This window comes from Rhizobium sp. CC1099 (assembly GCF_029714385.1).
In the GTDB taxonomy this organism is placed as follows: Bacteria; Pseudomonadota; Alphaproteobacteria; order Rhizobiales; family Rhizobiaceae; genus Rhizobium.
In genome coordinates, this window is record NZ_CP121642.1 from 229870 (window position 1) to 345212 (window position 115343).

97 protein-coding genes and 6 pseudogenes (1 of these 103 running past the window's edge) are annotated in these 115343 nt (G+C 60.1%); 55 read left to right on the top strand and 48 right to left on the bottom strand.

Going from position 1 to position 115343, the window contains the following annotated elements; genetic code table 11:
• A protein-coding gene (locus QA644_RS22320; protein ID WP_283073385.1) for a glycoside hydrolase family 3 C-terminal domain-containing protein crosses the window boundary here: on the top strand, positions 1–1654 show its 3' portion. The gene continues 698 nt to the left of window position 1, outside the view; the window shows 1654 of its 2352 coding nt (coding positions 699–2352); its start codon lies beyond the left edge, outside the window; its stop codon occupies positions 1652–1654.
• A gap of 77 nt (positions 1655–1731) precedes the next feature.
• Here the strand turns inward: QA644_RS22320 and QA644_RS22325 are convergent.
• Both QA644_RS22325 and QA644_RS22330 read right to left on the bottom strand, forming a co-directional pair.
• Positions 1732–2232 (bottom strand): annotated as a pseudogene (locus tag QA644_RS22325) (thiamine pyrophosphate-binding protein); the annotation flags it as partial.
• A gap of 282 nt (positions 2233–2514) precedes the next feature.
• The gene (locus QA644_RS22330; RefSeq protein WP_283073386.1) at positions 2515–2892 is read right to left on the bottom strand and encodes a hypothetical protein; all 378 of its coding nucleotides are present in this window, start codon (positions 2890–2892) and stop codon (positions 2515–2517) included.
• Between the two features lie 278 nt (positions 2893–3170).
• Between QA644_RS22330 and QA644_RS22335 the strand changes: the two genes are divergently transcribed.
• Positions 3171–4997, top strand: a complete 1827-nt coding sequence (locus QA644_RS22335) for an ATP-binding cassette domain-containing protein (RefSeq protein ID WP_283073991.1) — start codon at positions 3171–3173, stop codon at positions 4995–4997.
• 617 nt (positions 4998–5614) lie between these two features.
• On the opposite strand, the gene QA644_RS22340 is transcribed toward QA644_RS22335, so the two are convergent.
• Both QA644_RS22340 and QA644_RS22345 read right to left on the bottom strand, forming a co-directional pair.
• Complete coding sequence (locus QA644_RS22340; protein WP_283073387.1) at positions 5615–6715, bottom strand: AI-2E family transporter; 1101 nt, start codon at positions 6713–6715, stop codon at positions 5615–5617.
• A gap of 162 nt (positions 6716–6877) precedes the next feature.
• Positions 6878–7369: a group 1 truncated hemoglobin gene (locus tag QA644_RS22345; RefSeq protein WP_283073388.1), complete on the bottom strand. Its 492-nt coding sequence runs from the start codon at positions 7367–7369 to the stop codon at positions 6878–6880.
• Between the two features lie 379 nt (positions 7370–7748).
• Here QA644_RS22345 and QA644_RS22350 point away from each other — a divergent pair, with 379 nt between their 5' ends.
• The gene (locus QA644_RS22350; RefSeq protein ID WP_283073389.1) at positions 7749–8819 is read left to right on the top strand and encodes a histidine kinase dimerization/phosphoacceptor domain -containing protein; all 1071 of its coding nucleotides are present in this window, start codon (positions 7749–7751) and stop codon (positions 8817–8819) included.
• Between the two features lie 640 nt (positions 8820–9459).
• Here the strand turns inward: QA644_RS22350 and QA644_RS22355 are convergent.
• The 6 genes from QA644_RS22355 to QA644_RS22380 form a co-directional block, all read right to left on the bottom strand.
• The gene (locus QA644_RS22355; RefSeq protein WP_283073390.1) at positions 9460–11112 is read right to left on the bottom strand and encodes a GMC family oxidoreductase; all 1653 of its coding nucleotides are present in this window, start codon (positions 11110–11112) and stop codon (positions 9460–9462) included.
• A 30-nt stretch (positions 11113–11142) separates the two neighbouring features.
• The gene (locus QA644_RS22360) at positions 11143–12225 is read right to left on the bottom strand and encodes an ABC transporter ATP-binding protein (RefSeq protein WP_283073391.1); all 1083 of its coding nucleotides are present in this window, start codon (positions 12223–12225) and stop codon (positions 11143–11145) included.
• 4 nt (positions 12226–12229) lie between these two features.
• Entirely contained in the window at positions 12230–13114 is an 885-nt protein-coding gene (locus QA644_RS22365) for a carbohydrate ABC transporter permease (RefSeq protein WP_283073392.1), read from the bottom strand.
• Positions 13115–13122: 8 nt separating this feature from the next.
• On the bottom strand, positions 13123–14001 hold the full coding sequence (locus tag QA644_RS22370) for a sugar ABC transporter permease (protein ID WP_283073393.1): 879 nt from the start codon (positions 13999–14001) through the stop codon (positions 13123–13125).
• Positions 14002–14073: 72 nt separating this feature from the next.
• Complete coding sequence (locus QA644_RS22375; RefSeq protein ID WP_283073394.1) at positions 14074–15306, bottom strand: ABC transporter substrate-binding protein; 1233 nt, start codon at positions 15304–15306, stop codon at positions 14074–14076.
• A gap of 59 nt (positions 15307–15365) precedes the next feature.
• Positions 15366–16319, bottom strand: a complete 954-nt coding sequence (locus tag QA644_RS22380; RefSeq protein WP_283073395.1) for a sugar phosphate isomerase/epimerase — start codon at positions 16317–16319, stop codon at positions 15366–15368.
• Between the two features lie 241 nt (positions 16320–16560).
• Between QA644_RS22380 and QA644_RS22385 the strand changes: the two genes are divergently transcribed.
• Complete coding sequence (locus tag QA644_RS22385; RefSeq protein ID WP_283073992.1) at positions 16561–17610, top strand: LacI family DNA-binding transcriptional regulator; 1050 nt, start codon at positions 16561–16563, stop codon at positions 17608–17610.
• 210 nt (positions 17611–17820) lie between these two features.
• Here the strand turns inward: QA644_RS22385 and QA644_RS22390 are convergent.
• Positions 17821–18191 (bottom strand): annotated as a pseudogene (locus QA644_RS22390) (cupin domain-containing protein); the annotation flags it as partial.
• A 195-nt stretch (positions 18192–18386) separates the two neighbouring features.
• Between QA644_RS22390 and QA644_RS22395 the strand changes: the two are divergent.
• Positions 18387–18863 carry a GNAT family N-acetyltransferase gene (locus QA644_RS22395; protein WP_283073396.1) on the top strand — a complete coding sequence of 159 codons (477 nt, stop codon included), beginning with the start codon at positions 18387–18389 and terminating at the stop codon, positions 18861–18863.
• Between the two features lie 153 nt (positions 18864–19016).
• On the opposite strand, the gene QA644_RS22400 is transcribed toward QA644_RS22395, so the two are convergent.
• A complete protein-coding gene (locus QA644_RS22400) occupies positions 19017–19868 on the bottom strand; it encodes a sugar phosphate isomerase/epimerase (RefSeq protein ID WP_283073397.1) in 852 nt (283 codons plus the stop codon).
• 305 nt (positions 19869–20173) lie between these two features.
• Here QA644_RS22400 and QA644_RS22405 point away from each other — a divergent pair, with 305 nt between their 5' ends.
• The 4 genes from QA644_RS22405 to QA644_RS22420 are packed head-to-tail and all read left to right on the top strand — an operon-like array spanning position 20174 to position 23983.
• Positions 20174–21061: a sugar phosphate isomerase/epimerase gene (locus QA644_RS22405; protein ID WP_283073398.1), complete on the top strand. Its 888-nt coding sequence runs from the start codon at positions 20174–20176 to the stop codon at positions 21059–21061.
• 60 nt (positions 21062–21121) lie between these two features.
• Positions 21122–22288: a mandelate racemase/muconate lactonizing enzyme family protein gene (locus QA644_RS22410; protein ID WP_283073399.1), complete on the top strand. Its 1167-nt coding sequence runs from the start codon at positions 21122–21124 to the stop codon at positions 22286–22288.
• A 5-nt stretch (positions 22289–22293) separates the two neighbouring features.
• Positions 22294–22986, top strand: a complete 693-nt coding sequence (locus tag QA644_RS22415; protein WP_283073400.1) for a FadR/GntR family transcriptional regulator — start codon at positions 22294–22296, stop codon at positions 22984–22986.
• 22 nt (positions 22987–23008) lie between these two features.
• Positions 23009–23983, top strand: a complete 975-nt coding sequence (locus QA644_RS22420; RefSeq protein ID WP_283073401.1) for an NAD(P)-dependent oxidoreductase — start codon at positions 23009–23011, stop codon at positions 23981–23983.
• Positions 23984–24067: 84 nt separating this feature from the next.
• Here the strand turns inward: QA644_RS22420 and QA644_RS22425 are convergent, their stop codons facing one another.
• The 7 genes from QA644_RS22425 to QA644_RS22455 form a co-directional block, all read right to left on the bottom strand.
• Positions 24068–25147, bottom strand: a complete 1080-nt coding sequence (locus QA644_RS22425; RefSeq protein WP_283073402.1) for an ABC transporter ATP-binding protein — start codon at positions 25145–25147, stop codon at positions 24068–24070.
• Positions 25147–26256 carry an ABC transporter ATP-binding protein gene (locus tag QA644_RS22430; RefSeq protein ID WP_283073403.1) on the bottom strand — a complete coding sequence of 370 codons (1110 nt, stop codon included), beginning with the start codon at positions 26254–26256 and terminating at the stop codon, positions 25147–25149. The genes QA644_RS22425 and QA644_RS22430 overlap by 1 nt, the downstream gene beginning before the upstream one ends.
• Positions 26253–26456, bottom strand: coding sequence for a hypothetical protein (locus tag QA644_RS22435; RefSeq protein ID WP_283073404.1), 204 nt, complete (start codon positions 26454–26456; stop codon positions 26253–26255). The genes QA644_RS22430 and QA644_RS22435 overlap by 4 nt, the downstream gene beginning before the upstream one ends.
• Positions 26453–27412 carry a carbohydrate ABC transporter permease gene (locus QA644_RS22440; protein WP_022713859.1) on the bottom strand — a complete coding sequence of 320 codons (960 nt, stop codon included), beginning with the start codon at positions 27410–27412 and terminating at the stop codon, positions 26453–26455. Before QA644_RS22440 ends, QA644_RS22435 begins: the two co-directional genes overlap by 4 nt.
• Position 27413: 1 nt before the next feature.
• Positions 27414–28319, bottom strand: coding sequence for a sugar ABC transporter permease (locus tag QA644_RS22445; RefSeq protein ID WP_022713860.1), 906 nt, complete (start codon positions 28317–28319; stop codon positions 27414–27416).
• A 148-nt stretch (positions 28320–28467) separates the two neighbouring features.
• Positions 28468–29775, bottom strand: a complete 1308-nt coding sequence (locus tag QA644_RS22450) for a sugar ABC transporter substrate-binding protein (RefSeq protein ID WP_283073405.1) — start codon at positions 29773–29775, stop codon at positions 28468–28470.
• 372 nt (positions 29776–30147) lie between these two features.
• Positions 30148–30789, bottom strand: coding sequence for a TetR/AcrR family transcriptional regulator (locus QA644_RS22455; RefSeq protein ID WP_074071280.1), 642 nt, complete (start codon positions 30787–30789; stop codon positions 30148–30150).
• A 101-nt stretch (positions 30790–30890) separates the two neighbouring features.
• Here QA644_RS22455 and QA644_RS22460 point away from each other — a divergent pair, with 101 nt between their 5' ends.
• The 4 genes from QA644_RS22460 to QA644_RS22475 are packed head-to-tail and all read left to right on the top strand — an operon-like array spanning position 30891 to position 34600.
• On the top strand, positions 30891–32087 hold the full coding sequence (locus tag QA644_RS22460) for a Tm-1-like ATP-binding domain-containing protein (RefSeq protein WP_283073406.1): 1197 nt from the start codon (positions 30891–30893) through the stop codon (positions 32085–32087).
• Positions 32088–32099: 12 nt separating this feature from the next.
• On the top strand, positions 32100–32942 hold the full coding sequence (locus tag QA644_RS22465) for a phosphoenolpyruvate hydrolase family protein (protein WP_283073407.1): 843 nt from the start codon (positions 32100–32102) through the stop codon (positions 32940–32942).
• 25 nt (positions 32943–32967) lie between these two features.
• On the top strand, positions 32968–33381 hold the full coding sequence (locus QA644_RS22470; RefSeq protein WP_283073408.1) for a cupin domain-containing protein: 414 nt from the start codon (positions 32968–32970) through the stop codon (positions 33379–33381).
• Between the two features lie 31 nt (positions 33382–33412).
• Complete coding sequence (locus tag QA644_RS22475) at positions 33413–34600, top strand: Xaa-Pro peptidase family protein (protein WP_283073409.1); 1188 nt, start codon at positions 33413–33415, stop codon at positions 34598–34600.
• A gap of 69 nt (positions 34601–34669) precedes the next feature.
• Here the strand turns inward: QA644_RS22475 and QA644_RS22480 are convergent, their stop codons facing one another.
• Both QA644_RS22480 and QA644_RS22485 read right to left on the bottom strand, forming a co-directional pair.
• Positions 34670–35263: a DJ-1/PfpI family protein gene (locus tag QA644_RS22480; protein ID WP_074071284.1), complete on the bottom strand. Its 594-nt coding sequence runs from the start codon at positions 35261–35263 to the stop codon at positions 34670–34672.
• 55 nt (positions 35264–35318) lie between these two features.
• A complete protein-coding gene (locus QA644_RS22485) occupies positions 35319–36017 on the bottom strand; it encodes a GntR family transcriptional regulator (protein ID WP_239601512.1) in 699 nt (232 codons plus the stop codon).
• Positions 36018–36109: 92 nt separating this feature from the next.
• Here QA644_RS22485 and QA644_RS22490 point away from each other — a divergent pair, with 92 nt between their 5' ends.
• The 4 genes from QA644_RS22490 to QA644_RS22505 are packed head-to-tail and all read left to right on the top strand — an operon-like array spanning position 36110 to position 40721.
• Positions 36110–37135 (top strand): Ldh family oxidoreductase, encoded by a 1026-nt coding sequence (locus tag QA644_RS22490; RefSeq protein WP_283073410.1) that lies wholly within the window; start codon positions 36110–36112, stop codon positions 37133–37135.
• A gap of 5 nt (positions 37136–37140) precedes the next feature.
• Positions 37141–38370, top strand: a complete 1230-nt coding sequence (locus QA644_RS22495; protein WP_283073411.1) for an iron-containing alcohol dehydrogenase — start codon at positions 37141–37143, stop codon at positions 38368–38370.
• A gap of 15 nt (positions 38371–38385) precedes the next feature.
• Positions 38386–39873 (top strand): NAD-dependent succinate-semialdehyde dehydrogenase, encoded by a 1488-nt coding sequence (locus QA644_RS22500; protein ID WP_283073412.1) that lies wholly within the window; start codon positions 38386–38388, stop codon positions 39871–39873.
• 11 nt (positions 39874–39884) lie between these two features.
• A complete protein-coding gene (locus QA644_RS22505; protein ID WP_283073413.1) occupies positions 39885–40721 on the top strand; it encodes an alpha/beta hydrolase in 837 nt (278 codons plus the stop codon).
• Between the two features lie 444 nt (positions 40722–41165).
• On the opposite strand, the gene QA644_RS22510 is transcribed toward QA644_RS22505, so the two are convergent.
• The 6 genes from QA644_RS22510 to QA644_RS22535 form a co-directional block, all read right to left on the bottom strand.
• Positions 41166–42056, bottom strand: a complete 891-nt coding sequence (locus QA644_RS22510; RefSeq protein ID WP_194731666.1) for a ribokinase — start codon at positions 42054–42056, stop codon at positions 41166–41168.
• On the bottom strand, positions 42053–42925 hold the full coding sequence (locus QA644_RS22515; protein WP_283073414.1) for a MurR/RpiR family transcriptional regulator: 873 nt from the start codon (positions 42923–42925) through the stop codon (positions 42053–42055). The genes QA644_RS22510 and QA644_RS22515 overlap by 4 nt, the downstream gene beginning before the upstream one ends.
• Positions 42922–43896 (bottom strand): ABC transporter permease, encoded by a 975-nt coding sequence (locus tag QA644_RS22520; RefSeq protein ID WP_283073415.1) that lies wholly within the window; start codon positions 43894–43896, stop codon positions 42922–42924. Before QA644_RS22520 ends, QA644_RS22515 begins: the two co-directional genes overlap by 4 nt.
• Positions 43897–43913: 17 nt before the next feature.
• Positions 43914–45422, bottom strand: a complete 1509-nt coding sequence (locus QA644_RS22525; RefSeq protein WP_283073416.1) for a sugar ABC transporter ATP-binding protein — start codon at positions 45420–45422, stop codon at positions 43914–43916.
• A 63-nt stretch (positions 45423–45485) separates the two neighbouring features.
• Positions 45486–46532, bottom strand: coding sequence for a substrate-binding domain-containing protein (locus tag QA644_RS22530; protein WP_283073417.1), 1047 nt, complete (start codon positions 46530–46532; stop codon positions 45486–45488).
• Between the two features lie 26 nt (positions 46533–46558).
• Positions 46559–47548, bottom strand: coding sequence for a TIM barrel protein (locus QA644_RS22535; RefSeq protein ID WP_283073418.1), 990 nt, complete (start codon positions 47546–47548; stop codon positions 46559–46561).
• A gap of 360 nt (positions 47549–47908) precedes the next feature.
• Here QA644_RS22535 and QA644_RS22540 point away from each other — a divergent pair.
• Positions 47909–48154: pseudogene (locus QA644_RS22540) on the top strand (XRE family transcriptional regulator); the annotation flags it as partial.
• 66 nt (positions 48155–48220) lie between these two features.
• Here the strand turns inward: QA644_RS22540 and QA644_RS22545 are convergent.
• From QA644_RS22545 to QA644_RS22560, 4 genes are read right to left on the bottom strand one after another with little or no spacing between them, the layout of a single operon-like run.
• Positions 48221–51256 carry an FAD-binding and (Fe-S)-binding domain-containing protein gene (locus QA644_RS22545; RefSeq protein ID WP_283073419.1) on the bottom strand — a complete coding sequence of 1012 codons (3036 nt, stop codon included), beginning with the start codon at positions 51254–51256 and terminating at the stop codon, positions 48221–48223.
• 33 nt (positions 51257–51289) lie between these two features.
• Positions 51290–52525 (bottom strand): pyridoxal phosphate-dependent aminotransferase, encoded by a 1236-nt coding sequence (locus tag QA644_RS22550; protein WP_283073420.1) that lies wholly within the window; start codon positions 52523–52525, stop codon positions 51290–51292.
• A gap of 14 nt (positions 52526–52539) precedes the next feature.
• Positions 52540–54072: an aldehyde dehydrogenase family protein gene (locus QA644_RS22555; protein WP_239601478.1), complete on the bottom strand. Its 1533-nt coding sequence runs from the start codon at positions 54070–54072 to the stop codon at positions 52540–52542.
• Between the two features lie 46 nt (positions 54073–54118).
• Positions 54119–55513 carry a VOC family protein gene (locus QA644_RS22560; protein ID WP_283073421.1) on the bottom strand — a complete coding sequence of 465 codons (1395 nt, stop codon included), beginning with the start codon at positions 55511–55513 and terminating at the stop codon, positions 54119–54121.
• Between the two features lie 107 nt (positions 55514–55620).
• On the opposite strand from QA644_RS22560, the gene QA644_RS22565 reads away from it, so the two are divergent.
• The 11 genes and pseudogenes from QA644_RS22565 to QA644_RS22615 all read left to right on the top strand — a co-directional run bounded on the left by QA644_RS22565 (position 55621) and on the right by QA644_RS22615 (position 67507).
• On the top strand, positions 55621–56520 hold the full coding sequence (locus QA644_RS22565) for a LysR family transcriptional regulator (RefSeq protein ID WP_283073993.1): 900 nt from the start codon (positions 55621–55623) through the stop codon (positions 56518–56520).
• Positions 56521–56820: 300 nt separating this feature from the next.
• Positions 56821–57849, top strand: coding sequence for a LacI family DNA-binding transcriptional regulator (locus QA644_RS22570; RefSeq protein ID WP_283073422.1), 1029 nt, complete (start codon positions 56821–56823; stop codon positions 57847–57849).
• 258 nt (positions 57850–58107) lie between these two features.
• Complete coding sequence (locus QA644_RS22575) at positions 58108–59049, top strand: sugar ABC transporter substrate-binding protein (protein WP_133940216.1); 942 nt, start codon at positions 58108–58110, stop codon at positions 59047–59049.
• Between the two features lie 69 nt (positions 59050–59118).
• Positions 59119–60657, top strand: coding sequence for a sugar ABC transporter ATP-binding protein (locus tag QA644_RS22580; protein ID WP_194731654.1), 1539 nt, complete (start codon positions 59119–59121; stop codon positions 60655–60657).
• 25 nt (positions 60658–60682) lie between these two features.
• On the top strand, positions 60683–61705 hold the full coding sequence (locus QA644_RS22585; RefSeq protein WP_239601473.1) for an ABC transporter permease: 1023 nt from the start codon (positions 60683–60685) through the stop codon (positions 61703–61705).
• Positions 61706–61763: 58 nt separating this feature from the next.
• Positions 61764–62687 carry a substrate-binding domain-containing protein gene (locus QA644_RS22590; protein ID WP_283073423.1) on the top strand — a complete coding sequence of 308 codons (924 nt, stop codon included), beginning with the start codon at positions 61764–61766 and terminating at the stop codon, positions 62685–62687.
• 94 nt (positions 62688–62781) lie between these two features.
• The gene (locus tag QA644_RS22595) at positions 62782–63681 is read left to right on the top strand and encodes a sugar phosphate isomerase/epimerase (protein ID WP_239601471.1); all 900 of its coding nucleotides are present in this window, start codon (positions 62782–62784) and stop codon (positions 63679–63681) included.
• A 10-nt stretch (positions 63682–63691) separates the two neighbouring features.
• Complete coding sequence (locus tag QA644_RS22600; protein WP_283073424.1) at positions 63692–64702, top strand: Gfo/Idh/MocA family oxidoreductase; 1011 nt, start codon at positions 63692–63694, stop codon at positions 64700–64702.
• Positions 64703–64710: 8 nt separating this feature from the next.
• Entirely contained in the window at positions 64711–65496 is a 786-nt protein-coding gene (locus tag QA644_RS22605) for a TIM barrel protein (protein ID WP_283073425.1), read from the top strand.
• A gap of 80 nt (positions 65497–65576) precedes the next feature.
• Positions 65577–67088 (top strand): annotated as a pseudogene (gene iolC, locus QA644_RS22610) (5-dehydro-2-deoxygluconokinase); the annotation flags it as partial.
• The gene (locus QA644_RS22615; protein WP_283073994.1) at positions 67088–67507 is read left to right on the top strand and encodes an SIS domain-containing protein; all 420 of its coding nucleotides are present in this window, start codon (positions 67088–67090) and stop codon (positions 67505–67507) included. The pseudogene iolC and the gene QA644_RS22615, both read left to right, overlap by 1 nt.
• Before the next feature lie 18 nt (positions 67508–67525).
• Here the strand turns inward: QA644_RS22615 and QA644_RS22620 are convergent, their stop codons facing one another.
• The 4 genes from QA644_RS22620 to iolG are packed head-to-tail and all read right to left on the bottom strand — an operon-like array spanning position 67526 to position 71757.
• The gene (locus tag QA644_RS22620) at positions 67526–68572 is read right to left on the bottom strand and encodes a Gfo/Idh/MocA family oxidoreductase (RefSeq protein ID WP_283073426.1); all 1047 of its coding nucleotides are present in this window, start codon (positions 68570–68572) and stop codon (positions 67526–67528) included.
• A gap of 38 nt (positions 68573–68610) precedes the next feature.
• Positions 68611–69783 (bottom strand): Gfo/Idh/MocA family oxidoreductase, encoded by a 1173-nt coding sequence (locus tag QA644_RS22625; protein ID WP_283073427.1) that lies wholly within the window; start codon positions 69781–69783, stop codon positions 68611–68613.
• A gap of 23 nt (positions 69784–69806) precedes the next feature.
• Positions 69807–70721, bottom strand: coding sequence for a myo-inosose-2 dehydratase (gene iolE, locus QA644_RS22630; protein ID WP_283073428.1), 915 nt, complete (start codon positions 70719–70721; stop codon positions 69807–69809).
• Positions 70722–70749: 28 nt separating this feature from the next.
• Complete coding sequence (iolG, locus tag QA644_RS22635) at positions 70750–71757, bottom strand: inositol 2-dehydrogenase (RefSeq protein WP_283073429.1); 1008 nt, start codon at positions 71755–71757, stop codon at positions 70750–70752.
• 123 nt (positions 71758–71880) lie between these two features.
• On the opposite strand from iolG, the gene QA644_RS22640 reads away from it, so the two are divergent.
• The 3 genes from QA644_RS22640 to QA644_RS22650 all read left to right on the top strand — a co-directional run bounded on the left by QA644_RS22640 (position 71881) and on the right by QA644_RS22650 (position 74204).
• Positions 71881–72894 (top strand): LacI family DNA-binding transcriptional regulator, encoded by a 1014-nt coding sequence (locus QA644_RS22640; protein ID WP_283073430.1) that lies wholly within the window; start codon positions 71881–71883, stop codon positions 72892–72894.
• Between the two features lie 318 nt (positions 72895–73212).
• Complete coding sequence (locus QA644_RS22645) at positions 73213–73800, top strand: hypothetical protein (protein ID WP_283073431.1); 588 nt, start codon at positions 73213–73215, stop codon at positions 73798–73800.
• Complete coding sequence (locus QA644_RS22650; protein WP_283073432.1) at positions 73797–74204, top strand: RES domain-containing protein; 408 nt, start codon at positions 73797–73799, stop codon at positions 74202–74204. The genes QA644_RS22645 and QA644_RS22650 overlap by 4 nt, the downstream gene beginning before the upstream one ends.
• A 13-nt stretch (positions 74205–74217) precedes the next feature.
• Here QA644_RS22650 and QA644_RS35195 read toward each other — a convergent pair.
• Positions 74218–74339, bottom strand: a pseudogene (locus QA644_RS35195) (histidinol-phosphate aminotransferase); the annotation flags it as partial.
• Between the two features lie 104 nt (positions 74340–74443).
• On the opposite strand from QA644_RS35195, the gene QA644_RS22655 reads away from it, so the two are divergent.
• The 9 genes from QA644_RS22655 (at position 74444) to QA644_RS22695 (ending at position 84116) form a co-directional block, all read left to right on the top strand.
• Entirely contained in the window at positions 74444–75211 is a 768-nt protein-coding gene (locus tag QA644_RS22655; RefSeq protein ID WP_283073433.1) for a glucose 1-dehydrogenase, read from the top strand.
• Positions 75212–75523: 312 nt separating this feature from the next.
• Complete coding sequence (locus tag QA644_RS22660; RefSeq protein WP_283073434.1) at positions 75524–76657, top strand: ABC transporter ATP-binding protein; 1134 nt, start codon at positions 75524–75526, stop codon at positions 76655–76657.
• 33 nt (positions 76658–76690) lie between these two features.
• Positions 76691–77806 carry a PotD/PotF family extracellular solute-binding protein gene (locus QA644_RS22665; RefSeq protein WP_074071309.1) on the top strand — a complete coding sequence of 372 codons (1116 nt, stop codon included), beginning with the start codon at positions 76691–76693 and terminating at the stop codon, positions 77804–77806.
• 69 nt (positions 77807–77875) lie between these two features.
• On the top strand, positions 77876–78820 hold the full coding sequence (locus QA644_RS22670; protein ID WP_283073435.1) for an ABC transporter permease: 945 nt from the start codon (positions 77876–77878) through the stop codon (positions 78818–78820).
• Positions 78817–79617, top strand: coding sequence for an ABC transporter permease (locus tag QA644_RS22675; RefSeq protein ID WP_283073436.1), 801 nt, complete (start codon positions 78817–78819; stop codon positions 79615–79617). The genes QA644_RS22670 and QA644_RS22675 overlap by 4 nt, the downstream gene beginning before the upstream one ends.
• Positions 79618–79659: 42 nt before the next feature.
• Positions 79660–80988: a histidinol dehydrogenase gene (gene hisD / locus QA644_RS22680; protein WP_283073437.1), complete on the top strand. Its 1329-nt coding sequence runs from the start codon at positions 79660–79662 to the stop codon at positions 80986–80988.
• Positions 80989–80990: 2 nt separating this feature from the next.
• Entirely contained in the window at positions 80991–82004 is a 1014-nt protein-coding gene (locus tag QA644_RS22685) for a zinc-binding dehydrogenase (RefSeq protein ID WP_283073438.1), read from the top strand.
• Positions 82005–82065: 61 nt separating this feature from the next.
• On the top strand, positions 82066–82797 hold the full coding sequence (gene hutC, locus QA644_RS22690; protein WP_283073439.1) for a histidine utilization repressor: 732 nt from the start codon (positions 82066–82068) through the stop codon (positions 82795–82797).
• A gap of 98 nt (positions 82798–82895) precedes the next feature.
• On the top strand, positions 82896–84116 hold the full coding sequence (locus QA644_RS22695; RefSeq protein WP_283073995.1) for a hypothetical protein: 1221 nt from the start codon (positions 82896–82898) through the stop codon (positions 84114–84116).
• A gap of 214 nt (positions 84117–84330) precedes the next feature.
• Here the strand turns inward: QA644_RS22695 and QA644_RS22700 are convergent, their stop codons facing one another.
• Positions 84331–85164, bottom strand: a complete 834-nt coding sequence (locus QA644_RS22700; protein WP_283073440.1) for a hypothetical protein — start codon at positions 85162–85164, stop codon at positions 84331–84333.
• Positions 85165–85240: 76 nt separating this feature from the next.
• Here QA644_RS22700 and QA644_RS22705 point away from each other — a divergent pair, with 76 nt between their 5' ends.
• Together QA644_RS22705 and QA644_RS22710 are read left to right on the top strand one after the other, a co-directional pair.
• Entirely contained in the window at positions 85241–86383 is a 1143-nt protein-coding gene (locus QA644_RS22705) for an exonuclease SbcCD subunit D (RefSeq protein ID WP_283073441.1), read from the top strand.
• Positions 86380–89457: an AAA family ATPase gene (locus QA644_RS22710; protein ID WP_283073442.1), complete on the top strand. Its 3078-nt coding sequence runs from the start codon at positions 86380–86382 to the stop codon at positions 89455–89457. Before QA644_RS22705 ends, QA644_RS22710 begins: the two co-directional genes overlap by 4 nt.
• A 121-nt stretch (positions 89458–89578) precedes the next feature.
• On the opposite strand, the pseudogene QA644_RS22715 reads toward QA644_RS22710, so the two are convergent.
• Together QA644_RS22715 and QA644_RS22720 are read right to left on the bottom strand one after the other, a co-directional pair.
• A pseudogene (locus tag QA644_RS22715) lies at positions 89579–89830 on the bottom strand (LysR family transcriptional regulator); the annotation flags it as partial.
• 367 nt (positions 89831–90197) lie between these two features.
• Positions 90198–90461 carry a DUF488 family protein gene (locus QA644_RS22720; protein ID WP_239601419.1) on the bottom strand — a complete coding sequence of 88 codons (264 nt, stop codon included), beginning with the start codon at positions 90459–90461 and terminating at the stop codon, positions 90198–90200.
• A gap of 233 nt (positions 90462–90694) precedes the next feature.
• On the opposite strand from QA644_RS22720, the gene QA644_RS22725 reads away from it, so the two are divergent.
• Positions 90695–92233: an FAD-dependent oxidoreductase gene (locus tag QA644_RS22725; RefSeq protein ID WP_283073443.1), complete on the top strand. Its 1539-nt coding sequence runs from the start codon at positions 90695–90697 to the stop codon at positions 92231–92233.
• 465 nt (positions 92234–92698) lie between these two features.
• Here the strand turns inward: QA644_RS22725 and QA644_RS22730 are convergent, their stop codons facing one another.
• From QA644_RS22730 to QA644_RS22755, 6 genes are read right to left on the bottom strand one after another with little or no spacing between them, the layout of a single operon-like run.
• Positions 92699–93643 carry an ROK family protein gene (locus tag QA644_RS22730; RefSeq protein WP_074071331.1) on the bottom strand — a complete coding sequence of 315 codons (945 nt, stop codon included), beginning with the start codon at positions 93641–93643 and terminating at the stop codon, positions 92699–92701.
• Complete coding sequence (locus QA644_RS22735; RefSeq protein ID WP_283073444.1) at positions 93643–94362, bottom strand: ribulose-phosphate 3-epimerase; 720 nt, start codon at positions 94360–94362, stop codon at positions 93643–93645. The genes QA644_RS22730 and QA644_RS22735 overlap by 1 nt, the downstream gene beginning before the upstream one ends.
• Positions 94359–95192, bottom strand: coding sequence for an alpha/beta hydrolase (locus QA644_RS22740; protein WP_283073445.1), 834 nt, complete (start codon positions 95190–95192; stop codon positions 94359–94361). Before QA644_RS22740 ends, QA644_RS22735 begins: the two co-directional genes overlap by 4 nt.
• On the bottom strand, positions 95189–96010 hold the full coding sequence (locus tag QA644_RS22745) for a sugar phosphate isomerase/epimerase (protein ID WP_283073446.1): 822 nt from the start codon (positions 96008–96010) through the stop codon (positions 95189–95191). Before QA644_RS22745 ends, QA644_RS22740 begins: the two co-directional genes overlap by 4 nt.
• Complete coding sequence (locus tag QA644_RS22750; RefSeq protein ID WP_283073447.1) at positions 96010–97086, bottom strand: Gfo/Idh/MocA family oxidoreductase; 1077 nt, start codon at positions 97084–97086, stop codon at positions 96010–96012. The genes QA644_RS22745 and QA644_RS22750 overlap by 1 nt, the downstream gene beginning before the upstream one ends.
• A 10-nt stretch (positions 97087–97096) precedes the next feature.
• Complete coding sequence (locus QA644_RS22755; RefSeq protein ID WP_283073448.1) at positions 97097–97918, bottom strand: sugar phosphate isomerase/epimerase; 822 nt, start codon at positions 97916–97918, stop codon at positions 97097–97099.
• Positions 97919–98356: 438 nt separating this feature from the next.
• Here QA644_RS22755 and QA644_RS22760 point away from each other — a divergent pair, with 438 nt between their 5' ends.
• Both QA644_RS22760 and QA644_RS22765 read left to right on the top strand, forming a co-directional pair.
• The gene (locus QA644_RS22760) at positions 98357–99505 is read left to right on the top strand and encodes a Gfo/Idh/MocA family oxidoreductase (RefSeq protein WP_283073449.1); all 1149 of its coding nucleotides are present in this window, start codon (positions 98357–98359) and stop codon (positions 99503–99505) included.
• A 9-nt stretch (positions 99506–99514) separates the two neighbouring features.
• A complete protein-coding gene (locus QA644_RS22765; RefSeq protein WP_194731619.1) occupies positions 99515–100468 on the top strand; it encodes an alpha/beta hydrolase in 954 nt (317 codons plus the stop codon).
• Here the strand turns inward: QA644_RS22765 and QA644_RS22770 are convergent.
• The gene (locus tag QA644_RS22770) at positions 100456–101490 is read right to left on the bottom strand and encodes a LacI family DNA-binding transcriptional regulator (RefSeq protein ID WP_283073450.1); all 1035 of its coding nucleotides are present in this window, start codon (positions 101488–101490) and stop codon (positions 100456–100458) included. The two genes, QA644_RS22765 and QA644_RS22770, sit on opposite strands and share 13 nt — an antisense overlap.
• Before the next feature lie 160 nt (positions 101491–101650).
• Positions 101651–102412 (bottom strand): DeoR/GlpR family DNA-binding transcription regulator, encoded by a 762-nt coding sequence (locus QA644_RS22775; protein WP_022713936.1) that lies wholly within the window; start codon positions 102410–102412, stop codon positions 101651–101653.
• Between the two features lie 231 nt (positions 102413–102643).
• Here QA644_RS22775 and QA644_RS22780 point away from each other — a divergent pair, with 231 nt between their 5' ends.
• From QA644_RS22780 to QA644_RS22805, 6 genes are all read left to right on the top strand, one after another.
• Positions 102644–103444 (top strand): class I fructose-bisphosphate aldolase, encoded by an 801-nt coding sequence (locus QA644_RS22780; RefSeq protein ID WP_022713937.1) that lies wholly within the window; start codon positions 102644–102646, stop codon positions 103442–103444.
• Between the two features lie 3 nt (positions 103445–103447).
• Complete coding sequence (locus QA644_RS22785; RefSeq protein WP_283073451.1) at positions 103448–104386, top strand: PfkB family carbohydrate kinase; 939 nt, start codon at positions 103448–103450, stop codon at positions 104384–104386.
• Positions 104387–104513: 127 nt separating this feature from the next.
• On the top strand, positions 104514–105659 hold the full coding sequence (locus QA644_RS22790) for an ABC transporter ATP-binding protein (protein WP_283073452.1): 1146 nt from the start codon (positions 104514–104516) through the stop codon (positions 105657–105659).
• 595 nt (positions 105660–106254) lie between these two features.
• The gene (locus tag QA644_RS22795; RefSeq protein ID WP_283073453.1) at positions 106255–107508 is read left to right on the top strand and encodes a sugar ABC transporter substrate-binding protein; all 1254 of its coding nucleotides are present in this window, start codon (positions 106255–106257) and stop codon (positions 107506–107508) included.
• 100 nt (positions 107509–107608) lie between these two features.
• On the top strand, positions 107609–108547 hold the full coding sequence (locus QA644_RS22800) for a sugar ABC transporter permease (RefSeq protein WP_283073454.1): 939 nt from the start codon (positions 107609–107611) through the stop codon (positions 108545–108547).
• A 6-nt stretch (positions 108548–108553) separates the two neighbouring features.
• Positions 108554–109399, top strand: coding sequence for a carbohydrate ABC transporter permease (locus tag QA644_RS22805; RefSeq protein WP_040114897.1), 846 nt, complete (start codon positions 108554–108556; stop codon positions 109397–109399).
• Between the two features lie 492 nt (positions 109400–109891).
• Here the strand turns inward: QA644_RS22805 and QA644_RS22810 are convergent, their stop codons facing one another.
• Positions 109892–110509 (bottom strand): TetR/AcrR family transcriptional regulator, encoded by a 618-nt coding sequence (locus QA644_RS22810; RefSeq protein WP_283073455.1) that lies wholly within the window; start codon positions 110507–110509, stop codon positions 109892–109894.
• Between the two features lie 108 nt (positions 110510–110617).
• On the opposite strand from QA644_RS22810, the gene QA644_RS22815 reads away from it, so the two are divergent.
• The 3 genes from QA644_RS22815 to QA644_RS22825 all read left to right on the top strand — a co-directional run bounded on the left by QA644_RS22815 (position 110618) and on the right by QA644_RS22825 (position 115106).
• Positions 110618–111304: a PspA/IM30 family protein gene (locus QA644_RS22815; RefSeq protein WP_283073456.1), complete on the top strand. Its 687-nt coding sequence runs from the start codon at positions 110618–110620 to the stop codon at positions 111302–111304.
• A 32-nt stretch (positions 111305–111336) separates the two neighbouring features.
• A complete protein-coding gene (locus QA644_RS22820) occupies positions 111337–111618 on the top strand; it encodes a YiaA/YiaB family inner membrane protein (RefSeq protein ID WP_028739465.1) in 282 nt (93 codons plus the stop codon).
• A gap of 92 nt (positions 111619–111710) precedes the next feature.
• Entirely contained in the window at positions 111711–115106 is a 3396-nt protein-coding gene (locus tag QA644_RS22825) for an acyl-[ACP]--phospholipid O-acyltransferase (protein WP_283073457.1), read from the top strand.
• Positions 115107–115343: the final 237 nt, after the last annotated feature.

The following is a 115343-nucleotide window of genomic DNA, read 5'->3' on the forward strand; positions in this document are numbered from 1 at the left end:
GCAATCGGCGGAAAACCACTGCTTGCTGACAGAGGTCCTGCGCACGGAGTGGGGCTATGACGGCTTGGTGATCTCGGATTGGCATGCGATCAAGGACCGGCCGGCGGCGATCCACGCCGGAACGGATCTCGACATGCCGGAAAGCGGCCCGCGCAAGGCGCGCCTGCGCGCAGCCCTTGAGGCCGGGCAGTTGGACCGCGAGGTGCTGGACCGGTCTTGCCGGCGCGTTCTTTCCCTCGTCCGCCGCGTGTCGGAAAAGCGCAATCCGATCGAGCCCGTCGATCTCGATCACCATCACGACCTCGCCCGCCGCATGGCTGCCGAATCGATCGTCCTCCTGAAAAACGATGCCGCCGCGCTGCCGCTCAAGGACATGGCGGGCAAGCGCATTCTTGTTGTCGGCGACGGAGCGATCCGCCCAACCATCCAGGGCTCGGGCTCGGCCACCACGAATCCGTATCGTGTCGACGTTCCCCTGGATGAAATCCGCGCCCATGCCGCAGAGGCGACGATCGATTTCGTGCCTTTCGCCACGGGTGGCGGCGATGACCTCGAAACGCAGATCGCAGGCGTGCTTGCCAAAGCGCGCGAGACTGACGCGGTCGTTATCTTCGCCAATCATCGCACCGCCGACGAAGGCGAGGGTACCGACCGATCCGACATCCGTCTTGCCTACGGGCAAGATGCGCTAATCGAGGCGGTGGTCGACACGGGTTGCCGGACCATTGTCGCGCTCACCATGCCCGATGCCGTCGCCATGCCGTGGATCGGCAAGGTCGATGCCGTTCTTGCCTGTTTCTATCCGGGCCAGGGAGGCGGAGCAGCGCTGGCGCAGGTGCTTTTCGGCCTGTCAAACCCCAGTGGAAAGCTGTCCACGACGTTGCCGGTACGGATGGAGGATATTCCGGGTTTCCATACATATCCGGGCGAAAACGGCCATCATCACTACAGTGAAGGCATTTTCGCAGGGTACCGCTATTATGACCTGCGGGCCGTGGCGCCGCTCTTCCCGTTCGGCCATGGCTTGAGCTACACGCACTTTGCCTACAGCGATCTTTCGGTGGACACGGACACAGTCGCGCCCGGAGCTCCCGTCAAGCTCCGATTCAATCTTTGCAACATCGGGGCGGTTTTCGGGCAGGAGGTCGTGCAGGTCTACGTGCGCCCGATCGAACCCGGACTGAAGCGGCCCATCCGTGAGCTTAAGGCCTTCACCAAGCATGGTCTGGCGCCGGGCGAGACGATGCCTGTCGATATCGAGCTTCTGCCGCGAGACTTCCAGTACTACGATGCCGCGGCCGGCCGATGGATGTTGCGGGCGAGGGCCTTCGCCATCGAAGTCGCCGCCTCATCGCGCGATATCCGCCTGTCGCAAATTTTATCCTGCGTGCCGGAGCCAATGCCCATTCCGCAGATCGCGACCACCTCGTCACCCGCTGTCGTGTTTAGCCATCCGAAGGCCGAGGCGGCGCTGAAAGGCTTAATCATTGAGCGGCTTAAGATGGGCGCAGATGAAGCCCAGAAGCTTGTCGATGGTATGCGGCAGTCCTTTCTCGGCTTCTACGACACGCTCAGCTGGTCGATCGGCGAAAGCATTCCGGAAGCCGAGCTTGCGGCCCTATTCGCCGCAATAAACGAGGAGACGCTGTCATAGATGCTGTTTTTGGCGCGGGTGAGCCGATGATTACCGGGGTATCCCGCATCGCAAACTTATCCCTTCACTCAGTTCGTCTCTGCCAGCAGCATGTCCTCGGGAATTTGGAGATGAACCGCGCCGGGCTTGCCGGAGCAGGCGACGCGGAAGGCCCGACGAATGATCTCTGGCAGCTTTTCGGGTGATTTCACCTGCACAGATAGTTTCGTTACGGGCTCAAACAGCTTGGCGCAGTCCAATTCCGTGAGGACGCCGCGTCCTTCGCCAGGCAGGGGGATGTCGATCGTGAGCAGGATCACCGGCACTGACGAACCGTTCGATTCCGCCACCGGCGGCAGCGAGTACATCGCGCCGGCGCCCGAGGGGCACTCGAACACCCCCGGCTTGTTGGTGAACCTGCCATAAGCATCTGCCATGAAGCCAGCGGAGCGCTCGTCACGGGCCATTACATGGCGGATCCTGTCCTCGCGATGTTGAAGCGCCTCGTAGAAGGGAACGTTTGTATCCCCGGGCACACCGAAAATCGTGTCGACTCCGTATCCGATTAGCATTTCGACCAGAATATCCGCGCCGCACATTTGCTTCTCCTATCGCCCATGTGGTGCTGGGCAAGATAGAAGTAGGCTGTTGCGCAGGGGACCGGCAATACGCCGGCGTCGCGCGGCGAGAACCGTCATTTTGACGGCTCCGGCCGCCAACGTACATCGCAAGGGAAATAGAGCCGCCGATGCGCCAGCGCAGATCACGTCGTCACCGCGCCGCGGGCATCGGTCTGGCGGATCAGCCAGTTGGCGCGGTCATAGGCATAAGACCAGTTGCCGATCCGGATCGGCAGCCGAAAGCCGGTTGCCGTTAAGGTCCTAGGTGTAGGTCCACACCGCTCCTTGCGGATCGCGCACCCCGAGCAGCCGGCCCATCACGTCATAGGAGCGGGTCAGCTGCTGGTCGCCTTCCTCGTCGGTCACGAGCGTCTGGCGCACCGGAATGTACGTCGTGCCGCCGATCGCGTTGCTCCGCAGCGTGTATTGGTAGGTCTTGGCGCCGGCATCCGGGTTCTCGACGTCGAAATCATCGGCGAGCCACCATCCGTCCCATCGCAGCTTTCGGTGGTTCTGGAACCCGTTGTGAATGCAATCGCCAGCGCTGATGTGGGGGCGTGTAACGGATTTGATCCTTTGATGCCAATGCCGGTGGCAAGTTCGCAAGCTGGCGAGAGTTTGACGAGGGTCACCGACCACAATCGATATCGTTGGCGTTCGGTTGTCAATGATAGTTTACAGCGGATCGACGGCCACCTCGACCCCGTTGGTCAACAGTCTCCTCTCGTGCTCCACCTCAAAGCCCAGCACTCGCCTCAGGCTATCCCAATTTGACAACCCCGATACTTGCCCCCAATTCTGCTTGCATGGGGTTAGAGAGTTGAAGTGCGATGCGGAGTGATGCTCACCGAAAAGGTGAATTGATCAAATGGAAGCTCGGCCGTGAAACGCCGCACCACGCAAGCCCTGTTTCCTCGATGCGCAGCTTCTGGGGCCTAATGAGCGCCTATTGGCTTTCGCAAAGCTGGCGCGAGGCTTGGGGACTGACACTTGCTATTCTGGTCCTCACGGCATTGTCCGCCAAGGCCAGCGTCTGGTTCGCCGTCACCTCGGGCGAACTGGTCAACCGGATAGCCTACTTCCACCATCCAACAACGCCTACCACGCCCACAGCGCTGCTGACCACTGCGGCGACGCTAGCCGCGATCGCGATCATGAGGGACGCAGGTTTCACAGCAGTCCGCCATTTCTTTTCGACCACCCTCCACCGCAAGTGGCGTGAGTGGCTCGACCGATGCTTCAACGAAGCACTGCTCGATTCCAACCATACGCATTTCCATCTACAGCAAATCGGATCCGACGCGAACGGATCCGCTATTTTCGCTCCGGACAATGTCGACCAACGCATCCAGGAATCGATCAAAGGCATGACCGGGGGTGCTATCGGACTCGCGATGGGCATCGCAGGCGTCGTGCTGTCCCTTGGCTTCGTGGGTAGCAAGCTCATTGAGACATCGAGCGAAGTCAGAGGGCTCGAGTTCCTGGGCCGTTATGGCAGCGCGTGTCTAGCTTTCGCGGCGATCGCGATTTATGTGCCGCTAAATACCTTCATCGCAGCGAAGCTGGGCGGGATTCTCCAGCGTCTGTCCGTGCGTATGCAATGGGCGGAAGGCAGCTACCGCACCGAATTGAACACACTCCTGCACCGTAGTTTCCATGTTGCTGTTCTCCATGGCGAAAGAGCCCAGAAAGCCGTCAACAAGCGCCGGTACATCGACATTGACCAAACCTGGGCCAGCCAGAACCGCGTTACTGCCGGCTACATGGGATTCGAGCTGGTCCACAATTTCATCGGTTCGAGGATTGTCGCTTACGCACCCGGCCTGCTCCCCTACGTGGACAACAAGATCAGCCTGCAGCACTATGTCACTGGTGCCGAACTCGCGAACGCATTGATCAACGAGTGCTCGTGGTTCATTCACGTCATGCCCGACATTGCGACGCTCAGGGCGAATGCTCGCCGAATAACCGATCTCGCAGAAGCGATCGAAACCGTTCAACGGCCTCAGGAGTTTTACGCGCGCACCGGACCCTACGAATTCCTATACGCCAAGCAGGACACTGCGCTCGGCCTCACTGTTCGGCAGATCGAACTCCTGCATGCGGGCGTCGATCTTCCTTTCCTGGCCGCCGACGAGCTACGCTTCCTGCCAGGCGAGTGGACCTTGGTTGTTGGCGATTCAGGTAGCGGCAAGACCTCGCTTCTCAAGGCGATAAACGGCCTTTGGGCGCACGGCCGTGGCGCAATCATGACGCCAAGGCATGTGAGAAGCCTCTATGCCGCTCAGGACGTCAGGCTCCAGGCGGTGTCCTTGAAAGATCTTGTCTGCCTTCCGGACTCGGTCGACGAGCACCTGGACACGAGTGTCGCGGCGGCGTTGCACAAGGCGGGGCTCGGCGAGTTCATCGAAGAACTCTCAAGAGATGGCCGCGACGGCCAGAGCTGGGATCAGCTTCTGTCGGGGGGCCAGAAGCAGAAGCTCGTCCTTGCCAGAGTCCTTCTGCTGCGGCCGGGACTCCTGTTCCTTGACGAGGCAACGAGCGCACTCGATACCCAGGCGGTGCATGCGTTCCTCCACGCGATTAAGGATCATTGCCGAGAGGCGACAGTTATCGCCGTCATGCATGACGTTTCGCCTATACAATCAGCGAGCGGCGTCGATTTCTTCGACAGCGTGGTCACCATCGAGAAAGGCGTGGCGAAAAAAATTGACATCGCAGCATGGCGTCTGACGGGGAAGTGAAGGCGGTTGGCCCGGTCTTCTCGACACCTTTGCCGGCGTGCTCGGGGAGCTCATCCGGCTCAATCACCACATCGATACGCTCCAGATACGTGGGAAGCCTTTGGGTGTAAAGCGAGCCACTGAACGGATCATTGCCAGCGTGCGACAAAGGGCTCGTCAGCGGGCCAAGTCGTCGAGCGATCACCACGGGGCTGCGTTCGTGAGTTTAGTTGTGTCGAGGAGAACGAACTCCCGTCACAGCTATCATCGCGTCCTTCAAATGGAACATAACCCAGCGCTAAACGGTGGACTAAGTCGGAGTACAATCACGAGAAAATGCACCGTGCTAGGCACTCCTAGGACGTAAATGGATATCACCACGCTTCTCATCATAGTTCTGATCGTTGTTCTGCTAGGCGGCGGCTGGTACGGCCGAGGACGCTGGTATTAAGCGATACCCCGGAGACGGGTGCACGCAGAAACCCCGCGAGATATAAAGTTACTGGCAAGATGTGGCCATGGGCAATGGCCACATCCGCGCCCCCGTGCAAAACAACACCCAACGGCCGCCCTGAGCCACCGCCTGTTATCCTGGCGCTTTTTTGGACCCGAGATAGAGGGAGGTGTCGGCTAAACTCTCATTGAAATTCCCTCAGTCGGGAGTCGGAAGGCGGAGTGGGGTGACTACGTTCCTCGACTTCGGCCATGGTCCACTCACGGAAGAGGCTGTGGGCGACCGCCAGCAGCGTTGGCCCAAGAAATATTCCAATGAAGCCAAAGGCGATGACGCCGCCAAGGAGCCCGAAGAGGCCGAGCAACACGGGCAGGTTGTTGGTCTTGCCGAGGACGTAGGGTCTGATGATATTGTCGATGCTGCTGACGAGGAGCAACCCCCACGCTGCGACGAAGATACTCCACCAAACGGCTCCCTGGACAAGAAACCATAGCGCCACCAAGCCCCATACAAGCGGGGGGCCCACCGGCACAAACGACAGGACGAACGTAAGGAAACCAAGCAGCAGCGCCTGAGGTACACCGGCGATCCAGAAACCAATGCCGGCTAAGAGGGCCTGGGCGAGTGCTGTGCCGATCAAGCCGTAAATGACGCCCTTGACGGTCGCGCCCACGACAACAAGCAGCTCTCTGGCCCGGGGCCCGGCGAATCTTTCGCCGACTGCGCGCACGTAAGCTGCCATCCGCCGGCCGTGAAGGAAAAAGAAAAAGGCAATGAATACGCTCAGTCCGAGTTCTAAGAGCCCAACGCCGAGCACCGCCCCGCTGGCTACTGCTAAGTTTGTGGCGGGACCGATCAACTTCTTGAGTTCAATGGTGAACGCGGGCGCATTATGGGCCAAGCTCTCCCAATAGGCAGCGAGGTTCTCGCCGATTACCGGGAGTCCTGCGATCCAACGCGGCGGCGTCGGAGGGCCTTGCTCGAGAATCTGGTTCATAGCCGTGAGCAGGTTGCCTACGTTGTCCGTCAATGTCGGCACCATGACGGCGAACGGTGCGACCAGAACGAGGGCGACCAGCAAGGTCATCATGGCGGCGGCCAGGCTTTTATTGCCACCAAATGCCCGCTCGCACCTCCTGTAGACCGGCCATGTCGAGAAACAGATTACCGCCGCCCACAGAATGGCTGAGAGGAAGGGCTGAAGCACGAGAGCGCAACCGAACGCAAGGAGAAGAAGGGCGCCGACCGCCAGAATTTGTTCGATTGGCTTGCCGAGAGGTATCATGCCCAACCTTCCTGTTGCTTCCGGCTAGGTTATCAGGGAACGACGCGATGTGCAGCCAGCGGCCTCATGCGGCGCAGCTTTTGATCCCGTCCATCCAAAGCTGGGCGGGATCGTCTAGACTCGGAAAGAGAGGATGCTGCGGCCGCGCTTTGCGGCCGCAAACTAGCCGGCGGTGACCTCATCTTTGTGGGCGGCGAAGGCTGCCAGGACCTCGGACTTCTCGCGTTCCGGAACCTTGAAGAAATCCAAGGTCCGTGCGAGTTCCGCTGCGACCTCATCAAATTCTACAGGGGAGATCCGCAGGTCCCGGTGGGCCTCCTCGAGGCCGAGCGGCGTCGTGCCGGGCTTGGTGGCCGTGAACTGGAAGGGCCCACCTGAAATGTCGCAGACCCACAGCGTCCGCATGAACTTGAGGCCGGGCAGCCTTCCCAGGTTTTTCGTGTGCCATTCCCGCAGGGGCGGGTTCTTGGACTCCTGGCCGACGACGGAGTTCTTCACGACGGCGTCACTGAAGTGATCCACCACGGCCGCGATGGCGAAGATGCCGCCCAGCCGCTCGTACAGACTTTTCTCAGGCGTGGTTTGGTTGGCCTGAGCGTTATCTGTCCCTGCCAAAACAGCCACAGAGATAGAAGTCGAAACAACCTGTGTCATGGCGACCTCCTTGGTGATAGTAGAATGCTAGGTCCGTTTAGAACATGCCGTCAATTCAAAATTGATCACTTTGTCCGGCAACGGACCAACTGAAATCGACTGTATTTGATTGGGGCGCAGGGATTACACACGGACGGCATCCATCGCGCCTAACCTGATCGAATGTCCTTCAACAAAATGTCGGGGTGTTGCGACTCGATAGGATAAATTCGCAGCCACAATTCTGGCTACAATCTCGGAAGCGCCGGCCCAAAAACGCATCTAGTCTAGCTGCTTAGCGAGGCGGCGACATTTGGCGAGGAGGAGTATACTATACGTTGAAAATAGAACCTTCATTGCGAACAAGTGATCCGCGGCCAGGTTTGGATTTTCTTAAGCCATGATCGACTTTCAGAACATTGAAGACGCGCAGACACTGGCGCAAGCGATTGTGAATACCATTCCAGAGCCCTTTATTGTGCTCGACGACCGGTTTTGTGTGCTGGCTGCCAGCCGTTCTTTTCATGAGACGTTCAAGTCCGATCCCGAAGATACAAGAGGGCGTCTGCTTTACGCGCTCGGCGACGGCCAATGGGACATTCCCGCCCTGCGCGTTTTCCTGGAGACGATCATTCCCGAACAGGCCTCGATGGAGGGCTTTGAGGTTACGCATGATTTTCCAGATCTCGGCCGCCGGATCATGCTGCTCAACGCCCGACAGGTCACCTACGGGGATAGCTCCCGCTCGACGATCCTCCTGGCATTCACCGATGTCACGCAGCGCCGCAAGATCGAGTGCGAAAAGGAAGAGCTCCTTAAGCAGACAGAGCAGTTGCTACATCAGAAGGAAATCCTGCTGCAGGAAATGCAGCACCGCGTTGCCAATAGTCTCCAGATCATCGCCAGCATTTTGCTGTTGAAAGCGCGGGCGGTCACGTCCGAGGAAACACGGCGCGACTTGCGGGATGCCCACCAGCGCGTAATGTCGGTCGCCGAGGTGCAAAGGCACCTCCACGTATCCGGCATTGACCAGATCGAGGTCGGGTCCTACCTGGCGAAGCTTTGCGGCAGCCTGGCATCTTCGATGATCGGCGAAAGCCAGCCCATTGCGATCAATGTGATAGCGGACGAAGGAAGGATCGGGTCCGACAAGGCTGTCGGCCTGGGTTTGATCGTCACCGAGCTCGTGATCAATGCTGTAAAATACGCTTTCCCTGTCGCCAGGGCGGACGCCGTGATCCTCGTTACCTATGAGATCAGGGGGGCGGATTGGAAGCTTATCGTTTCCGACAATGGCGTAGGAAAGCAAGCCGATGGTGCAGCCGAAACAAGCGGCGGCCTGGGGACGGCGATTGTCCAGGCTCTTGCGAAACAGCTCGACGCGCGAGTGGACATGGTCAGCAGTCGCTCCGGCACGAGCGTGTCGGTTACGCGCGCGACCTTCACGTCGCAATTGCAGCGCGGGGTGTGAACTTTTTTCCGTGATCCGGGCGACCGCTCCTTCATCAAACGCCGGGTGCCGATGAACGGAACCCATGCTTGATCCGACTAGCTATCAACCGTCCCCTGATCGATTGTCAAACGGCGTTGACAACGCTCGTGCGGAATGGGTGGAAACTGGGGTTCGATTCCGCTCAAGGCGATCATTCCGATTTTGTCCGCTCCAAAGGGCGGGCCCCAGTTGTAGTAGCTGAACCGTCTAGGTGAGGTGCCGAAACTGGCAAAGACGAGAATCGCGGAGATGCGGCTGTCAATCGTGATATTCGACCCGCATTCGACCGAGCTCATGGCTTACCCGTGCCGCAGCCCTCCTGTGACGTGCCATGATCGTTTGCACTGCTGCGCGATCCGCCTAGCTGGGCTCAATGCTTTTCCTGTTCATAGTCGTTGCAAACTCCAAAAATAGTCCGCCTTTCATTTTCAAAATGAAGAACTCGCGCGCATAATCCCTCTGGGTTGTGATTTTTGTGGGGCCGCGACATCGTCGATCCCGTCTATATCTAGACGCGATCGGGGTGAAGACGCTGGATTTCCGATGAAGGGAAGGGCGGCATTTGCGGGTCGCCGGTTCAAATCTTTCAAGGCGTAGATGTGCACTTTGGCCGTGTTTTCTACATGCGACCTGTTCGGTGCTGGCCGACAAGTGTCCGGCAAGCGCGGATCGTCAACGCCATGACGGTGAGTGTCGTGCCGGCGATGCCGCTGCCGGGAAAGGCGCTGGCGTCGGTAACGAGGACGTTGGGGGCATCCCAGAGCTGGTTGTAGGGATTGAGCACCGAATTTCTAGGGTCATCCCCCATTCGCGCGCCGCCGGTTTCATGGATTGCGGCGCCCATGCACATGGTCTTGCGGAACCACTTGCGGAACATGAAGCGGCTGAAGGGATCGGCATCCGGAAAAGCGCCGCGTCCCATTTCCCTGAGCCCCGTGGGCGAGCCGATGAATTCGAGCTCGCCGCCGACTGTGTCCACCAGGTCGATCATGGTCTTTTCCTGTTGCGCCAGCAGGGCATGTTCCTCGTCATGCATGGCGCAGCGTATATGCGGGACGGGAATATTCCAGGCGTCCTTGCGCCGGACATCAAGCGTGATGCGATTGTCGGCATAGGGCAGCATGCGGCCGAAGCCGAAGAAAGCAAGCCGGGACGGCTGATCGTCCGGCGTCGGTGCCCTGCCCACGCTCCCTTGGAAATCGAAATCGCCGCGGCTGGCGTCATTCTTGCCGAAACGCGGAATGAAAATACCGCCCGAGGGGTTGTAGAACGGATCGGTCGGGACAGAAGCATCGTGGGCCCAGCCCTTGGCCTTCGAAAAGGAGCCGAAGGCAAGACAGGGAAGCTGATCCATGAAATAGCGCCCGAGCGCCCCCGAGCTGTTTCCCAGCCCTCCGGGATGTCTCGACGATGCCGAATTGAGAAGCAGCCGGACGCTTTCGATCGGAGAGGCTGAAAGCACCACCAGTGCAGCACGGATAGTCTCGACCTTGCCCGTTACACGATCGATGAATTCCGCGCCGGTCGCCCGACCGTTCCTGTCATCCGTCGTGATCCGGCGAACGATGGCGTCATGGCGGATGGTGAGGCGGCCGGTCGCAAGCGCCTCGCGCAAGGGCTTTGGCGTGCGCTCTGGGTCCGGGGCGACGTAGCGCCAGGATACAACTTTCCGCTCTGGCCAGCGGCCTTCCACCTCTCTCTTGAAGCTCACTTCGGCAGGCGTCAGCTCGGCCGGATTCGCATAGACACCGTCCGGCAAGGTCTCCACGCCGTCCTCGTTGCCATAGAGCCCGAGGCAGGATTCGACCTCGCTATAATAGGGTTCAAGCTCGTCGTAGGAGATGGGCCAGTCGACGCCCTTGCCGGTTCGCGACTTGATCTTGAAATCATCGTCGGTCCAGCGCAGCAAGACACGGCCGAAGCTGTGTAGACGTCCGCCGGCCTGACGGCCGCGAATCCACAGGAATGGCGCATCCTTCGGCGTCGTATAGGGGTTCTTCCGGTCGTTGACGAAGAAATGGCTGAAGCGTTCGGTAAAGAAGGCCGCGCGCGCCTGGATGGGTTGCCCCTTGATGGTCGCGCGCGCCCGCTCCCAGATATTGATGCTGCTGGCCGGCGCCTTCTTGCGGGCTGGATCGAAGTCATCTTGCGTCACGGCACGGCCTGCCTCGAGCAGCAGCACTGACAGGCCTTGTGCTGTCAATTCCTTGGCGGCGAAGGAGCCTGCCGCGCCGGAACCGATCACCAACGCATCGTAGACAGTCTGAGACATGAACAATTTCCGTATGAACTGAAAGCAGTGTTAGAGGCGGGCGCCATGGGCGTCGAAAAGGGAGACCTTGGCGATATCGAGCCCAGCCGCAATCCGTGAGCCCGGTGCAAAAGCTGCATCGCCCATAGTCCGGCAGGAGAGGCTGTCGCGGGCCCAATCGAACCAGATCACGGTGTCCGCACCCATTGGCTCGACAACGGAGACGGTGCCCGGAATGGTGGGCCAACCCCTTGCCGCGCCGTCGGGCGCGAGATGTTCCGGCCGGATGCCGAGCGTGGCCGGGCCGGCCTTGATGGAGGTCAGAAAAGGATAGCCGGAAAGATCGATCTTCAGTCCGTTGCTTTCGAAGACGGGCGTGCCGGTCTCGACGGCGATCCTGCCCTCGATGAAATTCATCGCCGGCGCGCCGATGAAGCCCGCGACGAAGAGATCGGCCGGGCGATGGTAGATCTCGGACGGAGTGGCGAGCTGCTGGATCACGCCGTCCTTCATGATCGCGATGCGATCAGCGAGGGTGAGCGCCTCGACCTGGTCGTGCGTCACGTAGATCATCGTGTTGCCGAGGCTCTGATGCAGCTTCTTGATCTCCACGCGCAATTCGTTGCGCAGCTTGGCGTCGAGGTTGGAGAGCGGCTCGTCAAACAGGAAGACATCCACTTCCCGCACCAAAGCGCGGCCGATCGCGACGCGCTGGCGCTGGCCGCCGGATAGTTCCGATGGACGGCGGTCGAGCAGCTTGTCGAGATGCAGAAGCGATGCGGTGCGGGCGATGCGCGCTTCGATTTCGGCTTTGGGCAAGCCCGCGACACGCAGGCCGAAGGACAGGTTTTTGCGGACCGTCATGCGGGGATAGAGTGCATAGGACTGGAAGACCATGCCGATGCCGCGATCCTTCGGCTCGTCCCAGGTGACGTTCTTGCCGGAAATCCACATCTCGCCGTCGGTAATGTCCTGCAGACCCGCGATGGCGTTCAGCAGCGTCGATTTTCCACAGCCGGACGGCCCAAGCAGCACGAGGAATTCGCGTGGCGCGATGTCGATGGATAATTTTTCGATGACCGTGTGATCGCCATAGGCGATCTTGAGGTCCTTTACGGAGACGGCAGGCTGCATGGCATTATCCCTTGACTGCACCGGCGGCGACGCCGCGCACGAACCAGCGGCCGGAGAAAAAATAGATGGCGAGCGGGACGATGGCGGTCAGGATGGTGGCGGCCATGTTCACATTGTAGGCGCGCTCGCCCATGGTCGTGTTGACGATATTATTGAGCTGAACCGTCATCGGCAGATTGTCCCGCCCGGCAAAGACCAGCCCGATCAGGAAGTCGTTCCAGATGCCGGTGAACTGGAAGATGGAGGCGACGACGACCATCGGAGCCGACATCGGCAGCATGATCTCGAGGAAGATGCGCCAGAAGCCGGCGCCGTCGACGCGCGCGGCCTTGCAGAGCTCTTCGGGGATCGCCACGAAATAGTTGCGGAAGAGCAGCGTGACCAAGGGCAGGCCGAAAATGACGTGGACCAGGACGACGCCCGCCACGGAGTTGTAAAGGCTCAGATTGGCAAGGAGCCGCACCAGCGGATAGAGGAATATCTGATAGGGGATCAGGCCGCCGGCCATCAGAAGCCCGAACAGCAGGCCCGAGCCTTTCGGCCGCCAGAAGGAAAGAGCATAGCCGTTGATCGCGCCGATGAAGACGGAAATGACGACCGCCGGCACGGTGATTTTTACCGAGTTCCAGAAACCGACGCGCACGCCCAGGCATTGCGTGCCCATGCAGGCCCCTGACCACGCGGTTTTCCAGGCGTCGAAATCGACGGTATCAGGCAGTGCGAAGATACGACCCTGACGGATTTCCTCCATCGTCTTCAAGGAGGTGACGAGCATCGTGTAGAGCGGCAAGAGGAAAAACAGACCCGCAAGGATCAGGAAGGCATAGAGTCCGATGCGGCCGATGGTGAGCCGCGAGGGTTTCGGGCCGCGGGCGTGAAGAGTGGCCATCAGTGCGCTCACCTTCTTCTGGCGCGCATGGAAAGCGCATAACGAAACGGGACGACGGCCATGACGACGGAAAGCACCAGCACCGTGGCGCCCGCGCTCGCCAGGCCGAGATTCTGGCGTTCGAACAGATTGTCCATGATGAATTTAGCCGGCACCTCGGTCGCGGTGCCCGGTCCGCCGCCGGTCAGCGCCACGACGAGGTCATAGGTCTTGATCACGCCCATGGAGAGCAGCATTCCCGATGCCGCAAGTGCTTGTCCGAGCTGCGGCAGGATGATCGACAGATAGATGCGCCAGATCGGGATGCCGTCGATCTGTGCGGCCTTCCATTGTTCATCGCCGATGCCGCGCATGCCGGAAAGCGCGATCACCATGACGAGGCCTGCCCCCTGCCAGACGCCAGCGAAGACGACGGTATAGATCGCCATGTCGCGACTGACGATCCAGTCGAATGCGAAACTCTGCCAGCCCAGCGCCCGCACGCTTGCCTGAATGCCGAGGGTTGGGTTCAGTATCCATTGCCAGATGAGGCCGGTGACCACGAAGGACATGGCATAGGGGTAAAGGAAAATGGTGCGGAACACGGCTTCGAAGCGCACCTTGCGGTCAAGCGAGGCCGCCAGAACGAAGCCGAGGGCGAGACAGCCAGCAACATAGAGCACGCCGAATATCAGGACATTTTCCAGGGATGCGAGCCATCTCGACGTCCGGAACAGCTTGGCATATTGAGCAAAGCCCACATAATTGGACGAAGGAAATATGGTCGAATCCGTGAACGACAGCCTCACGGACCAGACCATGGTGCCGATATAGATGAAGATCGCTGCGATCCATGTCGGCAGGAGCGCGATAGTCGCAGCAGGGGAACGTCTGCGCTTGGCTTGCATGAGCAAACTTTCTCAAACGGAATGTGCAGGGCCGACCGGCTTTCTTCTTTCCAATCGGCCTGCTACACGGCCCTATTCGAAGATCGCGAAGAACTTCTCGGCGCCAGAGGTGCTATCCTCGGAAGGATTGGTCCAGAACTCATCGACGAAGTCGTTGAGCGCGCCGGCCTGCTGCGGGCTGAGGATCAGCGCCTGGTCCGGCACGATCTTGCCGGCGCTCATCAGCTCCAGTCCCTTCTTCGCGCAGATGTCGAGCTTGGACTGGTCGACGTCGGTGCGCATTGGCACAGACCCTTTCTTGAGCGAGAACTCAACCTGCACGGCGGGGTCCATGGCCACCTTGGCAAGCAAGGTCTGGCCCTTCTGGGATGCCGCGTCGGCAATCTTCGGGAAGGAGAAGGCGTCGGCGACATAGACCATGCCCGGCGACTGCGGCGCGAGCATGCAGCCGTAGTCTTTACCAAGCTCCTTGCCGGCGGCGATGAACTCGCCCTTGGCCCAGTCGCCCATGAACTGTACGCCGGCCTTGCCGGTGATGACCATGGCGGTTGCGTCGTTCCAGTTGCGCCCCGGTGCGCCCTGATCGACATAGGCACGCAGCTTGCCGAGAATATCGAGTGTCTTCTTCACGCCTTCGGTGGAGGCCTCGCCCTTGTCCTTGTCGACATAGATCTTGAGGAAGCCGTCAATGCCCACCTGGGTGAGCAGGATCATATTGAAGACTTTGGTCTCCTGCCAGGATTGGCCGCCCCAGGCGACCGGCTGAACGCCGGCAGCCTTGAGCTTGTCGAGGGCCGCGAAGAATTCGTCCCAGCTCTTGGGCTCCTCGCTCACGCCCGCCTTGGCGAAGGCCTCCTTGGAATAGAACACCCAGCTTTCGCCGTGGGCGCCGGTGGGTGCGAGATAGACCTGGCCGTTGTAGGAGACGAGATCGGCGATCGATTTTGGCAGAGCGTCCGTCCATTTGCCGGCCGTTGCCACATCGTCGATCGGGCTCAGGAGACCTTGATTGACGAAATCGGCATTGGCGAGGCCGATCACCGCCTGTTTGGCGGTCGGCGGATCGCCGGCGACCAGGCGGTTCTGGAAGGCGGCATCGGCAGCGCCGAAGCCGGCGATGGAAGAGTCCTTCCAGACCCCGCCGCGCTTTTCGAATTCCTGTTTGATGATGTTCAGGGCCGCCGCTTCGCCACCGGATGTCCAGGAGGTCATCACTTCGGCGTTCGGTTTGTCTTCGGCATGGGCCGAGGAGACGGCTGCTGAGAGCGCGGCTCCCACCAGTAACAGCTTCATTGTGTTTTTCATCGTTCCACCTCTTCAAGAAAGCCCTCTTGGCGGGGCCATTGGTTTCGGGTCATGGGAAATTAGCGATAGATCGGCAAAAGTGCCTGCCGGACGAGCTTGAGCCCATTTGCGATATCGCCGACCGGATTGGCGGCGGCGTCGAGTTCAAGAATAGCCCAGCCTTCGTAGCCGCGATCACGCAGGAGCCTGATCCAGCCTGGCCAGTCGACGCGACCGAGTCCGAAGCCGCAGAAATAGGGACGGTGCCGATCATGAATATGCTCGTCGATCGGCGTGTCGGCCGGCATGGGACCGAGGGCATCCTTCCAATGGGCGATAATAACGCGCTCATGATGACGCTCGACGACCTGCAGAGGATCGGAGCCGGCGACGATGATGTGCGCCGTGTCCGGGCACATGTGCACATAGGCCGGGTCCGTCAGCAGCATCAGCAGGTCGACATCGCGCGCGGCGGCAAAGATCGAATGGGCCTCGGTATGGAGCGCCAGCCGAACGCCCTTTGCGTAGAGAGTGGCGCCGAGGCGATTGAGGAAATCGGCGATCTTGCGCGCCTGTTCGATATCATAAAACCGCACCGGCCGCGCGCCGAGCGTTTGGCGCAACGGCGCGCCGATAACCATGATGTCACTGCCGCAGGCTTTGAGGAATTCGGCGTATTTTTCGGCCTTCTCGATGATGGCGGCCTGGCCGCTGGCCTCCGTGAAATCACCGGCCGCTTCGAGTTCCGCGAAAAAACCGCTCGCCAGCGTCAGCCCACGCCTGGAAAGCTCAGCGGCGAAAGCTTCGACTGAACCATAAGTCTTCGTCGCATCCTGCCAGTTGAAAGGTGAGAAGGTCAGTTCCACGCCGGTGACGCCGGAGGCTTGCACGGCGTCGAGAATCTTATCCCAGAAGGCGCGCGGCTCGTTGCGGGCCAAAGCGACGATGCCGTCATAATCCTTCACGCCCCAGAAATCGGTGTGGAAAAAAGTGACGAGATCGACGCCAAAGCGAAGCCGTTCGGTTGAAGTCATGACGCTATCCGTTCTCCGGGCGTAGAGGATCGATTGCAGGGTCGAGACCCCCGCAACAAATAAGCACAATAATTTCAATGCACTGCAAATGGCAATCGTTTGCCGTGCCTAGAGATTAGACAAGTCGTTTTTTTATGCAAGTGATTTTTGGCAATCGTTTGCGAAATGATTGCGAGTGCCGTAGCATCCGGCACACGACAGCCATCGAGAAGAGAGAGAAAAAGTGAAAAATAACAAAGCTATGGCCGTGGGGGAGCAGTCGGGACCGCTGATGGCGGATGTCGCTCGACTGGCTGGAGTGGCCATCTCGACGGTCAGCCGCGCGCTCGCAAATCCTGGCCGTGTGAACGAGAAGACACGCATCAAGATCGATGCCGCCGCCAAGCAGCTGGGCTACACGCCAAATGCGATGGCCCGCAGCCTCAGGGTCGGCAAGTCCAACATCATCATGATCATCCTGCCGGGATCGCTCTATTATGGGGTTTCCCAGATCATTCCGCAGATTCTGCAAAGCATCAACAAAGCCCTGATCCTGAACGGCTACAATCTGATGATCGCCAATCTGGACCGTGACGAAGAATCGGAAATGCACATTCTCGATCTGGCCTTTGGCGGTACGGTTCGCGGCGCCATCATCCTGTCCTCGAAACTGCCGGAGGTGGACGGACGATCTCTCGCCAATGCCGGCCTGCCGATCGTCTCCATGCTGCTGGACATGAGTGATGCAGGTCTGCCGAGCGTGGTGACCAACGACCGCGAGGCAGTGCGGGACGTGACCGCGGATCTTATCCGTCTTGGTCATCGCCGTTTTCTCTACCTTGCCGGCCCAGAGGACAACTATCACGATGTCGAGCGGTATGGTGGCGTCATTGAGGCGTTGCAGGAAGCGGGACTGCGAGAATCTGCCGTGGTCCGCTCGGGCGGCAATCTGGATTATCAGCGCGGTTTTGACATCGGCTTGCAAGCGGCTGATGACTTTGCTGCTCTCGCGAATAAACCTACCGCGGTAATCGCGACCAGCGACGACATGGCAATTTCCTTCATGAGCCGGATACAACGTACGGGCCTAAAGGTGCCCGACGACCTCTCGATCGTCTCCTTCGATGGTTCGCCCGTTTGCGCATTCTGCTCGCCGCCGCTTTCAACAATCGAGCAGCCGGTAGAGGAGATGGGGCAGACGGCAGTCGCCCTCCTGCTGGCGGCCATTGATCGGTCCGAGCAACAGCCAAAGATACGAAATGTCATCCGCAGCCGACTTATTCAGCGTGAGAGCATGACTCCACCCACATAAGGGTCGGTCGCGGTCGTATGAAAGGCTATCTCCCAAGCCTCATTTCGATCTCCTGCCATGTCATCGGTTTGCTACAGTTATCTCCGCAGTTGTCTCGGATAAAGTGCCGTTCGATAGTGTCAGCGCTTGGCCAAAACCCAGCGATCACGGTTTCAGTGGATGATTAGGCGTCTTTCAACCAGCTAACCATCCACGTTCACGGCGCTCTAGTCAGCGGTGGATTGGATCAATCCAGCGGACCTCTTCCGGCTTTTCGACCGGTTCGATATCAAGGTTGACGACCACCGGTTCCTGGCCCGAGCGGACGAGGACGCATTCCAGGGTCTCGTCCCGACTGGCGTTGATTTCTTGATGGGGAACGAATGGCGGTACGTAGATGAAATCGCCAGGACCAGCTTCAGCCTATACTGAAGCTCCTCTCCCCACCGCATCCGGGCTTTGCCCTTGACCACGTAGATGATGCTTTCGAGATCGCCATGATGGTGAGCGCCGGTCTTGGCATTGGCATGGATCGTCACGGTGCCGGCCCAGATCTTCTCCGCTCCGGCGCGCGCCTTGCTGACGGCGGTGGCGCGGTTCATGAGGAAACGGATTTGGGCAAGGCCGGGAGGCGGATCGATCTTTCACGAATTGGCGGTAACTAGAGACGTAGTGACCCGGAGCCGTGTTCTGGCCGCGGTTTCGCCGGAGCCGAAAAGGAATGAATGCCGCCGACTTGACACCAGCGCCCGTCTAAACTCATAGCTTCCGCCAGTTAATTTGAGGGATTTTCTGTCGTGTTGACCATACGTGAGGCTGTCCGTGAAGATGCGGCGACGCTTTTGGGTTTCATTCGCGAGCTCGCGATCTATGAAAAAGCTGAGCACGAAGTCGCCGCTACCATTCAGAAGATCGAAGAGTCGATTTTCGGCACGAACTCTGTCACTCGCGCATTGATCTGCGAACAGGATAGCGGGCCGGTTGGCATGGCTATCTGGTTCTTCAATTACTCGACCTGGCAGGCAAAAAACGGGCTCTATCTCGAAGACCTGTATGTGACGCCAGCGGCGCGCGGATTGGGCGCGGGCAAGGCTCTGCTCAAACGACTGGCTGAAATCGCTCTCGAGGCTGGCTGTGGTCGGTTTGAATGGAGCGTACTCGACTGGAACGAGCCAGCGATCCGCGTCTATGAAGCAATCGGCGCTGAACCCATGAACGAGTGGATCCGTTATCGTTTGTCTGGGGAGGTGCTCAAGAATTTCGCGGCAGGCTAGGGAAAAAGAAGCCTTTGGATCTAGGGCATGTTGCACTTGAAAATAGAATGTACCGTCCTTCGCTTCCGAACGTCGACCCGAGAGAGTGGAATGACACGGTCGTGCGGTCGCGCCCGGATCGAAATTCGGACTGATCGATTGGCGGCACCGCGTTCATGCTGCCGCGTGCCATCCTTCGCGGATATGGCGGTAGCCTTCGCGATAGACCGCTTCCGGTGTCTCGGAAAAGTCGCGCCAGACCTTTGTCGCGGCGGCAAGGTCCTTGAGCGCCCGGCCGAAGGCTTCGATTGTCAGCCAGCCGTCGTAGCCACTCGCGCGTAGCGCCCTGAACGTCTCCGCCCAGGGAATGTGGCCGCGCCCCGGTACGCCGCGGTCGTTTTCCGAAATGTGGACATGGACGATGCGGTCCCTGTTTCGCGTGAAGGCGCCGATGGGATCGGCCTCCTCGATATTGCTGTGGAACGTGTCGTACATAGCGCGGATATTTGGATGCCCGACGGCGTCGACATGGGCCGCAAGGGCGTCCATCGTGTTGAATAGGTAACATTCAAAACGGTTCAGCGCCTCGAGCCCGATCGTGACGCCGCGCTTTGCTGCATGATCGCCGATCGCGCGTTGCGAGGAGACCGAGCGCTTGAGTTCCGCCGCGCTCGGCCCGCTTCCGGAAAATTGGCCGAGCGTCGAATGCAGCGGCCCGCTCAGCATCTTGGCGCCGAGCGCATCGCTGCAGTCGATTGCCCATTTCATATAGTCGATGCCGCGTCTGCGGGTCGTGGCGTCGGGGGCGATCAGGTTCATCGAGGGGTCGCCCATGGCGGAAACGGCGGTCCGTTCCAGGCCGATCCGGTCGAGCAGGGCCCCCAGCCGACGGTAGTCGTCGGGCGTCCCCGAGAAGATCGGAATTTCGACGCCATCAAACCCGGTGTCCTTGATGTCGCGTAACAGTCCCTCGTGCTTGCGGCCGACACTCGTCGTCCACAGGAACATGCACATGCCGATCTTCATGTCTCCTCCCTCTGGGCCGTTCGGCCCTGCGTGTTATCAGCGCAATCTGGTCATACCAAAACTGGATATCCGGTCAAGCCAATTCTCGGCATCGCTCGTCCGCAGGATTAGCGAAAAAATCCAGACTTCAACATTAAACATCGGTATAATAAGATATATCCTCGTTCCTCGTTGCGTCTTGCAGAGGGTGAGAAATTGCGTTAGATCTTTCAATCAGCGACAATTGGCCGAACCAGATTACCGAAAATGGCGGGACTGGCCGACGCCCGGCGGTTAAGCGAGCCGCAACAGCCTGGGAGGACCTCATGCATCTTTCAACACACAACTGGATGCGGGCGGAACCGCTCGCCGTCACGCTGAAGCGCATCAAGAAATACGGCTACGAGAGCATCGAGATATCGGGCGAGCCGACACAGTACGATGTGAAGGAAACGCGCGCGCTGCTCAAGGAACACGGCATCCGCTGCTGGGGCGCCGTCACGCTGACGCTAGGCGAGCGCAACCTTGCCGCCAAGGACGAGGGCCAGCGCGCCAAGTCGGTGGATTACGTCAAGAGCGTCATCACCATGGTCAGCGAACTCGAGGGCGAGATCGTCACGCTTGTGCCGGCGACCGTCGGCAAGGTAGTGCCGGATGCGACCGAAGAGGAGGAGTGGAAGTGGGTGGTCGACGCCACCCGCGAGTGCTTCACCCACGCGCAGAAGAAGGGGGTGCGGCTGGCGATCGAGCCGCTCAACCGCTTCGAGACCTATCTCTTCAACCGCGCCGCTCAGGCGCTGGCGCTGGCCGATGCGGTGAGCCCGGAATGTGGCGTCTGCCTCGATGCCTTCCATCTCAATATCGAGGAGGCGGACATGTACGACGCGATCCGGCTGGCCGGGAAGCGCCTCTTCGATTTCCACGTCGCCGACAACAATCGCTTCGCCGCCGGCCTCGGCCAGCTCGACTGGCCGAAGATCATCGGCACGCTGAAGGAGATCGGTTATGAGGGCGCGGTGACGAACGAGTTCGTCGCCCCCGTCGATCGCACGCCGGCCGCCAAGTACCCGGACATGGTGGAGCGCAGCCCCGTCGATATCCCGCCGGAGCAATTGAAGTTCATCCAGGACCACGGCTCGAGCCTTCTCACCGAGAAGTTCTACGACGATCAGATGCGGATCACGGCCGAGACGATCCTGCCGCTGATCAAGTGACGAACGGAAAGGCATATGTTCTCGCGGCCTGCGAGGTCGTGAGGGCGGGGGATCCGACACATGCGTATCAAATCCGTAGAGGCCTGGTGGGTGAAGATTCCCATCGCGGCGAGCCGCCAACACCGTAGCGACTTCGGCCGACTGACGTCCTTCGACGCCGCGATCGTGCGTATAGAGACGAATGACGGCATCGTCGGCTGGGGAGAGGGCAAGAATGCCGCCGGCAGCGCAGGCACCTATGGCACGCTGGTGCATATGCTGAACCACGAGGTGGGGCCGACGCTCATCGGCCGTGACCCTGCCGACATCTCCGCCATATGGGAGATGCTCTACAACGGCGTACGCCACGAGATGGCGGCGATTTCGGGTCACGCCATGCCGGAGATCGCGCGGCGCGGTCTATCCGTCGCGGCGATCAGCGCGGTCGACTTGGCGCTGTGGGACATTCTCGGCAAGTCACTCGGCGTCCCCGTCTGGAAGCTGCTGGGTGGCCGCAAGGCGGACAGGTTGCCTGCCTATGCTTCGGGTGGTTGGGAGAGCGCAGACCGGATCGGCGAGCAGCTCCAGTCCTATATCGCGGCCGGCGGCTTCAAGTCGGTCAAAATGCGCGTCGGCGCTATGGACCGAGCGCCGCATGTCTCGGCGTCGCGGGTGCGGGCGGCTCGCAAGGCGATCGGCCCCGACATCGACCTGATGGTCGATGCGCACGGCACCTATACGGTCGCCGAGGCGAAGCGCTTCATCCAGATGGTGGCGGATTGCGACCTCGCCTGGTTCGAGGAACCGGTGATAGCCGACGACAAGCCGGGCATGGCGGAGGTACGCGCGGCGGGCAATGTGCCGATCGCCGCGGGCGAGAGCGAGGCGACCCGTTTTGCCTTCCGCGATCTTGCGGTGCTGCGGGCCGCCGATATATTTCAGCCCGATCCGGCCTTCTGCGGCGGCATCACGGAGGCGATGCGCATCAGTTCGCTCGCCAGCGCCTTCAACCTCCGTTTCGCACCGCATCTGTGGGCCGGTGCGCCCTGTTTTTTCTCGGGCCTGCACCTGTGCGCGGCTTCCCCGGCAAGCTTCGTCATCGAGTATTCGCTCGGCGCGAATCCGATGATCCATGATCTCGTCGAGGACACTGTGTCGGTGAAGGACGGCATGATAGAGATTCCTGATAAACCCGGCCTGGGCTTCACGATCAATCAGCGGGTCCTGGAGGCTCACGCGCAAAGATAGTGACGATGAAAGAAAACTCCCTACTCTCCGATCTCGCAGGATATCTTTTCGCGAATTCGAGCGACAACGGCCGCACGCCTTCAGAGCGGGAGCTTGCGGAGCATTTCGGCGTCAGCCGCGGCCAGATTCGCGAGGCGCTGGCGATCCTGGAGGCTATGCGCATCGTCGAGCGCCGCGCCAAGTCCGGTATCTACCTGACGACCACGGAGGCGAGCGTCGAGGCCATGGCACTCTTTGCCCGCGCCGGCGTGCCGCTCGATCCGATCCTGATCTACGAGACCGTGGAGCTTCGCAAGATCCATGAGATCAAGGCCGCGGAACTTGCCTGCCTGCGGGCGACGGAAGAGAATTATCAGCGCCTGCGCGATATCCTCGCCGCGTCCGAGGCGAAGCTTGCCGCTGGCGAGGGGCTGGCGCGCGAGGACCGGGATTTCCATCTGGAGATCGTCCGCGCGACCAAGAATAGCGTCTTCTATCGCGTGTGCAGTGTCTACTACGTGATGGGCGAGCAGCGCCTGCCGATCTATTTCGGCGACATCGCCCGCAGCCGGCGCTCGCATGAGGAACATATCCGCATCTACGAGGCGCTTATTGCTCGCGACGGCAATCTCGCCCAAGCGCTGATGAGCGCGCATCTCCAGGGCGCGGAAAGCTACTGGAAGGGTCTCATCGGCGGGCCAGCGACGGCCGCCGGATAGCCGTAACCGGCTGGGAGGGCCGATGAGCTTCATCTTTTCCACGCATCCCCTGCATCCAGCGGCCGAGGCCATGCTCAAGGCTGCGGGCGATCTGCGCGTCGCGTCCGCCGCCGATCCCGAAACGTTGCTTCGAGAAGGGCAGGGCGCGGGGATCATCGTCGTGCGCGCGCCGATCCCGCCGGCCTTCTTTCGGGATGCGCCGGCGCTTCGCGCTGCGATCCGCCACGGCGCCGGGCTCGATATGGTGCCGATGGATGCGGCGACCCGTGCGGGCGTGCTCGTCGCCAACGTGCCGGCCGTCAATGCGCCGACGGTCGCCGAGCACGTCTTCCTCGTGACGATGGCCCTGCTCCGGCGCTTCCGCCTGATGGACCGTGAACTGCGGCGGAAGGGCTGGGCGGCGGGGCGCAGCCAGTCGGACGGGGCTGTGGACCTCGGCGGCCGCACCATAGGCATTGTCGGCATGGGCAATGTCGGCAAGGCGATCTTCCGGATCGCGAAGTTCGGTTTCGGCGTGGAGGTGGTCGCCACGAGCCGGTCGCCTGAAAGCGTGCCACATGGTGCGCGCTACCTGCCGGTCGACGACCTCGTCGCGACGGCCGACGTCGTCGTGCTCTGCTGCCCCCTGACTCCGGAGACGACCGGCCTGCTCAATGCCGAGCGCATCGGCCGCATGAAGCCCGATTCTATTCTGGTCAACGTCTCGCGCGGCCCGGTGATCGATGACGCGGCGCTGATCCAGGCGCTGCACGATGGCCGCATCGGCGGAGCCGCGCTCGACGTCTTCGCAACGCAGCCACTCCCGCTCGACCATCCCTATTTCGGCTTCGACAATGTCATCGTCACTCCGCATCTCGCCGGTCTAACGGAAGAGAGCATGATGCGTATGGGAATGGGCGCGGCCAGCGAAGCCATGCGCATCATGAAGGGCGAACTGCCAGTCAATCTGCGCAATCCCGAGGTGGTCGAACACTATCGCCGGCGCTTTCCGGCATAGCTCTGAGCCCCTTCGCGACAATCCGAAACGCTAGCGACCCCCGCGGTGTCACGCGGGCCGTTGGCATCTTTCGGATCTATCAGGTCAGCTCGCGTACCGCAGGCTCATACCGCTGTTGCCGTCGAAAAGCACGACCTTTTCAGGATTCCAAGAGAAGCGCACGGACTCGTCGATCTCCAGCTCGGTGCGGGCCGGCACGGTTGCCTGCAACAGCTCCCCGTTGCCGGTTCGCAGCGTCACGATCTTTTCGACGCCATGGTTCTCCACGTCGTGCACCCGTGCTTGCCCCGGCGCACCGCTGTCGAGGAAGAGGTCCTCGGGGCGGATGCCGAAGGTGAGCGGGCGACCGTCCGTCGCAATCCCGTGCCCGTTGCCGAGCGGCAGCCGGTAGCCCTCGGTGGCCACGGCCTCGCCGCCTTCAAGCGTGCCGCCGATCAGGTTCATCGGCGGCGAGCCGACCGCGCGGGCGACGAAGGTGTTGACCGGGTTGTTGTAGATTTCATGCGGTGTGCCCGTCTGCACGAGATGGCCGTTGTTCAGCACGCCGATCTTGTCGCCCATCGACATGGCCTCGATCTGGTCGTGTGTGACGAACAGGAAGGTCGCGCCTAGGTTCATCTGCAGGTTTTTCAGCTCGGTGCGCAGCGCCTCGCGCAGTTTGGCGTCGAGCGCCGAAAGCGGTTCGTCCATCAGGAAGACGCGCGGCTTGCGTACGATGGCTCGGCCGATCGAGACGCGCTGCATCTCGCCGCCCGACAGCCGGTCCGTCTTGCGGTCGAGCAGGTGCTCGATGCGCAGGGTTTTGGCGACCCGGTCGACGCGTTCCTTGATCTCTGCAGGTTCGACGCGGCGGATGGGAGATTTCAGTGGAAATTCCAGGTTCTCCCGCACCGTATAGCGCGGATAGAGCGAATATTGCTGGAGCACCAGGGCCACGTCGCGCTCGGCGGCACCCCAGTCGGCGACGTCCTGCCCGTCGATGAGGATCTGCCCTGCCGTCGGCTTTTCCAGAGCGGCGATCAGGCGCAGCGTCGTCGTCTTGCCGGCACCGGTCTGGCCGAGCAGCACGAAGAACTCGCCGTCAGCGATTTCGATGTTCAGGTTTTTCAGCGCCGCGTGGTTGCCGAAGGTTTTGGTGATACCCTTGAGTTCGATATGGGCCATCAGAGTCTGATCCCGAGCGACGAGCCGGTCGCCGTGTTGAAGAAATGCGCCTGGTCGGGGTCGATGCGTGCCCAGACGGCTTCGCCCGGACCGGGGACGAATCCGCTCTTGGTGCGGGCCCTGATCATCTGGTCGCCGACCTTCAGGTCGACGATGTCGTGCGAGCCGAGCGGTTCGATGATATGCGCCTCGACTTGCATGAAGCCCTCGCGGGCCTCGCGCGAGATGAGTACCCCCTCTGGCCGGACGCCGAGCGTCAGCTTGCCGTTCTCGGCCTTCGCGTCAGAGAGGCGGTTGGCAAGGACGGCGGGGAACTCGAAGCCCTTTGCCCCACCGCTGACCTGCACGCTGGCATGGCCGCCCGTTTCGCTGACGGTCGCCTGCGCCATGTTCATGACGGGGCTGCCGACGAATTGCGCGACGAACATGTTCGCCGGATAGGCATAGACCTCGGACGGGCTTCCGACCTGCTGGAGAATGCCCTCGTGCATGATGACGATGCGGTCGGCGAGCGACATGGCCTCGACCTGATCGTGGGTCACGTAGATGGTGGTCGAGCCCTGCTTGATATGCAGGCGCTTGATTTCGGCGCGCATCTCCTCGCGCAGTTTTGCGTCAAGCGCGCCGATCGGCTCGTCCATCAGCATGGCCTTTGGGCGGCGCACGAGTGCCCGGCCGATCGCCACGCGTTGCATGTCGCCGCCCGAAAGCGCCGAGGGCTTGCGGCCGAGAAACTCGGTAATGCGCAGCACGCGCGCGATCTCGCGCACCGCCGTCTCAATGTCGCCCTTGCTCATGCGCGTCGCGCGCAGCGGAAAGGCGATGTTTTCGTAGACCGTCATGTGCGGATAGAGTGAGAAGGACTGGAATACCATGGCGATGTCCCGGTCCGACGCCTTCATGTGCTGCACCGGCTGGCCGTTGATCAGGATGTCGCCTTCGTCGATGGTCTCCAGGCCCGCGACGGCGCGCAACGTTGTCGTCTTGCCGCAGCCGGATTGTCCGAGCAGCACGATGAATTCGTTGTCGGCGATGGCGAGATTGAGGTTCTTGATGACCTGGACGGCACCAAAATATTTCTGGATGCCGCGAAGTTCGATCTGCGTCATGAATGGCTGCCTTCGTCTCGTTGCTCGTCCCGCGGGATTTTGGTCGTCACCATGAAGGCGATCAGCCCGACGAGTGTCATCGTCAAGCCGTAACGGTGGAGAAACAGGTACCAGGGCTGGCAAAGCGCGATGATGCCGAAGATCATCAGGTACTGCGAACCGGGCTCGAGATATTTCTGGCTCAGGGTGCGGAAGGTCATTTGCGGATCGCTCCGAAGCTCATGCCGCGCAGGAGATGGTTCCTGAGCAGGAAGGTGAAGATGGCGACCGGCAGCAGGAACAGGAATGTGCCGGCCGCAATCACCGTCCAGTCCGGCAGGCCCGAGCCGACCTGGCTCGGGATGAAGGGCGGTGCGGTCTGCGCGCGCCGGTTCGTCATGATCAGCGCGAATGCATATTCGTTCCAGGCCGTGATGAAGCAGAAGACGGCGGTGGCGGCGATGCCTGTCGCGGCTTCCGGGATCACGATCTTGAAGAAGGCCTGCATGCGGGTGTAGCCGTCGACGAGTGCCGCCTCCTCATATTCCTTCGGGATCTCGTCGATGAAGCCCTTCATGAGCCAGACGGAGAAGGAGAGGTTGAAGGCCGTGTAGAGTATGATGAGGCCCCAGTGCGTGTCGTTGAGGCCGACGACGCGGTACATGAGGAACATCGGGATGGCGACGACGACGGGCGGCAGCATGCGGGTCGACAGGATAAAGAAGAGAAGGTCCGCTTCTCCCTTCACCTTGAAGCGCGAGAAGCCGTAGGCCGTGAAGGTCCCCATGCCGACGGCCAGCACCGTGGACGTGATGGCGACGATCAGCGAGTTCATGAAGCGGTTCGGATAGCCGGACGGCTGGATTTCGCCGCGCCCGGAGCGGACGATCTTCTCGCCCCCGTCGAACACCATGCGCTCCCACCAGGGGGCGGCGGCATATTCTTCAGGAGTCGGCGCTCCGCGCAGTTGCGAGCGCTTGGTGAAGAGCTTCACGAAGGGCGAGATTTCCGGCTCGAAGAGCACGGTCGGCGGAATGGTGGTGGCGAGGTTGCGCGGCTTGAAGGCCGTCGAGGTGATCCAGTAGATCGGCGCCAGGAAGATCAGCGTGATGACCAGCACGGCGGCGATCGCCACCCGGTTCAGCGCGCGTTCGGAGCGGGTTTGGACGGCAGCCATCTCAGCGCTCCTTCACCTTGTTGAGATACTTGACGTAGATGTTGGTGATGGCGAGCACCATGATGAGCACGATGTAGGCGAGCGCGCAGGAGCGCCCTGTCTGCCATTCCTGAAAGGCCATCTTGTAGAGCCGGATCGAGATCACCTCGGTCGTCGGTTGGCTCGTCAGGATGTAGGCGAGGTCGAAGGTCTTGAAGGCTTCCATGGTACGGAAGATGATCGCGATCATCAGGATCGGCGCCACCAGCGGCAGCGTGATGCGGAAGAAGGTGTAGAACGGCCCCGCCCGGTCGATAGCCGCCGCCTCGTAAAGATGCTTCGGCACGGCAGAAAGGCCGGCGAGCGAAAGCAGCATCACGAAGGGCGACCACATCCAGATGTCGGTGATCGCCACGGCGTAGAGCGCCATGTCGGGGTTCGACAGCCATTCAAAGGAGCCGAGTCCGAGCGCGTAGTTGATGATGCCGAAGGACGGATCGTAGAGCAGCTTCCAGAAGAGGCCCACCACCGCCATCGACAGCATCATCGGCAGCAGGAGCAGCGTGGTGAGCAGACCCTTCAGCGGAATGTCGCGGTTGAGCAGCATTGCGGTGCCGAAGCCGACGATCACCTGCCCTGTCACAGAGACGATCACATACTTTGCGGTGATGGCGAAATTCGACCAGATGAAGGTATCGTTGAGCAGCTCGCGGTAGTTCTGCAGGCCGACGAAATTGGCCCGCGCGTTTGACGAGGCGCGGAAGTCGGTAAAGGAATAGCCGAGCGAATAGATCAGCGGAAAGATGTTGAAGACGATCAGAAAGAGGATCGTCGGGATGATGAACAGGTTGCGGATACTAATATCGCTCATGCCGCGCGAGGCGGCACGCGATTTCGCGTCCAGGGATGTCATGACGACGGTTGCCAATGTGCTCCTCCTCAAAGAGCCCAGCGCTGGACGCAGTGATGGCATCCGGTTGCGCATTACCTGAGCATGACAAGTGCCATGCGTCGTTTGGTTCTCGGGTGCAGAAAAACGGGAGGGAGCTACGCACCCTCCCGTGCTGTATCAAGGCCTAGTGACGGCCATACTTCTTGAAGGTTGTGTTCCAGTCCTTGGCAAGCGCGTCGAGCGTTTCCTTCGCCGTGCCCTCGCCGGCGGTGACGAAGGGATAGATGCGCTGGTTCATCTGGATCAGCAGTTCGGCATATTCAGGCGTCGCCCAGAAGTCCTTCACCTTGAACATGGTCTCGTAGAAGGCCTTGTTATAGGGTGTCGCATTCTGGAATTCCGGCGATTCAAGCACTTTGGCGCTTGCCGTGTAGCCGCCCAGTTCGGCCCAGCGCTTCTGGGTCTCGTCCTTGATGAACCATTCCAGGAATTTCATCGCCTCTTCCTGGTTGTCCGAGTATGAAACGACCGAGATACCCTGGCCGCCGAGCGCTGCGAACTGTTCGCCGCCCGGACCTGCCGGGTTGGCGAAGAAGCCGGTGACCTTGGCGTTCGGGTTGGACGCCTCGTTGACCAGCGCCGGGAAGAAGGCGAAGTAGTTCATGCTCATCGCCGTCAGATTCTCGGTGATCGCCTGGTTGTTCTCGACGAAAAAGGTCTTGGCCCAGCCGGGAGGCGTGAAGCCGTAGAGCTCGCGATACATTTCGAGCGCCTTGACGTTCTTCTCCGAATTGATGATGCCGTCGACCTTGTAGTTCTGATAATCGCCGAGCTCGCCGCCATAGGAGAAGATCGCGTTCTCGACGCCCATCACGAGGCCGTCATAGGAGTTGTCGGTGTAGATCGCGATGCCGTAGCGCTTTTCGTTCGGACGGTGGAAGAATTCGGCGATGTCACGCATCTCGGCCCATGTCTTGGGCGGGGCGAGGTCGTAGCCGTATTTGGCCTTGAAGGCCTCCTTCTCCTTGGGGTCCTCGAACCAGTCCTTGCGGTAGGACCAGCCGACGGCATCGCCTTCAGCCGGGATCGACCAGTACTTTCCGGAGTTCGAGGGATATTCGGCGTAGTATTTCACCGTTGCCGGCGCCATGACTTCGTTGAGCTTGTGCTTGTTGAAGAAGTCGGTGAGATCGACATAGTGCCCGGCTTCGGACGCAGCACCGATCCACTGGCTGTCGCCGACGACCATGTCGTAGGCCGAGCCCTTGGCGTTGAACTCGGTGAAGGCCTTGGTCTGGAAATCGGCCCACGGCGTGGTCTCGACAGTGACCTTCACGCCGGTTTCAGCCTCGTATTCGTTCACGAGCTCCTGAAGGTAGTTTGCCGGGTCCCACTCGGCCCAGAAGATCGTCAGTTCCTGGGCTTGTGCGGACGTTCCGCAGGCCCACATCAAGCCGACACCGGCCAAGAGACCGGTCATAGTTTTGCGCATAACGTTTCCTCCCATTTATGCACGCTTCCCGCTTCGTTGCAGGCCTTCCGATCCGACTTTCCGATCCTCATGGGTGGTTGTTCGCTCTGGTGGGGCCTCCCCGACCCTTGCCCCCGTTTCAGATCGCTAGCCTGAATGCTGGTTCCTTCATCTGGTAGTACCAAATATAATTATCGTCAAGAGCAACTTTCGGCGGAGCTTCCGCCCGTGACTCGCCTTCAAAGTCTCTAGATCGCACCGATAATCTCGCATTTCTGGATGTCGTCTTGTCGGGCAGTCTGATTGATGGTGGCCGATCCGGATAACAACACAAAAAGATATTCATCAAACTGGTCGAACCAGTTTTCATTCTAGGTCGGAGGGTTGTCAATGTCATGCCTCGCTCCCCGCCTCCCGTACCGCAGCTTCAACGAGCGCCTTGGCCGCCCATGCGGCAACAGACTGTGCGCTTTCGGAAGTAAGTCCCCAGATATCCTTCAACACGATCAGCACCTCGACGCCGAAGACAAGGGAGAGTGCCTGTGCAAGGCGTTCCCGGGCCTCAGGCGGCACGGTGCCCTGCAGGGGCCTGGTCACGCTCTTCAGGAGATCGACGCGGTGGCCGCGCGTGAACAACGGCTCGTTGCCGAGCGTGCCGGCCTGGCGCTGCGCCCACTGGTCCAGCGAAAGCTTCAGCGCCGCTTTGAAGGTTGCCTCGAACTCGTCGATGCGCGGCATCGCGGTCGCCAGCAGGTCGGCAACGCGGGTGCGCGCATCGGGACTGTCGGACGACCAGTCGAGTATAGGCCCCAGAGCCTCGTCCACCACCGCATGCACGAGCGCAGCCTGGCTTGGAAAGTAGCGGTAGGCCGTTGCGCGCGACACTTCGGCAGCCTCGGCGACTTCGCTTACCGACGGAGTGATGCCGGATTGCATGAGCCGCGTTGCCGTTTCGAGCATCAGTTTCCGCGTGCGGGCACGCGGGCCTCGCTCGACGGTTCTGGCGGTTTCGTTCTGTTGACGTGAGACATGCATGTCTTTATGATACGCGAGTCTCACAAATTTGCAAGAGCCGATCGAGTGGCTGTAAGAGTGGGATATGGCGGGGTGGGAAACCACCTGGTCGGGGAGGAGAAATGAAGCACATCTACGTGGTCGGAACGGCCGACACGAAGGGCGAGGAGCTTGCCTATCTGGCCGCTTGCGTCGAGACGGCGGGCGGCGGTGTCGTGCGCGTCGATGTCGGCACGCGCCAGCCTGCGACCGCCGTCGATATAAATGCCGAGACGGTTGCGGCCTTCCATCCGGAAGGCGTTGGAGCCGTCCTTGCCTGCGACGACCGCGGCAGGGCGGTCGAGGCGATGGGCATTGCCTTCTCGCGCTTCCTCGCCGAGCGCCAGGACATTGCCGGCGTCATCGGTATCGGCGGAGGCGGTGGCACCTCGATCGTCACCGCAGGCATGCGCCAATTGCGGCTCGGCCTGCCAAAGATCATGGTCTCGACGCTCGCGTCCGGCGATGTCGCTCCCTATGTCGATGTTTCCGACATCGTGATGATGCCCTCGGTCACCGACATGGCGGGCCTGAACCGGCTGAGCAGGGTCATCCTGCACAATGCGGCCCAGGCGATCACGGCCATGGCCAGCCGGCCCGCTGAGGTGACGGCATCGAAACCGGCCCTCGGGCTTACCATGTTCGGGGTAACGACACCTGCAGTAACCGCCATGGTCGAGCGCCTCAGGGCGGACTACGATTGCCTGGTCTTCCACGCCACCGGTACGGGCGGACGCACGATGGAGAAGCTTGCCGACAGCGGGCTCGTCTCCGGTGTGCTCGACATCACGACCACCGAGGTCTGCGACCTGCTTCTCGGCGGCGTCCTGCCTGCCACCGCGGACCGTTTCGGCGCGATCGCTCGCACAGGCTTGCCCTATGTCGGCTCCGTCGGCGCGCTGGACATGGTAAATTTCTGGGCGCCGGAGACGGTGCCGGGGCACTATGCCGACCGGCTCTTCTACCGCCATAACCCGAACGTCACGCTGATGCGCACGACGCCCGCCGAATGTGCGCAGACCGGACGCTGGATCGGCGAGAAGCTCAATCTCTGCCACGGCCCCGTACGCTTCCTCATTCCCGAGAAGGGTGTCTCGGCCCTCGACATCGAAGGCGGTGCATTCTTCGACCCGCAAGCCGACGCCGCGCTCTTTGCCGCGCTTGAGGCGACCGTGAAACCGACGGCGGCGCGACGCATCGTCCGCCTGCCGCTCCATATCAACGACCCGCAATTCGCCGAGGCCGCCGTCGCGGCCTATCGTGACATCGCCAACCCCTGAGAGACAAGATCAATGCCAGCCATACCTCGCAAGACCATCCTCGAAAAATTCCACGGCATGATCTCAGCCGGCATGCCGATCGTCGGCGGAGGCGCCGGCACGGGCATCTCCGCCAAGGCCGAGGAGGCGGGCGGCATCGACCTCATCATCATCTACAATTCGGGGCGCTACCGCATGGCGGGCCGCGGCTCGGCGGCCGGCCTGCTCGCCTATGGCAATGCCAACGAGATCGTGAAGGACATGGCGCTCGAGGTGCTTCCCGTCGTGAAAACGACGCCGGTGCTTGCCGGCGTCAACGGCACGGACCCCTTCGTGCTGATGCCGCGCTTCCTCGCCGACCTGAAGGCAATGGGCTTTTCCGGCGTGCAGAACTTCCCCACAATTGGCCTCTTCGACGGCCGGATGCGACAGAGTTTCGAGGAGACGGGCATGGGCTACGGTCTGGAGGTCGAGATGATCGCCACCGCCCACGGGCTCGACCTGCTGACGACGCCCTATGTCTTCAATGAGAGCGAGGCGATCGACATGACGGTTGCCGGCGCCGACATCGTCGTGGCGCATATGGGGGTGACGACCGGCGGCACGATCGGCGCCACCTCCGGCAAGTCGCTCGATGACTGCGTCGATGAGATCACGGCGATTGCCAAGGCCGCGCGCTCCGTGCGCGACGACGTCATCGTGCTCTGCCACGGCGGCCCGATTTCCATGCCTGAGGATGCGCGCTACATCCTGGAGCGTTGCCCTGGCTGCCATGGCTTTTACGGCGCAAGCTCGATGGAGCGCCTGCCGGCAGAGGCGGCGATCCGCAAGCAGACGGAAGAATTCAAGGCGCTCGCCATCGGCGCGGTCGTCTGAGGACGGACACGGAGGAGGCCGTTTCATGGCAAAGGACGCGTATTTCATCTATCCAAAGGATGTGAGCGCCTTCGGTTTCGACTGGGGCAAGCTGTCGCTGACGGTGGCGCCGGAGGTCAACGGCGCCAGCCGTTTTTCCGGTGGTGTCGTCGACCTGCCGAGTGGCGAGGGCCATGCCCGCCACAATCATCCGGGGGCAGAGGAGATCATCTTCGTCATCTCCGGCGAGGGCGAGCAGATGGTTGAGGACGAGAACGGCAATCCGATCACGACGAAGGTCGGGCCCGGCTGCACGGTCTATGTTCCGGAAAGCCGCTTCCATTCGACGAAAAATACCGGCGCGGAGTCCATGCAGCTCTTCGTCGTCTATTCGCCGGCGGGGCCGGAGCTTGCGCTTCGCGAGCTGCCGGACTTCCGCCTGCTGCCGCCGGGCTCGTGAAGCCGGGCATACATTTCTGGGAGGAAAAACGGTGAACATCGATGCAAGGGAAACAAGGCCCGCCGTGGCGCCGTTCGATACGGCCAAGCTCGACCGGCTCATGGAGGAGGCAGGTATCGACGTCATCGTCGCCACCTCCAAGCACAACACGCAGTATCTGATGGGCGGCTACAAGTTCATCTTCTTTGTGGCCATGGATGCCATCGGCCATAGCCGGTACCTGCCCGTCGTCGTCTACGACAGGGGCGCACCTGACCACGCGGCCTATCTCGGCAACCGAATGGAAGGCGGCGAGCACCAGAACAATCCATTCTGGACACCGACCGTGCACACGGCGACCTGGGGCACGATCGATGCCGCAGCACTTGTCGTCGAACATCTGAAGAAGATCGGCAAGGCGGGTACGCGCATCGGCATCGAGCCGGCATTCCTGCCGTCGGATGCCCGCGATGCGCTTGTCGCAGGGCTCGAGGGCGCGCGTTTCGTCGATGCGACGCATACGCTCGAACGCCTGCGCGCGATCAAGACGCCGGACGAGCTTGCCAAGCTGCGGACCGCTTCCGAACTCATCACGGAAGCGATGAACGCGACGATCGCCGGCGCCCGGGAGGGTTCGACGAAAACAGAGATCATCGAGCAGCTCCGGCGCGAGGAGACGAACCGCGGGCTCCATTTCGAATATTGCCTGCTGACGCTCGGCTCCAGCCACAACCGCGCGGCCTCGCCGCAGGCCTGGGGGAAGGGCGAGGTCCTGTCGATCGATTCCGGCGGGAACTATCACGGTTATATTGGCGACCTCTGCCGCATGGGCGTGCTGGGCGAGCCGGACGACGAACTCGAGGATTTGCTCGCCGAGGTCGACGCGATCCAGCATAAGGCTTTTGCCAGGGTTCAAGCTGGCGCTTTCGGCCGCGAGATGATCGAGGCGGCCGAGGCGGAACTGAAGGCGTCGCCTTCTGCGGTCTTCACCGATTTCTTCTGTCACGGTATGGGCCTGATCAGCCACGAGGCGCCGTTCCTGATGACCAATCACCCGGTCGCCTATGAGGGGATCGACGCGGACCGGCCGCTGGAGGCCAACATGGTGCTGTCGGTGGAGACGACGATGCTGCATCCGAAGCGCGGCTTCATCAAGCTCGAGGATACGCTCGCCGTCACCGAGACGGGCTACGAGATGTTCGGCAGCACGGGCCGGGGCTGGAACCGCGGCGGCGGCTGATTGCAGGCCTCACCGCAAAAAAAGTCCGGCAGATGTCACCTGCCGGGCCTTTCTTTTTGTCCCGTCGTCTCAGGCGTGATGGATTTCCGTGCCGAGAACCTTTAGGCATTCGCGGATGAAGGCGGCGAGCGCCGTCCAGCCCTTGGCCGAGACCATCGTGCCATCGACATAAGCTTCCGTCGGCGACAGATCGACATAGGTGCCGCCGGCCAGCGTCACTTCCGGTTCACAAGCGCCGAGCGCGCCCACCTTCTTGCCGCGCACGACGCCATCGACGGCGATCAGGATCTGGACGCCGTGGCAGATAGTGAAGATCGGCTTCTGCGTTTCATGGAAGTGGCGGACGATCGTCTGAACGCGCTTGTCGGTACGAATGTATTCAGGCCCGCGACCGCCCGCGCAGTAGACGGCGTGGTATCCGTCGAGTTGCGCCTCCGCCTCCGAGAAGGTCTTGTTGATGACGACGTTGTGTCCGAGCTTTTCCGTATAGGTCTGGTCGCCCTCGAAGTCGTGCAGCGACGTCTTCAGAATGTCGCCCGCTTTCTTGTCGGGGCAGACGACGTGCACCGTATGGCCGACGGCCTCCATGGCCTGCTGGTAGACGAAGATTTCGTACTCCTCGGTGAAATCGCCGGTGAGCATCAGGATTTTTTTGCCTGGCATGGGTTCTCCTCCTCGTTGTCAGGTCGGACAGGCACGTCCTTGCCTGCCGGGTTGCTCAGATTTCGTCGAATGCCGGCAGCAGCCGGTCGCGCGAGTGTTCGATATGGATGCGCATTGCGTTCGCCGCGGCGTCGGGGTCGTGAGCCGCGAAAGCATCGAGCAGCGTCTGATGCTCGCCGAGCGCCTCCTCGGTCACGCGACGATGGAACATCAGGCGGAAGATGTGGAAATGCGTGTGCTGGAATGTCAGCATCTCGCGGATCAGTTCGTTGCCGGCAAATTCCATGATGCGGTCGTGGAAGATAGCGTCCTGGCGGGCGAAGGTCGAATAGTTCGTCCGCTCGTCCCTGTTGTCACTACGCGTCATCACGCCTGCGGCCTCCGTCAGGATAGCGAGCCTTTCGTCGTTCATCGCTTGGGCCGCCTTCGCAGCGCCGGCGGGCTCAAGCAGCAAGCGGAGTTCATAGAGTTCGTCGAAACGGTGGCGCGTGATCTGGGGTGCGGCACGATAGCCAACGAGATGCTGCTTGACGACGAGACCCTCGCCTTCAAGCCGGCCGAGTGCTTCGCGGATCGGGGTGTGGGAGACGTTGAACGCCTTGACCAGGTTGTCGACCGTGATGCGCGCACCCGGCGCGATCTTCAACGACATGAGCTGGTTGAAGATCGCTTCGTAGACGTCGCCGGCCAGGCTGTTGGCGCGCTGTATCTGGGTCGCGCCCGCTGAAGGTTCGTTGGGTCTCGTCAAAATCATCTGCTGTCTTGCCTCTTGACAGGTTCAATCGCTAGCACGATGCTGCGGCCAATACAATCCTATATCCTATACGATTTAATATAGGGGGAAATATGCGGATTTCCGAAGCGGCAGCCCTTGCGCTCGCCACCCGCCTGCTGGAAGAGCACGGCGCACCGCGTGACCATGCGGTCTTGCAGGCGCGTGTCCTGGTGACGGCCGAGATGAAGGGGCACCCTTCGCATGGCCTGCACCGCCTTCCGCGACTGGTCGAACGGATCGAGCGCGGTGTCATTGACCCTGAAATGAAGGGCACGCAGCGCTGGCGGGCCGATGCGGTGATGGAGGTGGAGGGTTCTTCAGGCTTCGGCCCTGTCGTCGCCATGGCGGCGATCGAGCGGCTTGCACCCCACATTCCCGACCTGGGCATCGGCCTTGTCGCCGTGCGCAATGCGAACCACCTCGGCATGCTCGCGCATTATGTGGAGGCCATCGCCGCGATGGGTTTCGTCGGCATAGCGCTCTCGTCGAGCGAGTCGCTGGTTCATCCCTTCGGCGGTACGCGGGCCATGCTCGGCACCAACCCCGTCGCGATCGCCGTGCCGACCGCCGAGGAGCCGCTCGTGCTCGATCTCGCCACCAGCCTCGTGTCGATGGGCAGGATCCATCACCACGCGGCGACCGGCGGGCCCCTTCCCGAAGGATGGGCGCGCGATGCGGAGGGCTACCCGACGACCGATCCGGTTCGTGCCAAGGCCGGCGCGATCGCGCCCTTCGGCGACGCAAAGGGCTACGGCCTCGGCATTGCGATGGAACTGCTGGTGGCAGCCCTTGCGGGCTCGGCGCTCGCGCCTGATGTGCGCGGCACACTGGACAGCCAGTCGCCATGCAACAAGGGCGACGTCTTCATATTGATCGAGCCCAGTCTGGCGCCGGGACTGCCTGCGCGGCTGTCGGCCTATCTCGATGCCGTGCGCGCCTCACCGCCGGCCGAGGCCAGCGAGCCGGTCCGCGTGCCGGGCGATCGTGCCCGCCGGCGACGGGCGGCGGCGAGCCGCGACGGTTTCGATATCGACCCGCGCCTTTGGGAAGACCTCAACGCGCTTTCCCGCTCCCGCAGACTGGCCTTCGAAGGATAAAGATCATGAGCCTGTTTGCCGTCCTGAGGCTGCCGCGCGAAATCCTGTTTGGCATCGGCCAGCGCCATGCGCTCGCGAGTGTCGCCGGTAGGACCGGCCAGCGCGCACTCGTCTGCACGGATGCGCGTTTTGCCGCGACACCCGTCTTCGCCGAAATGATCGCCGCGCTCGAAGCTGCCGGCATCGCGGTCGTGGTGTATGACCAGACGCTGCCGGACGTGCCGCGCGATACCGTCGCGGGTTGCGTGGAGGCCACGGGCGGCTTTGCGCCCGATATGGTGATCGGCATCGGCGGTGGCAGTTGCCTCGACATGGCGAAATGCGCCTCGCTGCTGCTCGCCCATGGCGGCGGGCTCGGCGATTACTATGGTGAGTTCAAGGTGCCTGGACCCGTCCTGCCGGTGATCGCCGTGCCGACGACTGCGGGCACCGGCTCCGAGGTCACGCCCGTCGCGGTCGTCTCCGATCCAGACCGCACGCTGAAGGTCGGCATTTCGAGCCCCTATCTCATCGCAGCAGCGGCGATCTGCGACCCGGAACTCACGCTCTCCTGCCCGCCGGGCCTCACGGCGATTGCAGGTGCGGATGCGCTGACGCATGCGATCGAAGCCTTCACGGCCATGCGCCGCCCCGGCGATGCGGAACTCGCGCAGCAGCATGTCTTCGTCGGCAAGAGCGATCTCTCCGATCAGTTCGCGCTTCATGCCATCCGGCTCCTCAGCCGGAGCCTGGAAAGGGCCTTCGTCGACGGCTCGGACATCGATGCGCGCGCCGATGTGATGATGGGCGCGCTTTCGGCCGGCTGCGCCTTCGGCACGGCGGGCACCGCTGCGGCCCATGCGGTGCAATATCCGGTCGGTGCCGTGACCCATACGGCGCACGGCCTCGGGGTCGCCACCATGCTGCCCTATGTGATGACCTATAATCGCCGCGTCGCCGCCGGGGAAATCGCTGTTGTCGGCAGGGCGCTCGGCCTCGACCCAGACGGCGTGGAGGACGAGGAGACGCTTGCCGATGCGGCGATCGGCGAGGTAAGGCGCCTCTTCGCCGCGATCGGCATCTCGCCGACGCTCGCCACGCTCGGCCTGCCGGAAGACCGGCTTGACTGGACCGCTGAGCAGGCGCTCGGCATCGGCCGGCTGATCAAGAACAATCCGCGATCCTTCGATTCGGCCGCCATGCGCGGCCTGGTTCGCGCCGCCTATGACGGCGACCTGGCCGCTTCCGCCCTCTGACCTTGAGAAAACATCATGAACGCCAACCAGCATCCTTCGCATCCCGATCACGATCGCTTCGGGTTCCGCTCGTTCTCCCACGGCCTCTATATTGGCGGCGCCTGGCGGCCGGCCGCGGGCGAGGGTCGGATTCAGGTGATCGATCCCTCGACTGAGGCCGTCATTGTCGCGGTGCCCGATGCGACTGTCGCGGATGCGGCGGCGGCCGTGGAGGCTGCTGCAAGCGCGACAGAAGGCTGGCGTGAGACGCCGCCGCGAAAGCGTTCCGAGATCCTGCGCCGCTGCTTCGAACTTATGGTGGAACGCTCCGAAACGCTTGCCACACTCATTTCGCTCGAGAACGGGAAGGCCTTGCGCGACGCGCGCGGCGAGGTGGCCTATGCGGCGGAATTTTTCCGGTGGAACGCGGAGGAGGCGGTGCGCATCTCCGGCGAGTTCGGCATTGCCCCGTCCGGTGCGAACCGAATCGTCGTCGATTACCAGCCTATCGGCATCTGCGTTCTCATCACGCCGTGGAACTTCCCGGCCGCAATGGCGACCCGCAAGATCGCGCCAGCCCTTGCCGCAGGCTGCACCGTCATCCTGAAGCCCGCGAGCGAGACGCCGCTGACGGCCTATGCGCTTGCGGCCCTCTACGAGGAGGCTGGCGTGCCGCCGGGCGTCGTCAACGTGTTGACAACGTCGACGCCAGGCCCCGTCACCGCCGCCATGCTGGCCGACCCGCGCGTGCGAAAACTCTCCTTCACAGGCTCGACGGGCGTCGGCCGCACGCTTCTGGCGGAAGCGGCGAAGAATGTCATCTCCTGTTCCATGGAACTCGGCGGCAACGCGCCGTTCATCGTTTTCGACGATGCGGACCTCGACGCGGCGATCGAGGGCCTGATGGTAGCGAAAATGCGCAATGCGGGCGAGGCATGCACGGCCGCAAACCGCATTTATGTCCAGTCCGGTATCCACGACGCCTTCGCGGAAAAATTTACCCAACGCATGGCCGCTCTCAGGGTCGGCCCAGGTGTGGATTCGGATACGGAATGCGGTCCGATGATCACGCGCAAGGCGGTGGAGAAGATCGACCGGCTCGTTGCGGACGCCATTTCGCGGGGGGCGCGCGCGCTCTGCGGCGGACGGGCACCGGCAGGACGTGGCTTTTTCTATCCGCCGACCGTGCTTGCGGATGTTTCCCCGGCCTCCGATATGAACCACGAGGAGATTTTCGGTCCCGTGGCGCCGCTCTACCGTTTCGAGAGCGAGGCAGAGGTCGTCGCCGCCGCCAACGATACGGAACATGGCCTCTGCGCTTACATCTATACCCGCGACATCGGCCGTGGCATGCGCATCTCCTCGAAGGTGGAGGCAGGCATGATCGCCCTCAATCGCGGACTGGTCTCCGATCCCGCCGCCCCCTTTGGGGGTGTCAAGCAGAGCGGCCTCGGACGTGAAGGAGGGCAGCATCACGGGATCGCGGAGTTCATGGAAGCCAAGTACATTGCGACAAGTTTCTGAAGGAGGAACCTGTGGCCGCCGATCCGTTCCGCATTCGTGACCATGTCGCAAATTTCGACGATATTGTCGACGATATCCGTACCCGCAGCAGCGCCACTCGCCGCACCGTCGCCATGGAGGCCAACGTGGCCTACGGTCGCGAGTCGGGCGAGACGCTCGATATCTTCCTGCCAAATAGTGCCGGTTCGGGCATGCCGATCCACATGTTCATCCATGGCGGCTATTGGCGTATGTTCTCCAAGGAAGACTATTCCTGCGTCGCTGAGACCATCACCCGCGCAGGCGCGGTCGCCGCTATTGTCGATTATTCGTTGATGCCCATCGCGAGGATGGAGGTCCTGATCGGTCAGGTCCTGAAAGCCAAGGCTTTCCTGCTGGCGCACGCCGATCGCTTTGGCGCCACGCCCGGGAGATTTTCCGTCAGCGGCCACTCCGCTGGTGCACATCTTGCGACCTTTCTCTTCAATCGCTCGGTAGAGCCCTCGGGTGTAATTGCTGCTTTCCTGCTTGGCGGGCTATACGATCTCGAACCCTTGCAGACGTCTTTCCTGCGTGACGAGATCGCCTTGAGCGACGAGGAGGTGCGACGGTTTACGCCGATGCATCGCAAGCACGACACTGCAACGCGCGTAGCTATCGTGACCGGCGAACTGGAGACTAACCCCTTCAAAACCCAGGCAAATGCCTTCAAAGACCTTCTTGCCGCCCAAGGGCTTAAGGTGCGAGCATCGCGCGTTGCTGACGGGGATCACATGAGTACGGTTCGCGATCTCGCCGTCGTTGGCACACCTATAGCGGCGGCATTGCACGCCTTAATTGCCAATGATGCCTGCGAGAAACCGCGGTGAGGATGGCTCAACCGTTCGGCCCTGTCGCAAAAGATATTCGTAGGCTACACTCGACCGCGGGGGCCCTAACAAGAATTATTCAAAATCATACGGTAGGCATCATCCTGATAGGGCGCGCCGAACTATAGCAGCTCTGCCGTGACAGGCGCAGCTCACGCGTCCTTAAGGGCAATTGCCGAAAACACCTCTTGTGCGAGGGCGCGTCAGTGCACCCATGCGATCTCAGCGCGAGCTCCTCCAATAATCGTTGGCAAAGCCGCCGATCGTCATCTCACGCTAAAATAATTATTCCGTCGTGATGGATGGACGATGAGGCCTGCCTTAACCGTCGGCAAACTCCAAATGCGGACGCAACTCAGTGATTTATGCACGCTTCGCGGGGAGGTGCCCGCAACAATGGTGATGAGCATAGGCGTCCCGTTTCGGTGAACAGCCGAATATCAACTACTGAACGGTGTCGCGCGGCGTACTGACAAGCACGGCGGCTGCATGATTGGCGGCGCGGAGCGCGTCCTCCATGCCGGTCCCTCTTGCGATTTCAGCGGCCAGCACGCCGGTGAATTCGTCACCGGCGCCATGGGTGCTGACGAGCCTTACCTTGATAGCCTCGATCAGAAATTCCTTGCCCGACTTCGTCGCGCAGGCAAGGCCCTCGCCCCCCGCTGTGACGACTGCGGCTGGATAAGTTTGGGCAAGCAGACGCGCGGCGTCGAGAGCGCCCGCGAGGGAGTCGAATACGGCGACATCGGTCAGTTGCTCGGCTTCGATGGCATTGACGACGATGACGTCGACCAGTTCGCAGAGTGAGCGAGACAGATCGCGAGCCGGGGCCGCGTTGAGGATGACGCGCCCGCCAGCTGCTTTCATTGCCTTGGCGGCGGCGACATTGGCCAGGTCGGGCACCTCGTTTTGCAGAACAAGTACGCCTTGCTCGCTGAACAGCTCCGCTGCTCGATCCACATCCGATTGTCCGAGGAAGAGATTGCTTCCGGACACGATCACCGCTCCATAGTCGCCCTCGCTGTCGAAGATCGCTACGCTCATGCCGCTGCCAACGTCATCCGCTACCTTGACGAAGCGGTGGTCGACGCCTTGACGACCGAGATTTTCTACGAGCGCGCGGCCGAAGGCATCATCGGCGACCGCGCCAATCATTGCGGTCCGGATGCCGGTCTTCGCCGCCGAGACCGCCTGGTTGCCGCCCTTGCCACCGCACTTCGGGTGCCAGCTCTCTCCCGCCACTGTTTCGCCTTTTCGCGGTCGCGCCGGGCCATGCACCATGATGTCATAGTGCAGACTTCCGAAGACAATAACGGAGGGGGAGGCGATCGTCATACGATCTTGTCCTTGCGTTTTGATGCCACCGCCGACATCGTTTTTTCGAGGTTCTTTTCCGCGGCGTCGTAGTTGCGTTGAGCGACCGCGACAAAGAGCGCGTCGAGAATGTTGAGCTGGGCGATCCGGGCAGCAGCGTTTTCGCCCATCAGAGGGGAGCCCTGGGCCGTCGAGCAGAGAACGATGTCGGCGATCTGCGCCAAGGGCGAGCCCCCGTAATTGGTGATCGCGATCGTTCGTGCGCCACTCCTTCTGGCCAGCTGCACTGCATCGATTACTGCCGTGGTGTTGCCGGAATGAGAGAAGGCGAGCGCCACATCATCCGCTCCCAGCAACGAAGCCGACATCAGCATCATGTGAGAATCGTCCTGCACGTTCGCTCTTACCCCGATCCGCAGGAACTTATGGGCAACATCTCTCGCGATCTGGGCAGACCCGCCGACGCCATAGAAATCCCTCTGCTCAGCCTTCGCAAGGAGGTCCGCCGCTCTGTCGAAAGCATCGACGTCCAGGATCGCCAGCGTTTCCTCGAGCGCATGGATCGAGGTCCTGAATACCTTCTGGATGATCTCCCGCGAGCTATCTTCAACGGAAAGCTCCTGATGCATCTCGGCCGTCGGAAGCTTGTTGTAGTTCGACACCGCCGAGCGGAAATCCCGGTAGCCGTTGAAACCGAGCTTTTTAGTGATCTTCACCACCATGGCCTCGGATACCCCGGCTTCGGTGGCGATGTCCTTGAGCGCGGTGTCCTCCGAGAAATCGCGCAATCCGAACACAGTTTCCACGACCCGTGCTTCCAAAGGGGTGAGCCGAGGCATCATCATCCGGATACGTGGGCCCACCGCCTTGAGATCATTTGCAGAATTCATCCTCTACCCCTTGTGACGCGATCGATCATCATCGCGACCAGGATAATAAGACCAGTGGCCAGAAGTTGATAGAAGGCCTGAACGTTCATCAGCGTCAGTCCGTTGCGCATCGCGCCGAGGATGATCGCACCGAAAATAGTGCCCATGACGCTTCCCTTGCCGCCCATGAGGGATGCCCCGCCGATCGCGGCCGCTGCGATCGCGTCGAGTTCCCAGAGATTGCCAAGGATGGGCTCCGCTGCGCCAAGGCGACCGATCAGGATCATGGAGGCCAGGGCGGCGAGGACGCCCGAAATCACATAGGCGGTGATTTTGGTGACGGCGATCGGCACGCCCGCGACATAGGCCGCTTCCTCGTTGCCACCGACGGCTAGAAGGTATTCGCCAAGTGGAGTCTTCTTGAGCAGGATCCAAGCGAGAAGGGCTACGACAGCGACCATGATAACGGGATTGGGGATGCCCATCAGCGAACCGTTGAACAGTGCTCGGAAGCCCTGGGGAACGCCAAGCACCGGATTGCCGCCCGTATAGATCAGCGCAATGGCGCGATAAGTGCTCAGCGTACCAAGGGTGACGATGAAGGGCTGCAGTCCGGCGTAGGCGACGAGAACACCGTTGACGAGACCGCAAATGACACCGATGCCGAGGCCGGCCAGGATGGCGAGAGGAACGGGTATGCCCGCAACAAGCAGCGTCGCTGTGATCACGGCGGCGATCGCCGCGGTAGGGCCGACCGAAAGATCAATGCCGCCAGAGATGATCACCAGCGTCATCCCGAGGGCCAGGCAGGCATTGATGCTCGATTGCTGCAGGATGTTGAGCAGATTTCGCTGGGATAGAAAGTCAGGGGCAAGCAAGCCGAAGAGCACCACGATGGTAATCAGGCCGATCAACGTGCCGGCATCTCGTACCGAGAAAGATCCGAACAGTTTGGACGAGGGCACTGCGGCATTCTGGGTCGTGTCAGACATGGAATTGTTCCTGTTGGTCATGCCGCGCCAGGGCGACTGTCGGCCTTCCCGACGGCATGGGAGACGATGGTTTCTTCGGAAAGCTCGTCGCGACCGAGTTCTGCGACGATAATGCCGTCACGCATGACGAGGACGCGGTCGGAGACCCGCATCACTTCGGGAAGCTCTGAGGAGACGACGATCACCGAATGACCTTCTGCAGCGAGGGCCTCGATCAGGTGGTAGATTTCGGATTTCGCGCCAACGTCGATGCCTCGCGTCGGTTCGTCGAACAACAGGATGCGCGAGTCCGCCGCCAGCCACCGTGCGATGATCGCCTTCTGCTGGTTGCCGCCACTAAACAACCTGATCTGCCGATCGAGCTGGAATGGTCTGAGGTTGACGCGTTTGAGCAGGTCTTCTGCAGTCCGCTTGAGTTTCCGGTGGTTGATGAACCCGCCTTTCGAGAAACGGTTCATCGATGGCAGCGCCATGTTGATGGTGACGGACCGGCCGGGAATGATGCCTTCGCGCTTGCGCTCTTCGGGAAGGAGGCCGATGCCTGCGGCAATGGCCGCGCGTGGATTGGAGAGAGTGAGCAGCTTCCCGTCGACCTTGACGGTGCCCGACGTCACCTTGTCGGCACCTGAGAGCGCGCGCAAGAGTTCAGTCCTGCCCGAACCAACGAGACCCGCCACGCCCAGGACCTCGCCTTTGTGAAGGTCAAAGGATATGTCGCGGACGCGAGCCGTGTTGAGGTTCCGCACCTCGACACTCGCCGTCGTCGTTGCGTGCGAGTGGTGCTCCTCGGCCAGGAGCTCGCGGCCAACCATCATCGCGATGACCTCGGCCGTTGCGGTTTTCCTCAGATCGACTATCCCGACGACCTTACCGTCGCGCATGACCGTGGCGCGCTGGCAGACGCAGAACACCTCGTCCATCTTGTGGGACACGTAGATGATTGAGACGCCGCTCGCAGCCAGCCGCTCGATGATATCGGCCAATCGTTCGAATTCGCTCGGTGTCAGGCTCGACGTGGGTTCGTCCATGGCGATGATCTTCGCCTTGTCCAACAGCGCGCGGGCGATCTCGACGACCTGCCGCTGCGCAACCTTCAGCGTGGAAATGGGAGCGGCCGGATTGATGGAGGGATCGATCATCGCGAGCGCCTCGGCTGCGCGCCGTTCCTGCTCCCGGCGATTGACCACGATGCCGCCGAAACGGGTCAGCGAGTGACCGAGGAACATGTTCTGCGCCACAGTGAGATGCGGCACCTGTTGAAGCTCCTGGTGGATCATGGCGATCCCGGCCTGGCGAGCACTTTCGGGACGCTTGAAGTGATGGGCGGCGCCGTCGACCCTGACTTCCCCTTCCGTCGCACGAAAGACACCGGACAGGATTCGAAGCAATGTCGACTTTCCCGCGCCGTTCTCACCGAGCAGCGCATGGATCTCACCGGGCGCGACGTCAAAGGAGACGTCGGAGAGCGCTTTGACGCCGGGAAAGACTTTGGAGATATTCTCGAACGCCAATCTGGGAGCAGCCATGGAAATCCAACCTTTGAGAGTTTGGACGGCCGGCCATGCCGACCGTCCCGCTTGGGAGGCGTTTTACTTTCCGGCCGCTTTCATCAGCACCGAGCGCACATCGACACTTTCGCCTTGGAAGTCGTTGATGTTGTCCTTGGTGATGAGAGCCTGTGGCGTTGCGACAACCCGCGGCAGCTTCTGGCCCGCGACGAGGCGGAGCGCCACTTCCATCGCCACTTCACCCGTCAACACTGGGAAGCTGTCGACTGTACCCGTCAGTTCGCCCGCCGCGATCGACTTGTAGGCATCAGAGATGCCGTCCGTGCCGAAGACGACGACCTTGTCCTCCAGGCCCACGGCTTTCACGGCCTCGACAACGCCAAGCGCCATGCCATCGTTGTTGCAGTAGAAGCCGACGAGGTCGGGATGCTGCTGGAGGATATTGGTTGCCGCATCATAGGACATCTGGCGATCCCAATTGCCGGGCACGCTCGCGACGACAGTGAATTTGCCGCCTTCTTCGATCGTGCTCTTGAAGCCGTCAGTGCGCTGGACGGCTGCATAAACACCCGCCTGACCCTCGACTATTGCGACTTTGCCGCCATTCGGACGGTTCTCGATGAACCATTTTGCGACTCGGACGCCGTTGTCTCGCTGGACATTGCCGACGTAATGCTCCGCCTGCGGGATTACAGCATCGTTGACGTTAACGACAGGCACGTTGGCGGCCTTCGCCTGTTCAATGACGGGCTGGAGGTTGGCGTCGGTTTGCGGCGACACCAGCAGCACGTTGTAGCCCTGGGTGACCATGCCCTCGGCGATCGTCAGCTGGCCGAGCTGGTCACCCTCGCTCTGGGCGGCCTGATAAGCCACCGTCGCGCCGACTTTGTCCGCGAACTTCTGATAGCCTTCGCCGAGCGAACGCCAGTATTCATTGGTCAGGGTCTTGGAGACGCCACCGACCTTGAAGCCCTCGGGCAGCTTCGGTAGCGCACCGAGTGTCGTTTCCAGTTTGGACCAGTCCATGCGGTCTGGTTCAGAATCCGAATTGAGCGGCTTGAGTTCCTGTGCTGTCGCGATGCCAGCACAAAGGGTTGCGGCGAGAGCCACAGCGAAAATTCTCTTCATGTTTTCCTCCCGGAGGGTTTGGTGGTTCAGTGCTCCGCGCCGAACATCAGCTCCTGTACGATGGCCTGCGTAGAAACGGCGTCCTGTCGGTCAATCGCACTTGCGAGGCGATTGTCCTGCTCGAGGCGGTCGACGACCTTCAACATCCGCTGGACGGTCTTGATGTTGACCTCGCATTCGTGGACCGGATCGAGCCCGGTCATATCGGGGAACGTGTCGAAATAAATCGCGCCGTCATAGCCGTCGCGCCTGATCTGGCGGAGTAACTCGATGGTCTGAAGCGTGTGGACCGCGCCGACCATTAGGCCGTCGTCACGCTTTGCGTAGCCGTCATTGAGATGGACACCAAGCACGCGGCTGTGGCGGGCGATCAAGGCGGCAGCGAATGCAGGCTGCTCATCGGCGTAGAGCACATGCGCGAAGTCCAGCGTGACGCCCAGGTTCTTCGCACCGACTTCCTTGATGGCGAGCAACGTCGTGGCCGCATCGGGCATCAGGCTATAGGAGCGGGGCTCGTTCGGCTTATACTCGATCGAGATCAGGCAATCGGGATCGTGCTCACAAACTTCACGGATTCCATCTATTTCGTGTTGCCAAATCTTCTCATAATCGGCCTGGAATGCATAATCGAAGCCGTCTTGGCCAAGCCATATCGTCATCAAGCTCGATCCGGCTTCACGGGCGGCATCGATCCCTTTCTTCGTCAGATCGATCGCCTCGCGCCGGACGGCTTCATCCGGATGTGTGAAAGCGCCGAGCTTAAAGGCAGGATTTGTATAGTAGCGCATAGCGAAGCCATTGATCGAAAGCCCGAGATTGCTGAGCTTTTGCGCAAGTTCCTTGGGATTCTCACTCACGTGGTCGGGATAGTTCAGGTCGAGGTCGGTCAGGCCTTTCACCCGGGCGGCGCGGTTGGCCATCTGCACGACCGACGGCTTTGTAGACTGGCCCGGCCATTCCCGATGAGCGGCGGAAGCAAATGAATTGAGGCGGGTGGCAAAGCGTGTCGGGTTCAAGGCATCGGTCCAATCTGTGAAGTTATACACTACTTCACAGATTATGATATCTTTGTAAAGTATGAATCCTTTTTCGGTGTAGGAATTGTGTGCTGCGTTGCAAAATGCAGACACTACCTGACTTCTTGTGCGGCAGGTTGATGCCGCTGAGTTGGTTAGCCCGAAGGTCCAATTTCAGGGTTCGATCTGCTCAGTGATCCCAAGTGCGTCGTCAACTTCTGGCCGGCTACGAGACGGTGCTTTCGAGCCTCGCGGCAGCAATAGCTGAGCAGCGCGCAGATTTCCGGTCTTCTAGCAAATCTGCGTAAGGCACACTCGGCCGATGCTCCAAGATTGCAGGGTCAACAGTTGGATTCCCATCAAGAGCCGCTGGCTCGCGAGGATATATTTCCGGTAGAGGAAGTGGCCGAGCCGGCTGATGCGCTGCAGGCCGCGTTGGCCCCCGCACGGGAACGCGGCCGACGTCGCGTGGCGGAAATCCTCGCCGAGGACGACATGCTGAGCGCGGAAGCGTTCGCGGATCTGCTCACTACAAATCGTCACAATGGACAGGTTCTCGGTCTCCACGGGGCCAAACGGGGTTTCCGTTTCCCGTCATGGCAACTCGTTATGGACCGCTGCTATCGAACCTCACAACAGCAACTCAGCCTCTGGCTGATTCAGAACGACACTTCAATCGAGCATAGTGTAGATCACCTCTAGCGGGTGAGGTAGAGACCTACCATCGATCAACTTTGCCTGGCATCGGCACGAATACCCTGTGGCCATGACGACCTTGTTTTCTGATGCTTCAGCTACAGATGGCGCCCAACTCATAGCGTAAAGCTGCTCCGAGATACCGCGGTTGCGGACCTCGTGACCAAAGGTCCCGGCCATTCCGCAACATCCTACATTTTCTACATGCACACTTGCGCCAAGAGCCTGAAAAACCGACTTCCACTGGTTTGAGGCGGACGGAAGGTTGCTACGCTCGGTACAATGAGGAAGGAGGCTGTATTCGCGTGACGGCGATGGAATAGGTTTAATCGATTGCCTGCTCAAATTCTCTGCAAGCCATTCTTGCGGAAGAAGAACGGTCGCCTTGCGACCACTCGTCCGTAATCCGTGATACTCGCTGCGGTAAACAAGCGTCATTGAGGGATCCAACCCAACGAGAGCAACGCCGGCGTCTGCTAGGGCTCGGAGGTAACGTTCCGTCTTTGCGGCAGCTTTCTCGAAACGACCGAGGTACCCATGAACGTGTAATGCTTTACCATTCTGATGGCATGCGGCGAGATACGGGATCAAGTCCAGCTTACGAGCAACGCGAATGGCTGCAATCGGCACGTTTGGTTCGAAATGGGATGTGAAGCTGTCGAAAACAAATACGACAACCCGATCCTTTTCATCTGGCGATAGCTTCTCGATCTCTCTCGCGTGAGCGATCTCGACACCCAAACGGCGGACTTCCTGGGAAAATGAGCGCCGCGGTAGAAGTGGAAGCGCCGTCAACCCAATCGCTCGCATCAGCCGCTTGCCAGGCGATGTGCCGGCGACGAGATTGTAGAGCGGACGGATCCGCGCCATCAAAGGGAGGGTGGTTTCGATACCGGAAACCACCGAGTCCTTTAGTGGACGCAAGTAACGGCCATAATACAGCTCCAGAAACTTAGAACGGAACGCCGGCACACTGACCTTCACGGGACACTGCCCGGCACAAGCCTTGCACGCAAGGCAGGTGTCCATTGCTTCTCGCACCTCGTGGGAAAAGTCGTTACGGTTTCTCGGGTTAAGGCTGTTTATAACACGTGCCGTCAGGCTCAAGAGTGGGTGTCGCCGGCGCAGACGTACGGACTCTCTGCGTGGATCAATGCCCTTCTCGCCAAGCAGTCGCAGCCATTCCCGCACAAGCATGGCGCGTCCTTTTGGCGAGTATCGCCGATCGCGGGTCGCCTTGTAGGAGGGACACATGGGGCTCGTCTCGTCGAAGTCGAAACAAGCGCCATTGCCGTTGCAATAGGCGGCATTGTCGAAGGCGGCGCGTATTTCGTTACCGATTATGCGATCGAAAGCGCCCCTTAAAGGTACTTCGTCGATCTTGAGCAGTGACGCGGTGGACGGCGCGGCGATCTTGCCCGGGTTGAGGCGGTTGTTCGGATCGAAAGCCCGTTTGATGTCTTGGAGGCAAGGGTAAAGGTCGCCGAAGAATTCCGGCACATATTCCGAGCGCACGCCCTTACCGTGCTCGCCCCACAGAACGCCGCCGTGTTTGCGAGTGAGCGCCACTACGGCGTCGCTGATCTGGCGCAGCAAAGGTACGTGATCGTCACGGGTCAAGTCGAGTGCCGGCCGTACGTGCAGCACCCCTGCGTCGACATGACCGAACATCCCGTAGGAGAGGCCCGCCCTGTCAAGTAGCGCGCGAAATTCACGGATATAGGCAGCCAAGTTCTCGGGCGGGACAGCTGTATCCTCGACGAAGGCGACCGGACGGACGGGGCCGTCCACATTGCCGAGCAAGCCGACAGCGCGCTTGCGCATATTCCATACCGCCTCGACGTCGGCATGCCCGCGGACCACAGTATAGCTGAGGCGGTTGATATCCAGTCCCTCATCGAGCACCGCCGTGACCGCTTCAAGCTTTCGTTGGAGTTCGGCCTCATCGTCGGCCAGCACCTCGACGAGATTGATGCCGTTTGCCACGCCTGTGTGGCTCTCAGGGAAGAACCGGGCTATGTCGGTCCAGACGATATCGTTCTTTGCAAGCCCCAGCACCTTCTCGTCGATCGTCTCGACAGAGGCAACATTGAGGGCGCTTAGGGTGCGAGCGTCTTCCAGCGCGGCGTTGAAGTCGCTGTAGCGGATGTTGACGAGGGCGGCCTGCGCCGGGATCGGCATAAGATTGAGTTCTGCCTCGGCGATCATGGCAAGGGTGCCTTCCGAGCCGCACAGAACGGCGTTCAAATCGAAGCGGCCGTCGGCGCGACGGATATGAGCTAGATCGTAGCCTGTCATGTAGCGATTGAGGTTGGGAAAAACCTCCTCTATGCGATCGCGCTTTTCTCGTGCGATGCGCTCAACCGTCCTGTGAACGTCGCCGATTCGGTCACCCCTCGCCAGGGTCTTGGCAAGCGCTTCTTCATCCATCGGACGCGACCACCAGTCAGAGCCGTCCATGAGCACGATACGAAGCCCAAGCACGTGATTCGAGGTCTTGCCGTAAAGGCACGACCCTTGGCCGCAGGCGTCGGTCGAAACCATGCCACCGATTGTGGCCCGGTTCGAGGTTGAAAGCTCCGGCGCGAAGAACAATCCGTGTGGCTTCAAGGCTCGGTTCAACTGGTCCTTGACAATACCTGCCTGAACTCGGGCGACCTTTCTCGCCGGATCAATTTCCAGGATCCGGTTCATGTACCGCGAGCAGTCCACCGCGATACCGGAGGTGAGCGACTGTCCGTTCGTCCCCGTGCCGCCCCCACGCGGGGCGATGGTGAGATCCGCGAAACGAGGATCGGAAAGCGCTTTTGCAATCTTCTTCAGGTCGTCGGCATCTCGCGGAAACAGAATTGCTGCCGGGTTTACCTGGTAGATAGAATTGTCAGTCGCGAAGACAGAGCGCGACGTTGCGCGCTGTTCCACGTCGCCATTGAACCCGACTTCGACGAGCCTCTCGATGAAGCCGGGCGGCAACTGCTGTTTTCCAAAACCGGAATGGAGGCGCGGTATCATCAGTTTATACGCACCCCGAACCAGGCAATGACATCAATTCTGCAATGCAGAGCAAGCATGCTTGATACGATTGAGTGCTTCCATCAATTCGGCTTCCGAAGTCGCGTACGAAATCCGAAAATAGGGAGATAGGCCAAAGGCCGAGCCAGGGACGACCGCGACGTGGGCCTCTTCTAGAAGATAGTCGGTGAAGTCATGGTCGGCTTCAATCTTCTTACCTTTCGGTGTCAGTTTGCCCAAAACGTCGGCGCAACTGGAAAAAGTATAGAAAGCACCCTCAGGAGTACGGCAATCCAACCCGTCGATTTCGTTCAGGCGCTCGACAACAAGATCGCGGCGACGACGGAAGCTCTCCTGTCTCTCTTTCAGAAACGCCTGGGGTCCGTTCAGAGCCTCGACCGAGGCAGCCTGGCTGACCGAACAGGGGCAGGACGTCGCCTGGCTCTGGATCACCGCCATCGCTTTGATCAAAGCCTTCGGGCCACCCGCATAACCGATGCGCCAGCCCGTCATCGCGTAGGCTTTCGATACACCGTTGATCGTCAACGTGCGATTCTTCAGTCGAGGCTCGATCGCGACAGGTGTCGCAAATGCGAAATCCTCGTAGACGATGTGCTCGTACATGTCGTCGACCATCAACCAGACATGCGGATGACGGATCAAAACATCCAGGAGGGGGCGGTAATCCTCGGCGGTGTAGGCAGCGCCCGATGGATTGGACGGCGAGTTAAGAAGAATCCAACGGGTTTTTGATGTGATTGCCTTTTCCAGCTGTTCGGCCTGGAGACGGAAGTTGGCCTTGGCGTCGCACGGGATAAGGACTGACACACCACCGCAAATCTCGACGATGTCGGAATAGGAAGTCCAGTAAGGCGTCGGGATGATCACTTCGTCGCCGGGATCGAGCGTCGCCATAAAGGCGTTGAAGAGGATCTGCTTGGCGCCTGTCGCAACCGTAACCTCGTTGATATCGTAGTCGATGCCGTTTTCCCGTCTGAACTTTTCGACGATCGCCTTCTTCAGGGCCGGCGTGCCGTCCAGAGCGGTGTATTTCGTTTCGCCAGCGTCGATGGCGGCCTTAGCAGCCTCCTTGACGTTCTCCGGCGTATCGAAATCGGGCTCGCCGGCTCCCAGCACGATGACCGGCAGACCATCGCGCTTCATTGCAGCGGCGCGTGCGCCGATCTGGAGAATCTTCGAAACGCCAACCGAGGCGATCCGTGAAGCCGGTTTGAAGCCCGCTTCTTCGATTTTTGTTGAGATCGTCATGAAACGCGCCATTCCTATTCGATGTCAAAAGAAACGCCCTGTGCCAGGGGCAGCGACTTCGAATAGTTGATCGTGTTCGTCGTACGGCGCATGTAGGCTCTCCAGGCGTCGGAGCCGGATTCACGGCCGCCTCCCGTTTCCTTTTCGCCTCCGAACGCACCGCCGATCTCTGCACCCGACGTGCCGATGTTCACGTTGGCGATACCACAATCGGAGCCATCGGCAGCTACGAATCGCTCGGCTTCCCTCATGTCGAGGGTGAAGATCGAGGAAGACAAGCCCGCACCCACCGCATTGTGATCGGCGATGACCGCATCGAAATCGCTATATCTCATGACGTACAGAATAGGTGCGAAGGTTTCTTCCAGAACCGGGCCTTCATGCTTGGGCATTTCGACAAGCGCCGGCTTGACGTAGAATGCCAGATCGTGACCGACATCCACACGTTGCCCACCCAAAACGGTGCCTCCGTGCGCCTTGGCTTCAACAAGTGCCTTCTGCATGTTTTCAAAAGCGATTTTGTCGATCAGCGGTCCGACCAACGCTGTCGACTGCAGCGGATCCCCAACAGAGACGCTCTCATAGGCCTTTTTCAGGCGCGGTACGAGCTGATCATAGATGCTTTCATGGACGAACAGGCGACGCAACGTCGTGCACCGCTGGCCAGCCGTGCCCATCGCGCCAAAGGCGATGGCTCGAAGCGCCATGTCGAGATCAGCTGACGGGCATACGATGCCGCCGTTGTTGCCGCCAAGTTCCAAGATGGCGCGAGCGAAACGCTTGGCCAGCCGCGGGCCGACGTCGCGGCCCATGCGAGTGGAACCCGTCGCTGACACGAGCGGAACCTTTGGATGATCAACGAGCACTTCACCGATCGCTCGATTGCCGATCAGAACCTGGGAGAGGCCTTCCGGAGCCTCGCCATAACGCTTGAGGGCGCGTTCGAGAATCGCCTGCGACGCCAATGCTGTAAGCAGCGACTTCTCCGATGGTTTCCACACGATGCTGTTGCCGCAGACCAAAGCCAATGCTGCGTTCCAGGCCCAAACGGCGACCGGGAAATTGAAAGCGGAAATGATGCCGATGACACCGAGGGGATGCCAGGTTTCCATCATACGGTGGCCCGGGCGCTCGGTAGCAATTGTGAGACCGTAAAGCTGGCGGGAAAGGCCGACAGCGAAATCGCAGATGTCGATCATTTCCTGCACTTCGCCCAATCCCTCGGAAGGAATTTTGCCTGCTTCGATCGAAACGAGCCGGCCCAAATCCGTTTTGGCGGCACGTAGTTCCTCGCCGAGGAGACGGACAAGTTCGCCACGCTTCGGAGCGGGCACGAGGCGCCACGTCTGGAAGGCTTCGTGAGCCTGTTCGATCACCTTGGTCGCCTCTGCCGAACTCATCGCTTTCAGCTTGCCCGTTTGTTCGCCGGTAATCGGAGAGAAGGCAACGATGTCGCCTTCGGTGTAACGTGATTTTGCCACGCCGAGGCGGCCGAGTATCGCGGCGGCTTCTTCAGTAACGGAAACAGTCTTTACGGAAACGTTCATTTTGGGACTCCAGGTCGGCTTCTGCTTGCGCGATTTCTGTGACGGTTCACTCGGCGGCGGGACGATTTTTCAGTTGCGAGATGCAGGCATCCAGTGAAGCTTTCTCAATTTGCGCATAATGATCAAATTCGTTCAGCACTTGCGCACCGAGGTCTGCTTCGAAGCGCTTTTGATTTGGACTCGCCACGAATTCCTGCTGAGCGCCGTCGCCAAGATTCGACTGGAAAATGCCGGCTGCGCTGACGGGAAGGAAATCCTCGTAAACGATGGGATCAAACTGGATCAGGCCGTCTGCAATGAGGGATTCTATGCTTGCACCCGGCAGCACAGAGCCCTTCTTCCCTTTCTCCGTAAGCGAGTAACTGAAATACCCTAGCCCATCAGCGCGGATGGCCGCCCAGTTGTCGGGGAACGCATGAAAAATTTGCGCAAGCGCCGCTTCGTAGGCCTTGGCGTTCGAGCCATCCGCAGCCGGACGCACAACCTTGCGGGATTCGTCGAGAAGCTTGTCGTAAAGACCCCTGCCTTTTGGGGTAAGGGCAATGCCCCGCTGTTCGATCTCGCCGAAGCGCGCCGTATGGGAGCCGGCTTTCCAGCCTCCCCGACCGTCCTCAAATGACACCTTTTCTTCAAGCGCCTTAAAAGAGGTCTGGCGCAGCAGGACCGGGCAGTCGCGCGTCGGCGGTCCTTCAACGACCGCTTTCGGGGAAATCCCGTATTCGGGCATCAGCGCTTGCACCTTGTCGATATCAAGCGTGCGAGGGGTGAGGTGGTTGATGTGTGGTCCCTTGAAGGAAACGACATCGGCGATCAGGCGATGGGCATCGTGCAGACGATGATACAAATCGGCATCGACTATAGCTTTGTCATGCCAGCGGAATGTCTCCAACACTTCCGCAACGAAACGATCCGCATCCTCTTTGCACAGCCCACCTTCGACTTCCGCCTTTTTGGTCAGCTCGACTGCGCCGCTGGTGAAAATCTGCCGCTTGGCGAGAATGTCGGCCGCTTCTTTGCGCAAGGTCTCGTCCGCGATAATGTCGAGGCGAAGCAAAGACGTAAAGACGCGAAAAGGGTTGCGCTTAAGGGCTTCCTCGCCGACCGGTCGAAACGCAGTCGAATGGACGGGCACTCCTGCCGTGGATAGATCGTAGTAGCCAACCGGATACATACCCATGACCGCAAAGACGCGCCGCATCATCGCAAGCTCGTCCGCCGTGCCCAAGCGGATTGCGCCGTGACGCTCCTCAGATATCCGATCAAGATTGTCTGTCGCTTCAAGGCGAGCCCTAAGTTCGGGCTTGGCGGCAAGTGCTTCCTTGTTAACCCGGGCCACAAGATCCATCAGAGTTCCGTAAGCAGGGACCTCGGTGCGATACATGGCCGACATCGCTCCAGAAAACGCCGCGCGGATGTCGCTCGACGTGACATGCTTCGTCATTGTTTTAGACCTTTGAAGAGTTTGTGACTTGATGCTGGAAATGCAATATACTCTTCTGTGGCAGCCACGTGTTGTGACTTGTGCGGCTAACTTTATGCGAAAATGGAATAGGTATGCGCCGAAGCCTAGTGCCAGACATTGTGACCCTTCAAGCGTTTGAATGTGCGGCCCGCCACGCGAATTTTTCTCGCGCAGCAGAAGAGCTAAACCTGACCCAGAGCGCGATTAGCCGCCAGATTGCAGATCTGGAGCGACAGACTGGCCTCAAGCTTTTCGAGCGCATTCGTCAACGTGTCATCCTTTCTGAGGCCGGACAAAGGCTACTGCCGGAGGTCAAGGATCTTCTTGCACGATCGGAACGGCTTATGATCGATGCCGCGGCAGCAGGTCGGACGCGCGCATCGCTAAAGATAGCGACACTTCCAACCTTCGGCGCGAAATGGCTCGTCCCCCGCCTTGGGCGTTTCCTCGCGACGCATCAAGATGTTGCGCTAACGATTGAATCTCGTTCGAAGCCGTTCAGCTTCATGGAGGATAGTTTCGATCTCGCTATCCACTACGGACAACCTATATGGGCAGGTGGCACCCCAACGTTCCTCTGCCATGAGACCGTGATGCCGATAGCAAGTTCAGCACTCGCCGAACGGGCGAGGCAAGAGGCAGCAGGCGATCTCTCTACCATTCCATTGCTACACCTCACCACGCGGCCAAAGCTATGGTCGGACTGGTTTCGAATACAAGGTTCGATCGTAGAAAATGCATATGTCGGGCTCCGATTTGACCAGTTTTCGATGATGGTGGCAGCAGCGATAGCCGGGCTCGGTGCGGCGCTTCTGCCAACTTATCTGATAGAGGAGGAGCTAGAGACCGGCATGCTCCTACCCCTGACGTCCAGCACGATGAGAACCGAAAACGCGTATTACGTCGTCCGCCCTGAGGAAAAACAGAGCCTTCCCATCGCCGATGAGTTTCAGGAGTGGCTACGCTCTGAAGTACAAGACGATTAAATGCGTGCGGACAACGGATCATCATCCAACCGGTCAACCATCGCGGCATTTTGCCAGACATGCAGCGTCTCTCGGCGGATCGTCGGTCCAAACGATGACCTTGCAGTGACCTCACGATTCTAGACTTGACGCCCGCGGCGAGGCGGCGTGACGCATCAAACTCCACTTACATCGTGAGCGAAGGGGCTGCAGCTAGAACAAGGACAGATATTTTTTGCATTGCTGATTGGTTTCTCTCAATCCGCATGACAATCTATGTCACATTGTGAAGAAACCCTATCTTTCCCTGAGGTGATTTCGATGAAGCGTCCCACGATTGCGGACGTCGCAGAAGCGGCTGGCGTTAGCGTTGCAACAGTCGATCGCGTGTTAAATGCCCGACTCCCCGTGCGCGAAGAAACATCAAAACGGGTGTTCTCTGCTGCCGAGCGGGTCGGATTCCACGGCACAAATATAATTCGGCAGCGAATGCTGGCAGATTTGCCTTCCTACAATCTGGGCGTGGTTTTGCGCAAAGAACGCCACGCGTTCTATCAAGCATTTGCCGAAGAACTGCAGGCCGCCGCACGTGCGGTCAAGGACCGGCGTCTTCAAGTGCATGTGCAGTTTGCAAAGTCCGGTGAGCCCGGTGAGATTTCGGAGCTGCTGCTCGGCATGAAGGGAAAGGTACAGGCAGTTGGTGCTATCGGACCAGACCATCATGACGTCACATCGGCGGTGAGCGCTCTCAAATCCAAGGGTATTCCTACCTTCTCGCTGCTTTCCGACTTTGCCCAAGGCGTGCGGGAGGCATATCTCGGCACGAACAACATGAAAGTGGGGCGGACCGCCGCATGGCTCCTGTCCAAGCTGTCGCACTCACCTGGCAAACTGCTCCTGCTTCTAGGTGGTCACCGATTTCACGGGCATTCGCTACGCGAGACTGGATTTCGCAGTTATATGCGGGAATACGCTCCGGAGTTCGAGGTGCTGGATGCGCTAATCAACCTTGAAACCCGGCGCTTGACGTATGAATTGCTGATGGACGCCGTTTCTCGCCATCATGACCTGGTGGGTGTTTACTGCATCGGGGGCGGGATGGAAGGCGCGATCGAAGCTTTGCAGGAAACGAACAAAGGCGAAAAGATCGGCTGCCTCGTCAATGAACTGACGCCGGAATCACGACAGGCGCTACTTGAACGGCGCATCACCGGCGTATTTCAGACGCCACTGCGTGAATTATGCGCTGACCTCATTGCCACCATGGTTCATACGATCGAACAAGGCATGGCAGAAACGCCGGGACAACGCTTCCTCCCTGCACAGCTTTGGGTGCCTGAGAGTCTGTGATGGTTTGATGGATTCTATCATGCCCAGCTGCATTGTTTCTATCAGCGCTGATAGCCGGTAACCGTCAAGAGACGTTGACCACGGCCCTCCACTAGGAAATTGTCCTGCCGGGTGGTGGAGACAGGAGGCTGCCCCACCGGGATAACTAAAATCCTGACCAACCGATGATGGAGATCATTGATCTTCGTCAGCGAATTCTTGTTGCCAAATGACTGACTGGGGCTTTTGGCCCCGCGATAACCTCTGGAGGAGAATGAAATGAAAAAGCACCTGATTATTGCAGCTTTCGCCAGCATGTTGGCGACGACCGCGTCGGCCGAGACGATCGGCGTCTCGATGGCGCTCTTCGACGATAATTTTCTCACGGTTCTTCGAAACGGCATGACCGACTACGCCAAGACCCAGGACGGCGTTACACTTCAGATCGAGGATGCGCAAAACGACGTTGGTAAGCAGCTCAGCCAGGTCCAAAACTTTGTCGCCTCTGGCGTCGACGCCATTATCGTCAATCCAGTTGATACGGATGCGACCGTTGCGCTCTCGCAGGCCGCCGATGCGGCAGGTATTCCGTTGATTTATGTCAACCGTCAGCCAGTAAACGTGGACCAGCTTCCCGAAAAGCAGGCCTTTGTGGCTTCCGACGAGAAAGAGTCCGGAACGCTCGAAACCAAGGAAGTTTGCCGCCTTCTGAAGGAGGCTGGGAAGACAGAGGCGAAAGCCGTCGTCATGATGGGCGAGCTCTCCAACCAGGCCGCCCGCATGCGCACGCAGGACATCAAGGACGTGATTGCGACACCCGAGTGCAGTTTCATCAAGATCGTTGAGGAGCAGACCGCCAACTGGTCGCGCACACAGGGCGCCGACCTGATGACCAACTGGCTATCTGCCGGCGTGGAGTTTGACGCTGTCATTGCCAACAACGATGAGATGGCAATTGGCGCGATCCAGTCGCTGAAAGCTGCCGGAAAAGACATGAAAGACGTGATTGTCTCCGGCGTGGACGCCACTCAGGACGCGCTTGCTGCCATGGCCGCTGGCGACCTCGATGTCTCCGTCTTCCAGAACGCTGCGGGGCAGGGAAAGGGCGCTGTAGATGCGGCTCTGAAGATTGCGCGCGGCGAGACCGTCGAGAAGAAAGGCTATGTGCCGTTCGAACTCGTTACGCCGGCAAATCTCAAAGACTACCAGGCCAAGAACTAAAACAGATCGTAGCGTCGAAGGAGGCGGATATGCCGCCTCTTTCGATTTCTGAGCGATGGAGGATAAGCCATGGTAAGTCCCACCACAGCGGCAGCTATCAAGCGCGTACTCGAGGCCACGGAAGCCGACGGCCTGCTTGCAATCGAGGGTATTCGCAAAGAGTTCCCGGGTGTTTTGGCGCTCGACAACGTGCAGCTTCGCGTCAGACCCGGAACTGTCCACGCATTGATGGGCGAAAACGGGGCTGGCAAGTCGACGCTCATGAAAATCATCGCCGGGATATACCAGCCAGACGCTGGTGAAATACGTCTTCGCGGTGTCCCGACAGTGCTGAAGTCACCGCTTGACGCGCTGGAGCAAGGGATCGCGATGATCCACCAGGAGCTCCAGTTAATGAACTGGATGACAGTGGCGGAGAACATCTGGATCAGACGCGAGCCCAAGAACCGCCTTGGACTCATCGACCATTCCAAGATGGTGACGATGACGGAGGAGCTCTTTGCTCGCCTGAACATCGTACTCGATCCACGAGCTCAAGTGTCCGAATTGACAGTAGCTCAAAAACAGATGGTCGAGATCGCGCGCGCAGTCAGCTACGAATCCTCCGTCCTCATCATGGATGAGCCAACATCGGCGCTGACAGATCGCGAAGTTGAGCATCTTTTTACGATCATACGTGACCTCCGCTCGCGCGGCATAGGTATCGTCTACATTACCCATAAAATGAACGAACTCTTTGAGATCGCCGACGAGTTCACGGTGTTTCGCGATGGGAAATATGTCGGGACACATTCTTCAAAGGATGTAACCCGCGACGACATCATCCGCATGATGGTTGGACGTGAGATCACCAACATGTTTCCCAAGATCGACTGCCCGATCGGCGATGTCGCTCTTGAGGTTCGGAATTTGTCGATTCCCGGCGTCTTCCATGACATCTCGTTTTCGGTCCGGCGAGGAGAGATCCTCGGCCTTGCGGGTCTCGTGGGCTCAAAGCGCTCCAACGTCGCCGAAGCGCTGTTTGGTGTTCAACCGGCAGCGTCAGGCGAGATCGTGATCGATGGCACGCCGGTAAAGATCGACAGTCCGAGCGCGGCCATGGCCCATGGCATGGCCTTTCTGACCGAGGATCGAAAGGAAACGGGCTGCTTCCTGATACTGAATTGCCTTGAAAACATTCAATCCGCGCTGATCACGCGGTCGCACGTCAAAGCGGGCTTCGTCGATCAAGCAACAGTGACAAGACTCTCGGAGGAAATGGCCGCCAAGCTTCGCGTCAAGACGCCGAACCTCCAGGAGACCGTCGAGAATCTCTCGGGCGGGAACCAGCAGAAGCTCTTGATCGCACGCTGGCTTCTGACCAAACCGCGGATTTTGATCCTCGACGAGCCAACTCGCGGCATCGATGTCGGCGCTAAAGCGGAGATTCATCGCCTGATAACGGCCCTTGCCGCCGAAGGTGTGGCGGTCCTGATGATCTCATCTGAATTGCCGGAGGTCCTCGGGATGAGCGACCGGATCATGGTCATGCATGAAGGGCACGTTTCGGGCTTTCTTGATCGCGCCGAGGCAACTCAAGTGAAGATAATGAACCTCGCAGCACGCTAGTGTTCATTACGGGAGGAAAGATCTTATGACGAATGCGACATCACAATCGGCATTGCCGGCCACCCGACCCCGGCGACGCGTGCCGGCGGAACTGAGCATCCTGCTGATTCTTGTCGGCATCTCGCTGACATTTGAGATTCTGGGCTGGATCCTGCAAGGCCAGAGCTTCCTTGCCAACACTCAACGCCTCTCGATTATGATCCTCCAGGTATCGGTCGTGGGCATCATCGCCATCGGCGTGACCCAGGTCATTATCTCTGGCGGGATCGACCTGAGTTCCGGTTCGATCGTCGGTGCGACTGCCATGATATCCATGAGCCTGGCGCAAGTCGGCACGTATGATCGAGCAGTCTACCCCCACTTGACTGATCTGCCGGTAATACTGCCGGTTGCGGTGGGCTTGGTCGTCGGTTTGCTCTGTGGCATGATCAACGGCCTTTTGATAGCGTACACGAAAATTCCCCCCTTCATCGCCACCCTTGGTATGATGGTCACGGCTCGCGGTTTTGCCAAGTGGTATACGAAGGGGCAGCCGATCAGCTTTCCGACCGACAGTTTCGCTGCACTCGGAAAAGGTTTGGCCCCCATCTTTATCTTCCTTGCGGTCGCAGCAATCCTGCACATCGTTCTGCGCTATACGCGCTACGGCAAGTTCACCTATGCCGTCGGCGCCAATCCCCAGGCGGCGCGGGTGTCGGGTATCAACGTCGAGCGTCACACCGTCAAGATTTATGCCGTAGCCGGCTTGTTGTCTGGCCTTGCTGGTATTGTCGTCGCTGCCCGAGGTCTGACCGCGCAGGCCGGCATGGGCTCTATGTACGAGCTTGATGCGATTGCAATGGCTGTCATCGGCGGCGTTTCGCTCTCTGGCGGCCGCGGATCAGTCATTGGCACGATGATCGGAATGGTCATTTTCGGCGTGATTATCTCAGGTTTCACCTTCCTGCGGCTGGACGCCTATTACCAGGAAATGCTGAAGGGCGCGATCATTGTGGCGGCTGTCGTCGCCGACGTCTATCGCCAACGCAAGCGTATCAAGAAGAGCTGACGGATGGGCGGCCCCTGCCGCCCTCTGTCTTCGATAGGCGAAGATGGGACGACCCGAAATGAAGAAGCTGCTCATAACGACCGCGCTTTGCCTTCTAGCCGCGCCGGCCTTTGCTGGCACGCGCGTGGCGGTGACAATGACGTCGTTCGATAACCCATTTCTGACGATTCTGCTGAACGGAATCCGCGATGAAGCAAAACGGGTAAAAAATGTCGAACTCCTCACAGAGGACGCTCAACTCGATCCTGCCAAACAGCTCAACCAAATCCAAAACTTCATTGCCAACGGTGTTGATGCAATCATCGTGAATGCCGTTGACGGCGACTCGACGGCCGCGATCACGCGGGCGGCAGCTGATGCGAAGATCCCGCTCGTCTACGTCAATCATCCGCCGGCCGAACTCGCTTCGGGATTGCCGGAAGGCACAGCCTTTGTCGGTTCCAACGAACTCGATTCCGGTACGATGGAAGCGAAAGCCGCCTGCAAGCTTCTGGGCGGCAAAGGTCGCGCCGTAATTCTAATGGGGCCGCTGGAAAACCATGCAGCCCTTGTGCGCACAAAGGATGTCGAGGCCGTCTTTTCTCAACCCGATTGCCGGATCGATATCGTCGAAAAGCAGACAGCGAACTGGAACAGGACCCAGGCGCAGGATCTCGTGTCTTCCTGGCTGACGGCTGGGCTGAAGTTCGATGCGGTGGTTGCCAATAATGACGAGATGGCCATTGGCGCTGCTCAGGCTTTGAAGGCGGCCGGCGTTGCGATGAACGACGTTGTCATCACCGGTATCGATGCCACGCCAGATGGACTGGCCGCCATGAAGGCCGGAGACATCGACGCGACAGTTTTCCAGAACGCAACAAAGCAAGGCGAAGCCGCAGTCCAGACGGCTGTCAAGTTGGCAGGAAAGCAGGCCAGCGAGCGCACCCTTTGGGTACCGTTCGAACTCGTCACCCCCGACAACATGGCCGCCTACCAAAAATGACGGCCGGGGCCGCGGTCGATCTCCTCCCGGATCCCGCGGCCCCACCAATCGACGCCTTCTAAGGCGTGTCGCTAAAACACGAAGGAAGCAACATATGCGTATTGCCGTTGACCCGTTTATGCATCGTCATCTCAGCCTCGAGCAGCTGCCGCGGAAGGTCCGTGAGCTCGGCTATGAATGGATTGAACTGAGCCCCCGCGCCGATTTTCTGGAGTGGTTCAAGGCACCCCGCGTTTTCCCTGAGCGTATCAAAACCTTCAAGAAAGCGCTCGCCGCCGAGGGTGTGAAGATCGCCTCACTGTTGCCGATGTATCGCTGGGCCTCGAATGACGAGACCGAGCGTCAGGCCGCTGTGCGTCACTGGAAGCGCGCCATCGAAATCGCGGTGGAGATGGAAGTCGATACGATGAACTCGGAATTCGGGCGTGGTCCGCACCCCGACAAGGGCTCGTGCTACTGCTGCCACACCGGGTCGATGATCGAGGCCTGTGAAGACGCATGGTGGCGCTCGATGGAGGAACTTGTACCGATCTTCGAACGTGAGAACATCAATTTACACGTCGAGCCGCATCCCGAAGACTGGTGCGAAACCTTGCAGCCCGCGCTCGACATCATCCGCACGGTGAATTCGAAGAACGTCAAGTTCCTCTATTGCGCCCCGCACACCTTCTACTTCGGCGACGATACCAAGGCGATGCTGCGCGAGGCCAAGGACGTTCTCGCGCACGTTCATGTGGGCGATACCTTCAATCACAAAGCGTCTTCGGGTCTGCGCTATATTCTCAACCCACCGGGTACCCAAGCGCGTGTTCACCAACATCTCAATATCGGCCAAGGCGAGGTTCCCTGGGACGACTTCTTCGGCACGCTCGCCGATATCGGCTTCGACGGTATTATGACCTCCTGCGTCTTCGCCTGGGAGGACAAGGCGGACGAGTCCGGACGGTTCATGTGTAGCGAAATGAACAATTACATCAAAAAGTACCGAAAGTGAGGCTTTCCAAATGACTGTTAGAATAGGTGTCATCGGCACCGGTGCAATCGGCCGAGACCATGCACGCCGCATCAATCAGGTTCTTGGCGGGGCGACAGTCGTCGCGTTGAGTGACGTCAACCGCGCCTCGGCCGAAGCGGTGAAAAGCGACATTGCGCCTGATGCTGCAATTTTCAGCACCGGCGAGGAACTGATTTCCTCACCCGATGTGGACGCAGTGCTTGTCACCTCTTGGGGTGCCACTCACGAACAATATGTACTGGCGGCGATCGCTGCCGGTAAGCCATGCTTCTGCGAAAAGCCCCTGGCGACAACCGCCGATGGCGCCAAGCGCATCGTCGATGCCGAAGTTGCGCACGGCAAACGACTTGTACAGGTCGGTTTCATGCGCAGATATGATGCGGGTTATGTCGCCCTGAAGCAGTTCGTGGATACCAAGATCGGTGCGCCGAGCATGGTTCATGCCGCCCATCGCAACCCAGCCGTCCCCGAGCAGTATGTTACGCCGATGGCCATCCACGACACGATGATTCACGAAATCGACGTGCTGCGCTGGCTGTTGAATGACGACTACGTTTCCGCTCGTGTGCTGTTTCCCCGTTCGGCAGCGCGCAGTCATGCCAAGCTTAGGGATCCCCAGATTGTCATTCTGGAGACTGCCAAGGGCACGATCATCGATGTCGAAATCTTCGTCAACTGCCACTACGGCTACGACATTCAGTGCGAGGTCGTTGGCGAAGACGGTGTTGCCACTCTGCCTGAGCCGATGGCAATCCAGACGCGTCTCGGCGCCAAGCTTCAAAACGATATCCTCACCGATTGGAAGGATCGCTTCATCGCCAGCTACGACGTTGAGCTGCAGGACTTCATCAACGCCGCTACCAAAGGCACGGCGGCTGGCCCGAACTCCTGGGACGGTTATGTGGCGGCAATCACATCCGATGCCTGCGTAGCCGCGCAGGAGGCAGAGGGTGCTGCAGTCGCGATTAATCTTCCCACTCGCCCTGCGCTTTACAACTGAGGTCCTCCATGCGTTTTGCCATCAACCACATCACCGCGCCCAAGCTGTCGCTTGAAAACTTCTTTACGGCGGCCCGCGACCTGGGTCTGACGGAGGTCGAGATCCGCAACGATCTTCCCGACATCGTCGGGACGGTGAAGCCTGAAGTCGTCAAAAAGGCCGCAGCGAGCGCCGGCGTCACGATCATCTCGATCAACGCGCTCTATCCGTTCAACGTCTGGTCGGGTGAATTACCGAAGAAGGCTGTGGCGCTCGCCGACTATGCGGCCGCTTCCGGCGCCAAGGCGCTTGTCATGTGCCCGCTAAACGACGGCACGAAAGTGTCGTTCGATGATCTCGTCGCGGCGCTGAAGGCCATGAAGCCCATCCTTGAGGAGCGCGGACTGACAGGCCTGGTCGAACCTCTCGGCTTCCCGATCTCCTCGCTGCGGACCAAGAAGGAAGCGCTTCGCGCCATCGACGCGGCTGAAGGAGGCGGCATCTACAAACTCGTGCACGATACCTTCCATCACCACCTGGCCGGCGAGACAGACTTCTTCCCGGAAAGGACGGGTCTGGTCCACATCTCGGGCGTCGTCGATCCGAATGTCGCCGTGGACGAGATGCTCGACGCCCACCGCGTGCTCGTCGATGCCAAAGATCGGCTGGAGAACATTCCGCAGATCAAGGCGCTCATCGCCGCAGGCTTCGAAGGCCCCTACAGCTTCGAGCCTTTTGCCGAGGAAGTGCATGCACTGGCAGATCCGGAAACCGCCGTGCGCGAGAGCATCAGCTACGTCTCGGGCAAGCTCTGAGCCGACAACCCGCTGCCTGCGCCTCGAGCGGCGCGGGCAGCATGCACGTTAGGCAATTGCAGCCGGTGCCGGAGGAAGAAATGAACAAGTCATTGGATGTCATCACGATCGGACGCTCGTCCGTGGATCTTTACGGGGTACAGATCGGCGGCCGTCTGGAAGACATGGGGTCGTTCCACAAATATATCGGCGGCTCGCCGACCAATATGGCTGCCGGCACCGCCCGCCTCGGCCTGCGCTCGGCGCTGATCACCCGCGTCGGCGACGAGCACATGGGCCGCTTCATTCGCGAGGAGCTTGCACGCGAAGGCGTCGACGTCACCGGGGTCAAGACCGATCCCGAGCGGCTAACGGCACTCGTGCTCCTCGGCATCCGGGACGAGGACCGCTTTCCGCTGATCTTCTACCGCGAGAACTGCGCCGACATGGCGCTCTGCGAAGACGATATCGACGAGGCGCTGATCGCCCGTTCCCGCTCGGTCGTCGCGACCGGTACCCATCTCAGCCATCCGCGCACGGAAAAGGCCGTGCTCAAGGCGCTGGAGCTCGCGCGCAAGCATGGCGCGCGGACCGCGCTCGACATAGATTACCGTCCGAACCTCTGGGGCGTGGCCGGCCATGGCGACGGCGAGAGCCGCTTCGTCGAATCGGGCAAGGTGACCGCCAAGCTGCAATCGACGCTGCGTCTCTTCGACCTGATCGTCGGCACGGAGGAGGAATTCCATATCGCAGGCGGCTCGACGAACACGATCGAGGCTCTGCGTGCCGTGCGTGCCGTCTCCACCGCCACGCTCGTCTGCAAGCGCGGCGCGGCCGGCGCCGTCGCCCTTACCGGTGCGATACCGAATACGCTCGACGAGGGAGAAAGCGGCCCCGGCTATCCGATCGAGGTTTTCAACGTTCTCGGCGCAGGCGATGGCTTCATGTCGGGCCTCATCAAGGGCTGGCTGGAGGATGCGCCCTGGCCACGCGCGCTTCAGTATGCCAATGCCTGCGGCGCCTTCGCCGTCAGCCGCCATGGCTGCACGCCGGCCTATCCGTCGTTGGAGGAGCTCGACTTCTTCCTGAAGCGCGGTATCAAGGACAAGGCGCTGCGCAAGGATGCGGAACTCGAGCAGATCCACTGGGCGACCAACCGCCACAATGACTGGTCGACCATGCGCGTCTTCGCCTTCGACCACCGCATGCAGCTGGAGGCCATGGCAGGTGCCACGCCCGAAAAGATTGGCCGTTTCAAAGAACTCTGCCTGAAGGCGGCCCTTAAGGTTCAGGGCGGCCGACCGGGCTATGGCATCCTCTGCGACAACCGCCTCGGCCGCCGTGCGCTTCACGCCGCGTCAGGCACTGGCCTTTGGGTCGGCCGACCGGTCGAATGGCCGGGCTCGCGTCCGCTGACGCTGGAACCCTAACTTGGCCCCGACTTCGGCGGACTTGACGAGTGGGCGCTTGAAAACGTCGTCAAGGTCTTGTGCTTCTGCCATCCCGACGACGATGCGGAAGTGCGAGCTTCGCAGGAACAGACGATCAAGCGGCTGTTCGCGGCGGCCCGTCGCAACCGGCTGGAATTCCTGCTCGAGATCATTCCGTGGAAATTCTTTCCTCAGCCAACTGCGTGTTCATCCTTGCGGGGAACGGCACTTTTCCGATGGCTGCCTTGCTTCAACATTGCCTGACCCGATTGAGAATTCGTTCGACCTTGCTAACGGACATTGTCGGCGGCGACGATGTGCTCGCGTTTGCAACGCCGGACGATGCGGCAGTCATCATCAGTTGCGCGCCCTATGCTGAGGAAACGACGGTACATGCTTCAAACCTATCGGATCGAAGAGTTCCCGTGATTGCTCTGACGGACTCCAACTTTTCGCCATTGTCGGAACTGGCTTCGATCAGGTTCAGGGTGATCGAGTCGGGCCATGATGGGCTTTTGCTCGCCACGGCTGGGATCGCGCTCAGCGAAGCCTTGGCAATCTGCACGCGACAGACCCGACAGAACGCAGCGAACACTATATAACCCCCGCTTCTTCGAGGTTTATTCGGTCAGCCCCGCTTCGGTGAAGCTTATACCGATAGCATTCCGGATCGCGTCGAGTGTTGCCATCGTGGCAAGCGATGCCTCCAGCGGCCGGCAGACGCTTTCCAGTTGTCCTTCCGAAATCGCCCATGCGACGGCCGCAGCTTCATGGTAGAGGCCCTCGAAATGCGCGCCCCTGGGCTCGTCATATTGGAGCCGGGCGGATCCATCCAATGACCAGACTTCGAAGGAGCCAGGCAGGTGGAATTCCGTGTTGAACCGGATCGACCCACTGGTACCGACGATGGCAGCGTTCGTCGGGGTGAAGCCGTAGAGCGTGGTCGACATCGTGCCGAGCGCCCCACTGGCGTTGGCGAGAACGACCGACAGCTGCCCGTTGACGCCGGCGGAATCGGCCTGTCCGATGCCAACGACCTTCTTTGGCACGCCAAGGAGTTTTGCCAGCAGCGAGACCGGATAGGTGCCGAGGTCGAGAAGCGGTCCGCCGGCAAGGCGCGCGTCGAAAATACGGTGATTGCGCGGCAGATATTCGCCGTACTCGGTGTAAACAGACAGGATGTCTCCGATTGCTCCAGCATCCAGCACCTGTTGGAGCACATCGAATTTCGGCAGGAAATAGGTCCACAGTGCTTCCGCGAAGAACACCCCCTTGCGGCGGGCGGCTGCGACCATGCCTTCGGCCTGTGCGCAGTTGAGTGCCATAGGCTTCTCGACGAGCACATGGTTCCCCGCCTCGATCGCCAGCAGCACATGTGCGTGATGCAGATTGTGCGGCGTCGCTACATAGATGACATCAAGATCGTCGGCGGTGACGAGCGCCTCGTAGCTGTCATAGGCCCGTGCGATCCCCCACTGCGCGGCAAATGCATCCGCCGCGGCCCGCGATCGCGAGCCGACGGCGGCAATATCCTGCCGCGTATGAGCCTTGACCGATTCCGTGAACTTGGTGGCGATCCAGCCGGAGCCGAGAATGCCCCAGCGAAGCGGCGGGGCTTCCATGGCGGACAGGGTCCGCGCGGCGGGCAGGGTTTGCGGAAACGACATGTCTTTTTATCCTCCCATGATCGGCGAGCGCCCGTCGCTCACCCGGCGATCCGCTGCCAGGTCTTCTTCTCCAGTGACCGTTCCATCGCGTCGATGATGCGCTCGTTGGCAAGGCCGAACTCGAAGTTCGGAAAGCAGTCCGGCGCGTCGACGATGCCCTCGATCAGGTCGCGCACCTCGATGACCTTGACGTCGAAGTAGCCGAGGCCGCCGCCGGCGAAGTCGAAGCCAAAAAAGGCGGAAAACTGCGGAACCTGACTGCCGGCATAGATCGTCTTGAAGCCGCGGTCAGGCTTCGGATCGTTGAAGCGCGCGATCTTCAGCTCGTTGAACCGCTCGCCGTCCATGATGATCGTGCCTTCCGTGCCCGACACTTCCCAATAGATGCCGAAGACCTTTCCCGCTGCCACGCGCGACGCTTCGATCGTGCCGCCAGCGCCGCTTTTGAAGCGAACGAGCGTCTGGATCTGATCCTCGTTTTCCACCACCGCGCGCGGTGCGTCGCTGCCGGCCTTTGCACCGTAGCCGGAGCCGCCTTGCGCAACCGGCCGCGTCGGAAAGAAGGTCTGCGTCTGCGCGATGACACTGTCGACGTCGCCCATCAGATACTGCGCGACGGAGATCACATGGCTGCCGAGGTCGCCGAGCGCGCCGGAGCCGGCGTCCTTGCGCGTGCAGCGCCAGGAAAACGGCAGGTCCGGATCGTTGAAGAAGCCCTGGTCGAACCAGCCCCGAAACCGCATCGGCACTCCGATGTCGCCCCTGTCGATCAAGTGCTTGGCGAGCATGGCGGCGGGCGTCTTGATATTGTTGAAGGCGACCATGGTCTTGACGCCCTTGCGCCTTGCGGCGGCGGCCATCTCCTCGGCTTGGGCCAGCGTAACGGAGAGGGGCTTTTCGCAATAGACATGCTTGCCGGCCGCAATTGCGGCGAGTGCCATCTCATGATGCAGGGCGTTGGGCGAGGTAATGTCGACGACGTCCACCTCGGGGTCCTCGACCAGCTTGCGCCAGTCGCCCGTGCTCCTCTCGAAGCCGTAGCGGGCAGCGGCCCCGGCCGCCAGCTCCTCGGTGGCATCAGCCAGCAGAAAGAGGCGCGGAATGGCGGGCAGGTCGCGGTAGAGCACGCCCGCGCGGCGATAGGCATCGGCATGGGCCTGACCCATGAATCCGGAGCCGATCAGGCCGATGTTAAGGATTGTCTTGCCCATAAATTTTCTCCCGATGAAGCTGCTCAGGCAGCAAAAGTGTCGAGGATGTGGCGGAAGGCCGCGGTGACGGCCGGCAGCGGCGGTGCAAGCGCCGGGTCCTGCTCCGCCTCGACCACCAGCCAGCCCTGATAGCCGCTTTGCCGAACAAAGGCTGCAAGCGGGGCGAAGTCGACGATTCCGCCGCCGGGCACAGTGAACATACCCCTGCGCACGCCGGCATTGAAGCTGAGGTCGCCGGCACGGACCTCGGCGATGACCGGCCCGCGCACGTCCTTCAGGTGAATATGGACGATGCGGTCGCCGAAGCGCTCGATCAGCCGGGTGTAGTCGAAGCCGCCTGCGGCGGCATGGCCGGTGTCGAGCAGCAGTCCGGCGGCCGATCCCGCCTTGTCGAACAGGGCAGAGACCTCGTCAAATGTTTCCGCCACCATCATGAGGTGATGGTGATAGGCCAGCGTCAGCCCGTATTCTCCGGCCAGCCTTGCGCTGAAGTCGGTGAGCCGGGCCGCATAGGCGGCGATGTCCTCCTTCGGCATCACGCACCGTGCCGACATCGGCGCATCAAGCGGCGCACCGGGCGCCATCATCGCCACCTCGCCATAGACCAGCACCGTTGACCCCATGGCGCGCAGGAGTTCGGCGTGGGTGGCAACCGCGGCCATCTCCGCCTCGACACCGCGCTCGGCAAGCTCTCCGGAATGCCAGCCTGAGGCGAGCGCAAGGCCACGGCTTTCCAGGAGCGGCGCCAGCGCCTCGCGGCTGCGCGGCAGCTTACGCCCGAGCTCGACGCCTTGGTAGCCGGCACGGGCGGCATCGTCCAGGCAGGTCTCGACCGCTATATCAGCGCCGAGATCCTCGAGCACGTCATTGGCCCAGGAAAGCGGGCTTACAGCAAGGCGTACCCCGTCCGGCAGCGCCGCCAATTTCTCTTTCGTCATGATGTCCTCCTGGATGAAAGTGAAGGCGCTAAGGTCGCCAGTCCGGCCCGATGCGGACGGGCATGCCACTCTGCATGGAGACAAGTGCCGCCTCGGCGATACGCTGCGCCTCCAGTCCGTCCCGGATGCCGGCAAGCGGCCGGCCTCCTGTTTCGATCAGGGAGACAAAGGCCGCCATCTCATTGCGATAGGCATCGGCGAAGCGCTCGATGAAGTAGTTCGTCGGGGCGGAGGCGCGAAAGCCGTCGACATCGGCGATGGTCACTCCACGCTGCGGCCGGTTTTCCACATAGAGCACCTCCTTCGAGCACAGCACTTCCAGCCGTTGATCATAGCCGAACGGCGCGCGGCGGCAGTTGACCATCTGCGCGAACCGGCCGGAGACGGAGGTCAGCGTCACCATCGCCGTATCGATGTCGCCGGCTGCGCCGATCTCCGCATCGATGAGACAGTTGCCGACGGCGTAGACGGTGGCAATGTCCTCGCCGAGCAGATAGCGAGCCATGTCGAAATCATGGATGGCCTGGTCGCGGAACATGCCGCCGGAGCGCTCGACATAAGCGCGCGACGGCGGCGCGGGATCGCGGGTGTGCATGACGATGTGCTCAAGGGCACCCGCCTCGCCGCTGACGATCCGCTCGCGCACGAAGCGGAAATCGGGATCATAGCGGCGCTGGAATGCCAGAAGGCAGACAACGCCGGAGGTCTCGACAGCGCTGGTGACGGCCTCCACCGTTACGAAATCGAGGCTGACCGGCTTCTCGCAGAAGATCGCTTTGCCGGCGCGGGCCGCCTGAAGGAGCAGCCCGGCATGCGTATCGGTCGAGCTGGCAATGACGATCCCGTCGACCGACGCGTCGGAAAACACGGTATCGGCCGAGACGATGTTCGCCCCGATCCTTGCCGCAAGGCCGGCCCGCTGCTCGCTTGCGACCGGGTCGACGAGGTACTTTACTCGCACCGAAGGCAAGCTGGCGGCATTCAACGCATGCACATGCCCGATACGACCCGCGCCGAAGACAGCGAGATTTGTCATTGATTGCCTCCCATTCTTGCCCGGGCGCCGTTTCCGCCTCCATCCCGTTGCCTGCAGATTAGCCGAGTGCTACTGAAGGAGAACGTCAATTTTGAAGAGATTTCTTCAAACAGGGATCGGGCGATGGCAAAACCGACGGCGCGGGATCTGGCTGCTGCGGCAGGGGTATCGCTTTCCACGGTCGATCGAGTTCTCAACAACCGCGGCGGAGTAAGCGAGGACAAGGAACGTCGCGTGCTCGAATATGCGCGCAAGCTTAAGATCGACCGGGCGCTAAATCAGCGAGCCGCACGCACCCTTCGCATCGCCGTGTTGCTTCAGTCACGCGCCAATCCGTTTCACGCTGCGGTGCAGGACAGTTTTGAAGCCGCAAATAGGGATTTCCTCCAGTATAATCTTCAGTTTCAAGTCCACCACATCGATCCAACGCGGCCGGCGGCGACGGTGACCCTCGTAAATGCACTCTCCTCGCGCTGTGATGCACTGGTCATCGTCAGCCCTCAGAACGAGGACATCGCAGCCGCCCTAAGGGCATACGGTCGGAACGGAAAGCCTGTCATCACTCTGGCGACCGATATTCGTGATGCCGAAAGATACGCTTATGTTGGACCAGACAACAGGAAGGCAGGCCGTGTCGCAGGCGATTTGATGGGGCGCCTGCTTGGCGAGCAAGGGGGTGAGATCGTCGTCATCTCCGGCATGCTCAGCATGATTGGCCACGAGGAGCGCGAGATGGGTTTTCGCGCGGTTTTGCGCGAGCGCTATCCCCAGTGCAAGGTAGCAGAGGTCCTCGAGAGTATGGAGCGTGGGGAAAAGGCAGGTGACCTCGTCTTTAATGCCTTGAAAGGCAACCCTCGCATTCGAGGCATTTACAACGCTTCCGCGGGAGCGCGCTCGGTGGTCAGCGCGATGAATGCTCTCGGGAGAAGGAATGAAATCGTCTTCATCACGCATGAATTGACTGACGAACGCCGCCAATTGATGCGCGAGGGCCTGATTGATGCCATCATCGATCAGGATCCGGCGCTTGAAGTGCGAGCGGCAGTTGAAGCACTGGCTGCCCATTTCGGTCGCAAGGACGACCCACCTGCTTGCCTTACCACGTCAATCCATATTCACATGATCGAGAATTGTTGAGGCAACATATTTGCTGTCTCTTGTGGCGTCAAAACGCCAAGAAGTGCGACGTTTTTTTGCAGTACTAGCAGGTGATCGCCAGGAACTGCCCGGCATCTGCAGCATCTTGCAGGGTCGGGCGAGACAGCGTTCGCATGGGACTGCACCTTGCTTGCTGAAGTTGTCAAAGTTGACAGAGTTGCCTCAAGAGCCTTTCCCTTGTTCAGGAGATCAACCCAATGGCACAGAAGCTTCAATCAAGCACTCAAACCGGTTCCTTTCAGCCGGCCGGCAAACGGGCCGGTCAGCATGGCCGTGTTTGTCGTCAAGGGCGATCCGATGAAGGCGCTCGCCGGATTCAAATTGCCAGAAGGCGCTGAGGTCGCCGTCGTTTCGTCGAGGCCAGAGACGACGCAAAAGATCAGCGAAACACTCGGCAAACGCGTCAAGAACGCTACCCAAGTCGTGACCTCAGGAAGCCCCGCGGGAAAGAAGGCGGTGATCAATCAAGCCGCGTTCGAGCCCGATGCGCGCAGTCTTGCATTGGTCGAGGGCGTGAGGATCGCCCTGAAGGACCTGGAGGAGGCCGGCGGCGCCTATGACCTCGATCAGGTCCGGACCTTGATGCAAGGCGTCTCTCGTCAGGCGGTCGACAAGCGGGTCAATGACGGCAGCCTGCTGGCGGTCCCCGGGCCGAGCAATCGGCGCGCCTATCCGACGCTGCAGTTCAACCGCGATGGCTCGATTGTCTCAGGCCTGAAGGAGGTTCGCCGGGCATTACCCACTAAGAACGCTTGGGTGATCCTGAATTTCCTCGCGCGGCCTGACGCGCGGCTCGGCGGCCGCAAGCCGATCGACGTCTTGAAGATCGGCGATATTCCCCTCGTTGTGGAAGCGGCGCGCCGATATGGCGAGCAAGGTGCGTGACGCCACCGCTTCCGCCGAGCGATCTGCATTCGCGCCACCCTGAGCTGATAACGCTTCCGGACGGAACCGATCTCCATCGGTTCTACACAACCGCATATGATCCTATCTATTTCGATCGGTCCGTCCTTGGCCGCTTCAATGCGCCAGACGGATCATACGGTGTGCTCTACGTGGCGCAGGAAATCCACGGAGCCTTCGCAGAGACATTCCTCCGCTCGCCAGGACACTCTTTGATCGATCCTGCCTTCCTGCATCGCAAGGCCTATGTCCGCATCCGTTTGGAGAAGGCCCTGAGGCTGATCAGGATGACCGGTCCTGGACTTGCAATCCTCGGCGCGACGGCTGAAGTGACTCATGCGGGTTTGCCATATGACGCGCGCGATGACATCGTCGATATTCGCTGACGAGGCCGGTGAGGTTCTCGTTAGAGCCAAGCTTTGCAATGTCGCCGACGTGGTATTTCGCCCGCACGTCAGTCCGGCATTGTAAGGAGAGATCGAGCGAATTTCCTCAAGGATAGGGCTTGAAGGGTTCGCCATTTACAGTCTCCATGGGTGCGTTTGCTACGCGACATCCATAAGTCGGGATTCATGATCTGCATAATGTATGGACATGTCGTCGGGAACGAGAACAAGGAGCCATCATGACCCACCCGAATTTTGATCTTTCTGGCCGCCGCGCCCTCGTCACCGGAGCAAGCCGCGGCATAGGTCAGGCAATCGCGATTGCATTGGCTGAGGCCGGTGCGGATGTGGCGATCACAGCGCGGGCGGTCGAGGGGCTCGCCGAAACCCGGGAGCTGATCGAGAAGTCCGGCAGGCGCTCGGTGGCGCTTGCCCAGGACGTGCGCGACGTCGAGGCGTGCAGAAGCGTCACGAGAGCGGCGGCTGAGGCGCTGGGCGGCCTCGACATTCTCGTCAACAATGCCGGGTTCGAGAATGTTCGGCAGTCCTTCGAGGTGGACGAGGCGCTTTGGGAATCGATCCTGTCGACCAATTTGAAGGGGGCCTTCTTCTGCGCCCAGGCGGCCGGCCGGATCATGGCGGAGGCCGGCGGTGGAGCTATCGTCAATCTCTGCTCGTTGACCTCCTATGTCGGAATTCCGACGGCAGCACCCTATGGCGCCTCGAAGTCCGGCCTTCTCGGCGTGACGCGGGCGCTGGCCACCGAATGGGCAGCGCACAACATCCGTGTCAACGCCATTGCGCCCGGCTATTTTCGCACGGCCATGACCGAGGTCTTCTACGAGAACGAGGACTGGCAGTCGCGCATGCTGGCCAAGATCCCGCAGCGCCGTTTTGGCAAGGAGAGCGACATCGGCGGCGTCGCGGTCTTCCTTTGCAGTGATGCTGCGGCTTACGTCACCGGCCACTGCATTCCAGTCGACGGCGGCTATCTCGCCTCGATCTGAGATGGGGCGCCAAGCGTCGCACGATGGTTCGTCCGATGGTGCAATCCCTCCCGGACACTCGTCGGGCGTGCTTGCCTTTCTGTTTGCGGACGACAAGACTGTCGGTGGAGTTGAGCGTGCTTTTTCGCAGCTGCACAAATATTGGTCAGGCGACATTATGGCGCAAAAATACGCAAACTTGATTGACGGTACTTGTACAAATATGTATAGACAACTTAACGCAAAACTCGGTCGGTTGCCTGTCGACCGGGACGGTAGAATGAAGCTTCGCGTCGGCCCCGTTCGTCGAACGGAGCAAGACAGGGGAATGTCATGGGCGTTGTTGCTGCCGAACTCCGTCCGGCTGAATCAACCGGTCAGATCGCTGTTTCCGTCAAGGATGTCGGCATGGTCTTCGGTGATGTCCATGCCGTCAGAAATGCCGTCTTCGACCTGCCAAAGGGACGGTTCTTGACCATTCTCGGTCCGTCCGGTTCCGGCAAGACGACTCTTCTGCGCATGATCGCCGGTTTCGACCGGCCAACCAGCGGCGAGATCTTCATCAACGGCCAGCCGGTCAGTGCCGTGCCGCCACACAGGCGCGCGATCGGCATGGTGTTCCAAAAGCTCGCACTCTTCCCGCACATGACGGCGGCCGAAAACGTCGCCTTTCCGCTCAAGATGCGCCGCCATGATGCGCGCACGATCCCGGAAAAGGTGGAGCGCTATCTCGATCTCGTCCGACTGGGCGGCTATGGCAGCAGGCGCATCAATGAGTTGTCCGGCGGCCAGCAGCAGCGTGTCGCCATCGCCCGCGCCCTGGTGTTCGAGCCGGACCTGCTCCTGCTTGATGAACCGCTTGCCGCGCTCGACCGCAAGCTGCGCGAGGAGATGCAGCTCGAGTTCCGCCGCATCCAGAAGGAACTCGGGGTGACGACGATCAATGTCACCCATGACCAGCGCGAGGCCCTGGTGGTGTCCGACGAGGTCATCGTCATGAGCGGCGGCGAGATCCAGCAGAAGGCCCGTCCAGTCGACGCTTATCGCGCGCCATGCAATGCCTTCGTCGCCAACTTCATCGGTGTCACCAATTTCGTCGACGGCAAGGTCGTCGATCTGACTTCTTCACGCGTCGTGTTCGAGGCGAACGGCCTGCGTCTTGCCGGCGTGGTTGCCGATGCCGCGCTTGCGGCAGGTTTGCCCTGTGCCGCTGCCATTCGTGCCGAGCAGATCCGCATCGCACAAAAGAGCGGGAGCCTCGACGGTCTCGAAACGGTGGTGGACGGCCAAGTGGTCGACTGCATCTTTGAAGGCGAGCGCGTCGTCTACGAAATTCGGGTTCCGGGGCTGGCCGGCGTGCTGATGCGCGTCTTCGACCACGATCGCGAATCCCACTTGCAATTCGGTCCTGGCGAAGAGGTTCGTCTCGGCTGGAATGCCAGAGATATGCATGTCTTTCAAAAATGACCCCGAGAAGGTCTAGCCAGAGGAGAATGTGTAATGTCGCATGAAAAGTTCCTGTCCGCGCAGATCCGCCGCCGGACGCTGCTTGCGTCCATGGCCGCAGCCGGCGCCTCGGCCGGCCTCTCGACGCTCGGCGTCAGCCGAGCCTTTGCCCAGGAGCCGGAAAAGCCGGCCGAAATCATCGTTCGCGCCTGGGGTGGCAGCTGGGTCGATGCGCTCAAGGCCGGCGTGTCCGACAGCTTCACCAAGATGACCGGCATCGCCGTTCGCCACGACCTGACCGAGGACAACGAGATCCAGCCAAAGGTCTGGGCCGCTGTTGCCCAGAAGCGTGTCCCGCCGATCCACATCAACTGGGACACGACGACGAACGCGACCAAGTCGGCGCTGCGCGGAGTGACCGAGGACCTGTCGGACTTGCCGAACCTCAAGAACGCTACCGATCTTGCCAAGCCGGTCGGTCTCGAGGGCTATCCGATCGTCAACACATACGGCTATGTCTACGTGCTCGCCTATCGCCCGTCTGCCTTCCCGAACGGTGCGCCGAAGTCCTGGAAGGACCTGCTTGATCCCAAACTCAAGGGTCGCATCGCGCTCTACAATGACGGCATCGGCTTCCACTTCCCGGCCCAGGTTGCCGGCGGCGGCAAGCTCGAGGACATTCCGGGCAACATGCAGCCGGCCTGGGACTTCATTTCCAAGATCAAGGAACAGCAGCCGCTGCTCGGCGAGGACCCCGATTTCACCACCTGGTTCCAGAAGGGCGAGATCGACGCCGCCTGCACCATCTCGACCAACGCTCGCGAAGCCAAGAAAAACGGCATCGAGATCGCGTGGGTCGTGCCGGAGGAAGGCGCCAAGTTCGATACTGACGGCCTGTGGATCCCAAAAGGCCTGCCGGAGAACGAGCTTTACTGGGCCAAGCAGTACATCAACCACGCCCTGACCAAGGAAGCCCAGCAGATCTGGCTCGACGGTCTCGGTCTGCCAGGCGTCGTCCCCGGCGTCAATCCGCCGGCCGATCTCGTTGGCGATCCGTCCTATCCGACCAAGGAAGAGGACTTCAAGCACCTGATCCGCATCTCGTCCAAGGTGCAGGTCGAGAACGAGAGCCAGTGGTTCGCCAAATTCAAGGAAATCATGCAGGGCTGAAGCCTTGTCTGCCCGCCGCGTCCCCTCTGGCGGCGGGCACTCCTTCTTTCGTGAAACAGGATCGGTATCATGCGAGCTCCCCGTGCCGCATATCCCCTGACATGGCGCGTCATGGATGTGCTTGAACGCCTTGCGGCCATCGTCTGGCCATCGAGTTTCCGGCGAGGCCTGCCTTATCTCTTGTTGATGCCGGCGGTTGTGCTCGTGGGGCTGCTCGTGCTCGGTCTCGTCCAGATCGGCGACACGAGCCTGAGAACACTCGATACCAATACCTTCCTAATGTCGGAGAACTACACGCTCGCCAACTACCAGCGCGTTCTGACGGAGAAATTCTTCGCGACGGTGGCCGGTCGCAGCCTCATGGGCGCGGTGATTGTCACGGCAATCACGCTGCTGTTCGCCTTCCCATACGCCTACCTGATGGTGCGCACGCCGTCGTCGGCGCTTCGCAGGTTCCTACTCGTGGCGCTCTTCTTGCCCTTCTTCATCGGCCAGGTGGTGCGCGCCTATGGCTGGCTCATCATTCTCGGCAACCAGGGAATGGTCAACGAGGCGCTCGGTCTCGTCGGTGTGCCGCCTATGCGACTGCTCTACAACTACCCTGCAGTTCTGTTCGGCCTTGTGCAATACATGCTGCCCTTCGCCGTCCTGATGCTGGCGCCTGCTCTGACCGCGATCCCGAGTGAGCTCGAGGCGGCGGCGGCCTCCCTCGGCGCCGACTGGGTTCGCACCTTCCGCCATATCGTCCTGCCGCTCTCCCGGCCAGGGCTCGTCGGCGCGGGGCTCGTGGTCGTCACGCTCTCGCTCACCGATTTTGCCATTCCCGCCATCCTCGGCGGCGGCACGCAGGACTTCATCGCCAACGCGATCTACGACCAGTTCTTCCGCACCTCCGACCAGGGTCTAGGGGCGACGCTGTCGCTTATGCTTGTCGCGGTGGGCTCCATCCTCGTCGGCGTCGTGTTCATGCTCTTCGGCGCGGGCACGCTCGCCATCGGGGGAGACCGCAAATGACCGGCAGCCGAAGCAAGTTCATCGTCATCTGGGCATTCGTCGCAACTGCGCTCGTCATGCTTTCAGCGCCCACTATTGTGGTGCTCGGGGCCTCCTTCACGGCCGGAAACATCATCACCTTCCCACCGGACGGATTGTCGCTGAAATGGTATGGCGCAATCGCGCAAGCGAGCGATCTCCGGCAGGCCTTCCTGCGTTCCCTGATCGTCGCCGCGATCTGCACGGTGACCGCCATCCCCGTCGGCACGCTCGCCGGCATCGCACTCGCCAAGTACAAGGTACAGTTTGCTCGCTCCATCCAGATCTACCTACTGCTGCCCTTCACCATTCCGCTGATCGGCTCCGGCATCGGCATGATGCTCGTCTTCGGTCAGATGAACGCACTAGGCAGGCTGTGGCCGGTGGGTATCGCGTGCTGCGTCATCAACCTGCCCTTCATGATCTGGGCCGTAACGGCGAGTGCCAGCAACCTGTCGCCGGATCTCGAGCTGGCAGCGGCCAATTGCGGGGCCCCGCCGCTGCAGCGCTTCCTTTACATTACCCTTCCAGCAGTGCTGCCGGGCGTGATCACCGGGTCGCTGCTGATGTTCATCCTCGCGCTCAACGAGTTCTTGGTCAGCCTGCTGCTCGTCGATGCCCGAAGTGTGACGCTGCCGGTGCAGATCTACAATTCCATCCGCTCGATCATCACGCCCGATTTGGCTGCCATCTCGGTGGTGTTCATCGCCTGCGCCGGACTTGCGATCGCGTTGCTCGACCGCTTGGTCGGTCTCGACATCTTCCTCAAATCGAAATGACCTCTTCGGCCCCGCGGCGGGCCAGACATCAAGGACAAGACGATGACCAACGTGTCTTTCTACGATTATTCCAAGCTAAACGCCGAGGAAAAGGCGGCGCTGCTGCGCCGCTCGGAAACCGACATCTCGAGCTTCGTCGAAAGGGTCGCGCCGATCCTCGAAGCCGTGCGCACAGAGGGTGACAAGGCGCTTGCCCGGTTCGGCCGCGAATTCGACAAGGCAGATATCACCGAGGCCAATCTCAAAGTCACCGAGGCGGAGTTCGATGCGGCCTTCAAGCTGGTCGATGCGAGCGTCATCGAGTCCATAAAGTTCGGCATCGACAATATCCGCAAGTTCCATGAGGAGCAGAAGCCGGAAGCCATGTGGCTGAAGGAAATCCGTCCCGGAGCCTTTGCCGGCGACCGCTTTACGCCCATCCAGTCGGTCGCGCTCTACGTGCCGCGTGGCAAGGGTTCGTTCCCGTCGGTGACGATGATGACTTCGGTTCCGGCCGCGGTTGCAGGCGTCCCGAACCTCGCCATCGTCACACCACCGGCGCCGGACGGCTCCGTCGATGGCGCAACCCTCGTTGCAGCACGACTTGCCGGCGTCGAGACAGTCTACAAGGTCGGCGGTGCCCAGGCCGTAGCGGCGGTTGCCTACGGAACCGAAACCGTCAAGCCGGCGCTGAAGATCGTCGGCCCCGGCAGCCCTTGGGTTGTCGCTGCCAAGCGCTCGCTCTCCGGCGTCATCGATACCGGCCTTCCGGCCGGCCCGTCCGAGGTGATGATCCTTGCCGACGATACGGTCCATGGTGGACTTGCCGCACTCGACCTTTTGATTGAGGCGGAACACGGCGCGGATTCGTCGGCCTATCTCGTCACCCACAGCCGCCGCGTCGCCGACGAGGCGCTCGCAGCGCTTCCCGAGCACTGGACGAAGATGACCGAGCAGCGCGTCGCTTTCTCCAAGGCCGTGCTCACCGGCAAGACGGGCGGCGTGGTGCTCACCTCCTCGATCGAGGAGAGCTACGAGTTCGTCAACGCCTATGCACCGGAGCATCTGGAGCTTCTGTCGGAAGAGCCATTTATCCATCTCGGCCATATCACCGAGGCTTCCGAAATCCTGATGGGCACCCATACGCCGGTCAGCATCGCCAATTTCTCCCTCGGCCCAAATGCCGTGCTGCCAACCAGCCGCTGGGCGCGCACCTTCGGCCCGCTGTCGGTTGCGGATTTCGTCAAGCGTAGCTCCGTCGGCTTTGTAACGGCATCCGCCTATCCGGAATTTGCCCGGCACTCGCACAATCTGGCAATCTACGAGGGCTTCTCTTCGCACGCTCTGGCCGTCTCGCCGGTGCGCGATGCTTACCTGAAGAAGGGCGCCTGAACATGAAGGCCGTGCGGCTTTACGATGCCAAAGTCCTGCGGGTGGAGGAAGTGGCCGAGCCATCGGCCCCGCCACCGGGCTTCGTCAATCTCCGGATCAGGGCCGCCGGTATTTGCGGCTCCGACCTTCACAACTACCGCACCGGTCAGTGGATCTCGCGTCGTCCCTCCACGGCGGGGCATGAATTCTGCGGCCGCGTGACGGCTGTCGGAGAAGGCGTCAACCATGTTGCGGTTGGGGATGTCGTCTCCGCGGATTCGCGCATGTGGTGCGGCACCTGCCCAGCCTGTATGAGCGGGCGCAGCAACGTCTGCGAGACGCTGGGCTTCGTGGGCGAGGTCTGCGACGGCGGCTTTGCCGAGGCGGTGCAACTACCAGCCCGGCTGGTCGTCCGTCACGATCCGCAGCTTTCGCCGCATATCGCCGCCATGGCCGAGCCGCTGGCAGTAGCGCTGCACGCCGTGCGTCGTCTCGCCGTCCCGGCCGGGGAACCGGTTCTCGTGATCGGTTGCGGCACGATCGGCGGGTTGAGCGCCCTTCTTCTCTGCCGGCTGCATGACGGCCCGCTGCTGCTGGCCGATCTCAATGCTGAAAGGTCGGCTCTCGTTGCCGAGGTGACCGGCGGCACGGTCGTTTCTCTTGACAAGGCGGAGATCGAAGCAGCACTTTCCGGCGGACGGCTGCGTCATGCCCTCGATGCCACCGGCAGTATCCAGGCGATTGAACTGGCGCTTGACATCATGTCGAGCGGTGGAGCGCTTGCGCTCGTCGGCATCGGCCACGGCAAGCTCGACTTCGACCCGAACATCCTAGTCGAGCGGGAGATATCGCTCATCGGCAGCCATGCCTTCGCCGGCGAGCTGCCCGAGGCCGTCGGGCTGCTCGTCGAGCTCGCGCCCGCGCTTCAACGCTTCATCGAGGTGCTGCCGGCGCTCGACGACGTGCCCGAGGCTTACGAACAGCTGTTGCGGGGCGAGAGCAAGGCCTTGAAGACGATCATCGAGGTGGCGGGCTAGTCCGGTCCGTCACATGATTCCGGATGCCAGCCTGTCAAGGCGGCGGTGGAGGCAGTGAACCATGAATGCACTTTCAGATTCCGCATCGCCGCTTTACGAGAAGGTGAAGGCATTTGTCCTCGGCAATATTGGCAGCGGCAAATGGGCCCGCAACAGCCGCCTTCCGTCGGAGAACGAACTCGTCTCGACGCTGGGCGTCTCCCGCATGACCGTCCACCGGGCGCTGCGCGAACTCACCTCCGAGGGGCATCTGCGCCGCATCCAGGGCGTCGGCACCTTCATCGCTCCGCCCAGGCCGCAATCGACGCTGATCGAGATCAGCAACATCATCACCGAGATCAAGGCGCGCGGCAGCCGGCACCGGGCCGAGGTGGTCGTGCTCGAGCGTATCGAACGACCGGAAGCCGAGCTTCTGCTCGCCTTCGAGTTCGAAACCGTGAAACCCGTCGACCATTCGGTCGTGATCCATTTCGAGAACGATCTACCGGTCCAACTCGAGGAACGCTATGTCAATCCCGACCTCGTTTCCGGCTATATCGACCAGGATTTCAGCACCCTCGCCACCTATGACTACCTGCAGAACGCCACCCCGCTGACCGAGGTGGAGCACCTCATCAGTGCCCTGCCGGCCGGCGAGAATCAGGGGCGCCTGCTGCACATTCGTCCCGCCGACTGCTGCCTGGTTCTGCATCGCAAGACCTGGACCGGGCCGGTCGTCGCTACCGTCAACACGTTCACCTATGTAGGCAGCCGCTATTCGCTCGGCAGCCGCTATCTGCACGGCGGCAAGTGACCGCCGATCCATCCGGAAAGAATGTCATGAGCCAGACCATGAGCCGCACCGCGGAAATCAGGAAGATAGCCAAAGCCGGGGACGACAAGGCGGAACGATTGCTGGCCGAACTGCTGCGCGACCTTTTCGAGATCGAGCCGAAGAATGTCGTGATCAATAACGATCAGTACAGCCTCAATTCGCTCAACGGCTTCTTCGAGACCGCCGATGGTGCATTCTTCTTCAAGTTCCACCAGGAAGAGGGCGAGGAGGCCATGAGCGGCGAATATTACCGCGCCGACATCCTGGCTCGGGCTGGCTTGCCGGTGGACCAGCCTCTGCTGATGTCGGCGCTTCCGGGTGAACAGATCCTCGTCTATCGCCGGCGGACCGATCCGCGCTTCTCCGATGTGCTGCGGACGCTGGACCTGAAGGATGATGCCGCGGCGCGGAAAAGGGCTGTGGACGCCGAACGCAGGCTGAACGAAGCCGTCTTGAAGGTCTATCTCGACACGCTACATCCGGTGAGCGCCGATGAGGTTGCGGCCGAGCCGATCCACCGGCTGTTCTCCGAGCGGCTGATTGATCCGCCCGCCGGCACCTATCCGGGCGGGCGCATGGCGAGCTTCTATGTCGGCAAGGACTTCGTCTTTCCCGACTTGACGCTCGACTGGGAGACGTTTTCACGCTGCCGCATTTCGGTCAACGGCATCGAATATCGGGACAGCATCGGTGCGCTCTTCCATGCAGCGCACGAGCGGCTCGACCCGTCGCGGCTGGCTGATGCGGGCGGGGTGACTGCACATGGCGACGCCCATAACGCGAATGTCTGGTACGAGGAGCGCGACGGCGAGGCGCGCTTGTCCTTCTTCGACCCCGCATTCGCCGGCGAGAACATTCCAACGCTGCTCGCCGAGGTGAAGACGACCTTCCACAACATCCTCGCCCATCCGCTGTGGCTCTATGATCCTGCCATGGCGGCCGAGCACCACAAGGCCAGCGTGGTGCTTGACGGCGATCTGCTGCGGGTCACGACCGATTTCGAGCCGAGCCCGGTCCGACGCTCCCTTCTGGACGTAAAGGCCGAAGCTCTTTGGCGTCCCCTGCTTGGCGAACTGAAGGCGCGGGGCATGCTTCCGGCCGACTGGCGCCGGGTCATCCGGCTGGGCCTTTTCCTCTGCCCGACGTTGGTGATGAACCTGCGGGCCGGCGCCACGACCCATAACCCCGTTTCCTCGCTCATCGGCTTTTCCGTCGCGGTGATGGCCGGCAGCGAGCCAGTGGCAGGCGAGGATGCAGTTTCCCGCCTCCTGGACATGATCGATCCCGACAGAGGCTGACATGATCCTAGCTTCCTGGCCGCCGAGGATGTAACCGAGATCAACTTGTCGCTCCCGCGAATACCGCGGACCGGTCGGCCTGCGCTGCCTCAAATGCTCGAGAATGCATAAGTGCCGATCGAGGCGCCTGCTCGAAAGGCCGCAACGTGCTAAATAAATGAACACAGCGCTTGAGCGCGACGACCTATGCGGTCGTTCGGTCGCATCCAGTCGGTCAGCCGATTGTGACTGACCGGCGCCCGGTCGTCTTCTCCAGGTCGTCATCGTACTCCGTCCTCACCCGCTCGAGTCGGGCGTCTTCCTGGTCCAGACCCCATCGACGGTCGAGAAAGAATTCGAGAGCTTTTCGTGTCTCGACGCAGAGCAATTCACCTTCGAAGCCGTATTCAGTCCGCACGACGGCCGCCTGCTCCGGTGTGAGGCCAGTTTTTGGCCCGAGCCATATCCTTGCGCGCATGTTCCAATCCTTGTCGTCGGGTAACTGCTCTGACAGCGCACGCGTCTCAAAACTACTTCCGGTGCTGACGCGAATGGGCAGATAGGTTCGATACGCCTCATGCTTGAAGCTGAAGGCTCTCACGTGAACCTTTTCGCCATCTGACACGAAATGTGTGGGGACAATCCATTGTCCGGCATCGGCACCAGACGTCATCGACGTATACTGGATGTGAATCGCCCACCTGTTCCTCATCGCTTGATAAAGACGCGACACCACAGAAGCATCAGCGCGACGTTCCGGCTGGGGTAGGGCTACAGAGAGGGGCAGGTTGCTTTCAGCCAGCACGGCCGCAAAAGCCTCGTTCAACGTGGAAGGGACAAGAGGCTTATGGTCGAGGGCTGCCAGATATGACTTCCGCACAGGATCGTAGGTGGGAGGCGTATGCCTGGCACGCTCAAGATAAAGGCGGAAGTCGAGAGCTGCCTGAGCGGTAGAGATGTCAAAGCGGTCGATCAGATCGCGCCGGTTGGCCATGCCGCGCCACGTAAGACACTGATCGAGAAAGATCAGTCGCTCGCGCTGAGCATGTTTGAGGTCGTCGAATTCCATAACGGGAAAAGTAGCTTGACTCGCGAGCGACTGTCCATCTAAAAATTATACATGTAAAAAATAGACGGGTCTACTCATGCGACTGCTTCACACTGCGGACTTGCATCTCGGGCGTCAGTTCCATGGCATGTCGCTTGAGGATGACCATGCGGCGATCCTCGACCAGATCCTGCAAGCGATAAACACGCACCGACCCGATGTCTTCATAATCGCCGGCGACATTTTCGATCGCGCATCTCCTCCCGCAACCTCGGTGCGGCAATTCAATGCCTTTCTCGGCCGAGTGGCGCGAGAGACGGAAGCGGCCGTGGTCATGATTGCCGGCAATCATGATTCTGGTGACAGGATCGGCGCCATGTCAGTCCTGACGGACGTACGGCGAGCATTGATCCGCGGACCGCTCTTGGCGGACGAAACACCTCTGATCCTGCATGACGCAGCTGGTCCGGTTGCCATTTCCGCCCTGCCATACGGCTACGAATTCGCCGCACGTGACTGCTTCGGCGATGAGACGATCGCAATGCCCGAACATGTCATTCGGGCTCAGGTCACTGCGGCGCGGCGGCATGTTCCGGAAGGAGCGCGCTGGGTCGTGGTTGCCCACGCCTTTGTAGAGGGCGGCAGTTCCAGTGAAGGAGAGCGGCCTCTGGCACGGGTCGGTGGCATTGAGACGGTTCGCCACGACATGTTCGATGGCGCCCACTACGTGGCGCTTGGTCACCTGCATCTGCCGCATTCGGTTGGGATGCCGCACATCCGCTATGCCGGTGCTCCGCTGGCTTTCGGTTTTGACGAGGCTGGAAGCGTAAAGTCGATGAGCCTCGTCGATCTCGATGAACAGGGCAGGGTAGCGATCACGGCACTCCCATTCGCGCCTACGCGGGGCGTTAGGGTCTTGCGCGGCAAGTTCGCTGACCTGCTGCACGGGGAACCATCGACCGATTTCATCAAGGCAGTGCTGACGGATGATGCGCCGCTGATCGATCCGATGAAGCGTCTTCGCGAGCTATACCCGAATGCTTGTCAGCTGACTTATGCACGAGATGAGCGTGCGCTCGACATCATGTCCGAAATCAAGGTGCAAGCCCCTCTGCATGATCCGGCAAAGGTCATTCGGGAGTTCCTGATGCAGGTTCGCAGCGAAGACCCGGTCGACGCGGAGCTGGCGTTGATCGGGTCTGCCCTGTCTGATCTTCGAAGCGTGGAGGCGGAGGTATGAGGCCGGTCAGACTGACGATGCAGGCATTCGGTCCTTATGCCGGCAGGGTCGTGGTGGACTTCCGTGACGCAATTGCCTCGGGCCTTTTCGGCATCTACGGGCCGACAGGGTCCGGCAAGTCATCGATCTTCAGTGCCATGACCTTCGCGCTGTTCGGGGAGGCGGCTAAAGCTGAACAAGAGACGGCGTCGCTTCGCTCCGATCATGCTGATCCCGGCGTTCCGACCGAAGTCGAGTTCGTATTCGATATCGCTGACAAGCGCTATGTTCTGCGCCGACGGCCGGAGCAGACCCGGCCCAAACAGCGTGGTGACGGTGAGACCAGGGATATCCATGAAGCCTGGCTTTTTGACGCGACCGGACTTTCACTCGAGGACATAACCGACGCGAACCCCGGCCAGGTCATTGCGGAAAAGAAGACCGGTCCAGTCAAAGAGGCTGTAGTCCAGCTCCTCGGCTACGGTGCTGAACAATTCCGGCAGATCGTGCTGTTGCCACAGGGTAAGTTCGAGACGTTCATGGCGGCAAAGACCGATAAGCGGCTCGAGATCCTGCGGGAACTCTTTGATGTTTCCATGTATCGGCGCATGGCGGCAAAGTTCAAGGAGGATGCGGCGGCAGCTGAGCGGCGGGTTCGGCAAGAACGTGAAGTGTGCGCAGGGCGACTTTCGGCCGAGGGTTTTGAGAGTCCCGACGCACTTGCGGCCGGTATTGACGAGGCGCAAGTCGTCCATGACGAGGAAACCCTGAAGGAGATGGCGGCCGCACAGACGTTCGATGCTTCACGGACGGCACTTGCTGCCGCCCGTCAGCTCGAGGACCAGTTTCGAGCCGCCGAGAAAGCCAGGTCGGATGTCGAAGCCCTCATAGGGAAGGTTGAGCATATCCGTGAACTGCAGGAGCGCATCGACAATGCCAAGCGTGCCCAAGCGCTCCTGGACGTCGAACGCCATGCGAAAGGTGCCGAGACGGAAAGTCTCGAAGCTGAGGAAACAATGAGGGCGGCCGCGGAGGCAAACAACGCAGCGGCGGAAAAAGCTGGAGCCGCCGCCAGAATGCACGAAGAGGAACGGGAAAGATCGGGAGAAGTTGAGGCCCTGCGGCAAGCGGTCGGTACGCTTGGACGCCATCAACTGACCCTTTCCGATGCAAGCCTTTATGCCCAAAAGGCGGATGCAGCCTTAAAGGCCGTTCAGCAGGCGAAGAAGGCTTTCGATCGCGTCGAGGCGCGTATCGAGGAAATGCGTGGCCGGAAACTCGAAAAGGAGCGGGCACTCGGATCCACTCGGGAGAATGATGCCGCGCGCCAGCGGCTAGTCCATCAGCGATTGCTCGTTGAACATGAGCTTAAAACAGCCGAGCTCCATCAGGCTGCTCTCGACGTCGCCGACAGGGCGCGCGTCGAAATGCAGGCGTTGAAAGCGGAGAACGAAGAGGCGGTCCAGTGGACACAGGCCGCGCGGTCGCGCTTTGACGCTGCAGAGGCCGCCCTTGCTGAGGCCCAAGCTATTCATTTGGCTGCCAAGCTTGCAGCGGGCGGGGCCTGCCCTGTCTGCGGGTCGACCGAGCACCCTCTGCCCGCTGTCGGCAGGGCCGAGCACGCCGGTCTCGATCAGTCGTTTAGAGATGCGAAGGCCCAATGGGAGGAAGCGCAAAGGTCCGAGCAGGACGCTTCTCGCCTTTTCGCTTCCGCGCAAGCGAAATGGCAGGAACGCCAGGAAAGACTGGGCGCACTCCCTAAGCCTGAACAGCCGGCCGCCGATCTCCGCACCGCGATTGCCGGCTTGGGCCGGAAGATCGAAGAGCTCGGTCCGGCGATCGATCTCGTTGAGGCTGAGGCCGCACTGACCACATTAGCGACCGAGATTGGCTCAACGGAACAGGAGCGCGACGGCCTCCGCACGGAGTTCGAGAGATCGAAAACCAATGAAGCGCTCGCGCGTGATAGGTTCGAGCAGGCGATCGCGACGGTTCCCCAGGAACTGCGGACGCCGGACGCTCTGACTGCTGTGGTTTCCGAACATGAACGCCAGCTCGCAGTTCGAATGGATGCGGCAAGAGTTGCGGAGGATGCTGCACGCCGATCCCGTGAAGCCGCGATCATTGCCAATACAGCAGCAGACGCGGCCAGGCAGGCGTATGAGAATGCAATTGTTCGCCGAGATAAGGCGCAAGCGGAGTTCCAGGCCCGTCTCGCGAAGAGCGGCTTGACTGAACCTCAATTCAACGGCTTCAAGCAACTGGTCGGCGCGATCGAGGCTGATGCTCAGGAGATCGCAGATTACCGCAATGCATTGGCGATAGCGCATAGCAACGAAGAGACTTCGAGACGCGCGGTGGAGGGCCGCGAACGGCCAGATACCCGTACTTTGCAAGAGGCTTATGACACGGCAGACGAGATGCTCGATCTTGCTAAGACGGCGCGTGCCCAGGCGCAGGCGCGGCTACGGCAACTCGAGAAGCTTCAGCTCGATATCGCCGGTCAACTGAAGCGGCTCGACGAGATCGAAACAGAGACGGCCTCGCTCCGAACGCTTGCGGCCCTGTTCAACGCTGAAAATCCGTTGCGGTTGGACCTTGAGACCTATGCGATCGGTGCGATGTTCGACCAGGTGCTGGTCGCAGCAAACCGACGGCTTGGTCCTATGAGCGGCGGTCGCTTCAGCCTCGAACGTGAAATCGAAGGTGGAGCAGGCCGCTCGCGCCGCGGCCTTGGTATCCGGGTGTTTGATGTACACACCGGTAAGGCACGTCCCACGTCGACACTGTCAGGTGGAGAGACGTTCATGGCCGCCTTGGCCTTGGCGCTTGGTCTTTCTGATATCGTCGAGAGCGTGAGCGGGCAGGTGCGGCTCGACACCATTTTCATCGACGAGGGCTTCGGCAGCCTCGATACCCAAAATGAGTCCGGCTCGCTCGATCAGGTCCTGCAGGTACTTACCAATCTCGTAGGTCAGAGGCGCGTGGTGGGGCTGATTTCTCACGTGCCATTGGTGCAGGAGACAATTCCGAACGGATTCTATGTGCGAAAAGAACCGCGGGGAAGTTTCGTCGAGGCACGAGGAATGAATTGAAACATGGCCGTGGCAGATGGTTGACCGCTTGTTCCGGGAGGAGAGACGACGTCTACGGTTTCCTTCTGACCCACCGGGACCTCAGCCAGGCTGTGTCGTGGGCCGATGTGCCAGGCTTTTGCACGGCGACCTGTTGACGAGTGCGCTGCCATAACTGGACGAACGCCGGTGCGTGGCGCAGGAACTGCTCGCCAGCCGGCGTGAGAGACGCTCCGCCTTTATTCCGAACGAAGAGCGGTCGGCCAAGCAGTTGCTCGAGGTTGCGAATACGCGCGCTGACGGTGGTCTGGGCAACATTCAAGCGTTCAGCCGCGCGAATAAAACTTCCCGTTGAAACTATTTCCAAGAACGTACGGGCGAGTTCAATGTCCATTGAAGAATAGCATAAACGTTGCGCTCAAATGTCAATCAAATTCGTTTGCTAAATACTGGTCGCCCGGTAAGCTTTAGTAATTCCAAGCGCTCCGTGCTGCACAGCGTCAGTTGTCTTGGCCTGAACTCGTCTTCAAGCCCGCGCAGCATTGACACGCAGCACGACAGGACAAACCATGTCGATCAGAGAAGAGAGCGAGGGCGACCTCCTCACGACGCTTGGCGCGGTTGGCAGCAGATACTTCGTCTATCGCCGCGGCGGTAGTTTCGGACGAGCCAGTTGCGCGACCGGCACAACCCATATCGCGTGGCCGCCACCGACATCCACGCCAGTCGTCGGAAACAATCGCGCTATCGACAGGCGGTTTTTATCGATGCGCCAGCAAGATCTCCCCGAGTACGACGGCATCGTTGTGGATCGCGTCGTTCGCTCCGTAAGCAAGCGTGACGGGACCTTTCAGCGCCAGGTCGCGCAATCGATCGAATTCCTCGCGATGCTCCCGGATCTCCGTGGAATATCGGCTGCGAAATTCCTCCCAACCGGCTCGGTCGTGTCCGAACCATTTCCGCAAGTGAGTGCTTGGCGCCAGTTCCTTGGCCCAATAGTCAATTGCCGCATCGGTCTTCTTCACCGCGGGGCCACAAGGCGATTCTGTAAACTTGCTGATCGGTGCTTGAACGAAACATCCAGCAACAAAATTGCACGCAACAAGCTATTAAATTCGTTTGCTTAACGCGTCCAATGACAACAAGCTGCCGGGCAGAGATGGCGACCGGCAGCCGCAACATTGAGATCAAAGGCACCGCGAAACAGAGTTCGCCCTTCGCGCCGCCGAGGAGACCTCTAAAGCCAAGGAGAAGACGAATGACTCCTAAGCAGACAAACACAACTGGGCCGGATTTGGTGCGAGGTATCGGACTTGCCGATCTTCCCGACGGCAGTAAGCTTGTCGGCCATTGCGGCGATGCGCAGGTGCTGCTCATGCGTCGCGGGCCGCAGATATTCGCCGTGGACGCACATTGTACGCACTACAACGGTCCCCTCGTCGACGGTCTGGTCTCCGGCGACACCGTTCGCTGCCCTTGGCATCACGCATGTTTCGACTTGAGGACTGGCGAGGCTCTGCGCGCACCGGCTTTCAGGCCGCTGGCATGCTGGTCGGTGGAGCAACGCGACGGCAAGATCTTCGTAGTCGGAAAGCGCAAGCGTGCAGAACCAACAACACGCGAGCCGTCTGCGGAAGCAATGCCGGGGAAGATCGTCATCGTCGGCGGCGGTGCGGCCGGCTTTGCCGCGGCCGAGAGGCTGCGGCGCGAGCAGTATCCTGGGAGCATTGTCATGCTCAGCGACGACGAAGCGCCACCTGTCGACCGACCGAACCTTTCAAAGGACTACCTGTCCGGTAAGGCGCCGGAGGACTGGGTCCCACTGCGGGGAGAGGGCTACTATTCGAAAAACCAGATTGACCTCCGTCTCGGTACGCAAGCGGTTCGCATCGATCCGCACACCCGTGAGGTCATCCTCGCTGGCGGAGGCTCGATTCCCTATGACAGATTGCTACTTGCGACCGGTGCAGAACCCGTTCACCTGACCATTCCAGGCGCCGACCAGCCCCATGTTCATACGCTACGCTCGCTTGCCGATTGTCGGGCCATAATTGAGCAGGCCAAGACTGCCAAGCGCGTCGTCGTGCTTGGCGCCAGTTTTATCGGCCTCGAGGTCGCCGCCGCCCTGCGCTCTCGCGGAATGGACGTCCAAGTCGTTGCACCCCACAAGCAGCCACTGGGGCGGGTTATGGGTCCACAGATGGGCGATTTTATCCGGGCCCTTCACGAGAAGAACGGCGTCGTTTTTCACATGGAGGACATCGCGAGCAATATCAATGGCAACGAGGTGGTACTTCGCAGCGGCAAAACGCTAACCACTGATCTCATTGTCGCCGGCATCGGCGTACGACCGCGGACCAGCCTCGCGGAAATGGCAGGGCTGACTGTTGATCGCGGTGTCGTCGTGAATAGCTTTTTGCAAACCAGCGCCCCTGGAATTTTCGCGGCCGGTGACATTGCGCGATGGCCCGATCCCCATAGCGGAGAGGACATTTGCGTCGAACATTGGGTGGTCGCCGAGAGGCAGGGGCAAACCGCGGCGCTTAATATGCTCGGTCAGAATGAAAAGTTCGCAGCCGTGCCGTTCTTCTGGAGCCAGCACTACGACGTCAGGATCAATTATGTCGGCCACGCCGAACGATGGGATAAGATCACGGTCGAAGGGGACATCGCTGGCAGGGACTGTCTGCTGCGCTTCAAGCGTGACGGACAATTATTGGCTGCCGCTTCGATTTCCCGTGACATCGACAATCTGATGATCGAGGTGGCGATGGAGCGTGAAATGGCGGCCCGCTGACGATGCACAGGCGCAAACGGTTCGCACCGCCGCAGTGATGGAAATGGAGCGGAACTATGTCGAGCTTACTTCACAATCTCGGTTCTGGCGTGCAAGTTGCACCCGCCAAGCACTACTCGAGGCTAATTAAGTTTATCGGACGAGATCGCCAAGCATGAGCCTCACGAGACATCTACCTCGGTCGATATCTTCTCGAACGACAATAAGTGGTACTGCCAGATCCGCTGCGGCAAACAAAGGACTCAGCCAATGGGGCCTTACACCAAACGGCAGGCAGAGCGGGTTCAAGACGCTCGCAGGACACGAATCGCAGAAAAGGGCACCGCCTGGCTCATCTTCGAGCAAACCGATGGGGACTGAAGATGACGCATCCATCTATTTCGCTGTTGTGCGCGACAATCTGCGAAGTCGCACTCCAGGCACTGGAAACTCTCCACGTCGAATAAGACCATTTGCGAATATCTTTCAATTGAGAAAGATCAAGCTAGCGGCGCCCACCAAGCCGGCATGCCTGCCGAGCTGCGCCGGCACAACCGGCACGTCGCGATAAGCGGGCATCGCTCGCTCCTGAATGGTGGCCTCGATGGGTTTTCGAAGGAGATCATAGCCATAGGAAATTCCACCGCCCATGACGATCATGTCGGGCGAGTAGAGATGGAGCAGATTGGTAAAGCCGATGCCCAACCAGCGGGCTTCCCTGTCAATCAGCCCAAGTGCTGTTTCGTCACCGCTGCGCGCCGCCTCGACGACATGTCGGCCCGTCACATCGCCGTCGTGGGACAGCGTTCGCAGCGCCGAGCCGTCGCCTGGCTTTGTTAAAGCAGTAGCACGCCGGCCGAGCGCAGTACCCGACGCTACCGCCTCGAAGCAGCCCACCGCCCCGCAAAGGCATCGTTCGCTCTCGCTCGTGATGGTCATATGGCCGATTTCGCCTGCGAGCCCACGGCGCCCATGCACGATCCGGCCATCGGAGATCACCCCGCCGCCGATGCCGGTAGACACGGTGACGAAAACCAGCGAGGCCGCGCCGCGGCCGGCCCCGAAACGCCATTCGCCGAGAGCGGCGGCGTTCGCATCGTTCTCCAGCCGCACAGGCAGGTTTAAGCGGTCCTGAAGACGGCTCGCGAGGGGTACTTCACGCCAGCCCGAGAGGGTCGGTGGTGCGGTAAGGATGCCCGCGACTGGATCGAGCGGGCCGGGCGCTCCGATGCCGATACCAAGCGGCTGGGCGTCGGGAACTTCCGAGCAGGTTTTCTCCGCGAGCATCGCGATCTGCTCGATGACCGCATCCGGTCCATCCTTCGCAAGCGTTGGCATGGACGCGAACGCCAGCAAATTGCCGCCGTCGCCAACCAGCGCGGCGCGCAGCTCCGTTCCACCCAGATCGAATGCAAGTGCAATCCTGCTCATCAGGGCTGGGTCTCCAAAGCATGCAGCCAAGCGATACGGCCCGGCAGATCCTTGTCGCCGAACGCCAGCGATCCGAGCACGACCGTCTCCGCCCCAGCTGCTCGCAACAGTGGAACGGTCCGTTCACGAATGCCGCCGTCTGCCGCAAGAACAATCGCCTTTTCGCGTCCCACACGCTTGATCAACGACCGCGCTTCGCGCAGTCGGTCGCAGGCTTTGTCCGAAAGGCTTTGTCCCTTGACGCCGATCGAGGTCCCGAGCAGCGTGAAGAAGGCGACCTCAGCGAGGAACGGTTCTGCCTCGGCGACCGAAGTTTCCAGCCGCAGTACGACGCCGGCTTCGGCCCCAAGCTGTTTTGCGAGTTCGACCGCGCGCAAACCGGCTTCGCCGGTCTCGGCATGAACACTAACGAGATCGGCACCTGCCTCGATGAACTGGCGTGTTTGCTCCTCGACAATCTCGGCCTCGACCATCAGATGCACATGAATAGGTTTTGCCGTCAGCTTGGCAATGCGGGCGACGAAATCGGGAAAGAACAGGAAGCCAGGCGTGAAGCGCGCGTCGGCAACGTCGATATGGTGAAGGTCGACATAAGGCTCGATGCGGTGAAGGTCGCGCTCCATGTTGGCAAGATCTGCGGACCAGAGCGAAAACTCGCCGAGCAGTCTGTGCCGGGGCAATGCGGCGATGGCGCCGCCCGAGAGAGATTTCGACGTCATAGGTGAGCAACGCTCCAATGTTTGAATTCTGTGTTGAGGAATTGCAGAATGACTGTTCGGACTGCGGCGAAATGAGCTTCGGTCGCCGCCGCCTTCGCAGGCACTTCGAGGAAACGCGCATTTGGGAGCGTGTCAGCCATCAATTGTGCAACGGCTAGAGGGTGAATGGCATCCTGCCGGTTGCCGAGGACGAGGGCGGGAATAGCGAGGTTTGCCGCGTCCTCTTGCGAAACACCGGTTCCATCCGAAGCGATGTCGCCCAGCACTTCGGCGAAGGCTGAGGCATCCGGGCGTTCGAAATAGCCGAGCAGGGAAGCAAGATTGTCCGGCGCTTCCACACGCAGACGTTGCGCCGTCGCCGACTTTGCAAAAAGCGCCTGCCCATCGGCAAGCGAACGGGATCGAAGCAACGCCGCGATCTCGCGGATCGGTGCGAGGTTGTCGGGGGCGCGGGCAAACGACCAGGCCGGGCGTACCAGGATGAGGCCCTTGACGCGTTCGGGATGTGTTTTTGCCAGATGCAGCGCGATGGCTGCGCCCATGGAGATGCCGCCGGCGATGAACCGCCCTATCCCCTTTTCGTCTGCAGCGGCGACGACGTCGGCTGCAAACATCGCAATCGAGAAGGGGCGTCGCGTGCCAAGCGTCGAGCTGCCATGCCCGCGGCACTCAGTGGTGATCCGCCGCCAGTCGAGCCCCTGAGGGAGAGCCTGTGCGACCTGCGCCTCGCTGCCTCCGAGCCCGTGTTGAAAGACCAAGGCGTTGCCTGTCCCGCAGTCGTGCACTGAAAGGTCGGTATCGTCTCGTCTGAAGGTGATGTGCGTCTTCATCGGATCAGATCCGAAAGGAATCTGGCGACGGCGGGTGCTTCCACTGCCGCGAGGCCGTGCGTGACGAGCGGACCGTCGAAACCGGTCACGCGCAGACCGTCGATAAAGGCAGGGAAATCTACGATGCCCTGACCCGCTGTCGCGAAGCGGCCATCGGCATGGCGGTCCTTCGCATGGGCCATCGTCACATGACCAGCCGAGATATCGATCGCCCTTTCGACGATGTCGGACACTTCGGCTGGCGTCGCCCGCTCGAAGAGATTTGCCGGATCGAGCACGATGCGCAGGCGCTTCGAACCCATCTCTCCGATCAGCCGCATTGCATCAGCGGCAGACGTGACGATGTTTGCTTGTTCCGGCTCGATGCCAAGAGCGATATCGTGCCGCTCGGCGAACCCCAGCGCCTTTTCCATTTCGGACGCCATATCGGCCCAGGCAGATGGAAGCGCATTGTCCGGATGATACATCCATTGATCCTGGGCATTGCGGCTGCCGGTGCAAAGCGTCACCAGCGGGATCTGCAAGGCCGCTGCTGTTTCGATCACTATCTTGAGTTGTTTAGACCCCATATCGCGTACGGATTTGTCCGGGTGGGCCATGTTATAGGTGCCTGAAAGGGCAGCGATCGAAACACCGGTTTCTCTGGATGCCGCCCGGATCGCGGCGATCGTTTCCGGTGCCACTGCATCCGGCATCGACGGCAGGCCGACACAGGCGAGATTGAACTGCGTCGTCGCAAAGCCGCTTTCACGCACGGCCGACAGCACTCGCTGGGGATCGGTGCCGGGGAAGGTCTTTGCAAAGATGCCGAGCTGCATCAGACCGATCCCGTGACGGTTGCGAGTTCCACACGTTCGCCCGTTTCTACCGAGCGGGCGATGGCGACCATGGCGCGGATGGAGGCGATGCCGTCCTCGATATCGGCACCGCGCATCGGTGCGCCGTTCAGCACGGTATCGGCAAGCCCTTCCAGCTGCCTGCGGAAGAAGTGCCCATCGGCTCCCAGCGGCTTGCGGGTCGTGGCGTCCTTCTCGTGGAAGATCTCGACCTCACTCGCCCTGAGGTACCAGGGATTGAAGGTCTTGGCGATCACTGAACCATTTTCGCCATAGAGGTGGAAGCCCTCATGCCAGTCCATGCGGACCGCGACCGTCAGATCGAGATGACCGAGCGCGCCGTTGGCGAACTCGGTTTCCACGAACCAGCAATAGGCGTTGGCGCGCTCGAGAAGGCGGGCTCGGAGCGCGACGATCCCGCCACACAGGAAACGGGCGGTATCGACGAGATGCGAGCCATGCGCCAGCATGAAATACTGGCGCAGGTCAGCCTTGGGATTTCCGGCCGGTTTTCTGGCGAACTTGCTGGTGATCGGCAGTGGCTGGACCGCGTCGGTATTTGTGTAGCGGTGGGTGGAGTCGCAGTACCAGGCTTTCAGCGCGAAAATCTCGCCGATATCGTCACGGACAAAATCCCGCGCAGCCTCCAGCGCTGGGTCGAAACGCTTCATGTGACCGACCTGCAGCACCTTGCCGGATCGCTTGACGGCGTCGGCGAGCGCCTGGCCTTCCTCGATCGTCACACCCGTGGGCTTCTCGCAGAGCACATGTTTCCCAGCATCGAGCGCCTTGATCGACATCGGCACGTGATAGGCGTCTGATGTGGCGATGATGACGGCTTCAAGCTCTGGATCGGCAAGCATTGCGTCATAATCGGCATACATCTTCTGAGGCTCATATGTCGCGCCCATGCGCGCAAGCAGGTCGGGCGCTGCGTCACAAATTGCATAAAGGTCGGCATTCCTGGCCTTCGCGCAGGATTCGAGATGGGCGAACTGTGCGATCGGGCCGCAGCCGAGCACGCCCACACGCAGCCGACGGTCTTCCTTGCGGATCATGACTTCTTCCTCAGGCGCCGTAGCGGCGCATCGTTTCACGGTTCGTCCTGACGGCAGTCGCAGGGTCAGCGGCGGCTGTGTCCGATTCCTCTTCCAGTACCAGCCAGCCATTGAAGCGCGGCCCCGCAGCGACGATGTCGATCACGGCGGGCGTATCGCAGACCCCCTTGCCAAGCATGGCCCATTTGCCGTTCGCATCGACATCCTTCAGATGCAGATAGCGGATGCGGTCCTGATAGGTCCGCAGCGTATCGATCACATCCCCATGGCCGCGCAGGATATGGCCGGTATCCGGCACCCAGCCGACCAGGTTCTTGTCGATAAGCGAGAAGATCCGGTCATAATCGGCACGGTCGAACAGAAGCGTGTTGTGGTGCGAACTGGGATGCAGGGCGATATCCACGCCCGAAGCTTTGCCCAGTTCGCCAGCCCGATTGTAGAACTCCGCGGCGATCTCGAATTTCGCCTTCCGTGGTCCTTCGGAGACCACTGTCGCCGAGCCGATCGAAACGAGGGCGCTGGAAAAGACGGCCGCGAAATCGATCCAGCGCTGTGTGGTCCTGAGGTCGTTCTCGATCTCTTCCTTGACGGTGAAGCCGCTTTTCGAGCCCATCGCGAAAGCCACCAGCGTCAGGCCATGTTTCTGAAGGCTCGCGGCGAAATCATTGGGACTATCTGCGTAGTGGCCGATCATCGTGTCGGTAATCTCGATGCCCGCATAGCCGCCCTCGGCAATGGCTTCCAGCAGTTCGTCCGGACCGCCATTCCAGTTTTTCCCGAGCATTTCCCACGTGAATGTCTGGCAGCCAACTTTCAGGTCTTTGCTACTCATGCCAATTCCTTGATATCGTCCGGCGTCAGGCTTTCGATCATATGCCGCTGAACCGGGATGATCGGCGCCGTTGGCATGATGGGTGAGACGGGGGGCGAAACCCCACGCTCTGAAAGTGAGATCTGATGTGTCCACCATGCCAGCAGAGATCGCCTGGCGCCGCTGTTGAAACCCAAAACCACAAAGAGCAAGATGTTCACTGAAAAAGCACTGCCCCGCGATTCTCCTCCCCGCGCTCGCTAAGCGACGTTCGTTGCCCGTCTCAATTTAGTAACGTCTACCTCCCTGGCGAGCCACGCACTGCTGCCGGGTCTCTATTTCCGCATGTTTTATAAAAAATTATCGCGCGTCAAGAAATAAAATGTTTCTATGGCGACTGTTCGTGGCAGCGATGCCCATCGATAGTCGAAATTATCGGAATTGGCGGGAGGCCAATTAATGAAAGCATATTCCGGAACCAGGCTGGGCATCGGCGTTATCGGCTGCGGCAATATCTCGATGACCTATCTGCGCAACGCTGCCCTGTTTGCCGGAGTAGAATTGAGGGCATGTGCCGACATCTCATCCGACATGTCGGCGCTGAGGGCGAAGGAATACGGCATCCGGGCAATGGAGGTCGATGCGCTGTTGGCCGACCCCGAAGTCGACCTTGTCGTGAACCTCACGATCCCGGCCGTCCATTTCGACGTGACGATGTCGGCGCTTTCTGCGGGCAAGCACGTCTTCACCGAAAAGCCGCTCGCCACGTCGGCTGCCGAGGGCCGCAAGCTTGTGGCCGAAGCCAGAAGTCGCGGTCGTTTGTTGGGTTCCGCTCCCGATACATTCCTCGGCGCTGCCGGCCGCCGTGCGCGAAGCCTGATGGATGCAGGTGCGATTGGCCGCCCGGTCAGCGGCACCGCCTTCATGTTTGGCCGCGGAATGGAGCATTGGCACCCCAATCCGCAATTCTACTATCAGCCCGGCGGCGGCCCGCTCTTTGACATGGGCCCCTATTATCTGACGATGCTCGTCAATCTGCTCGGCCCGGTGAAAAGCGTCATGGCGATGGCGACGAAAGGCCAAGAAGAGCGGTTGATTACCGCTGACGGCCCCTTCAAGAACACCACGTTCAAGGTCGGGACGCCGACCAGCGTGCTCTCGCTTCTCGAGTTTCAGTCGGGTGCGACGGTGAATTTCGGTGCGTCGTGGGATGTCTTTCGACACTCCAATCATCCGATCGAATTGCACGGCACGGAAGGTTCGTTGCGCTTGCCCGATCCTGATACCTTCGGCGGAACAGTTTCGCTTTCCGAGCGCGGTGCCGAATGGAAGAATTTCAAAAGCGAGGGGGAGCTGTATGGCGCGCCGAACTGGCCGTATAACGCTCCCGACCGCGCCAATTATCGCATGCTGGGCGTTGCCGATCTCGTCCGCGCGCTTGGCGAGGGCAGGGCGCCGCGCGCCTCCGGCGATTTAGCGCTTCATGTTCTCGAGATCATGGAAGCGACCCTGGCATCCAGCGAGAGCCGGAGCGCGGTTGCGGTTGCGGGCACAGTTGCGCGACCACCGTTGCTCGACGAAGATGAGGCCCGCAGCCTGCTTGCTTGAGGTGAAGCGATGAAACATCGAGTGGATCCCGGCGCCGCGCATGTCCTGGCACTCGGTCGCGCCGCCAACCAGTCACCCTTTGAACTTGGGACAGCGAACGAGGCGCGCGCTGCCTATGACGCCGGTTGCCCGACATTGCAAGGCGATCGCGAACTGGTTGCCGCCATCGAGGACAGGACAATCGTTGGGACGGGTGGCCCGATCCCGCTCCGGATCTATCGCGGCGTGGGTGCTCCGATCGCGGATGCGCCGGCGCTTCTCTACCTTCATGGCGGCGGCTGGGTTGTCGGCACGCTTGAATCGCATGACGAGATTTGCCGGTGGTTTGCAAATATCGGTGCCTGTATTGTATTTTGCCCCGACTATCGGCTGGCGCCGGAGCACAAGTTCCCGGCGGGCTTGGAGGACTGCGTATCGGCTCTTGCCCATGTGGTGGAGCAGGCAAGTTGGCTTGGTATCGACCCTGACCGGATCGCGGTCGCGGGCGATAGCGCCGGCGGCAACCTGGCCGCAGTCTTATCACTTCTGTCGCGAGATGGCGCTGCGCGGAAAATCTCGGCGCAACTTCTGCTCTATCCGAACACCGATGCCCGACAGACAGCCGACAGCTATGTCAGGTTTTCGGAAGGATACGGTTTGACCACCTCGACGATGCGTTGGTTCCGGGATCATTACGTCCGCGATGCGGCTGATATCGTTGATTGGCGCGTCTCTCCCCTGATCGTCGACAATGTCGCGGGTGTGCCGCCGGCCTTCATCGCGATTGCGGGCCATGATATCCTCGCAGACGAAGGGGAGGCCTATGCCCGCCGGCTTGCCGAGGCGGGTATCCCCGTAATTCTGCGGCGTTGGCAGGATCAGATTCATGGCTTCGTTTCCATGGGGCGGCACATTCCGGCGGCGCGGCGGGCGGTGGAAGAGGCAGTTGCCGGATGGCGCAGCCTTGTCGATCACGCCGACTGACGCATCACCAATGTACCGTCGAATATGATTTTTCGGGCAATGACCTGTGCGGAATCATCGGAATCGTCCAGCATGGAAAGCAGCGTGTCGACGCTGCTGCGCGCCATGGCCGTGAAGTCCTGTGCCATTGTCGTCAATGGCGGGCAAGTATAGCGGCTGAGGGGGTGGTCGTCATGGGCGGCGATGCGAAGATCACTATCGCTCCTGCGGCCGACGCGTAGGCCGCGCGCATGGGCGGCTGCCATCGCGCCGAAGGCGAGGCGATCGTTCGCGCAAAGAATTGTCGTGCCCGGGAGCGTACCAGCCGTGATCAGTGCATCGGTCTGCTCATACCCCATCTGTTCGAAATTCCAGCTGTAACTCTCAGTGTCGCCAAACACGACCGGTTCAAATCCGAGCGACTCCATCGTGGCGATATAGCTTGCCAGCCGCTCCCCGGAATTGTGATTGACATGCGGAATGTCGAAATATGTAGGCGGCTCGCCCGATCGACAAAGATAGTCGACAATTGTCGCAACGCTTTGGGCGTTGTTGTTGCCAATGAACGGCGTGTTGCCTTCGATGAACGTATCGAAGTAGACAATGGGAATGCTCTCCCGAAGTTTTTCGAAGATGCCAGGCTCGGAAGCGAGGCCTAGAGGTGCGATGATCGCGCCAGCAGCCTTCAATGACAACAGCGTGTTCACAGCCTCGGCTTCAAGATCTGGCAAGCCGTGGGACGAGATTACGATTGGCCAGTAACCTTCGCCGCGAACGAGTAATTCTAGACGGTTGACCATTTCGGCATAGAATGGATCCGTTATGACAGGCACGAGAATGCCAATGTTCCGCGTCCTCTTGCGATTGAGGTTGCGGGCATAGAGATTGGGACGGTAGTCGGATGCCGACAGCGCGTCCTCGATGCGTTTGCGCGTCATCGGCTTTACGCTGCTCGGGCTATCGAAATACCTCGAAAGCGTTGGACGAGAAACGCCGCAGGACCGTGCGAAATCGTCCATGGTTTTGATCGTCATCTTATCCATTGGCAATTCTGGTTGCACTGCGCCAAGCAACGTCTGCGTCAGCTGATGTCGCAAAGGCAGTCAGTGTGAGGGCTTTCAAACTGCGTTTGTAGCCTGACAATATCGCATGCGCAAAATTTTTTGTTACACAAAGCACAATCGGCAGCGTAGTCGCCGCCCTCTATACATAGCGCACTTCGACTCCCAGCTTGTCCAATCGACTGCGAATCCCATGCGGCATGCCCGTATCGGTAATAATCAAATCGACCCGTGAAAGCGAAAATGCCTTGGATGAGGCGCCAATATCCCACTTGCTGGAATCCGCCACAAGGATCACGCGCCTCGCCATGCGCACCAGATTTCGTTTGGTCCGTGCAATGTCTTCCGAGACATCGACGACATCGAATGAGTGATCGATTGCATGAGCGCTGAGAAACGCCTGGTGGGCAACGAGACCGCCCACGGCCTTGTCTGAATCCGAGACAATCGTGCTGACAGTGCTGGGAAAGACTCGACCGCCTATCATGTGCACGTCCAAGCCTGGCCGATACATCAGATGCTGCGCAATATTCATGGCGGTTGTGGCCACCACGACATTGTTGACCGGCGGCATTTGCATGGCCACCTGCAGCAGCGTCGAGCCGCTGTCAAACACCACGGACTGGTTGTCGATGATCTGGCGTGCCGCCATCTGAGCGATGCGTCGTTTGGCATCGAAATTGCGGTTCATACGTTCTTCGAAGGCTGCCGCGGGCGAACTGGCCGGCAAAGCTATCGCACCGCCATGTGTCTTAATGAGCAGCTTCTTGGCATCCAGAATTTCCAGGTCGGATCGGATGGTCACTTCGGACACGCCGAAATTTTCCGCCAGCTGGCTGGTGCGCGCTTGGCCGGTCCGCTGAAGTTCCAGCATAATCTGATGTCGCCGTTGTTCTGCAAGCATGTTTGATCCCGAATTGGCTTCCGAACAGGTTGCGGTGCCGATCTTTCGAAAATCGAAAATACGTGGCCGACCGTACTGTTCAAAGGACGAGCGAAAGGCCGAAGTTGGCATACGTTAGCGCGCGAAATCGTAAACTTAAATTAAAACGAAAGAAATCGAAATATTGAATATTCGTTTACTTTCGAGTTAGGGTCTCCCGCGAAATCGAACCTTATAAAGGACAGCATTGATATGGGCCTTGGAACCAAAATTCGCCTGTCACGGCTGTTTTCTCATCCGTCGGGGCATTTATTCGGTGGCGCCGTCGACCACTTCGTTGGCTATGGCAACGTCCGCGAGGGCGGTCTTGCGGATCTGCCGGGCGCCCTGAAGCGGGTGATGGCCGGAGAGCCGGACTATATCAGCATTCAGCCGGGGGCGGCGCGTCACTTGTGGCCGGCCTATGCCGGCAAGGCGGCGCTGGTAATTCAAGCCGGCTGCTTTACGCCGGACGATCGAATCCGTCAGTTGATCGCGACCCCTGAGGATGCGGTGCGCTACGGTGCCGATGCTTTGGCCGTTGCCATTCCGGTGCGCGGCAATACCGAAGGCGAATACATTCGCTGGCTTACCGATACGGTCAACGCCGCTGCTCGCTTTGAAATGCCGGTCGTTGCGCATGTCTATCCCCGCGACTATTCAGACGGCGGCAAGATCGTATTCACCCCCGACGAAATCGCCTATGCCGTGCGGATCGGGTTTGAAACCGGCGTCGACGTGATCAAGGTCGGATACACCGGAGACTTCGCTTCATTCCAAGAGACTGTCGCCACTTGCCCGGTTCCCATCGTTATCGCGGGCGGTCCGAAGGCGGATAATCTGCTCGGAGCCCTGACACAGACCTCCGATGCCTTGCGCGCGGGGGCAAAGGGTGCAGTGGTGGGGCGAAACCTTTGGGGGCACGGCGACACGACGATGGCGGCGCGCGCCTTCAAGCTGGTCATTCACGGTGGTATGGCGCCGCAAGAGGCGCTCGCGGCCGCGGGCGGTTGACAGGTGACACGCAACCTTCAGGTTCTGGGCTTTGGGGCCGTGGCGATCGACGATATCATCTATGTCGACCGACCGCTGAGTGCCGGCAAAGGGAAGGTGATAAATCGCACTCAGGACCACGGCGGCAATGTAGCGACGGCCCTTGTTGCGGTCGCAAAGCTCGGAGGGCGGGCCGGTTTCATCGGCTGGTTGAATGATCAACCCCTCGCCGATGTCAGCGCCCGCGAGCTTGAGCGGCACGGAGTCGATATATCCTTTGCGCCGCGTCGCCCAGATGCCAGGCCCATACGTTCGGTGATCACGGTCGGACCTGAAGGCGACAGGTTTATCGCCTATGACGATGATGTGCCGCACGGAACCTCCGAGGCGCTGACCGATAGCACCCTTGCGCAAGCCCAGGTGCTGTTGATCGACGGCTATGCCGTCAACGCCGATATGGTTGTTGCGCGCGCCCGTAAGCTGGGCTTGGCGGTGGTGGCAGACATTGAATGGGCGATCGGGCCTGCAACCGAACGATTAATGAGCTTATCCAATCACCTGGTATTGCCGCTGAAATTCGCGCAGACTTATTCTTGCGAAACCGACCCGACGTTGATCCTGCGCAAGCTGTGGTCTGATGACCGTACTGCAGTCGTCCTGACCGACGGCGAACGAGGATCTTATATCAAGCAGACGGGAGATGACGTTTTGTGGCATGTCCCGGCCTATAAGGTCAAAGCGGTCGACACGACCGGCGCCGGAGATTGCTTTCACGGCGCCTATGCCTTTGCCCTTGCACAGGGAAAGCAGCCTGTCGCCTGCGCCGTTTACGCAACTGCCGCAGCGGCGATTTCCGTGACCGGCCCGGGTGGCCGTATGGCTCTGCCAGATCAAAGCGCCTGTCTCGCGTGGATGGCGAAGGATAATGCGCCCGTGCCCAGACCGATTGCGCCGCCAGACTGAGAGTTCACTAGACTGGTGCCCTGGATATCGGAACAGCGCTGCGCAGAGACGGTTCGGTTCGATCTGCGGTCGCGCCGGGAGGGCTGTCCGGAGGATTGGATGGCGGTGATAGTAGGGAGGAAGTGCCGTGGCTGTTGTTGTACTGGACAAGATTTGCAAGACCTTCGGAACGAAATTCCACGCAATCAAGGATCTTAGCCTGACGATAAATGATGGCGAGTTCCTTATCCTCGTAGGCCCTTCGGGATGCGGAAAATCGACGGCGTTGCGCATGATCGCGGGGCTGGAGGAGATTAGCAGCGGAACCCTGAGCATCGGTGGGGAGAATGTCGAGGATCTCGCGCCGAAGGATCGGGATATAGCGATGGTCTTCCAGAACTATGCCCTGTATCCGCATATGACAGTGTTCGACAACATTGCCTTCTCGATGAAGCTTGCGGGGAAAAGCAAGGAGGAGCGCACGAAGCGGGTCCATGAAATAGCAAAGACGCTTCAGTTGCATACGCTGCTCGAGAGCAAACCGGCGGCGCTGTCCGGCGGCCAACGCCAGCGGGTCGCCATGGGACGCGCAATGGTGCGGGAACCGGCGGCCTTTCTCATGGACGAGCCCCTGTCAAATCTCGACGCCAAGCTGCGCGTGCAAATGCGGGCCGAAATCGTCAGCCTGCAAAGACAGCTGGGCGTGACGACAATCTATGTGACGCACGATCAGACCGAAGCCTTGACCATGGGCGACCGGGTTGCGGTCTTGAAGGGCGGCGTCCTTCAGCAGGTCGACACGCCAAAGACATTGTATAGTCGGCCAGTCAATGCCTTCGTCGCGGGTTTCATCGGCTCACCGTCCATGAACCTGTTCGAAGGCCGTTTGCAGAACGGCAGGATCAATCTTCCCACCTTTTCGATACCGGTGCCGACGACCGCATTCGAGCGCTCTCCCGGTTTGACGACGTGCGAGGGCAAGACGATCATCTTCGGCATCCGCCCAGAAGACCTTTACGACAGCAGCCTGGAATCCGGATCACGCTACGCGACGATTCCGGCAGCTGTAAGATCGATCGAGGAATTGGGCTCCGAACTGATCGTTCATTTGAATATCGAAGCGGTGCGTATCGACTCCGGCGACCCCGATGCCGTCGAGGACTTAAGCGGTGCAGCAAACGCCGTAGCGAAATTCGAAGCCGTCAGCTCGGTCCAGCCGGGCGCAATGATTGATCTGGCGATCGATGCGGCCAAGTTACACTTCTTCGACCCACAAACGCATTTGGCAATCTAGCATGATCCGCGATAGCGGACCTGATTGGTGGGCAGCCCCAAGACCGCATGCTTGCTTTGATGCTCACAACTGTTGCCGCCAAGCTCTTCGCTCTTCGCTCTTCGCTCTTCGCTCAGCGGCTTGGCGTGTCCCGTATAGAGAGCCCTAGATTTCACGCCGTCTTGAAACCCTGTGACTTTGCAGCCGGAGGTCGGGTCCTTCTGTGCTGCTCGATGGTAACCCGAGCGCATCTGATCGCAATCAGCTGGTCGAAGGCATTTTTGCGAGGTCTATGGCGCGCACGGTCCCGCTGAACCCCGCTTTTCTTCGATCAACGAGCCTTTCATTTGTTTTCCTTTGGGCGGGGTGGCTTTCATTTGTTTACGAAAGTAAAGAAATAATGCGACACGAGGAAGGTGTAGGTTAGAAAAAAAGCGTCTCGGGTTCCATGGACAAAGCCTAGAGTATTCAATGCCTTGCTGGCTTTTTGTTCCTCCCTGGGGCCCGCCAGCTTTTTCCGATGACAGTTCTTCATTGACAGCTAGACCCCGAAAGGAACCTACTTTGGTCTCGATCGGGAGGATCGAGCAAAATATCGTTTCTATGGGAGGGAAACATGAACGTCAGAAGATATATCATGGCGGCTCAGTCCGCTGTGGCGGTCTGGGCACTATGCGCCACCTGCGCCTTTGCTCAGACCAATCTAGAGTTCATTCAATGGTGGGAGCCCGAAATGCCCGCCGGTGCTCTGCGCAGCATCATGGACGATTTCGAGGCCGCAAACCCCGGCATCAAAGTGACGCTCGTCAGCGGCCCCTATTCCGCCACCCATGATCAGATCGTCGTTGGTGCCGCGTCGGGGACACTCAGCGATGTCGTTGGCCTCGACGGAGCATGGGTCAACGGCTTGGCAAAGCAGGGCGCAATCGCTTCGATGGACAGCCTGATGGCTGACGCCAAATATGATCAGAGCCAGATCGCCGACATTGTCAAGGTCAACGGGCAAAGCGTCATGTTCCCGCTTGCCTCGTTCGTCTACCCGGTCTTCGTCAATCTCGATATGGCAAAGGCCGCCGGCATCGACAAGGCGCCGACGAACCGGACAGAATTCGCCGATGCGGCGAAGAAGATGACCAATGCGGACAAGAACCAATACGGTTGGGTGCTACCGCTTTCGTTGCAAAATCCCGGCGGCATCCAGAATGACGTGATGTCCTGGGTCTGGGCATCCGGAGCATCCATGCTGAAGGATGGCAAGCCCGATCTGGAAAACGCCTCCGTGGTCGGGACACTTGAATATATCAAGTCGCTGCAGGACGCCGGCGTCATCGCGCCTGGTATTTTTGCCAAGAAGGAACAGGACAAGGTCGAAGAATTCGTCAATGGCCGCGTGGGTATGATGATCGATTCACTCGCTCACATCAATCTCATCCGCCAGCGAAACCCCAATCTCAAGTTCGGCATCTCCGCCCTTCCAGCTGTCGACGGTTATACCGGCAAACGCGGACTGCCGTATGCTTCCTGGGGTATCGGCATCAGCGACAAAAGCGAACACAAGGCAGAAGCCTGGAAGCTCGTTGAATATTTGATGAGCCCCGAAGTGAACAGCCGTCTCGTGTCGGTCGCCAATGCCTTCCCGGGAAATATCCACGCCAAACCCGATTTCTCGAAATCGGACCCGCTGTTTGAAGAAGCCTTCAAGATATTTCAAAGTGGGAAGCTGGCCAACGAATTCGTCGGCCTGCCGGTGGCCGAAGATCTCATGCGGCAGATGAACGTTGAAGTTCAAAAAATGTTCGACGGTCAGCAAACCGCGAAGGAGGCGGCCGCCAACACACAAAAGCAGTGGTTGGTCGAGTTCGACAAGTAAGGACGCCACCGACAATCATCTGCAGCGTGATAGAGATTATCGCGCTGCAGCTGCATCAGGACGAATTGATGCGTTTCACGATAGGCGGAAATCACATCTCATGAGCCTCGCCACAGAAACTATGATCCGGACGCAAGCAAAAACGCGCAAGCGTAGCATGCTGTCTTACAAAACGAGAAAGAGGCTTGTTCCCTTCTTCTATGTTGCCCCGGCGACGTTTCTGTTCTGCCTTCTGATGCTGTTTCCCATGATCACCGTCCTGCGCTATTCGCTGATGGACGGCGCGATCACGAAAAAGGACGCGGCTTTCGTCGGATTGCAGAACTATGTGACGATCTTCAAAGATCCGGTTTTCTGGCAGTCGGTCGGGCAGACACTCTACTTCACGGTGATGAGCGTCATCTTCCATCTTCTGATCGGTCTGGCCTTCGCCCTTTTGCTAAACAGCCAACGTGTCGATCCGTTGATCAGAAGCATCCTGCGGGTTCTCTACATTATGCCGTGGCTCTTCACAGCCGTGATCATCGCCATCATCTGGCGACTGCTCCTGGATCCCAATGGGGTCATCAACAGCATCCTGATGACGCTGCATATCATTAACTTCAAGGTCGAGTGGTTCTCTTCGACGAAAACCGCGCTGCACGCCTTGACCTTTGCGAATATCTGGGCGGGATATCCGCTCTATATGGTGAGCCTTCTCGCTGGTCTTCAGGGCATCCCCAAGGATCTCTACGAGGCCGCCGGCATTGATGGTGCTAACGAATTCCAGAAATTCCGCTACATCACGATCCCGCAACTGATGCCGATTATCATCAGCATTGCCTTGCTGGATTTCATCTGGACAATGCAGGTCTTTCCCCTCGTATGGATGACGACGGGAGGCGGTCCGATCTACGCGACCGAGGTGCTTAGCACCTACACCTACAAACTTGCGTTTTCGAGTTACGAATTCTCCCGCGCGTCGGCGAGCGCAATCTTCATTCTGATCATCTCGATGGGCGCCACATACTTCTACATCAAACATCAGAAGGCCAGGTGACCGGCAATGGCAAAGCGTTCTCTCAGTCGCACCATATTACCGACCCTGCTGACATATCTCGGGCTCGCGGTTGGTCTGGTCTTCGCGGGCTTTCCGATACTGTGGATGTTTTTCACTTCTTTGAAGTCAAACACCGAGATCTTTGCCCTGCCGCCGCGGCTCCTGCCCGACCATTTCACGAACGTCGCCTACCTGTCGATCTTCAACGACCCAGCGAAGATTCGTTTCTTCCTCAACAGCTATCTCGTCGCGGGAGTGGTAACACTTCTGACGTTGCTGATCGCCATTCTGACGGCCTATGGCTTCAGCCGGTATTCATTTCGGTTCAAGAATACGCTGAACGTGTTCATCATCAGTACGCAGACCGTCCCGCCGATCACGCTTTTGATCCCGTATTTCGGGATGGTGGTCGCCTTCGGCATTTTCAACACCTATTTTGCGCTGATTTTGACGTACATGGTCTTCACCCTGCCTTATGCGATCCTTCTGATGACCGGCTATCTCAATACCCTGCCAAGGGAGCTTGATGAGGCGGTGCTTGTCGATGGCGGGTCAAGTTGGACGGCGCTGTGGCGTGTGATCATCCCACTGTCAGTGCCTGGCATCGTCGCGACCGCGGTCTATACGTTTCTGTTGGCATGGAACGAATTCCTCTTTGCTCTGACTTTGACGAAGTCGATGGATATGCGGACTGTTCCCATTGGGATCGAGTTGCTTATGGGCCAGCATGCCTTCGAATGGAACGAGATGATGGCGATGAGCGTGCTAGGATCGCTCCCGCTTTTGCTCCTGTATCTGATCGCCCAGCGCTACTTCCTTGCGGGCATGGCAGCTGGGTCGGTAAAGAGCTAGCAGGCGTGCAGCCGGGCGGGAGCGATGTTTCACTGTTATGTGAATCGGCATGGGGTCCCGGTGCCGGTCGAAGATGAAACAATTGGTTTTGCTGAGCTGACGGGGGTCATCGCACGACGCCTATTCACAACGACCGCTTGATGGCGTGATTCTCAGGCGGAAGGATGACGGTTCGGTTTGAGTGCGGTATCGACGGCCGGTGATAGCGCTGCCCGAAAAAACCTCGCCGTCTTAAACATCGTCAATCAAACCGAGTGGGCAGCCGCGCTGCCCCACGTGTTGTTTTAATCTCCGACCGGACGCTCGCGCATGTCAGCGTGTTGAGTTCCGTTGTGATCTGAAACGCTTTTCCGTTCCGGACGAATCATGGGGTACCGCCAAATGGCAGACGGGGTGAATTTCGAATGGAGTTCCACATGATTGCGCTTCACCGAGCGAGACATCTGACCTAGTTGGAACAATTACGCAGCGGTTTCAAAACCAACATTCCCGTCAGGCCCGCGGCGCCCGTCCTGCGACCGCCCCAGCCGCAATGGTCAGGACGAATTCGTCGAGTTCGCGTCCTAGCCGATCAGACGGCAAGCCGACGAAGCGCGCTTCCAGGCTGATGCTGATCACCCCATGCACCGCCCCGAACAACGTGCGAGCACGAATCGCTCTATCCTCTGCAGGCATGTCCGGCTGCAGTTCCGCGAGGGGCTCAGCGATCACGTCCATCAGGAACAGATGTTCATCGAGATGCCACTGGGGCGTCGGACTGCCTTCGGGCGGATAGTGATCGAACAGGGCTTTCCACAGATTGCGATGGGCAAGCGCAAACCTAAGATATCCCTGTGCCAAATTGCGCAGTCGATCGGCCGGGGTGCGGTTCTTGACTTCGGTGAGAGCCAGCGATTCCTCCAGAGCTTTAAGCGTTGAGGAGTTGACCTGGATAATGAGCTCATTGAGGTCAGCAAAGACCGTATAAAGACCTCCCAACGCACAACCGGCATCCTGCGTGACGTCGCGTGCACGCAAGTTTGCTAGCCCTTCGTTGGCTATCCTGTTGCGTGCGGCGTCGATTAACCGGGCCCTCAGGTCCTCGCGTTTTTCTTCTCTTCGACTGGCCATTAACCACCCCAATTTGATTCGTGAACGTTGTTCAAAAAAAGCTTGAACAACGTTCACGGTTGTGACAAAACAACTTCGTGAACAACGTTCATAAATGGGAGATTCGAAATGTTCAACTTAATTGTCACACTGCTGCGGGGCAGGGCGCATGAGGCCGAACGTGCTTTTGCCGACCGTAACGCCATGCCTCTGCTCAGTCAGCAAACTCGCGATGCGGCCCGCGCCATCCAGTCTGCCCGCCGCGCAGTGGCGGTGGCAATTGCACAAAATGAGCAGGAAAGGAGCCAACACACCATGATCCTGTCCCGGATCGCTGATCTCGAAACACGCACTCTTGTCGCATTGGAAAAAGGCAGCGAGGGTCTTGCCCGCGAAGCGGCCGACGCGATCGCCTATCTCGAAGCCGAGCGGGATGCGTCGGAAAAAGCCCAAGCCCAGTTCACAACGACGATTGCCAAGCTGAAGGGGATCGTGCGTGCCGCAGAAGCGCGATTGCAGGATCTGCAGCGCGGCGAGCGGCTGGCCCGTGCAACGGAACAAGCCCAGAAACTTGATCTCGCGGCTACCGGATCTGGTCTTGCTACACTCGACGAGGCTGAGGAGACCCTTGCGCGCCTTCGCGCTCGCCAAAGCCAGAACGATACGATTGCCTCCGTGCTTAAGGAGATGGACAGCGCGCCTCGCTCTGCCGGGATGATCGAGAAGCTTGCCAATGCCGGCTGCGGTGCGCCGTTGCGGTCATCCTCTGACGATGTGTTGGCGAGGCTCCGCACTCGTATCAACAACGCTGCCTGAAACGCACTTCACTTAACAGAAGGACCGCGACGATGAACGACAGTTTTCAGAAGCATTCCTCCAGCTGGGTCAGCTTTTCATACATCTCCTTCGGCACGGCAGCTTTCATGCTTGCAGCCGGCCTTTACATGATGCCGCTCGACCTCTGGGGCAAAGGCTATCTCGCCATGGGCATACTGATGCTGGTGCAAACGACGGTTAACATCACCAAGACGCTGCGCGATAACGCTGAGTCGGAGAAGTTGATCCGCAAGATCGAGGACGCCAAGACTGAAAAGCTCCTCGTCAACTTCAATCGTGGCAACGAAAGCTAAGACTTCTTAACCACACCACAGAGTTGTTTCTGCCTGCAACTTTTGCGTAACAGCTCTGTGGCTTTCTCTTGCGATCTAACAGGGAAAGAGCCATGCACGGCAATCTTATGACATCGAGGAAGTTCGCTCCGTTATTCTGGACGCAGTTTCTCTCGGCCTTCAACGATAATTTCCTGAAGCAGACGCTGATCTTCCTGATCCTTGCGCAGATGGCTGCCGAGGGGGCTTGGCTCGTGACGCTCGCTGGCGGAATTTTTATCATTCCGTTCCTGCTGCTTTCGGCGCTGGGCGGCGAGCTTGCCGACAAATATGACAAGGCGCAGATGGCCGAAATCCTCAAGCGTTGCGAGATCGCAGTCGCGGCGATCTCCGTCATTGGTATCGCGCTGTCGTCGATCTGGGTCCTTATGCTGGCTCTTTTCGGATTCGGGGTCATCTCGTCGCTCTTCGGCCCGATAAAGTACGGCATTCTTCCCGATCATCTCGAACGCAAGGACTTGCCAAAGGCCAACGCCTGGATCGAGGGCGGCACCTTCATCGCCATCTTGACGGGCACGATCGTTGCAGCGCTTGCCTTCACGAATGGCGAGAATGTCTGGGTGTTCGGACCGATGATGATGGGGCTTTCGGTGCTTTGCTGGTTCGCCGCTCGCATGATCCCTGCGACCGGTTCAAAAGCGCCCGATCTCGTTATCGACAGGAATGTCTTCCGCTCAAGCGTCACACTCGTCAATGAACTGCGCGAAGACAAGCGAGTCTGGCGCTCGGCGCTCATGAATTGCTGGTTCTGGTTCGTGGGCGCATTCGTCATGTCGATGCTGCCCTTCATGGTTACGGAAATCCTTGGTGGTTCGGAGATCGTCGTCCCCGCCTATCTTGCCGTTTTCGCGATCTCCATTGCGGTCGGTTCAGCGATCGCCGGCTGGATGTCGGCAGGCCGCGTCGTCTTGCTGCCGGCGCCAGTCGGCACCGTCATAGTTGCCCTCTTCGGAATAGATCTCGCTTGGAATCTGTGGGGGCTGCAGTCCGCCTCTCATGCTGAAACCATCACCGCCTTCTTTGCCGGCGCAAAGACCATGCGTGTGGCGATCGATCTCGCCGGTATGGCCATTGGGGGCGCATTCATGGCCGTGCCGACGTTCGCGGCGATGCAGGCCTGGGCAAACGAAGCCCGCCGTGCCCGTGTGATCGGAGCTGCGAACGTTTTGTCCGCGTTATTTATCACAACCGGGCTTGCGCTGGTCGCGATCTTGCAAGCCGTCGGTGTCTCCGTTCCGATGATCATTCTAGGTCTTTCGCTCATCAATGTCGGCGTTGCCTGGATGATGTTGAAGACGCTGCCCACCAATCCGTTCCGTGATTTCATTTCCATATTGTTCCGTGCCTTCCTGCGCCTTGAGGTGGAAGGTTTGGAGAACATCAAGAAGGCTGGTCGGGCACCGATCATCGCGCTCAATCATGTGAGCTTTCTTGATGGAGCTCTGGCGCTTGCAATAACTGAGGAAGAGCCTGTTTTCGCCGTCGATTACAAGATAGCTCAGGCTTGGTGGGTTCGTCCTTTCCTGAAGATGTGCAAATTCCTTCCGCTCGATCCGACGAAGCCGATGGCGACACGTTCGCTCATCAAGATTGTCAACGAGGGCAATGCGATCGGCATCTTTCCCGAGGGCCGCCTGACGGTGACCGGGACGCTGATGAAGGTCTACGACGGCGCGGCTATGGTTGCCGACAAGACAGGATCGATGATCGTGCCCGTCCGTATCGACGGGCTTGAGAAGAGCTACTTCTCGCGCCTTTCGGCTGGCCAAGTTCGCCGTCGCCTCTTTCCTAAGGTCAAAGTGACGATCCTCGAGCCGGTGAAGCTCGACGTTCCCGCAGACATTAAGGGCCGCAAGCGCCGGATCGCCGCAGGCGCGGCCCTGTACCAGGTCATGTCGATGTTGATGTTCCGTACGACGAACACCAATCTGACGATCCTGGACCGTATCATCGAGACGGCTTTGGAAGGAGGTGGGGGAAAACTTGCAGTCGAGGATCCGATTAGCGGCCAGCTCTCCTATGCCAAGCTTCTCACCGGCGCGGCGGTTCTGGGTGCCAAGTTCAAGGCGTTGTTCCCCGATGAACAGACGCTTGGCGTCCTGCTTCCAAACGCCAATGGCACTGCTGCGACTGTTCTCGCTGTGATGTCAGCGGGCAAGGTTCCGGCGATGCTGAATTTCACCGCCGGCGCCGCCAATATCTTGTCAGCGTGCAGGGCGGCAGAGGTAAAGCAGGTACTTTCCTCACGTGCCTTCGTCGAGCAGGGCAAGCTTCGTCCCGTGTTTACCGAGCTCGAAAAAGAGATGAAGATCGTCTGGCTCGACGAACTGCGCACGACAGTTACCATCGTAGACAAAGTTCGGGGCTTCCTCAACAGGTACACGCCGCTGGTCAAGCGCAAGGCCGATGATGCCGCCGTGATCCTGTTCACATCTGGTTCGGAGGGAACGCCGAAGGGTGTTGTTCTCACCCATCGCAATATTCTGTCAAACGCCGCCCAGGCGGCCTCGCGCATCGACTTCCATTCCGGGGATAAAGTCTTCAATATCTTGCCGGTGTTTCATTCATTTGGCCTGACGGCGGGGACCGTTCTGCCATTGGTCTCGGGCGTTCCGGTATATTTCTATCCGTCGCCACTTCACTACCGCATCGTGCCGGAACTGATCTACACTTCCAACGCGACCATCATTTTCGGGACCGATACTTTCCTGAACGGCTATGCCCGAACTGCGCACCCTTATGACTTCCGATCGATCCGATACATCTTTTCGGGTGCCGAGCCCGTCAAACCATCGACCCGCGAGACCTATATGGAGAAGTTCGGCCTGCGTATCCTTGAAGGCTACGGTGTTACTGAGACGGCACCCGTGATCTCCCTCAATACGCCAATGTTCAACCGCTCAGGCACCGTCGGCAAGATCATGCCCGGCATGCAGTGGAAGCTCGAGCCGGTTCCGGGTATCGATGAGGGTGGTCGCCTTTTCATCCGCGGCGCCAATGTCATGGCCGGCTATCTCCGCGCTGAGAACCCTGGCGTGATCGAGTCGCTCCCTGATGGCTGGCATGACACGGGCGACATTGTCACAATCGACGATGATGGCTTCGTCAGGATCCGTGGCCGTGCCAAGCGCTTCGCCAAGATCGGCGGCGAGATGATTTCGCTCGCTGCCGTCGAGGCGCTTGCCGGCCAGTTGTGGGCCGGGGCCCTTTCGGTCGTTTCATCTATTCCGGATGCAAAGAAGGGTGAGCGACTGGTGCTGCTGACAGATGCGCCAAACGCTACTCGCGCTGAATTCGCGGCCTTTGCCAAATCCAGGGGAGCGATGGATATGATGGTTCCGGCGGAAATCAAAATCGGCAAAGTGCCAGTGCTGGGTTCGGGAAAGGTGGATTTTGTCGCAGCGAGCAAGATTGTCCAAAATTTGGAGCCATCGCAGCACGCCGCGTGAAGCCTCACACAAGGCGTGTAAAAATTGCTGCTTCAGCATGCAAGGAATTGTAGGGGTGGGCGCTATGCAAAGCGGATTTTTCCGCTGATGGTCCTATTTGCGTAAGCGATGGGGTGGACGCCCCCAAGTCGACGGCATCCGACGTGCCAGAATGGTTGCGTTGGAGCCGTGAAAGAGGGAAGCGTCCATGGAAGAGATTTGCATAATCGGCGGGGATCTGGCGAAGAGAACCATCCA

Coding starts and splice junctions, on each gene's coding strand:
- QA644_RS22335 (WP_283073991.1), top strand. CDS start 3,171: ATGCGCAGCTTCTGGGGCCTAATGAGCGCCTATTGGCTTTCGCAAAGC.
- QA644_RS22340 (WP_283073387.1), bottom strand. CDS start 6,715: ATGATACCTCTCGGCAAGCCAATCGAACAAATTCTGGCGGTCGGCGCC.
- QA644_RS22345 (WP_283073388.1), bottom strand. CDS start 7,369: ATGACACAGGTTGTTTCGACTTCTATCTCTGTGGCTGTTTTGGCAGGG.
- QA644_RS22350 (WP_283073389.1), top strand. CDS start 7,749: ATGATCGACTTTCAGAACATTGAAGACGCGCAGACACTGGCGCAAGCG.
- QA644_RS22355 (WP_283073390.1), bottom strand. CDS start 11,112: ATGTCTCAGACTGTCTACGATGCGTTGGTGATCGGTTCCGGCGCGGCA.
- QA644_RS22360 (WP_283073391.1), bottom strand. CDS start 12,225: ATGCAGCCTGCCGTCTCCGTAAAGGACCTCAAGATCGCCTATGGCGAT.
- QA644_RS22365 (WP_283073392.1), bottom strand. CDS start 13,114: ATGGCCACTCTTCACGCCCGCGGCCCGAAACCCTCGCGGCTCACCATC.
- QA644_RS22370 (WP_283073393.1), bottom strand. CDS start 14,001: ATGCAAGCCAAGCGCAGACGTTCCCCTGCTGCGACTATCGCGCTCCTG.
- QA644_RS22375 (WP_283073394.1), bottom strand. CDS start 15,306: ATGAAAAACACAATGAAGCTGTTACTGGTGGGAGCCGCGCTCTCAGCA.
- QA644_RS22380 (WP_283073395.1), bottom strand. CDS start 16,319: ATGACTTCAACCGAACGGCTTCGCTTTGGCGTCGATCTCGTCACTTTT.
- QA644_RS22385 (WP_283073992.1), top strand. CDS start 16,561: ATGGCCGTGGGGGAGCAGTCGGGACCGCTGATGGCGGATGTCGCTCGA.
- QA644_RS22400 (WP_283073397.1), bottom strand. CDS start 19,868: ATGAAGATCGGCATGTGCATGTTCCTGTGGACGACGAGTGTCGGCCGC.
- QA644_RS22405 (WP_283073398.1), top strand. CDS start 20,174: ATGCATCTTTCAACACACAACTGGATGCGGGCGGAACCGCTCGCCGTC.
- QA644_RS22410 (WP_283073399.1), top strand. CDS start 21,122: ATGCGTATCAAATCCGTAGAGGCCTGGTGGGTGAAGATTCCCATCGCG.
- QA644_RS22415 (WP_283073400.1), top strand. CDS start 22,294: ATGAAAGAAAACTCCCTACTCTCCGATCTCGCAGGATATCTTTTCGCG.
- QA644_RS22420 (WP_283073401.1), top strand. CDS start 23,009: ATGAGCTTCATCTTTTCCACGCATCCCCTGCATCCAGCGGCCGAGGCC.
- QA644_RS22425 (WP_283073402.1), bottom strand. CDS start 25,147: ATGGCCCATATCGAACTCAAGGGTATCACCAAAACCTTCGGCAACCAC.
- QA644_RS22430 (WP_283073403.1), bottom strand. CDS start 26,256: ATGACGCAGATCGAACTTCGCGGCATCCAGAAATATTTTGGTGCCGTC.
- QA644_RS22435 (WP_283073404.1), bottom strand. CDS start 26,456: ATGACCTTCCGCACCCTGAGCCAGAAATATCTCGAGCCCGGTTCGCAG.
- QA644_RS22440 (WP_022713859.1), bottom strand. CDS start 27,412: ATGGCTGCCGTCCAAACCCGCTCCGAACGCGCGCTGAACCGGGTGGCG.
- QA644_RS22450 (WP_283073405.1), bottom strand. CDS start 29,775: ATGCGCAAAACTATGACCGGTCTCTTGGCCGGTGTCGGCTTGATGTGG.
- QA644_RS22455 (WP_074071280.1), bottom strand. CDS start 30,789: ATGCATGTCTCACGTCAACAGAACGAAACCGCCAGAACCGTCGAGCGA.
- QA644_RS22460 (WP_283073406.1), top strand. CDS start 30,891: ATGAAGCACATCTACGTGGTCGGAACGGCCGACACGAAGGGCGAGGAG.
- QA644_RS22465 (WP_283073407.1), top strand. CDS start 32,100: ATGCCAGCCATACCTCGCAAGACCATCCTCGAAAAATTCCACGGCATG.
- QA644_RS22470 (WP_283073408.1), top strand. CDS start 32,968: ATGGCAAAGGACGCGTATTTCATCTATCCAAAGGATGTGAGCGCCTTC.
- QA644_RS22480 (WP_074071284.1), bottom strand. CDS start 35,263: ATGCCAGGCAAAAAAATCCTGATGCTCACCGGCGATTTCACCGAGGAG.
- QA644_RS22485 (WP_239601512.1), bottom strand. CDS start 36,017: ATGATTTTGACGAGACCCAACGAACCTTCAGCGGGCGCGACCCAGATA.
- QA644_RS22490 (WP_283073410.1), top strand. CDS start 36,110: ATGCGGATTTCCGAAGCGGCAGCCCTTGCGCTCGCCACCCGCCTGCTG.
- QA644_RS22495 (WP_283073411.1), top strand. CDS start 37,141: ATGAGCCTGTTTGCCGTCCTGAGGCTGCCGCGCGAAATCCTGTTTGGC.
- QA644_RS22500 (WP_283073412.1), top strand. CDS start 38,386: ATGAACGCCAACCAGCATCCTTCGCATCCCGATCACGATCGCTTCGGG.
- QA644_RS22510 (WP_194731666.1), bottom strand. CDS start 42,056: ATGACGATCGCCTCCCCCTCCGTTATTGTCTTCGGAAGTCTGCACTAT.
- QA644_RS22515 (WP_283073414.1), bottom strand. CDS start 42,925: ATGAATTCTGCAAATGATCTCAAGGCGGTGGGCCCACGTATCCGGATG.
- QA644_RS22520 (WP_283073415.1), bottom strand. CDS start 43,896: ATGTCTGACACGACCCAGAATGCCGCAGTGCCCTCGTCCAAACTGTTC.
- QA644_RS22525 (WP_283073416.1), bottom strand. CDS start 45,422: ATGGCTGCTCCCAGATTGGCGTTCGAGAATATCTCCAAAGTCTTTCCC.
- QA644_RS22530 (WP_283073417.1), bottom strand. CDS start 46,532: ATGAAGAGAATTTTCGCTGTGGCTCTCGCCGCAACCCTTTGTGCTGGC.
- QA644_RS22545 (WP_283073419.1), bottom strand. CDS start 51,256: ATGATACCGCGCCTCCATTCCGGTTTTGGAAAACAGCAGTTGCCGCCC.
- QA644_RS22550 (WP_283073420.1), bottom strand. CDS start 52,525: ATGACGATCTCAACAAAAATCGAAGAAGCGGGCTTCAAACCGGCTTCA.
- QA644_RS22555 (WP_239601478.1), bottom strand. CDS start 54,072: ATGAACGTTTCCGTAAAGACTGTTTCCGTTACTGAAGAAGCCGCCGCG.
- QA644_RS22560 (WP_283073421.1), bottom strand. CDS start 55,513: ATGACGAAGCATGTCACGTCGAGCGACATCCGCGCGGCGTTTTCTGGA.
- QA644_RS22570 (WP_283073422.1), top strand. CDS start 56,821: ATGAAGCGTCCCACGATTGCGGACGTCGCAGAAGCGGCTGGCGTTAGC.
- QA644_RS22575 (WP_133940216.1), top strand. CDS start 58,108: ATGAAAAAGCACCTGATTATTGCAGCTTTCGCCAGCATGTTGGCGACG.
- QA644_RS22580 (WP_194731654.1), top strand. CDS start 59,119: ATGGTAAGTCCCACCACAGCGGCAGCTATCAAGCGCGTACTCGAGGCC.
- QA644_RS22585 (WP_239601473.1), top strand. CDS start 60,683: ATGACGAATGCGACATCACAATCGGCATTGCCGGCCACCCGACCCCGG.
- QA644_RS22590 (WP_283073423.1), top strand. CDS start 61,764: ATGAAGAAGCTGCTCATAACGACCGCGCTTTGCCTTCTAGCCGCGCCG.
- QA644_RS22595 (WP_239601471.1), top strand. CDS start 62,782: ATGCGTATTGCCGTTGACCCGTTTATGCATCGTCATCTCAGCCTCGAG.
- QA644_RS22600 (WP_283073424.1), top strand. CDS start 63,692: ATGACTGTTAGAATAGGTGTCATCGGCACCGGTGCAATCGGCCGAGAC.
- QA644_RS22605 (WP_283073425.1), top strand. CDS start 64,711: ATGCGTTTTGCCATCAACCACATCACCGCGCCCAAGCTGTCGCTTGAA.
- QA644_RS22620 (WP_283073426.1), bottom strand. CDS start 68,572: ATGTCGTTTCCGCAAACCCTGCCCGCCGCGCGGACCCTGTCCGCCATG.
- QA644_RS22625 (WP_283073427.1), bottom strand. CDS start 69,783: ATGGGCAAGACAATCCTTAACATCGGCCTGATCGGCTCCGGATTCATG.
- iolE (WP_283073428.1), bottom strand. CDS start 70,721: ATGACGAAAGAGAAATTGGCGGCGCTGCCGGACGGGGTACGCCTTGCT.
- iolG (WP_283073429.1), bottom strand. CDS start 71,757: ATGACAAATCTCGCTGTCTTCGGCGCGGGTCGTATCGGGCATGTGCAT.
- QA644_RS22640 (WP_283073430.1), top strand. CDS start 71,881: ATGGCAAAACCGACGGCGCGGGATCTGGCTGCTGCGGCAGGGGTATCG.
- QA644_RS22645 (WP_283073431.1), top strand. CDS start 73,213: ATGAAGGCGCTCGCCGGATTCAAATTGCCAGAAGGCGCTGAGGTCGCC.
- QA644_RS22655 (WP_283073433.1), top strand. CDS start 74,444: ATGACCCACCCGAATTTTGATCTTTCTGGCCGCCGCGCCCTCGTCACC.
- QA644_RS22660 (WP_283073434.1), top strand. CDS start 75,524: ATGGGCGTTGTTGCTGCCGAACTCCGTCCGGCTGAATCAACCGGTCAG.
- QA644_RS22665 (WP_074071309.1), top strand. CDS start 76,691: ATGTCGCATGAAAAGTTCCTGTCCGCGCAGATCCGCCGCCGGACGCTG.
- QA644_RS22670 (WP_283073435.1), top strand. CDS start 77,876: ATGCGAGCTCCCCGTGCCGCATATCCCCTGACATGGCGCGTCATGGAT.
- QA644_RS22675 (WP_283073436.1), top strand. CDS start 78,817: ATGACCGGCAGCCGAAGCAAGTTCATCGTCATCTGGGCATTCGTCGCA.
- hisD (WP_283073437.1), top strand. CDS start 79,660: ATGACCAACGTGTCTTTCTACGATTATTCCAAGCTAAACGCCGAGGAA.
- QA644_RS22685 (WP_283073438.1), top strand. CDS start 80,991: ATGAAGGCCGTGCGGCTTTACGATGCCAAAGTCCTGCGGGTGGAGGAA.
- hutC (WP_283073439.1), top strand. CDS start 82,066: ATGAATGCACTTTCAGATTCCGCATCGCCGCTTTACGAGAAGGTGAAG.
- QA644_RS22700 (WP_283073440.1), bottom strand. CDS start 85,164: ATGGAATTCGACGACCTCAAACATGCTCAGCGCGAGCGACTGATCTTT.
- QA644_RS22705 (WP_283073441.1), top strand. CDS start 85,241: ATGCGACTGCTTCACACTGCGGACTTGCATCTCGGGCGTCAGTTCCAT.
- QA644_RS22710 (WP_283073442.1), top strand. CDS start 86,380: ATGAGGCCGGTCAGACTGACGATGCAGGCATTCGGTCCTTATGCCGGC.
- QA644_RS22725 (WP_283073443.1), top strand. CDS start 90,695: ATGACTCCTAAGCAGACAAACACAACTGGGCCGGATTTGGTGCGAGGT.
- QA644_RS22730 (WP_074071331.1), bottom strand. CDS start 93,643: ATGAGCAGGATTGCACTTGCATTCGATCTGGGTGGAACGGAGCTGCGC.
- QA644_RS22735 (WP_283073444.1), bottom strand. CDS start 94,362: ATGACGTCGAAATCTCTCTCGGGCGGCGCCATCGCCGCATTGCCCCGG.
- QA644_RS22740 (WP_283073445.1), bottom strand. CDS start 95,192: ATGAAGACGCACATCACCTTCAGACGAGACGATACCGACCTTTCAGTG.
- QA644_RS22745 (WP_283073446.1), bottom strand. CDS start 96,010: ATGCAGCTCGGCATCTTTGCAAAGACCTTCCCCGGCACCGATCCCCAG.
- QA644_RS22750 (WP_283073447.1), bottom strand. CDS start 97,086: ATGATCCGCAAGGAAGACCGTCGGCTGCGTGTGGGCGTGCTCGGCTGC.
- QA644_RS22755 (WP_283073448.1), bottom strand. CDS start 97,918: ATGAGTAGCAAAGACCTGAAAGTTGGCTGCCAGACATTCACGTGGGAA.
- QA644_RS22760 (WP_283073449.1), top strand. CDS start 98,357: ATGAAAGCATATTCCGGAACCAGGCTGGGCATCGGCGTTATCGGCTGC.
- QA644_RS22765 (WP_194731619.1), top strand. CDS start 99,515: ATGAAACATCGAGTGGATCCCGGCGCCGCGCATGTCCTGGCACTCGGT.
- QA644_RS22770 (WP_283073450.1), bottom strand. CDS start 101,490: ATGGATAAGATGACGATCAAAACCATGGACGATTTCGCACGGTCCTGC.
- QA644_RS22775 (WP_022713936.1), bottom strand. CDS start 102,412: ATGCTTGCAGAACAACGGCGACATCAGATTATGCTGGAACTTCAGCGG.
- QA644_RS22780 (WP_022713937.1), top strand. CDS start 102,644: ATGGGCCTTGGAACCAAAATTCGCCTGTCACGGCTGTTTTCTCATCCG.
- QA644_RS22795 (WP_283073453.1), top strand. CDS start 106,255: ATGAACGTCAGAAGATATATCATGGCGGCTCAGTCCGCTGTGGCGGTC.
- QA644_RS22800 (WP_283073454.1), top strand. CDS start 107,609: ATGAGCCTCGCCACAGAAACTATGATCCGGACGCAAGCAAAAACGCGC.
- QA644_RS22805 (WP_040114897.1), top strand. CDS start 108,554: ATGGCAAAGCGTTCTCTCAGTCGCACCATATTACCGACCCTGCTGACA.
- QA644_RS22810 (WP_283073455.1), bottom strand. CDS start 110,509: ATGGCCAGTCGAAGAGAAGAAAAACGCGAGGACCTGAGGGCCCGGTTA.
- QA644_RS22815 (WP_283073456.1), top strand. CDS start 110,618: ATGTTCAACTTAATTGTCACACTGCTGCGGGGCAGGGCGCATGAGGCC.
- QA644_RS22820 (WP_028739465.1), top strand. CDS start 111,337: ATGAACGACAGTTTTCAGAAGCATTCCTCCAGCTGGGTCAGCTTTTCA.
- QA644_RS22825 (WP_283073457.1), top strand. CDS start 111,711: ATGCACGGCAATCTTATGACATCGAGGAAGTTCGCTCCGTTATTCTGG.